At 69.7% G+C, this 113,059-nt stretch carries 110 protein-coding genes and 1 tRNA gene (1 of these 111 only partly in view); 69 read left to right on the plus strand and 42 right to left on the minus strand.

Annotated elements, in window-relative coordinates; all coding sequences use genetic code 11:
* From ABD663_RS10905 to ABD663_RS10915, 3 genes are all read left to right on the plus strand, one after another.
* Window positions 1-1,048 (plus strand): alpha-amylase family protein (locus ABD663_RS10905; protein WP_486341543.1); only part of this gene is annotated, 1,048 nt, incomplete at its 5' end.
* Window positions 1,045-2,325, plus strand: coding sequence for a sulfatase family protein (locus ABD663_RS10910; RefSeq protein ID WP_344738401.1), 1,281 nt, complete (start codon window positions 1,045-1,047; stop codon window positions 2,323-2,325). The genes ABD663_RS10905 and ABD663_RS10910, both read left to right, overlap by 4 nt.
* Window positions 2,322-3,911 (plus strand): glycoside hydrolase family 13 protein, encoded by a 1,590-nt coding sequence (locus ABD663_RS10915; RefSeq protein WP_344738403.1) that lies wholly within the window; start codon window positions 2,322-2,324, stop codon window positions 3,909-3,911. The genes ABD663_RS10910 and ABD663_RS10915 overlap by 4 nt, the downstream gene beginning before the upstream one ends.
* A gap of 225 nt (window positions 3,912-4,136) precedes the next feature.
* Here ABD663_RS10915 and ABD663_RS10920 read toward each other — a convergent pair whose 3' ends face one another.
* Window positions 4,137-5,132 (minus strand): DMT family transporter, encoded by a 996-nt coding sequence (locus ABD663_RS10920; RefSeq protein ID WP_344738405.1) that lies wholly within the window; start codon window positions 5,130-5,132, stop codon window positions 4,137-4,139.
* Window positions 5,133-5,171: 39 nt separating this feature from the next.
* Here ABD663_RS10920 and ABD663_RS10925 point away from each other — a divergent pair, with 39 nt between their 5' ends.
* From ABD663_RS10925 to ABD663_RS10945, 5 genes are all read left to right on the plus strand, one after another.
* Window positions 5,172-5,684, plus strand: coding sequence for a MarR family winged helix-turn-helix transcriptional regulator (locus tag ABD663_RS10925; RefSeq protein WP_344738408.1), 513 nt, complete (start codon window positions 5,172-5,174; stop codon window positions 5,682-5,684).
* A 24-nt stretch (window positions 5,685-5,708) separates the two neighbouring features.
* Window positions 5,709-5,936 carry a hypothetical protein gene (locus ABD663_RS10930; protein WP_344738410.1) on the plus strand — a complete coding sequence of 76 codons (228 nt, stop codon included), beginning with the start codon at window positions 5,709-5,711 and terminating at the stop codon, window positions 5,934-5,936.
* Window positions 5,933-6,361: a TA system VapC family ribonuclease toxin gene (locus ABD663_RS10935; RefSeq protein ID WP_344738412.1), complete on the plus strand. Its 429-nt coding sequence runs from the start codon at window positions 5,933-5,935 to the stop codon at window positions 6,359-6,361. Before ABD663_RS10930 ends, ABD663_RS10935 begins: the two co-directional genes overlap by 4 nt.
* A gap of 96 nt (window positions 6,362-6,457) precedes the next feature.
* Window positions 6,458-7,225, plus strand: a complete 768-nt coding sequence (locus ABD663_RS10940) for an acyl-CoA synthetase (protein ID WP_344738415.1) — start codon at window positions 6,458-6,460, stop codon at window positions 7,223-7,225.
* Window positions 7,222-7,554 carry an amino acid transporter gene (locus ABD663_RS10945; RefSeq protein ID WP_344738417.1) on the plus strand — a complete coding sequence of 111 codons (333 nt, stop codon included), beginning with the start codon at window positions 7,222-7,224 and terminating at the stop codon, window positions 7,552-7,554. The genes ABD663_RS10940 and ABD663_RS10945 overlap by 4 nt, the downstream gene beginning before the upstream one ends.
* 107 nt (window positions 7,555-7,661) lie before the next feature.
* Here the strand turns inward: ABD663_RS10945 and purB are convergent, their stop codons facing one another.
* A complete protein-coding gene (gene purB, locus ABD663_RS10950; protein WP_344738419.1) occupies window positions 7,662-9,041 on the minus strand; it encodes an adenylosuccinate lyase in 1,380 nt (459 codons plus the stop codon).
* Between the two features lie 10 nt (window positions 9,042-9,051).
* A complete protein-coding gene (locus ABD663_RS10955; protein WP_344738421.1) occupies window positions 9,052-9,558 on the minus strand; it encodes a low molecular weight protein-tyrosine-phosphatase in 507 nt (168 codons plus the stop codon).
* Window positions 9,559-9,719: 161 nt separating this feature from the next.
* Between ABD663_RS10955 and ABD663_RS10960 the strand changes: the two genes are divergently transcribed.
* The 3 genes from ABD663_RS10960 (at window position 9,720) to ABD663_RS10970 (ending at window position 14,777) form a co-directional block, all read left to right on the plus strand.
* Complete coding sequence (locus ABD663_RS10960; protein WP_344738423.1) at window positions 9,720-13,007, plus strand: ExeM/NucH family extracellular endonuclease; 3,288 nt, start codon at window positions 9,720-9,722, stop codon at window positions 13,005-13,007.
* 118 nt (window positions 13,008-13,125) lie between these two features.
* Window positions 13,126-13,401, plus strand: coding sequence for a hypothetical protein (locus ABD663_RS10965; RefSeq protein ID WP_344738425.1), 276 nt, complete (start codon window positions 13,126-13,128; stop codon window positions 13,399-13,401).
* Window positions 13,383-14,777, plus strand: a complete 1,395-nt coding sequence (locus tag ABD663_RS10970) for an alpha/beta hydrolase family protein (RefSeq protein ID WP_344738427.1) — start codon at window positions 13,383-13,385, stop codon at window positions 14,775-14,777. Before ABD663_RS10965 ends, ABD663_RS10970 begins: the two co-directional genes overlap by 19 nt.
* Here ABD663_RS10970 and ABD663_RS10975 read toward each other — a convergent pair.
* Complete coding sequence (locus ABD663_RS10975; protein WP_344738429.1) at window positions 14,734-15,123, minus strand: phage holin family protein; 390 nt, start codon at window positions 15,121-15,123, stop codon at window positions 14,734-14,736. The genes ABD663_RS10970 and ABD663_RS10975 overlap by 44 nt on opposite strands.
* A gap of 47 nt (window positions 15,124-15,170) precedes the next feature.
* On the opposite strand from ABD663_RS10975, the gene hisC reads away from it, so the two are divergent.
* The 5 genes from hisC to ABD663_RS11000 all read left to right on the plus strand — a co-directional run bounded on the left by hisC (window position 15,171) and on the right by ABD663_RS11000 (window position 21,542).
* Window positions 15,171-16,265, plus strand: a complete 1,095-nt coding sequence (gene hisC, locus ABD663_RS10980; protein WP_344738431.1) for a histidinol-phosphate transaminase — start codon at window positions 15,171-15,173, stop codon at window positions 16,263-16,265.
* A gap of 43 nt (window positions 16,266-16,308) precedes the next feature.
* Window positions 16,309-17,409, plus strand: coding sequence for a thiamine pyrophosphate-dependent dehydrogenase E1 component subunit alpha (locus ABD663_RS10985; protein ID WP_344740213.1), 1,101 nt, complete (start codon window positions 16,309-16,311; stop codon window positions 17,407-17,409).
* Window positions 17,406-18,380, plus strand: coding sequence for an alpha-ketoacid dehydrogenase subunit beta (locus tag ABD663_RS10990; RefSeq protein ID WP_344738433.1), 975 nt, complete (start codon window positions 17,406-17,408; stop codon window positions 18,378-18,380). The genes ABD663_RS10985 and ABD663_RS10990 overlap by 4 nt, the downstream gene beginning before the upstream one ends.
* Before the next feature lie 16 nt (window positions 18,381-18,396).
* Window positions 18,397-19,749 (plus strand): dihydrolipoamide acetyltransferase family protein, encoded by a 1,353-nt coding sequence (locus ABD663_RS10995; protein WP_344738435.1) that lies wholly within the window; start codon window positions 18,397-18,399, stop codon window positions 19,747-19,749.
* 200 nt (window positions 19,750-19,949) lie between these two features.
* Window positions 19,950-21,542, plus strand: coding sequence for a vWA domain-containing protein (locus ABD663_RS11000; RefSeq protein WP_344738437.1), 1,593 nt, complete (start codon window positions 19,950-19,952; stop codon window positions 21,540-21,542).
* On the opposite strand, the gene ABD663_RS11005 is transcribed toward ABD663_RS11000, so the two are convergent.
* Window positions 21,530-22,201, minus strand: coding sequence for a DUF2238 domain-containing protein (locus tag ABD663_RS11005; protein WP_344738439.1), 672 nt, complete (start codon window positions 22,199-22,201; stop codon window positions 21,530-21,532). The genes ABD663_RS11000 and ABD663_RS11005 overlap by 13 nt on opposite strands.
* Window positions 22,202-22,302: 101 nt before the next feature.
* On the opposite strand from ABD663_RS11005, the gene ABD663_RS11010 reads away from it, so the two are divergent.
* Genes ABD663_RS11010 through ABD663_RS11040 form a run of 7 tightly spaced genes read left to right on the plus strand, consistent with a single transcriptional unit; the run spans window position 22,303 to window position 28,697 of the window.
* Window positions 22,303-23,382 (plus strand): metal ABC transporter solute-binding protein, Zn/Mn family, encoded by a 1,080-nt coding sequence (locus ABD663_RS11010; protein WP_344738441.1) that lies wholly within the window; start codon window positions 22,303-22,305, stop codon window positions 23,380-23,382.
* Entirely contained in the window at window positions 23,379-24,203 is an 825-nt protein-coding gene (locus ABD663_RS11015; protein ID WP_344738443.1) for a metal ABC transporter ATP-binding protein, read from the plus strand. The genes ABD663_RS11010 and ABD663_RS11015 overlap by 4 nt, the downstream gene beginning before the upstream one ends.
* A complete protein-coding gene (locus tag ABD663_RS11020; protein WP_344738445.1) occupies window positions 24,200-25,087 on the plus strand; it encodes a metal ABC transporter permease in 888 nt (295 codons plus the stop codon). The genes ABD663_RS11015 and ABD663_RS11020 overlap by 4 nt, the downstream gene beginning before the upstream one ends.
* 10 nt (window positions 25,088-25,097) lie before the next feature.
* Window positions 25,098-25,505, plus strand: coding sequence for a Fur family transcriptional regulator (locus ABD663_RS11025; protein WP_344738447.1), 408 nt, complete (start codon window positions 25,098-25,100; stop codon window positions 25,503-25,505).
* A 46-nt stretch (window positions 25,506-25,551) separates the two neighbouring features.
* Window positions 25,552-26,517, plus strand: coding sequence for a permease (locus ABD663_RS11030; RefSeq protein ID WP_344740215.1), 966 nt, complete (start codon window positions 25,552-25,554; stop codon window positions 26,515-26,517).
* Window positions 26,510-27,292 (plus strand): TIGR03943 family putative permease subunit, encoded by a 783-nt coding sequence (locus tag ABD663_RS11035; protein WP_344738449.1) that lies wholly within the window; start codon window positions 26,510-26,512, stop codon window positions 27,290-27,292. Before ABD663_RS11030 ends, ABD663_RS11035 begins: the two co-directional genes overlap by 8 nt.
* Window positions 27,282-28,697: a hypothetical protein gene (locus ABD663_RS11040; RefSeq protein WP_344738451.1), complete on the plus strand. Its 1,416-nt coding sequence runs from the start codon at window positions 27,282-27,284 to the stop codon at window positions 28,695-28,697. The genes ABD663_RS11035 and ABD663_RS11040 overlap by 11 nt, the downstream gene beginning before the upstream one ends.
* Window positions 28,698-28,703: 6 nt before the next feature.
* Here ABD663_RS11040 and ABD663_RS11045 read toward each other — a convergent pair whose 3' ends face one another.
* Window positions 28,704-30,338 carry an MFS transporter gene (locus ABD663_RS11045; protein ID WP_344738453.1) on the minus strand — a complete coding sequence of 545 codons (1,635 nt, stop codon included), beginning with the start codon at window positions 30,336-30,338 and terminating at the stop codon, window positions 28,704-28,706.
* Between the two features lie 53 nt (window positions 30,339-30,391).
* Between ABD663_RS11045 and ABD663_RS11050 the strand changes: the two genes are divergently transcribed.
* The 6 genes from ABD663_RS11050 (at window position 30,392) to ABD663_RS11075 (ending at window position 34,733) form a co-directional block, all read left to right on the plus strand.
* Window positions 30,392-31,057, plus strand: a complete 666-nt coding sequence (locus ABD663_RS11050) for a DNA-3-methyladenine glycosylase (protein ID WP_344738455.1) — start codon at window positions 30,392-30,394, stop codon at window positions 31,055-31,057.
* Between the two features lie 176 nt (window positions 31,058-31,233).
* Window positions 31,234-31,470: a 50S ribosomal protein L28 gene (rpmB, locus tag ABD663_RS11055; protein WP_344738457.1), complete on the plus strand. Its 237-nt coding sequence runs from the start codon at window positions 31,234-31,236 to the stop codon at window positions 31,468-31,470.
* Window positions 31,470-31,640, plus strand: coding sequence for a 50S ribosomal protein L33 (rpmG, locus tag ABD663_RS11060; protein ID WP_036301131.1), 171 nt, complete (start codon window positions 31,470-31,472; stop codon window positions 31,638-31,640). Before rpmB ends, rpmG begins: the two co-directional genes overlap by 1 nt.
* Before the next feature lie 2 nt (window positions 31,641-31,642).
* Window positions 31,643-31,948, plus strand: coding sequence for a 30S ribosomal protein S14 (rpsN, locus tag ABD663_RS11065; protein WP_344738464.1), 306 nt, complete (start codon window positions 31,643-31,645; stop codon window positions 31,946-31,948).
* A gap of 309 nt (window positions 31,949-32,257) precedes the next feature.
* Window positions 32,258-32,545: an HU family DNA-binding protein gene (locus ABD663_RS11070; protein ID WP_344738466.1), complete on the plus strand. Its 288-nt coding sequence runs from the start codon at window positions 32,258-32,260 to the stop codon at window positions 32,543-32,545.
* A gap of 193 nt (window positions 32,546-32,738) precedes the next feature.
* Entirely contained in the window at window positions 32,739-34,733 is a 1,995-nt protein-coding gene (locus tag ABD663_RS11075; RefSeq protein WP_344740217.1) for a bifunctional copper resistance protein CopD/cytochrome c oxidase assembly protein, read from the plus strand.
* A gap of 31 nt (window positions 34,734-34,764) precedes the next feature.
* On the opposite strand, the gene ABD663_RS11080 is transcribed toward ABD663_RS11075, so the two are convergent.
* Window positions 34,765-35,823 (minus strand): hypothetical protein, encoded by a 1,059-nt coding sequence (locus ABD663_RS11080; RefSeq protein WP_344738468.1) that lies wholly within the window; start codon window positions 35,821-35,823, stop codon window positions 34,765-34,767.
* 70 nt (window positions 35,824-35,893) lie between these two features.
* Between ABD663_RS11080 and ABD663_RS11085 the strand changes: the two genes are divergently transcribed.
* Window positions 35,894-37,249, plus strand: a complete 1,356-nt coding sequence (locus tag ABD663_RS11085) for an ATP-dependent DNA helicase (protein ID WP_344738470.1) — start codon at window positions 35,894-35,896, stop codon at window positions 37,247-37,249.
* 1 nt (window position 37,250) lies between these two features.
* On the opposite strand, the gene ABD663_RS11090 is transcribed toward ABD663_RS11085, so the two are convergent.
* Both ABD663_RS11090 and ABD663_RS11095 read right to left on the minus strand, forming a co-directional pair.
* Window positions 37,251-37,904: a biliverdin-producing heme oxygenase gene (locus ABD663_RS11090; protein ID WP_344738472.1), complete on the minus strand. Its 654-nt coding sequence runs from the start codon at window positions 37,902-37,904 to the stop codon at window positions 37,251-37,253.
* 90 nt (window positions 37,905-37,994) lie between these two features.
* Window positions 37,995-38,306, minus strand: coding sequence for a DUF2470 domain-containing protein (locus ABD663_RS11095; protein WP_344738474.1), 312 nt, complete (start codon window positions 38,304-38,306; stop codon window positions 37,995-37,997).
* Window positions 38,307-38,401: 95 nt separating this feature from the next.
* Between ABD663_RS11095 and ABD663_RS11100 the strand changes: the two genes are divergently transcribed.
* The 3 genes from ABD663_RS11100 to ABD663_RS11110 all read left to right on the plus strand — a co-directional run bounded on the left by ABD663_RS11100 (window position 38,402) and on the right by ABD663_RS11110 (window position 41,760).
* On the plus strand, window positions 38,402-39,667 hold the full coding sequence (locus ABD663_RS11100; RefSeq protein ID WP_344738476.1) for a serine hydrolase domain-containing protein: 1,266 nt from the start codon (window positions 38,402-38,404) through the stop codon (window positions 39,665-39,667).
* Window positions 39,664-40,536 (plus strand): EamA family transporter, encoded by an 873-nt coding sequence (locus tag ABD663_RS11105; protein ID WP_344738478.1) that lies wholly within the window; start codon window positions 39,664-39,666, stop codon window positions 40,534-40,536. The genes ABD663_RS11100 and ABD663_RS11105 overlap by 4 nt, the downstream gene beginning before the upstream one ends.
* 165 nt (window positions 40,537-40,701) lie before the next feature.
* The gene (locus ABD663_RS11110) at window positions 40,702-41,760 is read left to right on the plus strand and encodes a uroporphyrinogen decarboxylase/cobalamine-independent methonine synthase family protein (protein WP_344738481.1); all 1,059 of its coding nucleotides are present in this window, start codon (window positions 40,702-40,704) and stop codon (window positions 41,758-41,760) included.
* Window positions 41,761-41,767: 7 nt separating this feature from the next.
* Here the strand turns inward: ABD663_RS11110 and ABD663_RS11115 are convergent, their stop codons facing one another.
* A complete protein-coding gene (locus ABD663_RS11115) occupies window positions 41,768-42,646 on the minus strand; it encodes an aldo/keto reductase (protein WP_344738483.1) in 879 nt (292 codons plus the stop codon).
* Window positions 42,643-44,145, minus strand: a complete 1,503-nt coding sequence (locus ABD663_RS11120; RefSeq protein ID WP_344738485.1) for a sulfatase family protein — start codon at window positions 44,143-44,145, stop codon at window positions 42,643-42,645. Before ABD663_RS11120 ends, ABD663_RS11115 begins: the two co-directional genes overlap by 4 nt.
* Before the next feature lie 185 nt (window positions 44,146-44,330).
* Between ABD663_RS11120 and ABD663_RS11125 the strand changes: the two genes are divergently transcribed.
* The 5 genes from ABD663_RS11125 (at window position 44,331) to ABD663_RS11145 (ending at window position 51,397) form a co-directional block, all read left to right on the plus strand.
* A complete protein-coding gene (locus ABD663_RS11125) occupies window positions 44,331-45,659 on the plus strand; it encodes an ABC transporter substrate-binding protein (protein WP_344738487.1) in 1,329 nt (442 codons plus the stop codon).
* 1 nt (window position 45,660) lies between these two features.
* Window positions 45,661-46,605, plus strand: coding sequence for a carbohydrate ABC transporter permease (locus tag ABD663_RS11130; RefSeq protein WP_344738489.1), 945 nt, complete (start codon window positions 45,661-45,663; stop codon window positions 46,603-46,605).
* Window positions 46,602-47,426 (plus strand): carbohydrate ABC transporter permease, encoded by an 825-nt coding sequence (locus tag ABD663_RS11135; RefSeq protein ID WP_344738491.1) that lies wholly within the window; start codon window positions 46,602-46,604, stop codon window positions 47,424-47,426. Before ABD663_RS11130 ends, ABD663_RS11135 begins: the two co-directional genes overlap by 4 nt.
* Before the next feature lie 66 nt (window positions 47,427-47,492).
* Entirely contained in the window at window positions 47,493-49,013 is a 1,521-nt protein-coding gene (locus ABD663_RS11140) for a sulfatase family protein (RefSeq protein ID WP_344738493.1), read from the plus strand.
* On the plus strand, window positions 49,010-51,397 hold the full coding sequence (locus ABD663_RS11145; RefSeq protein WP_344738495.1) for an alpha-L-rhamnosidase-related protein: 2,388 nt from the start codon (window positions 49,010-49,012) through the stop codon (window positions 51,395-51,397). Before ABD663_RS11140 ends, ABD663_RS11145 begins: the two co-directional genes overlap by 4 nt.
* On the opposite strand, the gene ABD663_RS11150 is transcribed toward ABD663_RS11145, so the two are convergent.
* Complete coding sequence (locus ABD663_RS11150; protein ID WP_344738497.1) at window positions 51,388-52,419, minus strand: LacI family DNA-binding transcriptional regulator; 1,032 nt, start codon at window positions 52,417-52,419, stop codon at window positions 51,388-51,390. The genes ABD663_RS11145 and ABD663_RS11150 overlap by 10 nt on opposite strands.
* 158 nt (window positions 52,420-52,577) lie before the next feature.
* On the opposite strand from ABD663_RS11150, the gene ABD663_RS11155 reads away from it, so the two are divergent.
* Genes ABD663_RS11155 through ABD663_RS11165 form a run of 3 tightly spaced genes read left to right on the plus strand, consistent with a single transcriptional unit; the run spans window position 52,578 to window position 55,411 of the window.
* Window positions 52,578-54,020, plus strand: coding sequence for an L-fucose/L-arabinose isomerase family protein (locus ABD663_RS11155; protein WP_344738500.1), 1,443 nt, complete (start codon window positions 52,578-52,580; stop codon window positions 54,018-54,020).
* A 3-nt stretch (window positions 54,021-54,023) separates the two neighbouring features.
* Entirely contained in the window at window positions 54,024-54,359 is a 336-nt protein-coding gene (locus ABD663_RS11160) for a putative quinol monooxygenase (RefSeq protein WP_344738503.1), read from the plus strand.
* Window positions 54,356-55,411, plus strand: a complete 1,056-nt coding sequence (locus ABD663_RS11165) for a Gfo/Idh/MocA family protein (protein ID WP_344738505.1) — start codon at window positions 54,356-54,358, stop codon at window positions 55,409-55,411. The genes ABD663_RS11160 and ABD663_RS11165 overlap by 4 nt, the downstream gene beginning before the upstream one ends.
* A 154-nt stretch (window positions 55,412-55,565) precedes the next feature.
* Here ABD663_RS11165 and ABD663_RS11170 read toward each other — a convergent pair.
* Window positions 55,566-55,636, minus strand: a tRNA-Gly gene (locus ABD663_RS11170).
* Between the two features lie 147 nt (window positions 55,637-55,783).
* On the opposite strand from ABD663_RS11170, the gene dcd reads away from it, so the two are divergent.
* The gene (dcd, locus tag ABD663_RS11175; protein ID WP_344738507.1) at window positions 55,784-56,389 is read left to right on the plus strand and encodes a dCTP deaminase; all 606 of its coding nucleotides are present in this window, start codon (window positions 55,784-55,786) and stop codon (window positions 56,387-56,389) included.
* 16 nt (window positions 56,390-56,405) lie between these two features.
* On the opposite strand, the gene ABD663_RS11180 is transcribed toward dcd, so the two are convergent.
* On the minus strand, window positions 56,406-57,047 hold the full coding sequence (locus ABD663_RS11180; protein WP_344738509.1) for a MarR family winged helix-turn-helix transcriptional regulator: 642 nt from the start codon (window positions 57,045-57,047) through the stop codon (window positions 56,406-56,408).
* Between the two features lie 103 nt (window positions 57,048-57,150).
* Between ABD663_RS11180 and ABD663_RS11185 the strand changes: the two genes are divergently transcribed.
* On the plus strand, window positions 57,151-57,675 hold the full coding sequence (locus ABD663_RS11185; protein WP_344738511.1) for a MarR family winged helix-turn-helix transcriptional regulator: 525 nt from the start codon (window positions 57,151-57,153) through the stop codon (window positions 57,673-57,675).
* A 21-nt stretch (window positions 57,676-57,696) separates the two neighbouring features.
* Here ABD663_RS11185 and ABD663_RS11190 read toward each other — a convergent pair whose 3' ends face one another.
* Window positions 57,697-59,094: an MFS transporter gene (locus ABD663_RS11190; protein WP_344738513.1), complete on the minus strand. Its 1,398-nt coding sequence runs from the start codon at window positions 59,092-59,094 to the stop codon at window positions 57,697-57,699.
* Window positions 59,095-59,307: 213 nt separating this feature from the next.
* On the opposite strand from ABD663_RS11190, the gene ABD663_RS11195 reads away from it, so the two are divergent.
* Together ABD663_RS11195 and ABD663_RS11200 are read left to right on the plus strand one after the other, a co-directional pair.
* Window positions 59,308-59,796, plus strand: a complete 489-nt coding sequence (locus ABD663_RS11195; RefSeq protein WP_344738515.1) for a cation:proton antiporter regulatory subunit — start codon at window positions 59,308-59,310, stop codon at window positions 59,794-59,796.
* A gap of 4 nt (window positions 59,797-59,800) precedes the next feature.
* Window positions 59,801-60,994, plus strand: coding sequence for a cation:proton antiporter (locus ABD663_RS11200; RefSeq protein ID WP_344738517.1), 1,194 nt, complete (start codon window positions 59,801-59,803; stop codon window positions 60,992-60,994).
* 18 nt (window positions 60,995-61,012) lie between these two features.
* Here ABD663_RS11200 and ABD663_RS11205 read toward each other — a convergent pair whose 3' ends face one another.
* Window positions 61,013-61,591 carry a GNAT family N-acetyltransferase gene (locus ABD663_RS11205; RefSeq protein ID WP_344738519.1) on the minus strand — a complete coding sequence of 193 codons (579 nt, stop codon included), beginning with the start codon at window positions 61,589-61,591 and terminating at the stop codon, window positions 61,013-61,015.
* Between the two features lie 180 nt (window positions 61,592-61,771).
* Here ABD663_RS11205 and dnaK point away from each other — a divergent pair, with 180 nt between their 5' ends.
* From dnaK to ABD663_RS11225, 4 genes are read left to right on the plus strand one after another with little or no spacing between them, the layout of a single operon-like run.
* Complete coding sequence (gene dnaK / locus ABD663_RS11210) at window positions 61,772-63,643, plus strand: molecular chaperone DnaK (RefSeq protein ID WP_344738521.1); 1,872 nt, start codon at window positions 61,772-61,774, stop codon at window positions 63,641-63,643.
* Between the two features lie 2 nt (window positions 63,644-63,645).
* Window positions 63,646-64,251 carry a nucleotide exchange factor GrpE gene (locus tag ABD663_RS11215; protein WP_344738523.1) on the plus strand — a complete coding sequence of 202 codons (606 nt, stop codon included), beginning with the start codon at window positions 63,646-63,648 and terminating at the stop codon, window positions 64,249-64,251.
* A gap of 13 nt (window positions 64,252-64,264) precedes the next feature.
* Window positions 64,265-65,266, plus strand: coding sequence for a DnaJ C-terminal domain-containing protein (locus ABD663_RS11220; RefSeq protein WP_344738525.1), 1,002 nt, complete (start codon window positions 64,265-64,267; stop codon window positions 65,264-65,266).
* A 13-nt stretch (window positions 65,267-65,279) separates the two neighbouring features.
* Complete coding sequence (locus ABD663_RS11225) at window positions 65,280-65,732, plus strand: heat shock protein transcriptional repressor HspR (RefSeq protein ID WP_344738527.1); 453 nt, start codon at window positions 65,280-65,282, stop codon at window positions 65,730-65,732.
* A 9-nt stretch (window positions 65,733-65,741) separates the two neighbouring features.
* On the opposite strand, the gene ABD663_RS11230 is transcribed toward ABD663_RS11225, so the two are convergent.
* Window positions 65,742-67,139, minus strand: coding sequence for a DUF2252 domain-containing protein (locus ABD663_RS11230; protein ID WP_344738529.1), 1,398 nt, complete (start codon window positions 67,137-67,139; stop codon window positions 65,742-65,744).
* 80 nt (window positions 67,140-67,219) lie between these two features.
* Between ABD663_RS11230 and ABD663_RS11235 the strand changes: the two genes are divergently transcribed.
* From ABD663_RS11235 to ABD663_RS11250, 4 genes are read left to right on the plus strand one after another with little or no spacing between them, the layout of a single operon-like run.
* Window positions 67,220-67,852 (plus strand): hypothetical protein, encoded by a 633-nt coding sequence (locus ABD663_RS11235; RefSeq protein ID WP_344738531.1) that lies wholly within the window; start codon window positions 67,220-67,222, stop codon window positions 67,850-67,852.
* A 53-nt stretch (window positions 67,853-67,905) separates the two neighbouring features.
* Window positions 67,906-68,991, plus strand: a complete 1,086-nt coding sequence (locus ABD663_RS11240) for a hypothetical protein (protein ID WP_344738533.1) — start codon at window positions 67,906-67,908, stop codon at window positions 68,989-68,991.
* Window positions 68,992-68,993: 2 nt separating this feature from the next.
* The gene (locus ABD663_RS11245; protein WP_344740219.1) at window positions 68,994-69,713 is read left to right on the plus strand and encodes a potassium channel family protein; all 720 of its coding nucleotides are present in this window, start codon (window positions 68,994-68,996) and stop codon (window positions 69,711-69,713) included.
* Window positions 69,714-69,722: 9 nt separating this feature from the next.
* Complete coding sequence (locus ABD663_RS11250; protein ID WP_344738535.1) at window positions 69,723-70,796, plus strand: AI-2E family transporter; 1,074 nt, start codon at window positions 69,723-69,725, stop codon at window positions 70,794-70,796.
* On the opposite strand, the gene ABD663_RS11255 is transcribed toward ABD663_RS11250, so the two are convergent.
* Genes ABD663_RS11255 through ABD663_RS11275 form a run of 5 tightly spaced genes read right to left on the minus strand, consistent with a single transcriptional unit; the run spans window position 70,789 to window position 73,800 of the window.
* Window positions 70,789-71,148, minus strand: coding sequence for an SHOCT domain-containing protein (locus tag ABD663_RS11255; protein ID WP_344738537.1), 360 nt, complete (start codon window positions 71,146-71,148; stop codon window positions 70,789-70,791). The genes ABD663_RS11250 and ABD663_RS11255 overlap by 8 nt on opposite strands.
* A gap of 14 nt (window positions 71,149-71,162) precedes the next feature.
* Window positions 71,163-71,576, minus strand: coding sequence for a DUF6325 family protein (locus tag ABD663_RS11260; protein ID WP_344738539.1), 414 nt, complete (start codon window positions 71,574-71,576; stop codon window positions 71,163-71,165).
* A gap of 55 nt (window positions 71,577-71,631) precedes the next feature.
* Window positions 71,632-72,303, minus strand: coding sequence for a GAP family protein (locus tag ABD663_RS11265; protein ID WP_344738541.1), 672 nt, complete (start codon window positions 72,301-72,303; stop codon window positions 71,632-71,634).
* Between the two features lie 58 nt (window positions 72,304-72,361).
* The gene (locus ABD663_RS11270) at window positions 72,362-73,210 is read right to left on the minus strand and encodes an LLM class F420-dependent oxidoreductase (protein ID WP_344738543.1); all 849 of its coding nucleotides are present in this window, start codon (window positions 73,208-73,210) and stop codon (window positions 72,362-72,364) included.
* Window positions 73,207-73,800 (minus strand): hypothetical protein, encoded by a 594-nt coding sequence (locus tag ABD663_RS11275; protein WP_344738545.1) that lies wholly within the window; start codon window positions 73,798-73,800, stop codon window positions 73,207-73,209. Before ABD663_RS11275 ends, ABD663_RS11270 begins: the two co-directional genes overlap by 4 nt.
* Before the next feature lie 96 nt (window positions 73,801-73,896).
* Here ABD663_RS11275 and ABD663_RS11280 point away from each other — a divergent pair, with 96 nt between their 5' ends.
* The 5 genes from ABD663_RS11280 to ABD663_RS11300 all read left to right on the plus strand — a co-directional run bounded on the left by ABD663_RS11280 (window position 73,897) and on the right by ABD663_RS11300 (window position 81,492).
* The gene (locus ABD663_RS11280) at window positions 73,897-75,108 is read left to right on the plus strand and encodes a glycosyltransferase (protein ID WP_344738547.1); all 1,212 of its coding nucleotides are present in this window, start codon (window positions 73,897-73,899) and stop codon (window positions 75,106-75,108) included.
* A 6-nt stretch (window positions 75,109-75,114) separates the two neighbouring features.
* Complete coding sequence (locus tag ABD663_RS11285; RefSeq protein ID WP_344738549.1) at window positions 75,115-76,323, plus strand: glycosyltransferase; 1,209 nt, start codon at window positions 75,115-75,117, stop codon at window positions 76,321-76,323.
* Window positions 76,324-76,528: 205 nt separating this feature from the next.
* A complete protein-coding gene (locus tag ABD663_RS11290) occupies window positions 76,529-77,518 on the plus strand; it encodes a GlxA family transcriptional regulator (RefSeq protein ID WP_344738551.1) in 990 nt (329 codons plus the stop codon).
* Between the two features lie 35 nt (window positions 77,519-77,553).
* Window positions 77,554-79,224, plus strand: coding sequence for a SulP family inorganic anion transporter (locus ABD663_RS11295; RefSeq protein ID WP_344738553.1), 1,671 nt, complete (start codon window positions 77,554-77,556; stop codon window positions 79,222-79,224).
* A 60-nt stretch (window positions 79,225-79,284) separates the two neighbouring features.
* On the plus strand, window positions 79,285-81,492 hold the full coding sequence (locus ABD663_RS11300) for an ATP-dependent Clp protease ATP-binding subunit (protein WP_344738555.1): 2,208 nt from the start codon (window positions 79,285-79,287) through the stop codon (window positions 81,490-81,492).
* 18 nt (window positions 81,493-81,510) lie between these two features.
* Here ABD663_RS11300 and ABD663_RS11305 read toward each other — a convergent pair whose 3' ends face one another.
* Complete coding sequence (locus ABD663_RS11305) at window positions 81,511-82,092, minus strand: nitroreductase family protein (protein ID WP_344738558.1); 582 nt, start codon at window positions 82,090-82,092, stop codon at window positions 81,511-81,513.
* An 85-nt stretch (window positions 82,093-82,177) separates the two neighbouring features.
* Window positions 82,178-83,473 carry an MFS transporter gene (locus tag ABD663_RS11310; RefSeq protein WP_344738560.1) on the minus strand — a complete coding sequence of 432 codons (1,296 nt, stop codon included), beginning with the start codon at window positions 83,471-83,473 and terminating at the stop codon, window positions 82,178-82,180.
* Window positions 83,474-83,531: 58 nt separating this feature from the next.
* Here ABD663_RS11310 and ABD663_RS11315 point away from each other — a divergent pair, with 58 nt between their 5' ends.
* From ABD663_RS11315 to ABD663_RS11325, 3 genes are all read left to right on the plus strand, one after another.
* Window positions 83,532-84,125, plus strand: a complete 594-nt coding sequence (locus ABD663_RS11315) for an ArsR/SmtB family transcription factor (protein ID WP_344738562.1) — start codon at window positions 83,532-83,534, stop codon at window positions 84,123-84,125.
* Window positions 84,126-84,134: 9 nt separating this feature from the next.
* Window positions 84,135-84,602: a ribonuclease E activity regulator RraA gene (gene rraA, locus ABD663_RS11320; protein WP_344738564.1), complete on the plus strand. Its 468-nt coding sequence runs from the start codon at window positions 84,135-84,137 to the stop codon at window positions 84,600-84,602.
* Between the two features lie 63 nt (window positions 84,603-84,665).
* Entirely contained in the window at window positions 84,666-85,067 is a 402-nt protein-coding gene (locus tag ABD663_RS11325; RefSeq protein WP_344738566.1) for a VOC family protein, read from the plus strand.
* Window positions 85,068-85,077: 10 nt separating this feature from the next.
* Here ABD663_RS11325 and ABD663_RS11330 read toward each other — a convergent pair whose 3' ends face one another.
* Window positions 85,078-86,445 carry a glucose-6-phosphate dehydrogenase gene (locus ABD663_RS11330; RefSeq protein WP_344738569.1) on the minus strand — a complete coding sequence of 456 codons (1,368 nt, stop codon included), beginning with the start codon at window positions 86,443-86,445 and terminating at the stop codon, window positions 85,078-85,080.
* 35 nt (window positions 86,446-86,480) lie between these two features.
* Between ABD663_RS11330 and ABD663_RS11335 the strand changes: the two genes are divergently transcribed.
* Entirely contained in the window at window positions 86,481-88,274 is a 1,794-nt protein-coding gene (locus ABD663_RS11335; protein ID WP_344738571.1) for a glycoside hydrolase family 15 protein, read from the plus strand.
* A 13-nt stretch (window positions 88,275-88,287) separates the two neighbouring features.
* Here ABD663_RS11335 and ABD663_RS11340 read toward each other — a convergent pair whose 3' ends face one another.
* Genes ABD663_RS11340 through ABD663_RS11355 form a run of 4 tightly spaced genes read right to left on the minus strand, consistent with a single transcriptional unit; the run spans window position 88,288 to window position 92,293 of the window.
* Window positions 88,288-89,388, minus strand: a complete 1,101-nt coding sequence (locus tag ABD663_RS11340; RefSeq protein ID WP_344738573.1) for an ABC transporter permease — start codon at window positions 89,386-89,388, stop codon at window positions 88,288-88,290.
* Window positions 89,385-90,269 (minus strand): ABC transporter ATP-binding protein, encoded by an 885-nt coding sequence (locus tag ABD663_RS11345; protein WP_344738575.1) that lies wholly within the window; start codon window positions 90,267-90,269, stop codon window positions 89,385-89,387. Before ABD663_RS11345 ends, ABD663_RS11340 begins: the two co-directional genes overlap by 4 nt.
* A gap of 54 nt (window positions 90,270-90,323) precedes the next feature.
* Window positions 90,324-90,956 carry a response regulator gene (locus ABD663_RS11350; protein ID WP_425561797.1) on the minus strand — a complete coding sequence of 211 codons (633 nt, stop codon included), beginning with the start codon at window positions 90,954-90,956 and terminating at the stop codon, window positions 90,324-90,326.
* Between the two features lie 59 nt (window positions 90,957-91,015).
* On the minus strand, window positions 91,016-92,293 hold the full coding sequence (locus ABD663_RS11355) for a sensor histidine kinase (protein ID WP_344738579.1): 1,278 nt from the start codon (window positions 92,291-92,293) through the stop codon (window positions 91,016-91,018).
* A gap of 149 nt (window positions 92,294-92,442) precedes the next feature.
* Here ABD663_RS11355 and ABD663_RS11360 point away from each other — a divergent pair, with 149 nt between their 5' ends.
* Entirely contained in the window at window positions 92,443-93,003 is a 561-nt protein-coding gene (locus ABD663_RS11360; RefSeq protein WP_344738581.1) for a hypothetical protein, read from the plus strand.
* Here ABD663_RS11360 and ABD663_RS11365 read toward each other — a convergent pair whose 3' ends face one another.
* Genes ABD663_RS11365 through ABD663_RS11380 form a run of 4 tightly spaced genes read right to left on the minus strand, consistent with a single transcriptional unit; the run spans window position 93,004 to window position 97,320 of the window.
* Window positions 93,004-93,483, minus strand: coding sequence for a nitroreductase family deazaflavin-dependent oxidoreductase (locus ABD663_RS11365; RefSeq protein WP_344738583.1), 480 nt, complete (start codon window positions 93,481-93,483; stop codon window positions 93,004-93,006).
* 12 nt (window positions 93,484-93,495) lie between these two features.
* Complete coding sequence (locus ABD663_RS11370; protein WP_344738585.1) at window positions 93,496-94,335, minus strand: exodeoxyribonuclease III; 840 nt, start codon at window positions 94,333-94,335, stop codon at window positions 93,496-93,498.
* Between the two features lie 40 nt (window positions 94,336-94,375).
* On the minus strand, window positions 94,376-95,776 hold the full coding sequence (pntB, locus tag ABD663_RS11375; protein WP_344738587.1) for a Re/Si-specific NAD(P)(+) transhydrogenase subunit beta: 1,401 nt from the start codon (window positions 95,774-95,776) through the stop codon (window positions 94,376-94,378).
* Complete coding sequence (locus tag ABD663_RS11380) at window positions 95,773-97,320, minus strand: Re/Si-specific NAD(P)(+) transhydrogenase subunit alpha (protein ID WP_344738589.1); 1,548 nt, start codon at window positions 97,318-97,320, stop codon at window positions 95,773-95,775. The genes pntB and ABD663_RS11380 overlap by 4 nt, the downstream gene beginning before the upstream one ends.
* A 133-nt stretch (window positions 97,321-97,453) precedes the next feature.
* Between ABD663_RS11380 and pyrE the strand changes: the two genes are divergently transcribed.
* Window positions 97,454-98,032: an orotate phosphoribosyltransferase gene (gene pyrE / locus ABD663_RS11385; RefSeq protein WP_344738591.1), complete on the plus strand. Its 579-nt coding sequence runs from the start codon at window positions 97,454-97,456 to the stop codon at window positions 98,030-98,032.
* A 110-nt stretch (window positions 98,033-98,142) separates the two neighbouring features.
* On the opposite strand, the gene ABD663_RS11390 is transcribed toward pyrE, so the two are convergent.
* Window positions 98,143-98,715, minus strand: coding sequence for a YdeI/OmpD-associated family protein (locus tag ABD663_RS11390; RefSeq protein ID WP_344738593.1), 573 nt, complete (start codon window positions 98,713-98,715; stop codon window positions 98,143-98,145).
* A gap of 86 nt (window positions 98,716-98,801) precedes the next feature.
* On the opposite strand from ABD663_RS11390, the gene ABD663_RS11395 reads away from it, so the two are divergent.
* Window positions 98,802-99,752: an SDR family NAD(P)-dependent oxidoreductase gene (locus ABD663_RS11395; RefSeq protein ID WP_344738595.1), complete on the plus strand. Its 951-nt coding sequence runs from the start codon at window positions 98,802-98,804 to the stop codon at window positions 99,750-99,752.
* Here the strand turns inward: ABD663_RS11395 and ABD663_RS11400 are convergent.
* Window positions 99,742-100,377: a metal-dependent transcriptional regulator gene (locus tag ABD663_RS11400; RefSeq protein WP_344738597.1), complete on the minus strand. Its 636-nt coding sequence runs from the start codon at window positions 100,375-100,377 to the stop codon at window positions 99,742-99,744. The genes ABD663_RS11395 and ABD663_RS11400 overlap by 11 nt on opposite strands.
* A gap of 39 nt (window positions 100,378-100,416) precedes the next feature.
* Entirely contained in the window at window positions 100,417-101,703 is a 1,287-nt protein-coding gene (locus tag ABD663_RS11405; protein WP_344740221.1) for an Nramp family divalent metal transporter, read from the minus strand.
* Window positions 101,704-101,865: 162 nt separating this feature from the next.
* On the opposite strand from ABD663_RS11405, the gene ABD663_RS11410 reads away from it, so the two are divergent.
* Window positions 101,866-102,525, plus strand: coding sequence for a TrmH family RNA methyltransferase (locus ABD663_RS11410; protein ID WP_344738599.1), 660 nt, complete (start codon window positions 101,866-101,868; stop codon window positions 102,523-102,525).
* 78 nt (window positions 102,526-102,603) lie between these two features.
* Here ABD663_RS11410 and ABD663_RS11415 read toward each other — a convergent pair whose 3' ends face one another.
* Window positions 102,604-103,926 (minus strand): MATE family efflux transporter, encoded by a 1,323-nt coding sequence (locus ABD663_RS11415; protein WP_344738601.1) that lies wholly within the window; start codon window positions 103,924-103,926, stop codon window positions 102,604-102,606.
* Between the two features lie 90 nt (window positions 103,927-104,016).
* On the opposite strand from ABD663_RS11415, the gene ABD663_RS11420 reads away from it, so the two are divergent.
* Together ABD663_RS11420 and ABD663_RS11425 are read left to right on the plus strand one after the other, a co-directional pair.
* Window positions 104,017-106,014, plus strand: a complete 1,998-nt coding sequence (locus tag ABD663_RS11420; RefSeq protein WP_344738603.1) for a M13 family metallopeptidase — start codon at window positions 104,017-104,019, stop codon at window positions 106,012-106,014.
* 49 nt (window positions 106,015-106,063) lie between these two features.
* Complete coding sequence (locus tag ABD663_RS11425) at window positions 106,064-106,981, plus strand: serine hydrolase (RefSeq protein WP_425561798.1); 918 nt, start codon at window positions 106,064-106,066, stop codon at window positions 106,979-106,981.
* 50 nt (window positions 106,982-107,031) lie between these two features.
* On the opposite strand, the gene ABD663_RS11430 is transcribed toward ABD663_RS11425, so the two are convergent.
* The 5 genes from ABD663_RS11430 to ABD663_RS11450 form a co-directional block, all read right to left on the minus strand.
* A complete protein-coding gene (locus ABD663_RS11430) occupies window positions 107,032-107,658 on the minus strand; it encodes a hypothetical protein (RefSeq protein WP_344738607.1) in 627 nt (208 codons plus the stop codon).
* 197 nt (window positions 107,659-107,855) lie between these two features.
* Window positions 107,856-108,740, minus strand: coding sequence for a formyltetrahydrofolate deformylase (gene purU / locus ABD663_RS11435; protein WP_344738609.1), 885 nt, complete (start codon window positions 108,738-108,740; stop codon window positions 107,856-107,858).
* Window positions 108,741-108,810: 70 nt separating this feature from the next.
* Window positions 108,811-109,998, minus strand: a complete 1,188-nt coding sequence (locus ABD663_RS11440) for an ROK family transcriptional regulator (protein ID WP_344738611.1) — start codon at window positions 109,996-109,998, stop codon at window positions 108,811-108,813.
* A gap of 36 nt (window positions 109,999-110,034) precedes the next feature.
* Window positions 110,035-111,096 carry an ABC transporter permease gene (locus tag ABD663_RS11445; protein ID WP_344738613.1) on the minus strand — a complete coding sequence of 354 codons (1,062 nt, stop codon included), beginning with the start codon at window positions 111,094-111,096 and terminating at the stop codon, window positions 110,035-110,037.
* Window positions 111,093-112,604 carry a sugar ABC transporter ATP-binding protein gene (locus tag ABD663_RS11450; RefSeq protein WP_344738615.1) on the minus strand — a complete coding sequence of 504 codons (1,512 nt, stop codon included), beginning with the start codon at window positions 112,602-112,604 and terminating at the stop codon, window positions 111,093-111,095. Before ABD663_RS11450 ends, ABD663_RS11445 begins: the two co-directional genes overlap by 4 nt.
* Window positions 112,605-112,885: 281 nt before the next feature.
* On the opposite strand from ABD663_RS11450, the gene ABD663_RS11455 reads away from it, so the two are divergent.
* Window positions 112,886-113,059, plus strand: the beginning of a protein-coding gene (locus ABD663_RS11455; RefSeq protein WP_344738617.1) for a substrate-binding domain-containing protein. The gene runs 870 nt beyond the window's last position; only the first 174 of its 1,044 coding nucleotides appear in the window; the start codon lies at window positions 112,886-112,888; its stop codon lies off the right edge, out of view.

The following is a 113,059-nucleotide window of genomic DNA, read 5'->3' on the forward strand; positions in this document are numbered from 1 at the left end:
CGTGCACCTCGCCGAAGGTGCCCGCGCCCTGCTGGTGCAGGACGAGCCGGAGGACGCGGCGTGGGATCACTACCACGCGGCTCTCGCGCTCGCCCGTCGACCGGAGCCCCGCTGGGCGACCGCCGTCGAATACTGCACGTGGGTCGAGCAGAAGGCGCAGGCCGACGGGCGCTCGCCGCATCAGGTCTTCGACGAGGACATGGTCTACCGCTTCATCGACCGCATCGCCGATGCGGAGCTTCCGCCCGGCAAGCTCACGCTCGACGCGGGGTGGCATCCGCTGTCCGGGCCCGGCAGCGCCGGAGACTGGGAGCCGGACCCCCGCCGTTTCCCCGACCTCGAACGGGTGGTGCGGCGCATCGTCGAGGCCGGGCATGTGCCGGGGATCTGGCTCGCCCCCGCCCACGCGGATGCGCGCTCGGTCTACGGGCAGACGGTCGCGCTCCGCGAGCCGTGGGTGACCGAGCCCGGCGATGCCGAGAACCCCGACGACATGCGGGACTGGTATTACATCGACCGAGACGACGCGCACATGCGCCGGGTCCTCACGCGCCTCGCCGACCACGGCATCCGCAAAGTGAAGCTCGATCTGACGTATGGACCGCGTCACCGGATGCTGGACGTGCTCGCCGGTGTTCGCGCCGCGGCGGACGACATCCCCGGTGACTTCGAGCTCGAGCATCACGTCCCCGACCCGTTCGCGGCGACGCTGGCAGACGTCGTCCGCACGAACGACGTGCTCATCAGCCCCGGTCTGCCGTGGCGCGAGCTCACCCTCGCCAACTGGCGGGTGAGCGCGACCGGTGCGCCCCATCGCCCGCTCAACCTCGATCACGTCGGGGGCAACGATCCTCACGTGCGCGAGGCCGACTTCCTCGAGCACTGGCACCTGTACCGCGATCGGATGGGCGAGTTCCGATCGGGAGCCCATCCCGTGATCAGCCTGCTGCCCGACCGGTTCGGTCCGGGCACGATCTCCGAGGTCCGGGAGGGCCTCTGGCACCACGAGCGCACGCGCAACAGCGCTCAGAAGGAGGACGACGCGTGACCGATCGCGAACGACCCAACATCATCCTCATCCACTGGCACGACCTCGGCCGCCACCTCGGTGCCTACGGCCTCGAGTGGGTCGACAGCCCGAACGTGGATGCGCTCGCCGCCGACGGCGTGCGCTTCGACGAAGCGCACTGTGCGGCCCCGCTGTGCTCCCCTGCGCGGGGTGCCATGATGACCGGTCGCTACCCGCACGCCAACGGGCTCATGGGCCTTGCGCATCTGGGATGGTCGTATCGCGCGGGCGAGCGTACGCTCGCATCCCGCCTCGGCGAGGAGGGGTATCGGACGGCGCTGATCGGCCACCAGCACGAGTCGGACGATCCACGCACGCTCGGCTACGACGAGGTGCAGGACGCCCGCCGTCCGGGTGAGCAGCACTACTGCGACGTCGTCACCGATCGCGCGGTGAGCTGGCTCGAGAACGCCCACCGCCACCGCACGCCGTTCTTCGCGAGCATCGGCTTCTTCGAGGTGCACCGTCCCTACCCGGGCGAGCTGTACCCGCCCGACGACCCCCACACGGTGGATGTCCCGGCGTGGCTCCCCGACAACGAGCACGTCCGCGCCGATCTCGCGGGCCTGCAGTCGGCCATCCGCATCGCCGACCGCGCCGTCGGGCGCATCCTCGACGCGCTCGATCGCACCGGTCTGGACCGCACCACGTGGGTCATCTTCACCACCGATCACGGGTTGGCGTTCCCCGGCGCGAAGTCCACGCTGTTCGACCGGGGGACCTCCGTGGCCCTCATCCAGCGCCTGCCGCGTGCGTGGGGTGTCGAGCCGGGGGTGTGCACCGAGCTCGTGAGCCATGTGGATCTCGTCCCGACGGTGCTCGAGGTCATCGGCGCCGAGCCCGACCCGACCGTGCACGGCACCAGTCACGCCCAGTGGCTGCTCGATCGCACGCCGACCCACGCGGACGCGGTCTACACCGAGAAGACCTACCACGACGACTACGACCCGATGCGCGCCATCCGCACCGACCGCTACAAGCTCATCGTCAACTACGAGCAGCGTCCCACCCTGCTGCTGCCGAAGGACATCGAGGACAGCCCCAGTCGGGCGGGGATCGGTGAAGACCACCTTCAGCCGCGCGCGGAGGTGGAGCTGTACGACCTCGTCGAGGATCCGCTCGAGAGTGTCAACCTCGCCGCGGACCCGGCGTACGCCGAGGTGCTGCGCGATCTCAGCGAGCGCCTTCGCGCCTGGCAGGAGCGCACCGACGATCCGCTGCTTGCCGGAGCGATCGCCCAGCCGGTGAGGGCGTGACCGACCGCGAGTGGTGGCGGACCGCCGTCGTCTATCAGATCTACGTCCGCAGCTTCTCTGACTCGGACGGCGACGGCATCGGAGACCTCGAAGGCGTGCGGGCGCGCTTGGACCATCTCGCCGCACTCGGAGTCGACGCGCTCTGGTTCACCCCCTGGTATCCGTCCCCGCTGCTCGACGGCGGATACGACATCTCGGACCACCGTGCCATCGACCCGCGTCTGGGCACGCTCGGCGACGCCGAGGCGCTCATCGCGGAGGCGTCCGAGCGCGGCATCCGCACGATCATCGACGTCGTGCCCAACCATGTGAGTGAGCAGCATCCGTGGTTCCAGGAGGCCCTCGCCTCCCCACCGGGCAGCGCCGCGCGGCAGCGCTTCTGGTTCCGGAAGGGTCGGGGCCCCGGCGGGGAGCTCCCGCCCACCGAGTGGGTGTCGCAGTTCGGCGGCGAGACCTGGACGCGCGTGCCGGACGGTGAGTGGTACCTGCACCTCTTCGATGCGTCCCAGCCCGACCTGAACTGGGGGCATCCCGACGTGTGGGCGGACTTCGACCAGACGCTGAGGTTCTGGTTCGATCGCGGTGTCGCCGGGGTGCGCGTCGACTCGGCCGTGCTGCCCATGAAGGATCCGGCTCTGCCCGAGGTCGGCGACCACACGCCGGGATCGCATCCCTTCGAAGACCGCGAAGAGAACCACGAGCTCTACCGGCATTGGCGTCGGATCGCCGACGAGTACGAGGGGCGGATGCTGGTCGGCGAGGTGTGGCTGCCGACGCCCGAGCGCTCGGTGCGCTATCTGCGAGCCGACGAGATGCACACCGCGTTCAACTTCGATCTGATGACGCAGCCGTGGGACGCCTCGGCCATGCGTGCGTCGATCGACGCCACGCGTGCAGCGCACGACATCGTCGGCGCGCCGGCCACCTGGGTGCTGTCCAACCACGATGTGACGCGTCCGGTCACCCGTTACGGCCGCGAAGAGAGCGGCTTCTCTTTCACCACGAAGCGGTTCGGCGTGCCCAGCGACCCGGTGCGCGGCCGACGACGGGCCCGCGCTGCGGCGCTGCTGGTGGCTGCGCTGCCGGGCAGCCTCTACGTCTATCAGGGCGATGAACTCGGTCTCGAGGAGGTGGACCTGCCCCGCGAGGCGATCACCGATCCGATGCACTTCCGCACCGGCGGCGTGGATCCCGGTCGCGAGGGATGCCGCGTCCCCCTGCCGTGGTCGGGCGATCGTCCTCCGTACGGATTCGGTCCGGGTCGCGAGACGTGGCTGCCGCAGCCCGATGGGTGGGCGGACCGCACCGTCGAGGCGCAGCGCGCCGACCCCGGCTCGATGCTGTCGCTCTATGTCGCCGCGCTGCGGATCCGCCGACGGGAACTGGTCGCGACAGACGAGTTCCGCTGGCTGTCGACCGGGGATCGGTCGGTGCTGGCATTCAGCCGCGGACGCATCACCTGCCTCGTCAACCTCGGCGACGAGCCGGCACCGCTTCCGCCGGGCTCGGTCGTGCTCGCCTCCGGCTCGGTCGAGGACGGCGACCTCCACCCCGACGATGCGGTGTGGCTGACCACCGGCCTCTGACCAGGCACCAGCCCGAGCAGCACGCCGGCGATCACGAGCAGGATGTCGGTGATGCACCGGCCCCACCCGGCGGCGACCGCCCGTGCGGTGCGCGACCGCCTCTGAGGGCGGGTCCGTACGGGGACTCCTGTCACGAACGGCCGCCCACTCCGTCGTGCCGAACTCCTGAGTTTCCGGGGCGGCTGGTTCACATCAGCCCGGATCGTCGCGGTGGCGGCCGTTTTCTCAGGAGTTGGGCACGGGTCCCCGCGCCTTCGCGGGCGAAACTCCACGGATCCGCGCCGCAGCACCCGCGAATCGGCCGATCCGGGGCCGGGGCGCGGCGGACCCGTGGAGTTCTGCACGCCGACCGGCCGCTCGCCGACCCGCCGCCGGCGGCCGCACCAGCCCGAGCAGCACGCCGGCGATCACGAGCAGGATGCCGGTGGCCTGCGGCATCCCGAACCTCTCCCCGGCGAGCGCGACGCCCAGCAGCACCCCGGTGACGGGGTTCAGCAGGCCGACCATGCCGACGGCCGCACCGGGCAGCCGTCGCAGGCCGGTGAACCACGCGGCGTACGCGACGGCGGTCGCGATGACGATGATGTAGGCGAAACCCAGGATCGCCCCGCCGTCGAGTGCAGGTGGCGCGCCCTCGACGATCACGGCCACGGGCACCACGACCAGTGACCCGGCGACCAGCTGCCACCCCGCCATCGTCAGCGGCGGTACGTCCTTCCCCCAGCGAGCGGTGAGCACGAAGCCGAGCGACGACGCGAGCATCGCACCGATCGAGGCGACCACGCCCCAGACATCGACGCGCCCGGTCGAGGGCTCCATCATGACGACGACGCCGAGCATGCCCAGCGCCGCGCCCCCGGCGGCGACCAGTCGAGGTCGCTGCTTCAGCAGCATCCAGCTCATGAGCATGAGGGCCGCGGCCGACGTCGACATGAGAGTCGCCGCGAGGCTCGAGTCCAGCCGCTGCGCGGCGATGTAGACCAGCACGTTGAGGCCGCCGACGGTGAGCGTGCCGGTCACGAGCGACTTCCACCACCACGATCCCGTCGGCAGACGGCGCATGATGAGCAGCACCAGGATGCCCGCGGGGAGCGAACGGATCACCGCACCCCACAGCGCGGCATCCGGCGGCAGAAGGTGTCGGGTCACGAAGTACGTGCTGCCCCACGCGATCGGGGCGATCGCCGTGATGGCGATCCAGCGGAACCATTTTGCTTCCATGGAAGACAATATAGCTTCCGCGGAAGGTATTGTCGAGACATGACCGCGCACCGACCCGACCGCGTCGACCGCATCCAAGAGCAGTGGGCGTCGATCCGCCCCGACCTCGACACGAGCCCGCAGGGCGTCATCGGACGGCTGCATCGGCTGGCGCACGCGCTGACCGACGAGCTGGTGGCCGTCTACCGCGAGCACGACCTCACCGAGGCCGAGTTCGACCTGCTGGCCTCGCTGCGCCGCTCGGGTGCGGCGGGCGAACTGCCCGCGGGCGAGCTCGCGGCCCACACGATGGTGACGACGGGCGGGCTGACCAAGCGCGTCGACCGGCTCGAGGCCCGCGGCCTGGTCGAGCGCAGCACCGCCGACGAAGATGCGCGGCGCAGGATCGTGCGCCTTACGCCCGCGGGCGTCGCGGTGATCGACGCCGCGTTCACCGCGCACATGGCCAACGAGCGCCGCCTGCTCGACGACCTGGGCGCAGCGGATGCCGCCGCCCTCGAGCCGATCCTCCGCCGCTGGCTCGCGCGCTTCGAAGGCTCCGTTGACGGATGATGCGTGATGCGTGATGATTGATGCATGCGCACCACGGTCACGATCGACGACGACGTCCTCGCCGCCGCCAAGCAGTTCGCGGAGGCGCGGGGCATCACGCTCGGCGAGGCGCTCTCGCAGCTTGCGCGGGCCACTCTGACAGAGCGCCGTCGCTTCGGCACGCGCAACGGGATCGTGCTGCTGCCGGCGCCGCCGACGGCCGGGCGACCGACGATGGAGGACGTCAACGCGCTGCGGGATGACACTCCGTGACGAGCCACCTGCTCGATGTCAACGTGGTGATCGCGCTCATCGATCCGCTGCACGTGCACCACGAACGCGCACATCGCTGGTTCGCGTCACGCGGCGACGATCCGTGGCACACGTGCCCGATCGTGCAGAACGGGGTCGTGCGGGTGGTCAGCCATCCGCGCTATCCGAACAACCAGCCCGCCCCGATCGTGATGGCGAGCCTGGCGAGCCTTGCGGCGCGAGACGGCCACGTCTTCCTCGCCGATTCGGTGAGCCTGCTCGACACCTCGATCCACACCGAGCGGCTGCTGGCCAGCGCCCAGGTGACCGATACCTACCTGCTACACCTCGCCGCATCCCACGATGCGCAGCTGGCGACCTTCGACCAGCGCATGGTCACCGCCACCGTCCCGTCGGGGTCGAAGGTGATCTGTCCGGTGCCCTGACGCGCCGGCAGACGGAGCCGACGGGGTCGACGCCGCCGGGAGGATCGCCCCCAGCGCCTAGAATTGACGGGTCCCCGAACCGTCTGCAGGATCACCGTGACCACTCAGCCCGAACACCGCGCGTCCGAGAGCGTCGAACCCGCCGCCACCGCGGCGAAGGTGCCGTCGCGCACGGCACCCGCGTTCACGGTGCGCCACATCCAGCTCATGCGGGCGCTGTTCGCGGCGATCGCCGCGGTCATGATCACCTTCAGCCCCGACCACTCCGCGGCCGTGGGGCTCGCCGTGTTCAGCGGCTTCGCGATCGCGACCGCCCTCGTGCTTCTGCTGGGCTCGTGGCTGGTGTACCCGAAGGGACGCCGCTGGCCGTGGCTGCTCTCGGGCTCGGTGACCGCCGTCGCGGGGATGGCCGCGAGCATGTATCCGGTCCGCACCGTGCTCGGGTTCTTCGTGGTCATGGTGAGCTGGGCGCTCGTGGCCGGTCTCATCGAGGCGCTGTCGGGCTGGTGGATGCTGCGGCACGACGTGACGCGGGGCGAGATGCCGCGCAGCGAGGCCCGCGACGCGATCGTCGTCGGCGCCCTCGGCGTCGTGCTCGCCATCGCGCTGCTGCTCGTGCCCGCCGGCTACGCCCTGCCGTACACGGTCGCCGAGGCGGATCAGACCTTCGTCCTCACCGGGATCATCATCGGCGTCGGACTCTTCGGGGGCTATGCCGCCATCGTCGCGGTGTATCTCGGGATCGCCGGCTTCTCGCCGCGCACCGACCCCCAGGTGGATGCCGCAGACCAGTCGGATGCCGGAGCACCCGCCGGCCGCGCCGCGACCGAGCCCCCGACGACCGAACGGAAAGACCTCGCGTGACCGAGCACAAGCCCTCCCGCCGTGACCTGCTTCGCCCGGTGCAGCTGCTGGCGCTCGCCTTCGGCGCCGCCGTCTTCGCCGGCATCGTCACGCTGGTGACGATGGGGTTCTTCCAGAACCGCACGTCGGACGAGGGCACGCGGGCGATCGTCGTCGCCCTGGTGGTGGCCGGCATCACGTTCATCGCGGTCCTGGTGATCGTCGCGCTGCTGCTGCTCGCGGTCGATCCGGCTCAGATCGCCAAACCCGTCGACCGCGCGGTGCTGCTCGACCCCGAGCCCGAATCCGACAGGCCCGACGCGCCCGGGAGCGACACCCCGAAGCCCTGACCTCGACCCCCTCCGGTCGAGCGGACGAGAATGCACGCGACACGCCGTGCGTAGCGGGCATTCCTGTCCGCTCGATGACGGGGCGGGGGCCGGGGTGGACGGGCGGGTCAGGCCTCGTCCACCAGCCGGGATGCCAGACCCGTGTAGGTCGCAGGGGTCAGGGCGTGCAGACGCTGCTTGGCGGCATCCCCGATGTCGAGGCCGTCGACGAACTCGGCGAGCTCGGCTGCTCCGACGCGGCGACCGCGGGTGAGGTCCTTCAGCATCGCGTAGGGGTCGGTGATCTGCGACCGGCCGGCAGTGATCTCCGCGCGAACGACGGTCTGGATCGCCTCGGCCAGCACCTCCCAGTTGGCATCGAGGTCGGCGTCGAGCACGGGCTGCGCGAGCGCGATCTCGCCGAGGCCGCGCTGCAGGTTGTCCAGCGCCAGCAGCGAGTGGCCGAACGCGACGCCGATGTTGCGCTGGGTGGTCGAGTCGGTGAGGTCGCGCTGCAGACGCGAGGTGACGAGCGTCTGCGACAGGGTGGCGAACAGCCCGCCCGAGATCTCGAGGTTCGCCTCGGCGTTCTCGAACCGGATCGGGTTGATCTTGTGCGGCATCGTCGACGAGCCCGTCGCGCCGGCCACCGGGATCTGAGAGAAGTAGCCGAGCGAGATGTAGGTCCACACATCGGTCGCGAGGTTGTGCAGGATGCCGCCGGCATGCCGGGCGCGGTCGTAGAGCTCCACCTGCCAGTCGTGCGACTCGATCTGGGTCGTGAGTCCGTTGAAGTCGAGCCCGAGACCCTCGATGAACGCACGCGAGAGTGCGACCCAGTCGGCGTCGGGCTCGGCGGCCAGGTGCGCCGACCACGTGCCGGTCGCGCCGGAGAACTTCGCGAGGTACTCCCCGCCTGCGATCTGATCGGCCACACGGGTCAGCCGCCGGGCGAAGACGGCGAGCTCCTTGCCCATCGTCGTCGGAGTGGCCGGCTGACCGTGGGTGCGCGAGAGCATCGCGGCGTCGCGGTGGCGCGCGGCGAGGGCGTCGAGTGAGGCGATCACGCCGCGCAGCGCCGGCATCCAGACCTGCTCGACGGCGCGGCGCACGGTGAGCGCGTACGAGGCGGAGTTGATGTCTTCGCTCGTGCACGCGAAGTGGGTCAGCTCGGCGATCCCGTCGAGACCGAGCTCTGCCAGACGGTGGCGGACGAGGTACTCCACCGCCTTGACGTCGTGGCGGGTGACGGCCTCTTTCTCGGCCAGCCAGTCGATCTCGACCTGGCCGAAGTCGAGGTACAGGCTGCGCAGCCGCGCCTTGTCGGTGTCGGCGATCGGCGTGGTGCCGAACAGCGAGTGGTCGGTGAGGGCGATCAGCCACTCGACCTCGACCTCGACCCGGGCGCGGTTGAGGCCGGCCTCTGAGAGGTGGTCGGCGAGCGCACCGACGGCGGCGCGGTAACGCCCGTCGAGAGGGCTGAGCGGCTGGGGGGGAAGAGCGGTCACGGTGCTCCGATCACGTCGCGGGTCGGATCGCGGGTTCGAGTTGCCGGAAGAGCGCCCGGCTCGCGCTCTCGATCATACCGAGCACCTCGTCGAACATTCCGGGGCCGGCATAGTACGGGTCGGGAACGTCGAGGGTGCGCGCGTCGGGGTCGAACGAGAGCAGCAGGGCGAGCTTGTCGGCGTCACCGTCGGTGCGGGCCCACCCGCGGAGGATCCGCTCGTGGGTGCGGTCGAGCGAGACGATCAGGTCGCTGCGGGCGAAGTCAGCCTGCGTGAACTGCCGGGCGCGGTGGTGGGTGCCGTCGTAGCCGCGGCGCTCGAGGGCGTCGATGGTGCGATGGTCGGCGCGCTCGCCCACGTGCCAGTCGCCCGTGCCCGCGCTGGTGGATGCGACGCGGTCGCCGAGCCCCGCGGCATCCGCGGCGGCGCGGAACACCACGTCGGCCATCGGAGAGCGGCAGATGTTGCCGGTGCAGACGAACACGACCCGGAACGGGTCGGCGGCACCGCTGGTCATGCCTTCCATTGTGTAGATTCCGCCCGCCCGTGCACAGGGCGACGGGCACCCCAGATGAGGAAAAGTTCACCGGAATCTCACCCGGCGCCCTTCCGGACGTCCACTCTCGCGCTCTACCTTGGCGAAGGGGCCGGCCGGCCCCGTTCCCACGAGGAGGATCCGTGCCACGTCTATCCCCACGCGCCGCCGTCGTCGCTCTGACCGCGGCCGCGCTCGCCGTCACCGGCTTCGTCGCCCCCACGGCGGCGACCGCCGCCGAGCCCACCGAGCCGTTCATCAGCGAGTACGTCGAGGGCTCGTCGACCAACAAGGCTGTCGAGATCTACAACCCGACCGGGTCGGCGATCGACCTCGCGGCGGGCGGCTATGCGTTGCGCGTCTTCTTCAACGGCTCGATGAGCGGAACCACCTTCGCGCTCACGGGATCGATCCCCGCCGCCGGAACCTACGTCTTCGCCGACAACCTGCTCGCGGGCTACGCGAACCAGACCACCGGCGCCGGCCTGTGGAACGGCGACGACGCGGTCGCACTGGTCAAGGGCGAGACGATCCTCGACGTCATCGGCCAGATCGGTACGGACCCGGGAACCGAGTGGGGCAGCGGCCTCACCTCCACCGGGGACAACACGCTGCGCCGCAACGCCGATGTCTGCGTCGGCGACGCGGACGGGAGCGATTCCTTCGACCCGGCCGCGCAGTGGACCGGCTACGCGCAGAACACCTTCGACGGCCTCGGCTCGCACACCGCTGACTGCGGCGACGTCGAGCCCACCGATCCGACCGTCGTGATCAACGAATTCGTCGCGAACCACACCGGCACCGATACGAACGAGTACATCGAACTGCTGGCCGACGGCATCACCGATCTCTCCCCGTACGCCGTGCTCTCGGTCGAGGGTGACGCGACCGCCACGAACTCGCCCACGGGCCTCGTCGACGCCGTCTTCACCTTCGGCGCACCCGACGCCGACGGGCGCGCGTGGACCGGGTTCCGCAACAACGCCATCGAGAACGGCACCATGACGCTCCTGCTGGTGACCGGCTCCATTCCGACGACGACCACCGACCTCGACGCCGACAACGACGGTGTCATCGACGCGGGCTTCGACTTCACGGTCGTCGACGCGGTCGCGGTCTTCGACGGCGGCGCCGGCGACCTGACGTACGGAGCGCCGGTGCTCGACACCGCCTTCGGCGGCGGCTTCGCCCCCGGCGGCGCGTCGCGCATCCCCGACGGCACCGACACCGACGCGGTGGCCGACTGGACGGTCAACGACTTCGATCTCGCCGGCGTCGAGGGCTTCCCGGGCTCGCTCGTCGACGGCGAGGCCGTCAACACGCCCGGCGCCGTGAACGCCACCGAGATCGAGGTCGACCCCGGCGACGGCGAGGCGGACTGCGACACCGCGGTCGTGACCATCGGCTCGGTGCAGGGCTCGGGCGCCGCGTCGCCCGCGGCCGGCACCACTGTCCACGTCGAAGGCGTCGTCACCGGTGACTTCCAGGCCGGCGGCTTCGACGGCTACTACGTGCAGGACGGCGGCGACGGCGACCCCGCGACCTCCGACGGCATCTTCGTGTACGCGCCCGGCGGCGATGACGTCGCCGTCGGAGACGTGGTGCACGTGGTCGGCGCGGTCAGCGAGTTCAACAACCTCACCGAGATCACCGCCGACGACATCGAGGTGTGCGCGACCGGCGCCGAGCTGCCCGCGGCCACCGAGCTGATCCTGCCGGCCACCGATGAGCAGCGTGAAGCGCTCGAGGGCATGCGCGTGACACTGCCGCAGTCGCTGGCGATCCTCGAATACTTCGAGTTCGGCCGCTTCGGCACGATCGACCTCGGCATCGACCGCCAGTACCAGCCGACCGCGACCTACCTCCCGGGCACGCCCGAGGCGGCGGCCGAGGCGGCGGCGAACCTTGCTGAGCGCATCACGATCGACGACGGCCGCTCGACGCAGAACCCCGACCCGGCGATCCACCCGAACGGCACCGAGTTCGCGCTCTCGAACACGTTCCGAGGCGGCGACCTCGTCACGGCGGCGACCGGCGTGCTCGACCAGCGCTTCGGCACGTATGCGATCCAGCCGACGCAGCCGGCGCAGTTCACGGTCGCCAACCCGCGGCCGGAGGTGCCCGAGGTGGGCGGTGAGGTGACGGTGGCGAGCTTCAATGTGCTCAACTACTTCACGACCGTCGACCCGACGCCGACGAACTCCAACGACGACGACTACACCCGCGGTGCCGACACCGCCGAGGAGCTCGCTCGTCAGCAGGCGAAGATCGTCGCCGCGCTCGCCGAGATCGACGCCGACGTGTTCGGCCTGATCGAGATCGAGAACAGCGGTGTCGCCGGCTTCCCGGGCAACGACACCGGCGCACCGAACACGGCGGTCGCGACGCTGACCGACGCGTTGAACGCGGCCGTCGGGGCCGGCACGTACGCCTTCATCCCGACGGGTCCGATCGGCACGGACGCGATCGCCACGGCGCTGCTGTACAAGCCGTCGACGGTCACGCCCGTGGGCGCGTTCCAGCTGATGGACGAGTCCAAGGATCCCCGCTGGCTGGATGCCCGCAACCGTCCGGGCCTGACCCAGACGTTCGCCGACGCAGACGGGGGCACGTTCACCGTCGTCGTCAACCACCTGAAGTCGAAGGGCAGCGCGTGTCCCGGTGACGCCGACCCCGAGCAGGGCAACTGCAACGTCGTGCGCACGCAGGCCGCCCAGGCGCTCGCCGACTGGCTGGCGACCGACCCGACCGGTCAGGGGACCGTCGGTCGCGAGCTGATCATCGGCGACCTCAACGCCTACGACAAGGAAGACCCGATCCGCGCGCTCACCGCGGCCGGCTACACGGATCTGCTCTTCGAGTTCCAGGGCGAGGACGCGTACACCTACGTGTTCGATGGTCAGCTCGGCTACCTCGACCACGCGCTCGCGGGCACCGAGCTGCTCGCCGACGTGACCGGGGCCTCGCCGTGGAACATCAACGCCGACGAGGCCAACCTGATCGACTACGACATGTCGTTCAAGCTGCCCGCCCAGGACGCGCTGTTCGCCCCCGACCCGTACCGGTCGAGCGACCACGACCCGGTGATCGTGGGCTTGGCGCTCACTCCGCCCGACACGACGCCGCCGACGATCGAGGCCGAGGCCGACCCGTCGTACGTCGTGCCGCCGAACAACAAGGACCGCGACGTCGAGATCCTCATCGAGGCGATGGACGACCGCGGCGACGTGACCGTCGAGCTCACGGACGTCGAGGTCACCGGCCCGCCGCGCGCCGGCTACACGCAGACCGGTGACACCACCTTCACGGTCGTCGCGGTCAACGGAGCGGTGTACCGCTTCACGTACACCGCGACCGACGAGGCGGGCAACACCTCGACGGCGACGGCCGTCGTGGTCGTGGGTGTGAAGGGCCTGCGCTCGCTGAGCTGACACCGGCCGAACGCGCACCGCGGGCGCCGCCTCCTCCACAGGGGGCGGCGCCCGCGTCTGCGTCCACAGCAGCCGTCTTCCTGCGCTCCGGTCCGCTCGCAGACGCCACGATGGCGGGATGCTGCGCGACACCTTCTGCGGCCCCGTCGACTCCGATCTCGCGGCCGCGGCCGCCCACCTCGCCCACGCCTCGGCGCACCTCGACGAACTCGCGTTCGTCGCGCGGGCGCTGCCGGCCACGACCGACTGGGACTCGGGGGCGGCCCGGGAGTTCCACACGCGTGCCGTGGAATGGATGGGGCGGGTCACATCGCTGCGCTGTCTCGCCGAGACGGCGCGGATCGACACGGAGCGCGCGCGCGACGCCTCGCGCTGGTGGGCGGACTGCGTGTGACCGGCGACGACCTCGAGATCCGCGGCGGCGGTGCGGTGGCCGTCGACACCGCGACGCTGCACGCCACGGCCGCTCGGTTCATGGCCGTCAGTGCCGAACTCGACGAGGTGTGGCGCACCGTGGGCACGGCGCAGATCGCCCTGATGACCCAACGCGTCGACAGCGGGAGCGCCCTGTCGGCGACCGCTCTGCTGGGGCGCGACCTGCGCGGTGCGATCGACGAGGCATCCGCCATCGCCGAGGCTCTGCGCGCCGCGGCGGCCGTCTACGAACTCGTCGAGTTGCGCGCCGAGCGCGATGCGGCGTTCCAGGCAGGAGACGTCGCCGCGCTCGCCCGGATCGACGCCCGCATCGGCGACCTGCGCGGCGACCACCCCGACGCGTTCGACGCGGCGAGGATGCTCGAGGTCGAGCGCGCCGTGATGTGGCCGTCCGAGTTGGTGCGGCAGGCGACCGAGACCGGCTTCGTGCTGGGCGAGGAGGCGGGGGTCCGCGGCGCGGTGATCGCCGGCGCCGTGAGCGGCTTCGGCACGATCGTGTTCGGCGCGGCGGCGGGCCTGTCACGGCGGGGCCTCGTCGCGCGCGACGCGCGCCTGACCGGTGTCGGCACCGCGCCCGCGACGCTCGTGCCGGTGACACCGAAGTCCGCCACGGCGGCGCCCGCGACCCTCGCCGCCGTCGTCGAGCGGATGCCCGGCGGCACGCCGTCGCGCGTGAGGGTCGAGCGCTACACGATGCCCGACGGCTCGAGGCAGTTCCTGCTGTACGTCTCGGGCACCAAGTCGGTCGGCGTCGGAGGGGCCGAGGCATGGGATGCGCAGTCGAACATCGAGCTCTACACCGGATCGTCGTCGGCCTCGTACGAGGCAACGCTCGCAGCGCTGAGGGCCGCGGGCGCGGAGCCGGGCGACGCCGTGCACGCGTTCGGCCACTCGCAGGGCGCGATGATCGCGTCGCATCTCGCCGTCGCCGGCGACTACGACACCCGCACGCTCGTCACTTTCGGCTCACCCGTCGAGGCCGATGTGGGACCCGGCACGGTGAGCGTCGGCATCCGTCACACCGACGACGCTGTCGCCGGCCTCGCGGGCGGCGGGCACATGGGCTCGGTCGGTGCGCCGGGCAGCTTCGTCGTCGAGCGGGTGAGCGACCCGGCCACGGGTGTGCACGACGTCGCGCTCGGAGCGCACCTGCTGCCCGCATACGCCGAGACGGCGGCGCTCGTCGACGCATCGAGCGATCCGCGCGTCGACGGGATCCGCGAGGTGCTCGCGGGGCTCGCCGAGGCGGACGACCTCGCCGTTTTCGAGTTCGGCGCGGTCCGCGGTGAGGTCAGTCCTTCTTCGGGCGCAGGATCAACCCGGCGAGCCAGTTGATCAGCGAGATGATGATGGCGGCGACCAGACCCCACCAGAAGTCCTCGACGCGCAGGCCCCAGTCCCAGAAACCGGTGATCCAGGCCGTCAGCCACAGCAGGAACGCGTTGATCACGAGTCCGATGAGCCCGAGGGTGAGGATGTAGAGCGGGAACGCGAGCACCTTGATGACGGTGCCGATGATGGTGTTCACCAGCGCGAAGATCGCCGCGACGAGCAGCAGCGTGAGGACGAGCTGCAGCGTCTCGCCCGGCGGGAAGGGGATCACCGACACCATCAGCGCCGGGATGAGGGTCACGATCCAGATGGCGAACGCATTGACGACGATGCGGATGAGAAAGCCCATAGCCGCACAGTCTGCCACGCCGGTACGGCGCCTCCTACACTCGGAGGGTGACAGACATCCCCGTGCGCGTCCGCCCCGAGATCGCCGCCCTCCCCCCGTATAAACAGGGCAAGCAGGCGGGCGCCGACGCCTTCAAGCTCTCCAGCAACGAGAATCCGTTCGACCCGCTGCCCGGCGTGAGCGAGGCCGTGGCGGCGGCATCCGCCTTCAACCGCTACCCCGACGCGACCGCGGGGCTGCTGCGCGCACGTCTCGCCGAGCGCTTCGGCGTCGGCGACGACGAGGTGCACGTCGGGGCGGGGAGCGTGTCGATCCTCGCGCAGCTCGTGCTGGCGACGTGCACCCCCGGCGACGAGGTGATCTTCGCGTGGCGCTCGTTCGAGGCCTACCCCTGGCTCGCCGTGCTGGCCGGCGCGAACCCGGTGATGGTGCCGCTTGCAGAAGGCGCCCGCCACGACCTCGACGCGATGGCCGACGCGATCACCGACCGCACACGCGTGGTCATCGTGTGCACACCCAACAACCCCACCGGACCCATCGTCACGCAGGCGGAGTTCGACGCGTTCCTCGCCCGCGTGCCGGACGACCTGCTGGTCGTGCTCGACGAGGCGTACGCCGAGTTCGTCACCGACCCCGACGCCGTCGACGGCGTGCGCCACTTCGCCCAGCCCAACGTCGTCGTGCTGCGCACCTTCTCCAAGGCATTCGGACTCGCAGGGCTGCGCGTCGGCTACGCGATCGGTCATCCGCGTGTGCTCGACGCGGCGCGCAGCACCACCATCCCGCTGTCGGTCACCGCTCATGCCGAGACGGCCGCGCTGGCGAGCCTCGACCACGAGGACGAGCTCATCGAGCGGGTCCGCATCGTCGGCGAGCGCCGCGACCGGCTGGCCGCAGGGCTGCGAGACCTCGGCTGGGACATTCCGCAGGCTCAGGGCAACTTCGTCTGGCTCGCCACCGGCGAGCAGACGACCGACGTCGCCGAGGCGTTCGACACCGGGGGTCTCATCGTGCGTGCGTTCGCGGGTGACGGCATCCGGATCTCGGTCGGCGAAGAGGAATCTGTCGAGAAGGTCCTAGGGATCGCGGCATCCGTTGTGAAGGACCTCCCAGAAGGCCATCCGGCGCGGCGGCTAGCGTAGAACGGTGACCTCGCCCTCGAACGACGACGGCCGCCTCGTGCGGATGCTGGCCGCGGACGGGTCCTTCGCCCCGACGCCGGCCGCCGAGCCCTATCTGGCACTCGTCGACGCGCTCGACGACGGCGAACTCGAGCAGTTCTACCGCGACATGGTCGTGATCCGGGCCTTCGACCGCCAGGCCACGAACCTGCAGCGCCAGGGCCAGCTGGCGCTGTGGCCGCCCAGTCTCGGGCAGGAAGCGGCGCAGGTCGGCTCGGTCCGCGCCGCTCGGGCGCAGGACCATGTCTTCCCGTCTTATCGCGAGCACGTCGTGGCCAAGGTGCGCGGGGTCGACCCCGTCGACATCATCCGTCTCATGCGCGGTCTCACCCATGGCGGCTGGAATCCCTTCGACCCCAAGAACGGCAATACGCACCTCTACACGCTGGTGCTCGGCGCGCAGACCCTGCATTCCACCGGGTTGGCCATGGGGCTCGCGTTCGACGGCCGATGCGGCAGCGGCGACCCCGACAGCGACGAGGCCGTCATCGTCTACTACGGTGACGGGGCGTCGAGCCAGGGAGACGTGCACGAGGCGATGGTGTTCGCCGCCAGCTATCGCACGCCTCAGGTCTTCTTCCTGCAGAACAACCAGTGGGCGATCTCGGTGCCCGTCTCCACCCAGTCGCGTTCGCCGCTCTACCGGCGCGGCGACGGGTACGGGATGCCGTCGATCCCCGTCGACGGCAACGATGTGCTCGCCAGCTGGGCCGTCACGCGCGCCGCGCTAGACGAGGCGCGTGCGGGCGACGGACCCCGGGCGATCGAGGCGATGACCTACCGACTCGGCGCCCACACCACCAGCGACGACCCCACCAAGTACCGCACCTCCGACGAGGAGCAGTCGTGGATCGAGCGCGACCCGATCGTGCGGATGCGGGCGTTCCTGACCACGCGTGGAGCCTCCGACGCCTTCTTCGCAGACGTCGAGGCCGAGGCGCAGGCGACCGCCGACGACACCCGCGAGCGCACCGTCGCGCTCGGATCGATCCCCGCCGAGATGATGTTCGACAGCGTCTACTCGGAGGAGCATCCGCTCGTCGACGCGCAGCGGCGGTGGCGCGCCGAGTACGAGGCATCCTTCGACGAGGGGGCGGGCGCATGACCGAGCTTCCCCTCAGCAAGGCGCTGAACGCGGGCCTGCGGGCGGCGCTGGCCGACTCCGATCGGGTGCTGCTCATGGGCGAGGACATCGGCCGCCTCGGCGGCGTCTTCCGCGTCACCGAGGGTCTTCAGGCCGAGTTCGGTGATCGGCGCGTGCTCGACACCCCGCTGGCCGAATCGGGCATCGTCGGCACCGCGATCGGCCTCGCCATGGCCGGATTCCGCCCGGTGTGCGAGATCCAGTTCGACGGGTTCGTGTTCCCCGCATTCGACCAGATCACCACCCAGCTCGCGAAGATGACCTACCGCCACGAGGGCGCGCTGAAGCTGCCCGTGGTGATCCGCATCCCGTACGGCGGCCACATCGGAGCGGTCGAGCACCACCAGGAGAGCCCCGAGGCGTACTTCACCCATACGCCCGGGCTGCGGGTCGTGAGCCCGTCGACCCCGAACGACGGGTACTGGATGATCCAGGACGCGATCGCCTCGGACGATCCGGTCATCTTCCTCGAGCCTAAGAGCAAGTACTGGCAGAAGGGCGAGGTCGACACCGAGTCGCGGGGCGCCGCGCTTCACGCCAGCCGCATCGTGCGCCGCGGCACCGACGTGACCCTCGTCGGGCACGGCGCCATGGTGACGACGCTGCTGCAGGCGGCCGCGCTCGCCGAGTCGGAGGGCACCAGCTGCGAGGTCGTCGACCTACGGTCGCTGTCTCCGGTCGACTACGGGCCGATCCTCGACTCGGTGCGGCGGACGGGGCGCATGGTCTATGCGCAGGAGGCTCCGGCGTTCACATCGCTCGGCTCCGAGGTAGCGGCCACCGTGATGGAGCGCGCCTTCTACGCCCTCGAGGCGCCGGTGCTGCGGGTGTCGGGCTACGACACCCCGTTCCCGCCTGCGAAGCTCGAGGGCGCGTACCTGCCCGACCCCGACCGCATCCTCGAGGCCGTCGACCGCACACTCGCCTACTGATCGCAAGGAGCACCGGATGAGCACTCAGACCTTCCTCCTCCCCGACGTGGGCGAGGGTCTCACCGAGGCCGAGATCGTGACGTGGCGCGTCGGCCCCGGCGACGCGGTCGTCGTCAACGACGTCATCGTCGAGATCGAGACCGCCAAATCGCTGGTCGAGCTGCCGTCGCCGTTCACCGGGACCGTCGGCGAGCTGCTCGCCGCCGAGGGCGACACGGTCGCCGTGGGTGCGCCGATCATCACGATCACGGATGCCTCGGCCGCAGAGACCACGATCGGCCGCACCGAGCACGGCGCTCCGCCCGAGACGCCCGCCGAGGGCGACGGTGCGGTGCTGGTCGGCTACGGCACGGGCGGTCAGGTCACTTCGCGCCGCCGCAAGCCCGCCGTCGCGCCCGACGAGCGCGTCGCGGCATCCGTCGGCGTCGTCGCCAAGCCCCCCATCCGCAAGCTCGCGCGCGACCTGGGCGTCGATCTGTTGACGGTCACTCCGAGCGGACCGGCCGGCGAGGTCACCCGCGAGGACGTCATGGGCCACGCGTCGCAGGCGAGCGTCTTCCGCAACATCCAGACGCCCGAGTGGGGCGAGGTGCGCGAGGAGTCGATCCCGGTCGCCGGGGTCGCGGCATCGACGGCGGACTCCGCCCCTGCTGCTGCGGCCGATGCGCACCGGGAAGAGACGATCGCGGTCAAGGGCGTGCGCAAGGCCACCTCGAGCGCGATGGTGCAGTCCGCGTACTCGGCGCCGCACGTCACGGTGTGGACCGACGTCGACGCGACGCGCACCATGGAACTCGTCAAGCGGCTGAAGGCCTCTGCGGATTTCGCCGACATCCGGGTCTCGCCGTTGCTCATCATGGCGCGTGCGGTCATCTGGGCGACACGGCGCACACCGATGGTCAACGCTGCGTGGGTCGATGGGCCCGACGGCGCCGAGATCCGGATGCGTCGGTACGTGAACCTCGGTATCGCCGCCGCCACCCCGCGCGGTCTGCTCGTGCCCAACATCAAGGATGCGCAGGATCTCTCGATGCGCGACCTCGCACGTGCGCTCGAGAGGCTGACCCACACGGCGCGGGAGGGGAAGACGACCCCCGCCGACCAGCAGAACGGCACCATCACGATCACCAACATCGGCGTCTTCGGAATGGACGCGGGTACTCCGATCATCAACCCCGGCGAGGCCGGGATCGTCGCGATGGGCACCATCCGTCAGAAGCCGTGGGTCGTCGACGGCGAGGTTCGTCCGCGGTTCGTGACGACGGTGTCGGGCTCGTTCGACCACCGCGTGATCGACGGCGACGGCATGTCCCGGTTCATCGCCGACGTCGCCTCGATCCTCGAGGAGCCCGCGCTCCTGCTCGACTGACGCGGTTCGACTCCGCGCAGGGGCCTCGCCTACACTCCACCGTGGAGTTCCCTGCTCCTTCGATGTCGCATCCCCCCGTCCGCAGACCATCGGAGTCGTCAATGGCGCGCGCTCAGTCCGATCCCACCCCGACCGGGGCCGCCCCGACCCGTTCAGCGGCCCGGGCGGCGAATCGGAGGGGCCCCTCGCGCATCCTCCTCGTGCTGGTGATCCTGCTCGCCGTCGCACTGGTCGCGGTGGCCGGTGTCGTCGCCGTCAAGGTCATCGGGGCGGGGGAGTCCGCCGCGGCACCGGGCGACGGGTGTCTTGTGGCCGACGTGAGGGTCGTCGCCGACCCCGCCGTCGCCGGCGCACTGGAGGCCGTCGCCGACGACCTAGGCGACTCAGACGCCGGATGCGCGCAGGCGACGATCACCGTGGAGGAGAGCGCGCAGACGGCCGCGGCGCTCGCGGGCGGGACGCACCCCGAATTCGACGTCTGGGTGCCCGACTCGGCGATGTGGCCGGCGTGGGCGTCGAGCCAGGCCGAGCTCGAGGGAGAGGAGGCGCCGATCGTCGTCGGCGACACGGTCGCCACCACGCCGGTCGTGTTCGCCGCCACCGAAGAGACGGCGGCCGCCCTCGAAGAGCAGCAGGCCGGCTTCTCGAGCTTCGCCGCTGCGCCGGTCGCGGCGGTGCTGCCCGATCCGACGACGGTGGCGTCCAGCTCGGCGGCCCTTCTGGCGCTGCAGACCGCTCTCGCCGGCGATGCCCGCACGTTCACCGGCATCGTGCTGGGTCTGGCGACCGGCGTCGTGCCCACCGCCGACGATGCGCTCGCGGCCGCATCGGCCGCACCGTCGCCGACCGTCGCCGTGACGACCGAACAGGCCGTGCACGCGTTCGACGCGGCAGAGTCCGCCGACCTGGTCGCGGTGTATCCGGCCGATGTGAACGCCGCCGTGAGCGTGCCGTTCGTGACCGCCGGCAGCGCCTCGGATGAGACACTCGCCGCCGTCGCGACGCTCTCGGCCGCCGTCGCCGACGCCGAGGACGTGCTCGCCGAGTTCGGATTCCGCACGGCCGAAGGCGCACCGGCGGAGTCGTCGGCATCCGACACGGCGGATGCCGCATCCGATCCGGTCGACAGCGTCAACCAGGCCGAGGCGCTGCGTACCTGGCAGGTGCTCACGGCGCCCTCGCGGATGCTCTCGCTCAACGATGTCTCCGGATCGATGGACGAGCCCGCCACCGCCGACCTGAGTCGCATCGATCTGTTCGAGCAGGCTGCCGTGCGCGCCATCAATTCGCTGTCGAGCGACTCGTCGATCGCTTCGTGGGTGTTCTCGAGCCGACGCATCGGCGGACAGGACTGGCAGGAGGTCGTGCCGATGGGGCCGCTGAGCGACCCCGCCCACAAGCAGGCCATGATCGACGCGGCCAACGGGCTCGACGGTCTCGTCGGCGGCGGCACCGGACTGTACGACAGCGTGCTCGCCGCTGTGAGCTACATGCGCGAGACGTACGTCCCCGGCCAGGTGAATCTCGTGCTGCTGAACACCGACGGCTTCAATGAGGATGACGACGGTCTCGATCTGTCGGCACTGCTCGCCGAGCTTGAGAAGCTGCATGACCCCGCCAATCCCGTCGCGGTCATCGCGATCGGATACGGTCCCGACACGGACCAGTCGGCGCTCGAGCAGATCGCGGCCGCCACCGACGGTGCCGCCTACCAGGCGCTCGAGCCCACCGACATCACAACGGTGCTCGTGGATGCCGTGACCCAGCGCGGCTGCCGCCCCTACTGCGGCTGAACCCGGACGTCCGCGCGCACGAGCAGGGAGTGCGGCGCGAGTGTGCGCGGACGCCGGAACAGGATCAGCAGGCTGATCGCGAGAAGTCCGCCGAGGGTGCCGGCGACGATGTCGAGCATGGTGTCCTCGAGCCCGTTCTGCGAGGTCGTCGCAAGGAGGGCATCACTGGCGAACTCGCAGATCTCCCACGCGGCGGCGAACGCCATGGGAGTCAGCTGGATCACCGTGAGGCCGAACCAGACCGGCAGGGCGACTCCGAGGTGCTCCTCGACGCGCCGCACGCCGAGCATGCCGAGCCAGGCGAGCATCACGCCCGAGTCGAAGTGCACCAGAGTGTCCCAGTCGGGGATCCACCCGTAGACGTGCAGCGCCGAGCCCATGAAGGGCCCGGCCACGATGAACAGGATGTAGTGCACCTGGAGGGGCCGCGGCAGTGAGGTGCGCGCGATGACCTCCAGCAGTGCCGGCGCCCACAGGGCCGGCACGAGCAGCAACGCGAGCGCGAGCTGAGCGGGGTAGCCGATCGCGAGCAGCACGGCCGCGGAGACGATCATCGCCGCCTGGAACGGCAAAGCGAGCAGGAGGGAGCGCCGCAGGAAGGCAGAGCGGGGCGGTCGGGCGGATGCCGCGCCCGCGTCCGGTCGCGAGGGTGTCGCCATGGGCCGATCCTCTCGCAGCATGGCGGCCGAGCGTACTCAGGCGCCGCCGGGATCACCGATCTGATTATGAGAACGATTATCGCTCACGCTAAAGTCGATCCATGACTTCATCGAGACGCACCCTCGCCCTGCTGGCCACGGGAGTCGCGGCCACCGTGGCTCTCGCCGGATGCTCGACCTCGACCCCGGCGGCTTCGCCGAACGCGACCGGCGGGAGCGACGACACCATCCGCGTCGTCACCTCCACCAACGTGTACGGCCAGGTGGCGCAGGAGATCGGCGGCGACGTCGTCACGGTGACCCCGATCATCACCTCGACCGCGCAGGATCCGCACGAGTACGAGGCCACAGCCCAGGACCAGCTCGTGGTCGCGGAAGCCGACCTGATCGTCGAGAACGGCGGTGGCTACGACGGCTTCATGGACGCCATGATCGAGGCGACCGGCACCGAGGCGCCGGTGATCACGGCTGTCACCTTCAACCACGACTACCCCGGCGACGAGGGCGACGAGCACGACCACGCCGAGGAAGAGGGCGACGACCACGACCACGCCGAGGAAGAGGGCGACGACCACGACCACGCCGAGGAAGAGGGCGACGACCACGACCACGCCGAGGAAGAGGGCGACGACCACGCCGGCCACGACCACATCGAGGGCTTCAACGAGCACGTCTGGTACGACCCGCACACGATGGAGCACGTCGCCGAGGCCATCGCCGAGGAACTCGCGGTGCTCGACCCCGACAACGCCGAGCTGTTCGAGCAGAACGCCGCGGCGTTCATCGAGGGCGTCGAAGGTCTCGAGGCATCGCTCGACGAGATCGCGGCCTCTCACGGTGGTGCCGGAGTGTTCGTGACCGAGCCGGTGCCGCTCTACCTGACAGCGGCGGCCGACCTCGACAACCTCACCCCCGACGAGTTCAGTGAGGCCGTCGAAGAGGGCCAGGACGTCCCGCCCGCGACCCTGCTGGAGGCCATCGAGATCCTCGAGAGCGGCGATGTCGCGGTCGTCATCGCGAACTCCCAGACCGGCGGCGCAGAGACGACTCAGGTCATCGACACGGCGACGGCGCAGTCGATTCCTGTTCTCGAGTTCTCGGAAACGCTGCCGGAGGGCCAGACTTACATCTCGTGGATGGAGCAGAACATCGGCGACCTCGAGGCGTCGCTCGCCCGATGACGGGCGACCCCTCGTCGGGGGTGCCGCTGCGGATCCGCGGGGCCGCGCTCCGACGAGGGCAGCGAGAGCTGTGGGCGGGGCTCGACCTGGACGTGGAACCCGGCGAGTTCATCGCCGTGCTCGGGCCCAGCGGATCGGGCAAGACCACGCTGCTTCGCGCTCTGCTGGGTCTCGAAGAGGTCAGCGCGGGCACTGTCGAGGTCGCCGGCAGCCGCGTGCGCGGGCGCGGCAACCGCCGGATCGGCTACGTGCCGCAGCAGAGACCGCTCCCGCCCGAGACCTCGCTGCGTGGGCGGGATCTCGTCGGGCTGGGCGTCTCAGGCCACCGATTCGGCTTTCCCGTGCCGCGCCGCGCCGACCGCGCGCGCGTCGACGCACTGGTCGCCGAAGTGGGGGCGACTTCGTTCGCCGACCGACCCGTCGGCGAACTCTCGGGCGGCGAACAGCAGAGACTCCGCATCGGCCAGGCGCTGGCCGACGACCCGGTGGTGCTGCTCTGCGACGAACCGCTGACCAGTCTCGACCTCGCCAATCAGCGCGCGATCGTCTCGCTCATCGACAGTCATCGCCGTGCGCGCGGAACGGCGGTGCTGTTCGTCACCCATGACATCAACCCGGTGCTCGACGTCGTCGACCGCATCCTGTACATCGCGGGGGGCAGCTTCATGCTGGGTTCGCCCGACGAGGTGCTCGACAGTGACGTGCTCACCCGCCTGTACGGGGCGCCCGTAGAAGTGCTCCGCGCGGGAGGGCGTCTGGTGGTCGTGGGCGCGCCCGACGCCGAAGCCGCCCACCACCACCACAGCGAGGCCGCCGAATGAACTGGGCGGACATCGTCGATGCCATGTTCGGCGGACTGCCCAAGTACGGGGCGATCCTCGACCTCGTCTCGAACTCGGTCATCGCCGGAGCGGTGCTGGGGCTCGTGGGGGGCCTGATCGGCGTCTTCGTGATGCAACGCGACATGGCGTTCGCCGTGCACGGTATCAGCGAGCTGTCGTTCGCGGGCGCGGCGTTCGCGCTGCTGATCGGGTTCGACGTCGTGACGGGATCCCTTGTGGGGTCGCTCCTCGCGGCGGGCCTCATCGGCTGGCTGGGTGCGCGGGCACGTGACCGCAACTCGTTCATCGGCGTGCTCATGCCCTTCGGGCTGGGGCTCGGCATCCTGTTCCTCTCGCTCTACAGCGGGCGCAGCGCGAACCGATTCAGCCTCCTCACCGGGCAGATCGTCTCGGTGCAGAACGCACAGCTCGGGTGGCTGATCGTGATCAGCGCCGTCGTCCTGCTCGGCCTGCTGCTGATCTGGCGTCCGCTGCGCTTCGACTCGCTCGATCCCCAGTCGGCGGCCGCGCGCGGTGTGCCCGTGACGGCGGTGTCGTTCGCCTTCATGCTCCTGCTCGGGCTCATCGTCGCCGTCGCGATCCACATCATCGGCGCCCTGTTGGTGATGGCGCTGCTCGTGACCCCCGCCGCAGCCGCGATGCGGGTCTCGTCCGGACCGGTCTCCGTCCCGCTGCTGGCCGCGACCTTCGGCTTCGTATCGGCCGTCGGCGGCATCCTCCTCGCCATCATGGGCACACTGCCGGTGAGTCCGTACATCACGACGATCTCGTTCCTCATCTACGTCGCGTGCCGCATCGTCGGCAGCAGGCGCGGTCGGGTCACGCGCGTGCGCTCCCAGCCCGCGCCGAGGACGCGCGGCTAGACTCGCGCGCATGGCCCAGCGGAAGACATGGCAGCGCGAGCGCGTGCGTGAAGCGCTGTCGGATGCCAGCGGCTTCGTCAGCGCCCAGACGCTGCACGCCACCCTGCGCGACGAAGAGACCGGCATCGGGCTGGCCACCGTGTACCGCGCGCTCGCAGGCCTCGCCGCGGAGGGCGCGGCGGACTCGCTGCAGAGCCCCGACGGCGAAGCGCTCTACCGCGCGTGCGTCAGCGAGGGCCACCACCACCATCTGATCTGCCGGTCGTGCGGTCTCACCGTCGAGATCGAGGCGCACGACGTCGAGCAGTGGGCGCGCGCGACGGCCGAGCGCCACGGATTCACGCGCGCCGAGCACATCGTCGACATCTTCGGCCTGTGCGAGACGTGCGCGCGAGAGACGGAACGTGACGCGGGCTGACACCGGTGTGCGGCGCGACGCCCCGCGGCGACCGCAGCGCACCGGAATGGCACTGCTGCTGGGCGTCGGCGTCGTCGGCGCGCTCTTCCTGATCGACGCGTTCGCCCCGCAGCTGTTCGAGGCCTCCCTGCCGACCCGGGCGCAGGACGGACTCACCCTCGCGATCAGTGTGCTCATCGAGTCGCTGCCGTTCGTCGTGCTCGGCGTCATCCTGTCGATCGTCGTGCAGGTCTGGGTTCCGCCGGGGGTCTTCGAGCGGTGGATGCCGCGCCGGGCATGGGCTCGCCGGGCCGTGCTGTCGCTGCTCGGCATGTTCATCCCGGTGTGCGAGTGCGGCAACGTGCCGTTCGCCCGCGGTCTGCTCATGCGCGGGTTCTCGGTGCCGGACACGCTGACGTTCCTCGTCGCGGCGCCGATCGTGAACCCGATCGTCATCATCACGACGCACCAGGCGTTCGGGTTCGACGACGGGATCCTCGTCGTGCGGCTGCTCGGCGGCTATGCCATCGCGAACCTGATCGGCTGGCTCTACAGCCGCCATCCGTCGCCCGACGCCCTGCTCACCCAACGGTTCCGCGACACGTGCGATCTGGTCGTCCACGAGCCGGGCGGCCGGGGGCGCCGCAGCCTCGCGCAGTTCGTGATCGAACTGCGCGCCGTGATGCCGGCGCTCGTCATCGGCTCGGCGCTCGCGGGCGCCGTCCAGGTGCTCGTCCCGCGCGAGGCCCTGCTGGCGATCGGATCGAACCCCGCACTGTCGATCGTCGCGATGATCGCGCTGGCGATGGTGGTGTCGATCTGCTCGAACGTCGACTCGTTCTTCGCGCTGTCGTTCGTCTCGACCTTCACGCCCGGCTCGATCGTGGCCTTCCTGCTCGTCGGCCCGATCGTCGACGTGAAGATGCTGGCGCTGCTGCGCACGACGTTCACGACCCGCACGCTGGTCGGGATCTCGACCGTGGTGATCCTCAGCGCGTTCGCCATCGGATCGGTGGTGAACCTCGTTGTCTAGGACCCAGGCCCTCGCCACGCGCTGGCTCGGAGTCGGGCTGGCCACGATCGTCGCCGTCGTGACGGTCGCCCTGGCGCTCACGGGGCGACTCGGTCTCTACATCAATCCCGATTCCGCATGGTTCGCCGTCTCGATGGCCGTCCTGGTCCTCGTCGGAGCGGTCGCATCGTTCACCCTGCCGCTCGGGGCGGAGGCCGATCACGGCCACGACCACGGCGACGCCCCCGAGCACGGCGGCGCCGATCACGACGACCACGACCACCACCGACCGAGCCGGGCGGGTGCCGTCGCCACCGTCGTCGGCGGCGCTGCGGCATCCGCCATCGTCGTGCTGACGCTCGTGCTGCCGCCGACCTCGCTCTCGATCGAACTCGCGATGGCGCGCGACGTCGGCGCACCGCCGCTGTTCGCAGGCCAGGATGTCGTCACGCTCGCCACCACCGGCGATACCGAGTCGTTCGGGGTCGGAGAGTGGTCGTCGGTGTTCGCCACCACCACCAATCCCGAGGCGTTCGACGGCGATCCGGTGACCCTCATCGGGTTCGTGACCCCGGGCGATGCGGCCGACTTCGGCCTCTCGCGTCTGGTGATCACCCACTGCGTGATCGACGCCCAGCCCGCGAGTGTGCCCGTCCTCGCGCAGTCCGACGTTCCCGAGACGGGCCAGTGGGTCGAGATCACCGGCACCGTCCGATCGAGCTCGGACGGCCGCCTCGCGGTCGTGGCCACCACCGTCGAGCAGATCCCCGAGCCGCAGGATCCCTATGAGTACTGAACAGGGCGACCGGCGACAGGGTCGGGGTCGCCGCCGCAGCCGCGCCTTCGTGGCGGGCTTCTCGGTCGTCGTGGCCGTGCTGGCGGTCGTCGGGCTCGGCACCGCCGCGGCATCGGTGGCGATCGGCCCACGCGTGACGTCGGTCGACGTCGACCCGAGCGCCGCCGTCGCGGCATCGGGCTCTCGTCTGATCGTGACGCTGTCGCAGTCGGTCGCCGAGGTCGACCCGTCTCAAGTGAACGTGAGTCCCGAAACGCCGGTCGAGGTCGACACCTCGGGTCGCAGCATCGGCGTGCGCTTCACCCTGCCGCTGTGGGACGAGACCGAGTACACGGTCACGATCGAGGGGGTCGAGGGGATCGGCGGCGGCTCGGCGACCACCGTCGTGGAGTCGTTCACGACCCCGCCGCTCGGCGACTTCCTGCTGCAGCGCGGCGACGGTGAGGACACGATCTTCTTCACCGGCATCGACGGCGAAGAGGCGGTACCCGTGTACACGCATCCGCACATCGAGGACTTCCGTGCCACCGCGGCGCACCTCGTCGTCTCGGTGCTGACCCCGGAAGACACCGCGGCACTCATCGTGACGGACCGCGACGGCGAGGGAGCGCGCGAGCTGCCGCTGCCGGGCTTCGGCTTCATCTCCAATCTGCAGGTCGCCGATCGCGGCGAGACCATCGGGTACACCTTCACGGATGCGTCCGTCGGCGAGGGACGGGGCGACGAGAGCATGCTCTACACCGCGTCGGCACAGGAATCGGCCGGCGCCGACGCGCCGGTGGCGGTCCAGGTGTCAGGGGCGGACCCGCGGGTCGCCGACTTCCGATTCGTGCCGGACACGGCCAGTGTGCTGCTGCTCTCGTTCGACGGAACACTGCTGCTCACCGACGCCACCGGCGCGAACGCGACGGCACTCGGCTCGGCTCTCGAGATCGACGGCATCGCGCGCGGCACCAGCGTCGCCGTCGTCAACCGGTTCGATGCGACGGTGCAGATCGACCTCACCACGGCCGAAGAGCAGCAGCTCGTCGAGGCCGACCCGGACACCGGACCGATCAGCGCCGTCGCACCGCTGCCGGACGGTGCCACGCTGCGCACGAACGCGCTGTTCGACGCCGACGGCGTGCTCATCGGGTCGGCGATCACCCACGTCGCCGTCGACGGGACGGCGACGCCGATCACCGTGTTCGACACATCCGACGCGGTGATCCAGACGTGTGTGTCGCCGAGCGCGCGCTATGCGGCCATCCTCGTGGCTCCGGATGCCGCCTCGAACCCCTACGACGAGTACCTGCTGCCGTTGCCGCAGCAGGTCGAGACACGCATCGTGCAGATCGCCGATGCCGAGCCGGTCGTCTCGCTCGCCGGTTCCTCGATCTCGTGGTGCCAGGTGCCGCCGCAGTAGCCGACGTCACAGCGTGGGGGCGACGTCCTCGTCGTCGGTCTCGGCCTTCGAGCGCGGGGGGACGGTCGTCGGCAGCCCACGCGAGAGCATCAGCCCCAACGCCGTGAGCGCGAAGATGAGGAACAGCGCCTGGCGCAGCGACTCGAGCTGCGCGTCGGCGTAGATCTGCGCGACCGAGGCGGCATCGTCGGCGGTGGCACCGGCATCGGTCAGCGCGTCCTCGGCCTGCTGCTGCGAGATGATCGGCGCGCCGGTCTGGGTCGCCTCGATCACCTGCGCGCGCACGTCATCGCTGAGGTCGGTGCTCGTCGAGACGGCGTTGGTGAATCCCGTCGTCAGGAACAGAACGAAGACCGAGCCGACGATCGCCGTTCCGAACGACGATCCGAGGTTCTGGAACGTGCCCTGAAGACCGCCGACCTCGGAGGTGTCGTCCTTCGAGACCGCCGACATGTTGACGTTGCCCAGCTGCGAGGCGAGCAGGCCGAAGCCGGCGCCGACGATGAACATGCCGATGCCGAACAGGACGCCGGCGAGGTCGGGCTGCACCGCGATGACGATCACGCCCAATCCGATCGCGAGGGTGATCTGGCCGACCCGGCCGAGATACCACGCCGACTTCGTCGTCGACAACCGCGAGCCGAGCATCGAGAACACGATGAGCCCCACCGAGAGCGGCAGGATCTTCAGCCCGGTCTGCAGCGCGTCGAAGCCGAGTATCGTCTGCAGATAGACCGGGACGACGAAGAACAGCGCCGCGATCGCGAAGTACTGGGCGAGGAACATCGTCAGTCCGCTGCGCAGCGCCTTGATCCTCATGAGACTCACCCGCAGCAGCGGCACGCGGCCCGTCGCCTCGAGGCGCTGTTGGCGTCGCAGGAACAGCCACAGCACGAAGATGCCGAGCATGACGAGGTAGGCGACCGGCGAGATGCCGAACGGGGCGATGGTCACGTCGCCGATCTGCGGCGGGGCGAGGGGGGTGATCCAGCCCCACGTCTTGCTCTGCAGCACACCGAACACGAGCATCGCCATACCCGATGCCGACAGCACGACGCTCCACACATCGACGCGCAGCGTGCGGTCGCCGGGCACGTCCTTGATGCGGCCCGAGACGATGAGCACGACGATCATGACGATCGTCTCGGCGACGAAGACGTACCGCCACGACGCGTAGGTGGTCACGAGGCCGCCGATGAGCGGGCCGGCCGCCGCGGCGAGTCCGGTGACCGCCCCCAGCGCCGAGAAGGCGATGACGCGCTCGCGGCCCGCATAGTTGATGGCGGCCAGTGCCGCGATCGCCGGGATCACCAGCACCGCGCCCAGGCCCTCCACGAGTGACCAGCCGAGCAGCAGCACGGTGAGGTTCGGGCTGAGCGCCGTCGTCAGCGATCCGAGACCGTAGATGACCGAGCCGATGCGGAACGTGCGCGCGCGCCCCCACTTGTCGCCGAGCTTGCCGCCGGTGAGCATGAACGCCGCCATCGTGAGGGCGTAGAAGGTGATCGCCGCCTGCATGCCCGAGATGTCGGTGCCGAGGTCTTCGGCGACCGTCGAGATCGAGACGTTCATCACCGTGCTGTCGAGGATCATCACGAATTGCGAGCAGCTCAGCAGAATCAGTACGAACCAGCGACCCATGGAGGTCACAGTAGCGGTCGGGCTCCGCGTCGCGCAGACCTAGACTCGGCGGCATGTCAGGCGAGCAGATGAGGGATGCCACCCGCGCCGACCTCGTCGGACTGCCGGTCGAGGTCGCACCGCGTCTGCTCGGCGCCCACCTGACCGCGATCGTCGACGGAGCCTCGGTGACCGCTCGGCTCACCGAGGTCGAGGCGTACCACGGGCTCGGAACCGGCCACGCGCCCGACCCGGGTTCGCACGCACGGATGGGTCCGACGCCGCGCAACGCCACGATGTGGGGCGAACCCGGGAACCTGTACGTGTACCTCAGCCACGGCATCCATTCGTGCGTGAACGTGGTGTGCGGGCCGGCGGGTGTCGCGGGCGGGATCCTGCTGCGCGGCGCCGAGATCGTCGACGGGGTGGATGCGGCGACCCTGCGGCGCCCCGCCGCCAAGACGCCGCGTGACCTCGCCCGGGGGCCCGGCCGACTCGGGGAGGCCCTCGGGCTGCGGCATCCCGTGCATGACGGCATCGATGCGATCACCGGGGTGCCGCACGCGGGTGCGACCGCGCGGCTGTCGCTGCGGGTGGATCCGATCGGCGAGGTCGCCTCCGGCCCGCGCGTCGGTGTCGCGGGCGTGGCGGGGACCGACGTCTTCCCCTGGCGGTTCTGGATCGCAGGCGACCCCACCGTGTCGCCGTTCCGGTGGGGACGCGGGGCCGGTCCGGTGTAGCCGACCGGCCCGCGGCATCCGCCGTGCTAGACTGGCTCTTTGTCTGCGCGCACTCCTGCACGCAGTTCGCACCCAACCACCTCCATCCGGCCGGATTCGGCGGGATGACGCGCGGGTGCAGACAAGGGATCTTGGGTGGGGCCGTCCGGCCTCACGGTATTGAAGGAGACACCACCATGGCAGCAGTGTGCCAGGTGACCGGAGCGGTTCCCGGCTTCGGTCACAACATCTCGCACTCGCACCGCCGGACGAAGCGCCGCTTCGACCCGAACGTGCAGAAGAAGACCTACTTCGTGCCCTCGCTCGGCCGGAAGATCACCCTCAACGTGTCGGCCAAGGGCATGAAGGTGATCGACGCCCGCGGCATCGAGTCGGTCGTGAAGGACCTCATCGCGAAGGGTGTGAAGCTCTGATGGCGAAGAAGTCCCAGGACGTCCGTCCGATCATCAAGCTGCGTTCGACCGCGGGCACGGGGTACACCTACGTGACGCGCAAGAACCGCCGCAACAACCCCGACCGCATCGTGCTCAAGAAGTACGACCCGGTGGTCCGCAAGCACGTCGAATTCCGAGAGGAGCGCTGATCATGGCGAAGAAGAGCAAGATCGCGCGCAACAAGCAGCGCGAAGAGGTCGTCGCCCGTTACGCCGAGAAGCGCGCGGAGCTGAAGAAGCAGCTGGTCGACCCCACCTCGACCGACGAGCAGCGCGAGGCCGCCCGCCTCGGCCTGCAGAAGCTTCCCCGCAACGCCTCGCCGGTGCGCCTGCGCAAGCGCGACGTCATCGACGGTCGCCCGCGCGGCCACCTGTCGAAGTTCGGCATCTCGCGCGTGCGCTTCCGCGACATGGCCCACCGAGGCGAGCTGCCCGGTGTGACCAAGTCGAGCTGGTAAGCCCCCGTCGTCTGTGAAGGCCCGGAGTTCCTCGGAGCTCCGGGCCTTTCGCGTCCCGTCCGCTGCGCTGCGCCGACTCCACCTGCCGTGAGCCGACGGCCGCCTCGGGCGGCCTTCACATCGGTCACATCGGTCACATCTGCACCCGACACGCCGTCCGCCGATCGCGAAACCCGCGGAAATACGCGGAATTGCGGGCCTTTTCGGGTACATTCGAGGCGGTCGATCCGACCAGCCGGGGGGCACGTGGTCCGCCGGTCCGAGCAATGAACGAGGGTGGCGATCCGCCCCCTCTGGAGGACAACCACAATGGCTGACAAGTCCATCACCAAGACCGAGCTCGTCGCGAGCATCGCCAGCGCGACGGGGCAGAGCCAGTCCGCCGTCTCGAGCGTTCTCGACTCCCTCTTCTCCACCGTCTCCGAGGCGGTCGCCAAGGGCAGCAAGGTCTCGATCCCCGGCTGGCTCTCGTTCGAGCAGGTCGCCACCTCGGCCCGCACCGGCCGCAACCCGCAGACCGGTGAAGAGATCAAGATCCCCGCCGGCAAGCGCGTCAAGGTCACCGCCGGCTCGAAGCTCAAGGCTGCGGTCAAGTGACGCGACCCGGTTCGATGCGCGCGTAGCGTGCGTTGAGGCGGGTCGCGTGAGATCGCCCTTCGACACAACGCCGGCGGCGTCACTCAGGAACCGTGGCGCCGAAGGCGCGTAGCGAGATCTCACACGAGCCGACCGAAGGGGATGCCGCCATCGCGGCATCCCCTTCGTCATGCCCGCCTAGAGTGGTCTGGTGATCACCCCCCGCGCGTTGCGGGCCCTCGGCCCCGCGATCCTCGTGACGGTCGCGCTCGCGACGTTGATCTGGGGGCTCGCCTTCGGGGGCGGCGCCGAACCGCTGGTCATCGCCGACCCCGGGCCGGTGGCTCGATGGGGCCTGCCGATCGCGAAGCTCTTCGTCAATCTGGCCGCCGCGGGCATGGTCGGCACCCTCGTCACCGCGCTGTTCACGCTGAAGGCCGGCGAGCGCCCGTTCGACACCGCATTGGATGCCTCCTCGGCATCGGCCGCCGTGTTCACCGTCGCTGCCGCGACCACCGGGTTCCTCACGTTCATGGACGCGTTCAACCCGGTCCTCTCGCTCGGCCCCGAGTTCGGCGCCCAGCTGGGGCGCTTCCTCATCGACACCGAGGTGGGTCGCACCTGGCTCATCACGACGATCTCGGGGGCGACGATCACGGTGCTCGCCTTCGCGGTGCGCTCCTGGACGCCGTCGCTGCTGGTCGCGATCCTGGCGATCGCGACGCTCGTGCCGATGGGCACCCAGGGGCACTCCGGTGAAGAGGCGAACCACAACATCGCGGTCATGGCGCTCGTGATGCACATCATCCCCGCCGCGATCTGGCTCGGCGGTCTGATGCTCATGGTGCTGGTGCGGCCGCTGCTGTCGCGGCCGCAGCAGGTCACGGCGCTCGGCCGGTACTCGACGATCGCGCTCGTCGCCTTCATCGTCGTCGCGGTGTCGGGAACGGTGCGTGCGTGGGTCGGCGTGGGCAGCTGGGAGGGCCTGTTCTCGCCGTACGGCGTCATCCTGGCGCTCAAGATCGTCGCGCTCGTGGCGATGGGCCTGCTCGGCGCGTACTACCGACGCAGACTGATCGCCGGGCTCGCCCACGACGACTCGTCACGGCGCTTCTGGGGACTCGTCGCGTTCGAGCTCGCCCTCATGGGTCTCGCATCCGGTGCTGCCGCGGCGCTGGCGCGCACGCCCCCGCCCTCCGACGCGGTGCTGCCGCTCGGCCGCACGCCTGCGGAGTACCTCACGGGCGCGCCGCTGCCCCCCGAGCTCACCCCCGAACGCTGGGTCACGGCGTGGGAGATCGACCTGCTCTGGGCGTTCGCCGTCGGTTTCGGCGCGTTCTTCTACCTCGCCGGCGTGCGCCGGCTCGCCCGCCGTGGCGACCGGTGGCCCGTGCACCGCACCGTCCTGTGGCTGGGTGGACTCACGCTGCTGCTGTGGGTGACCGGAGGCGCGGTCAACGCCTACCAGGACTACCTGTTCAGCGTGCACATGATCGGTCACATGCTGCTGTCGATGGCGATTCCGCTCATGCTCGTCGTCGGAGCGCCCGTCACGCTCGCCGCACGGGCGATCCAGCGCCGCGACGACGGCACACGCGGCGGCCGAGAATGGATCCTGTGGGCGGTGCACTCGCCGATCGCGCGGGTGCTGACGAACCCCTTCGTGGCGGCGGCGATCTTCATCGGCTCGCTGTGGGTGTTCTACTACACCGACCTGTTCCGGTGGTCACTGTACGACCATCTCGGCCACGAGTGGATGACGGCGCACTTCCTCATCGCCGGCTACCTGTTCGCGCTGACGCTGATCGGCGTCGACCCGGTGCCCTGGCGTCTGCCGTACGCGGGCCGGCTCGTGCTTCTGGTCGGCGTCATGGCCATGCATGCGTTCTTCGGCATCGCGATCATGATGCAGTCGGGGCTGATGGTGGCGGAGTGGTTCGGGTCGATGGGACGCACATGGGGTCTGCCGCCTCTCGAGGACCAGTACCTCGGCGGCGGCATCGCCTGGTCGGTCGGCGAGATCCCCACCCTCGTGCTCGCGATCGCCGTCGCCGTCCAGTGGAGCCGCAGCGACGAACGCACCCAGCGGCGTCGTGATCGCCACGCCGATCGCACCGGCGACGCCGAGCTCGAGGAGTACAACGCCCGGCTCGCACGGCTCGCCGAGCGGGACGCCCGCGCCGAGCAGGAACAGGCCACGCGGCGCTGACTTCACGCGCGCGTCGAACGCTGCCGACCGACTACGCGCCGGACACGATGATCGACGCGCTGCCGTCGGGCAGCACCGTGACCGTCCCCGACACCTCGAAGCGCACGTCCTCGTCGACCGGTCGCACCGATCCGTCGAACAGCGACACGATGTCGACGCGGATGCGCGCGGCAGCGACCGTCGGCGCGATGCGCCATGCGTCGCCGTCGGGGGTGAGGACGACTTCGGGCTGTGTCGAGATCGTCCACTCGGGCGGTGAGCCGATGCGATCCTGCACGACGTAGCCGAACGGGCATCCCGTAGGTTGCAGCACCTGCTGCGTCGCGCACTCGGCGAGGAACTCCGTCACCCGCGACTGGACGAGCGCGACGAACTCGTCGGTGGGTTGGGCCTGCACCTGCACGGGCACTTCGGCGAACGGGCTGTCCGAGAGCACCGCGACACCCGGTGTGCGGGCGATCGCATTGTCGACCGATACCGAGTACAGCCCCGGCGAGAACACCAGCAGGGGCAGCGGGGTCAGCGGATCCTCGGCCACTCCCTCCGGGTCGATCTGGCGTTTGTCGATCGTGAAGCCGTTCACGTCGAAGTCGGTCGAGCCCTTCACAACGAGGTCGATCACGGCCAGGGGGCTCTGCGCGAACCGCCACGCCGGCGCGACCCCGATCCAGCCGTTGCCGACGACCTCGAAGCTCGTCGTGCCGACGTAGGCGCCCGCCCGATACGAGACCGTGACGGTCGTGATGTCGCCCTCGGTGTTCTCCGAGACGACCTCGACATCGGACAACGGCGAAAGCGCGGCGCTGCGCAGCAGCGCATCGGATGCCTGCGCGGGCAGGTCGGCGGCATCGAGGTCGGCGGAATCGACCGTCACGCCGGGCACGGCCAGCGCGCGGGCGGCATCGCCGTCGACGAGCAGCGAGAGGTAGCGCTCGACGAACGCCGTCGGGCTGTACAGCTCTCGATAGAGTGCGACCGCTCCGGCGTACAGTGCGCCGAGCAGCACGGCGCCGATCACGCCGAAGAGCGTCAGATCGAGCCACAGCGGCGTGCGGCGGCGCTGCACCTGGACGTCCGCCTCCGCTTCCACGGGTCAATTCTAGGAAACGCCGCCTGTGGATCCCCCGACCTCGGCGCCATCGGCTGGCTAGCATGAACCGGTGACCTCGCCCGCCCTCTCCGCCGAGCAGCAGGATGTGTTCGAGCTCATCGAGAACTCACGAGATCACGTCTTCGTCACCGGCCGGGCCGGCACCGGCAAGTCGACGCTCCTCCAGCATCTGGCAGCGAACACCTCGAAGCAGATCGCGGTCTGCGCGCCGACGGGCGTCGCCGCGCTCAACGTCGAGGGGCAGACGGTCCACTCGCTGTTCCGCCTGCCGATCGGGCTCATCGCGAACAGCGAACTCGAGCAGGGTGATGCGACTCGACGCATCCTCAATGCCCTCGACACGCTCGTGATCGACGAGGTGTCGATGGTCAACGCCGACCTGATGGACGCGATCGATCGCTCGCTGCGCCAGGCCCGCGGGCGGCGCGGCGAGCCCTTCGGAGGCGCCCAGGTCGTGATGTTCGGCGACCCGTACCAGCTCGCCCCGGTGCCGCCCCGCGGTGATGAGATGCGCTACATCCGCGATCACTATCGGTCGTTCTGGTTCTTCGATGCGAAGGTCTGGGCCGGCGAGCGGGCCGACGAGGGAGGGATGCTGGATCTCGGGCGGCACGGCGCCGACCTGACCATTCGCGAACTCGTCGACGTGCACCGGCAGGCCGACCCCGGTTTCCGCGCCATGCTCAACGCGGTCCGGCACGGTCAGGTGACGGCCGACATCGCCCGGGTGCTCAACGACACGGGCGCGCGAATCCCGCCGGAACCGGGTGAGCACGAGAAGCCGATCATCACGCTTGCGACCCGCAACGACATCGTGAACGCGATCAATCGCCGGCATCTGGCCGCGTTGCCGGGGGCGGTGCAGAAGGCATCCGCCGAGGTCAGCGGCGACTTCGGGCGCGGCGACGCCTACCCGGCGGATGTCGAACTCGAACTGAAGGTCGGCGCGCAGGTCATGTTCCTGCGCAACGACGTCGGCTCGTATGGCGAGCCGCCGCGGTGGGTCAACGGCACGATCGGCACGGTGACCCGCATCGCGGGCGGCACCGTTCGCGTCGACGTCGACGGAACCGAGTTCGACGTCGAGCCGGCGGTGTGGGAGAGGTTCCGATATCGGTACGACGCGGCCTCACGCAACCTCACACGCGAGATCGTCGCCGAGTTCACCCAGTTCCCGCTGAGGCTGGCGTGGGCGGTGACCATCCACAAGTCGCAGGGCAAGACGTACGAGCGGGCGATCATCGACCTCGGTGCCGGCGCATTCGCCCCGGGACAGACCTATGTCGCGCTGTCCCGGCTCACCTCGCTCGACGGGCTGTACCTCAGCCGTCCGCTGCGCCCCAGCGACATCCGGGTCGATCCCGACGTGTCGCGTTTCCTGTCGCGCGCCGACGTCGCGCGGTGACTCAGGCCGCGGTCTCTGCCTTCGCGCGGGCCAGGTCCTCGAACAGCTCCGTGTTCAGCCGATAGGCCAGCAGCACCTCTTCAACGACGCGCTCCTTCTCGTCGTCGCTCCAGGGTGCGGCATCCAGCTGCTCGCGGTACACGTCCTTGAATGCCTTGGGGTCGGCGATGTCCTCGAAGATGTAGAACCCGATGCCGTTGGTCTCGAAGCCGAATCGACGCGCCATGAGGCGGCCGATGAACAGGCCTCCGGACAGGTCGCCGAGGTAGCGCGTGTAGTGGTGGGCGACGAAGCCGCCCGGCCACATCGTGCCGACCTGGCGAATGCGGTCGACGTAGCGGCGGGTCGTGGGCAGCGCCTCGATCTCGTCACGCCAGTCCGGGCCGACGAGGAACTCGAGGTCGGATTCCAGCGCGGGCAGGCGCGTCAGCTTGTCGCTGATGAAGGTGGCCGCGACCGGGTCGTGCTTCATGCGGTCGGCGGCCCACTCGAGGGCCTCGTAGATGTACCAGTGCTGGGCGACGAGGGCGATGTAGTCGTCTCGCGTGCCCTCGCCGCTCATGAGATCGGACATGAAACCGGCGTGCTCGCTCGTGGAGTGGGCCTGGCTCGAGCGCTCACGCAGCATGGCGGAGAAGGAGATGACGTCGGGCATGGCGTCCGTTTCGGGTAAGGATGTCCTTACTGGTATACCATGCCCGGGTTTCGGCTTTCGGGCTTCGGACCGCGACCCGGGCGGATCCCCTCAGGCGTGCGGCCGGGGCTCGACCCCGAGCAGGCGGCACGCCTCGTCGTACAGCGCGACGATCTCACGGCGCACCTGCGGTCGCTCCGAGATCGGTCCGCCCGGCCACGGCACGCGGATGGCGAGCGACCCGCCGTCGTGCAGCGTCGCCTCCCAGTCGCCGCCGTCGCCGTCGAACCCCGTCATCGTCGAGGCGGACGCCGAGGGGTCGGGCCCGAACGCGCGGGCGATGAGCAGGTTGTCGTCTGCGTGGTCGGAGTTCATGTGCCCGAGCACGCCCGAGAGGGTGGCGTCGTCGAACCGGTGCGGCATCCGATCAGCCTATCGACGGTGATCTCGCTGTGACCTGCGTGTGTTTGAATCTCTATGGCAGAAATACGGGGGGACCGGGTATGCGATCACGACGGATGACGCTGCGTGCTGTCGCAGCCGCCGGCGTCGCGCTCGCGCTCGCCCTGTCGGGATGCTCCGCCGACACGAGTATCGAACTCGACGTGCCGGCGCAGGTCGAAGGCTCATTGCCGGAGGCCACGGTTGCCGAACTCCAGTCCGCCGTCGAAGCGGCGATGACGGCGACCGCCTCGACCGGCGCGATCGTGGGCGTGTGGGCGCCGTGGAGCGGATCGTGGGTGACCGCGTTCGGCACCTCGACCCCCGGTGGAGCGGCTGTCACGACCGACATGGAGTTCCGCGCGGGGCGCATCACACGCGCGATGACGTGCGACGTGCTGTACAACGTCGCGGCCACCGGCGCGGTCTCGCTCGATGACAGCATCACCGAATACGTGAGCGGGCTGCCCGACCTTGGCGACGTGACGCTCGAGATGCTGTGCGACAGCACCTCGGGAGTCGGCTCCTACCTCGGGCAGCTGCAGAAGCAGTGGACCACGAACCCGACGCGCGTGTGGAACGCGATGGAGCTCGCCGGCTACGGTCTCGGCCAGTTCGGCGACACCGAACCCGGCGCCGGGTACCGCGACTCGGATGCCGGATACCTGCTGCTGGGCATCGCGCTCGAACGGGCCACGCGCACGAGCATGGCCGATCTGATGGAGCAGTACATCTTCGAGCCGCTCGACATGGAGGCGACGCGGCTGCCCGGGCCCGCTGCGGGGCCGGCATCCGATGAGCTGCCCGTGCTTTCGGGACTGCACTCGATCAAGAACGGCGAGGACGGCGCGATGAACTGCGCCGAGCCGCTGGATCTGACCGTCGCCTCATCGAGCCTGGCGTTCACCGACTCCGGTGTCGTGACCGATGTGAACGATCTCGCTCGCTACATGCAGGCGCTCGGCGCGCAGGCCCTCGTGCCGGACGGCGTCGACCGCTTCGCGGATCCCGTTCCGACATCGAACGACGCGTCGTCCTGGTACACGACGATCGGCGGAACGGTGCAGGCCGGGTCGCTGGTCGGACACTTCGGCGCCTCGCTCGGCTACCTCACGAGCGCGTGGGTCGACCCGTCGACGGGCATGACCGTCGTCGCCGTGCTCAACAACTCGGCTGTCGGGTCGACGGCGGCGCGCAACCTCGGCTGGCAGCTCGCCGCCATCGCGTCGAAGGCGCCGGCCGCGTCGGGCCAGACGGCTCCCGAGGCCGGTCTGCCGTTCACGGCGGAGCAGTGGGGCGAGGCGATCACGTCCCGTCCGCTCTGCCCGGCTTCCGAAGGGTGACGCGCGCCGGCACGGCTCCGGCCGTGCTGCTGGTCGTCGTCGGCCTGGCCTGCCAGGAGATCGGCGCCTCGTTCGCGGTGCTCCTGTTCCCACAGGTGGGGCCGCTCGGCATGGTCATGCTGCGGCTGGTGTTCTCGGCCGTGATCCTGCTCGCGATCGCGCGGCCGTCGGTGCGCGGCCGGTCGCGATCGGACTGGACCGGGGTGCTGCTGTTCGGGCTCGTGCTCGTCGTGATGAACGGCCTGTTCTACTTGGCGCTCGAGCGGCTTCCGCTCGGGGTCACCGTCACGATCGAGGTGCTCGGACCCCTCACCCTGTCGATCATCGCGAGCCGCCGCGCCTCCGCCTGGCTGTGGGCCGGTCTCGCGCTGGGCGGCGTCGCCGCGCTCGGGGGCGGCGGCTGGGAACGGCTCGATCCGCTCGGGGTGCTGTTCGCGCTCGGCGCCGCCGCCAGCTGGGCCGGATACATCCTGGCCTCGGCCCGCGTCGGCCGCGCGTTCGCGAAGCTCGACGGGCTCGCGCTCGCCATGGCCGCGGGCGCGCTGCTCTCGCTGCCGTTCGGCATCGCCGACGCGGGTTCGGCGCTGCTGCGGCTCGACCTCATCGCGATCGGAGCCGCCGTCGCCGTGCTCTCGTCGACGATCCCCTACGCGTTCGAGCTGATCGCCCTGCGACGCCTTCCCGCCGCCGCGTTCGCGATCCTCATGAGCCTCGCGCCCGCCACCGCCGCGATCGCCGGCTTCGTGCTGCTCGGCCAGCATCTCTCATGGCTCGAGGTCGTCGGAATCGCCCTCGTCATCGCCGCGAGCATCGGGGCCGTGCGATCGTCGTCGCGCGCCGCACGCGAGACGGCGGAACCACTCGCCTGATCGCGGGCCGTCACGCGACGCAACACGGGAACGGCGCCTCGCGCGCCGTTGCTAGCCTGACCGGGCAGCGCGCAGCGAGGCCTCGCGTCCCGATCGGGGGACACGCCTGCGATTCCCACCCGTCGGAGTCGCGCCTTCGCGGCTCCCGTCCTGAGGAGCATCCGCATGGTCACCGTCAGCAACGTCCACTTCGTCGGCAGCATCAACCAGCCCGACGCCGAGTCCGTCTTCCGCATCGTCGGCGAGCGTGTCGGAGGGCGCGCGGCGCGCATTCCCGACGGCGAGGTGGGCGAGCGGTACTACTGGATCCAGTTCCAGACCTTCCGGCTCGACGAGACGCCGGGGCTCGTGCGGGTCGGACCCGAGCTGCCCTTCAAGATCCGCGACACCTTCGATGTGCGACCCTTCGCGCTCGACGGCACGGTCGCCCCCGCCGACCTCGCGTTCCCGAACCTGGGGTACGCGGACGCCGCGATCGAGTCGTACGCCGCGTTCCGCACCCTGCGCGACGGCGGCGTGATCCCCGCGAGCGTGCGGTTCCAGGTGTCGATCCCGACACCGGTCGGCGTCGTCGGGGCCTTCGTGGTGCCAAACGACCGCGCCGCCGTCGAGCCGGCCTACGAGAGGGCGCTGTTCGCCGAGGTCGCGCGCATCGCCGACGCGATCCCGCACGACGACCTCGCGATCCAATGGGACTCGGCGGTCGAGTTCGGCATTCTCGACGGCGTCGAGTTCAACGGCATCCCCTTCAGCGCGGGCTGGGGCGACGACCTGCTCGGAGGAGTCGTCGCCCGCGCGGTTCGCCAGATCGACGCGGTTCCCGCCGACGTGCAGGTCGGCTTCCATCTCTGTTACGGAGACGTCGAGGAGGAGCACTTCGTGCAGCCGACGGACGCCGGCACACTGGCATCCGTCATCCGCGGCATCGTCGCGGCGTCACCGCGGGTCATCGACTGGTTCCACCTGCCCGTGCCGATCGAGCGTGACGATTCGGCCTACTTCGCGCCCCTCGCCGACCTCGACCTGCCCGAGGGCACCGAGATCGATCTCGGTCTGCTGCACCACGAAGACGGCATCGAGGGCGCCGAGCGCCGCATCGCCGCCGCGGCCACGGTGATCGACCGGTTCGGGGTCAGCACCGAGTGTGGCTTCGGCCGCGGCCCCGCCGACCGCACCGCCGATCTTCTCGATCTGCACGCGGCGGTCGTCGACGCCTACAGCTGAGCGCGATTCATGGGTCGGCCCGGGGATGATCGATGTCTGCGGCCCACGCACGGGCGCACTCGTCGTCCCACGGTGTCGAAGGCACGGCAGCGGTCTCCGCGGCCCGGCGCGGGCTTCCGATCCCCACGATGGCGGATACGGCGTCCGAGTCGGCGAGCATCCCGCGAAGCGCCAGAGCATGCACGCTGCGGTGGCGCTTCGCGGCGACCTTCGCGAGCGCGGGAAACCGCTGGGGAAGGTCTTTCGCGTGCGCGGGGCCCCCGAGGGGCGAGTACGCGAAGAAGGCGAGGCCGAGCCGCTCCGCGCAGCGGAGCGAGTCCGACCGCTCGCCCGCGACGAGGCGGTTCTGAACGGCGGTGAGTCGGCACGCGGTGGCCGCGACTTCGATCTGTGCGACGGTCGCGTTCGAGATCCCGATGGCCCCGATCTTCCCTGCTCGGCGCAGCTCTTCCAGGGCGCCGAAGGACTCCAGGATGTCGACGGGTCCGTCGGCGCGATGCAGGTAGTACAGGTCGAGCCGGTCGCGCTCGAGCGCGCGCAAGCTGTCGTCGACGTCTCGACGGAGCCGAGCTGGCGTGTTGTCGATACCCCACTGCGCCACGCCCGACCGGAAGTGTCCGCCCTTGGTCATGATGATCACGTCGTCGCGGTCGCGCAGCGCCAGGGTGAGCAACCGCTCGTTGTGGAGCGGGTCGCCGACGGTGGCGTAGGCCCGCGCGGTGTCGAACACGCGTAGTCCCGCGTCGTACGCTGCGCGCACGGTCGCGACGGCGTTCGCATGGTTCACCTCGGGGGCGGTCGAGAACCTCCCGCATCCTTCGGCGATTCGGCCGCGCAGCGCGCGGACGGTGACCGTCGTCTCGGGCGTCCTCCGTCCCCTGCTCACCGGGGCTGGGGTCCGCGTGCCACCGGGCTCAGCTCCCGCATGCGGTGGATCGGCGGTGTCCTGTCGGAGTCGACATAGGCCCACAGTTCGTGCTGATCGGGGAACGGATCCTGGAAGTACGCGAGCCATTCCTCCGTCTTCCTATGGAGATACGCCTGGATCTCTTCGGTGCCGGGAACGCCGGGGAGCGGTATCCGCCCGAAATGGTTGTCGAGCTGATGCGGGTCGTCGGCGCGGCGGAACAGAGTGTCGATGCGCCGGAGAAGGATCGTTCGCCCGACGTCGCCCTCGCGATTCGGCTCGCGCGGGTCCGTACGGTCGATGTTCTCGATCGAGTACGTCCACTCCTTGGTGTACACGCCTCGCCACGGTGTTGTGAAGTAGAACATCGGCGCCGACTCGACGGCATCGTCATCGCCCTCGAGGATCGCGCGGGAGAGGTCCTTGCCATGGACGTGATCCGGTACGGGCAGACCCATCAGGCCCAGCAGCGTCGGCATCAGATCGATCGTGCCGACGATGAGTTCCGAGCGGCGCGGGGCGACTCTTCCCCCGGGGAGTGAGACGATGAGCGGCACCCGCGCGGACACGTCCTCTGGGCTCGACTTGTGCGCGTGGTTGTTGAAGGCGCCGAACGTCTCGCCATGATCGCTCGTGTACACGATGATCGTGTTGTCGCGCAGGCCGCGCTCGTCGAGGGCGGCCAGGATGCGGCCGACATTCGCGTCCACCTCGCTGCAAAGGGCGAGGTAGCCCTGTGTCATCAGCCGCGTGCGCTCGTTGACCGGGACGGTGGGGCGGAGCGTGAGATCGGCGGGATCGTACAGTTCCTTGTACTCCTCGGGGGCGTCGAAAGAGGTGTACTTCGCGTCGTCGCCTCCGTTGTGGTTGTGCGGGGCGTGATACGAGACGAACAGGGTGAACGGCTGCTCGGCCGTCTGCTGCTCGATGAAGTCGACCGCCTGATCTGTCTGCCCCTCCACTTCCCAGCATCCGAACAGGACCTTCTCGTCGCCATCCCAGAAGAAGGCGTTCTCGGGATCGTAGTTGACGGCGCAGTTGTTGCTGAGGAACACGTCGTCGAACCCGTGGCGATCGGGACCCGCCGGTATCGGACGGTTCCGGTCGCCACCGTAGAGATGCCACTTGCCGACATACGCGTTGCGGTACCCGTGGTGCTGAGCGACCTCGGCGAAGGAATCGCCGAGGTCGGTCGCCAGACGACGATCATTGGTGAAGCAGTTGTTCCACAGCGGGTGCTCGCCTGAGATCAGCATGCTCCGCGCCGGCGTGCACACAGGGGAGTTCGAGACCGCGTGGTCGAAGAGCAGCCCACTCCCTGCGAGTCGGTCCAGGTGCGGGGTCTTCACGTCGCTGAGGCCGTACGCGCCGAGCATGTCTCGCGACTGCTGGTCGGAGAAGATGAACACGAGGTTCGGTCGCTCCGTTGCTCTCGCCGACGATGAGGATGTCTCTTGTTCTTCGATGAACCGGTTCATGTCCGAATTCTGACACGAACCGGCGGTGGTTGGGTGCAGATCTTCCCTGACTTGTCAGCATTCTCTGGGCGCACCGTCCACCCGAGGGGAGCGGGGGCTAGGCAGGACGCGATTGATCTGCTACCGTTCCGTGAATCGGTTCATCGCTGACCGGATTCCTGTCCCAAGCAAAGAAGGTTGTCACAGTGGTCACTCCTCTCAGGTCACCCCGCCGGCTCATCGCCGCTTCCGGTGCCGCACTCCTGGTCGTCTCACTCGCCGCCTGTTCGACTGCGGATTCCGGTGGGGGAGACGATTCCGATCCGTCGACACTCAGCGGCGAGATCCGTGTCGGCATGATCGCCTCCCTCGCGCCGCAGTTCGAGCGGTACGCCGAGGAGTTCGAGAAGGCCTACCCCGACATCGACGTCACCGTCGAGGCTGTGGCCGAGTCGCCCGCCGACTACATCCAGCAGCTCGCAACGCTGAACCTCAGCAACACCGTGCCGGATGTCTTGTTCAACACCGGCGGTCTCAACCAGACGCTCGACGCGAACGGTCTGCTGTGGGACATGTCCGAGTGGCTCGACGAAGGGCGATCCGGTCTCGAGGCTGCGAGCTTCGCCCCCAACTTCCTCGGGCTCTTCCAGAGCGAGGACGGTCGGACCACCGGTCTGCCTGTGAGCGCGGACAGCGGAGTGGTCACCTACAACGCCGCCCAGTTCGAGGAGTACGGCGTGCCGCTTCCCACCGACGACTGGACCTACGAGGACATGTACGACGCCGCGCGTCAGATCTTCGATGCCTCGGGCGGTGACGTGTACGGCATCGTCACGCCACTCGGTGTCGCAGAGACGCCGTTCCAGTGGTATCCGGTCCTGCGCGCCTATGGAAGCGACATGTACGACGAAGGTGCGAACGAGTTCGTGTTCGCGGACGCCGCCGGCATCGAGGCCTGGACCACGCTTCTCGAGCCGTACACCGATGGCTTCGGCGTGCCCTACTCGGCACTGGCGAACGATCCGGGCAAGAACTACTTCCCCAGCGAGCAGGCTGCCATGGAGGTCGCATCGACCGCTCGCATCGCAGCCCTTCGCGAGCAGATGCAGAGCGAGTGGGACGTCGCACCGATGCCACTGGTCGACGGCGTGCGGACCACCGGCGGCGGGGCGTACTCCCTGTCGCTCAGCGAGAAGTCCGAGAAGAAGGACGTCGCCTGGGAGTTCCTCGCGTGGTTCTACTCGGTCGACGGCGGATTCGAGGTGGCGAAGGACGACGGGATCATCCCTGCGACGACGGACGGGATCGACAACGGAACCTGGCAGCAGGATCCTCCCCCCGTCCCGGCCAGCTTCGTGCCGACCGTCCAGATCTCGATCGAGGACGCGATCCTGCAGAAGCCCTACCCGGCGGATGTCGCACCGGAGGTGCTCCCCGCGCTGCAAGAGGCCATTCAGAAGGTCATGCTGCGTGACGTGTCCATCGAGGTCGCCTTCACCGAAGCCCAGGACGCGCTCAACGCACTCCTGCAGTGACATGACTGACACGCGCGCCACTCAGCGCATCGTGACTCGCTCGGGCGCGGGGAAGACCCCGCGCCCGGCGGGTGGGCGGGCGCATCGCTACGACCTCGTCGCCGCGTGGGGAATGCTCACTCCCGCGGTGATCATGTTCACCACGTTCGTGATCGTCCCCGCCTTGGTGGGGATCGCGCTCAGCTTCTTCGAGTGGGATTTCTTCAATCCCCCCGTCTTCGTCGGGTTCGACAACTACGTCCAGCTGGTTTCGGACCCGGATGTCTGGCACGCACTGTGGGTGACCATCCAGTACGTCGTACTCGGTGTCATCCCGACCGTGCTCGTCGGATTCATGCTCGCTGTGCTCATCAACGCGAACATGCCCGGGGTCCCGGCGCTGCGGGTGCTCTACTTCGTGCCCGTCGTCCTGTCCGTGGCCGTGTCGGCCGTGCTGTGGTCGTTCATGTACGACCCGCGTCAGGGTCCTGTCGCCGCATTGCTCAGGGCGTTCGGATTGCCGCCGATCGACTTCCTCAACAGTGAGGTTCTGGCGCTGCCGTCCTTGGTGCTGATGATGATCTGGCTCGCGCTTCCGATCGTGATCATCTTCTACCTCGCGGGACTCCAGAGGGTGCCCGAGGACATCTACGCGGCGGCCGCACTCGACGGCGCGGGCGCGTGGCGCACGCTGTGGTCGATGACCTGGCCGAACGTCATGCCGACCACCTACGTCGTCGTCGTGCTCCAGATCATCAACTTCGTCGCCAACTCGCTCGACGTGTCGTTGATCATGACCGGCGGAGGTCCGCTCGGTGCGACGCGGAGCCTCTCGCTGTACGCATACGAGCAGGCCTTCAGCTTCCAGAACGTCGGCTATGCCAGTGCGCTGTCGATCTTCCAGCTGCTGCTCATCGTCGGGATCGTCGCTCTCGGGCGCGTCCTGGGATCGAGGTCCTTCCGATGAAACCGAAGAGCATGCGATACGGGCGCTACACGACGATCGTCGTGTGCGGACTCATCATCGCTTTCCCCCTGCTGTACCTCCTGTCCGGCTCGTTGATGTCGTTCCAGGAGATCTCGCAATACCCGCCGAAGCTCGTTCCGAGTGAACTGGTGTGGCAGAACTATGCCGACGCGTGGGACTACCTCACGCCCCGTACGGTGCTGAACACCTTCATCTTCGTCATCTCGGTGCTCGTGCTGCAGCTGGCGATCTGCCTGCCGGCGGGATTCGCGCTCGCGAAGGTCCCCATGAAGGGCACGGCGATCCTGCTCGCGATGTTCGTGATCCCGATCTTCCTGCCTGCCAACCTCACGCTCATCCCCACCTTCATCGTGACGCTCGAACTGGGCTTGGTCGGATCCTTCGCGGGGCTCATCCTGCCCGTCGTCGGTCACGCGTCCTTGGGCATCCTGCTCTTCCGGCAGTTCTTCGCGACCTTTCCCGGCGGTCTCATCGAGGCGGCGCGACTGGATGGAGCGGGCTGGTTCCGCACCTTCTTCTCGATCGCTCTGCCGCTGGCCAAGCCGGTCATCGCCTCGTACTCGGTGGTGACCTTCCTCACGGCCTGGAACATGTACATCTGGCCGCTCGTCGCGGCGCCCGGGCCCGACACCCGGGTTCTGACCCTCGCGCTCGCGCCGCTGGCCCAGGGCGACTTCAGCAACATCTCGCCTGCCGTGAGTTTCGCGGCAGCCGTGGTCGCGATGATCCCCGTCCTCCTGGTGTTCGTGCTGTTCCAACGCTGGTTCACGCGCGGAATCGTCGGCTCGGGTCTCGAATGACGGCCGTGGCGGACCAAGAACATGCGCGCCACGAACGCGCTCTCCTCAGGCGAAAGGCAACCCTCGATGACCGCGGATGACAGGCCCGACATCATCTTCCTGATGACGGACCAGCAGCGCTGGGATGCGCTCGGCGTCCACAATCCCCTCGTGAAGACCCCGAATCTCGATCGCCTGATCGAAGCCGGCGTGATCTTTCCCCAGGCGACATGTCAGGCACCGATGTGCGTACCGAGCCGGCACTCCTTGATGACGGGTCTGTACCCGTCGCAGAACGGCGTTCGATCCAACGAGTCGGCGACGCCGGGTGATTCGGCCGTGGCGGCACCGCTTCTCGCCGAGGCGATGCGCGCCGCCGGCTATCTCACCGCGGGCTTCGGCAAGACGCACTGGGGCCGCACGCCCGAGACCCCGTCGACACGAGGCTTCGACGTCCGCGTCGTCGGAACACGCGATCTCGGCCTCGAAACGGGAGCAGTCAACTGGCAGGAGGAGGGCGATCCGGATGGTCGCGCCGCCTATCTGGAGATGACGCGCGGGTACGGACCGGGCGAGGAGGAACCTCTCGGCTACATCGGTGCCACCTCGACGATCCCCGCGCGAAACCACCCCGACGGATGGATCGCGGAGAAGGCTCTCGAGTGGCTGGACGGGCCGGATCTCGACACCGACAAGCCTCTCTTCTTCTACCTCAGCTTCGTCAAGCCCCACGCCGGTCACAATCCGGCCGCCGAATTCGAGGCGCTTTACGACATCGACGACATCCCCGACCTGGAGATGCCGCCGTGGGACGAGTCCCGCTACGACCACATCCGCGTGCGCGATGACCATTCGCCGTTCCTCGGCGCTCGAAGCCAGCGGTGGCGTGACGCGTGGCGTGCGCTCACCGCACGGGAGCGACGCCAGGCGACGCTGCGCTACTGGGCGAACTGCAGCTGGCTGGATTCGCTGTTCGGTCAGGCGCTCGACAGACTCGCGCGGCGTGGACGGCTGAGCAACGCGCTCATCGTCTTCGCGAGCGATCACGGCGAGCTCCTGGGGGAGAGGAACTTCCAATTCTCGAAGTACTGCCTCTATGACAGCAGCGTGCGCGTGCCGCTCGTCGTATCGGGCACAGCCGTCGCGCCTCACCTGCGGGGGACGACCGATGAGCGTCCGGCAGCACTCGTGGATCTGTATCCGACCATCGCCGATGTCGCAGGCTTCCCGGTCCATGACACGGCGGTCGGCACGTCGCTGCTGCGACGCGCGCGACGGACCGGATCGTTCGCGGAGATGCACGAACCCGCGCCGGCATGGATGTGGCGCACGGCGCGTTACAAGCTGATCGTCTTCGTCGACCCGCACGGCGAGGGGGCGCAAGGAGAGCTGTACGATCTGCAGACCGATCCCGCCGAATGGCACAACCTCTATGGGGATCCTTCGTACCTCGCCGTCCGCGCGGAGCTGATGGCGGAGATGGTCGCCCACCTCGCCACGGCGTTCGCCGTCACGCCGTCCCACGGCGCGCGCGGGGTACTCGCTGAGTATGACGACGCGGTCGTGCCGCCGTCGCGCGGGCGGGTCGTCAGCGAGGTGGATGCGTGAGCGGCGTCGGCACGGTCGGCAGTGTGCGCCCGCAGGAGAGCCCGCGCAGCGCGCACCGACTGGTGGAGTCCGTGCAGATCGAGCCGCACGGATGGTCGGGCCTCGACGGGCGACCCGCGGGTGACGTGCGGCGTCAGCTGGAGCCGACCTTCCCCGGCGCCTTCTGGCTCGCGACGAAGGCGCGACCCGACCAGCACGCGGGGTTCGTCGCCGACGTCGTCGTCGATCGCGGCGGCTCATACCGGCTCGCCGTCCAGGCCTCCGGGGCTTTTCGACTGCGCATCGACGCCGAGACCCTCGTCCACGGGCCGTTGCGCTACGCCCCGGCACTCCCCGAGTATCACGAGCAGCGCATCGATCTGCCCGCGGGGCGGCACCGCCTGGCGCTCCACGCGCAGGGGGAACTGCTGACCACCCGGATGTCGGCGGCAGTGCCGCCGTTCGCCTGGGTACGGCTCGTCGACGACGAGGAGCGCGTGCTCCCCCTCGAGTGGCGCGGGCGCGAGCTGGACGAGTACCACGCGACCGGTCTGCGCGTCAGCCCCCTGCTGGGATGGGTCGAGTGGCAGGCGGCGCCGTTCACCGGTGCGTGGTGGGACGACGACCTGCACGCAGGATGGACGGCGACCACGCCGGTCGACCTGTCGGTTCTCGGTCGTCGCGCCACCTGCGCCGACATCGCGTTGCCCTCATGGCCATCGCGACAGCTGACGCCGCACGCGTCAGGGGTGTATCGCGACACCTATGTCGGCTACGAGTTCGACGACATCGGCACGCAGTTCCTGCTCGCCGATGACGACCCCGATCCGACGGATGACCTCGACGGCCGCTGGTTCCGGTATGACCTTGGCCGGGTGCGCGTGGGATCGGTGGCCTTGAAGGTGAGGACCACCGCGAAGGCCGAAGTCACAGTGGGATTCGCCGAGCGCCTGACCCCCGACGGCCGTCCTTCGCCTGTCGTCGCTCTGTCCGCCGGGCCCACTCGGATGCTGCAGCACTTCACCATCAATGCGGGCGAGACGGTGATCGAGCCGCTGCAGTCCCTCGGCGGTCGGTACGTGGAGGTCCGGGTGCGGGGCGACCTCGACAGCGTGGTCACAGACGCGCGCTTCGTCGAGCGCGACTTCCTGGGCCCGCCCACCGGTCGCTTCGAGTCGGGCGACCCGCTGCTCGATCGGGTCTGGGCGACCGGACTCGATACGTTGCGGGCCACTGCCGAAGACAGTCTCATCGACTCGGTCCGGGAACGCGGCGAGTGGGTGGGTGACGTCGTCTCGAGCGCGCTGCACCTCCTCAGTGCCGGGTGGGGAGATGTCCGACTGGTCCGTCGCGCGCTGTTGCACTCAGCCGCGGGAGCACGCGACGACGGTCTGGTCTCGGGCTGCGGTCCGGGCGAGGTGCTCTATCTCGGCACCTACGCCGCGCAGTGGGTCACGGCCTGCGTGAACGTCGCGCAGGTCGAGGGTGATCTCGCGCTCTTGCGGGAGCTGGAAGAGAGCGCGAGAGCCAACGTGCGGGCGCTCCTCGCCTCCATCGACGCGGACGGCGGTCACCGCCTGCCGTGGTCGTTCGTGGACTGGGGGTACGGCGTTCCCCAAGATCAGCCGAATCTCGCGGTGCTGGCCCATGTCCATCACGCAGTGCGCGCCTGGCGTCGGTGGCTCGATCTGATCGGCAAGGGAGAAGAAGCCCAGGAGTACGCTGCGGATGAGCAGAGACTCGCCCGCGTACTGGCGACGTGGATGATCGATCCCGCGAATCCGTACCACTCGTGGACGCTGGGTGTGCACAGCGGCATCGTCGACGCCGAGGGCGCAGCCCGGTTCATTCAGGAGCACGTCGCCCGTGCCTTTCCGTTCGACCGCACCGCTGACCGTCTTCGCGACCCGAGCCAGGTTCGCCCCGGTGCGGTGACGCCGTACTTCACCAACTACTCGTTCCCGATCCTCCTCGATACAGGCCGAGGCGCCGAGGTCGCCGACATGTGGCGGGCCGGATGGGGCTGGATGCTCGACCGCGGGGCAACGACCTGGTGGGAGGTCTTCGATGAGCGGTGGAGCCAGTGTCACTACTGGGGCGGCGCGCCGACATGGCAGATGTCGCGGTGGGGACTCGGCCTGCACCTCGACATCGACGAGGAGGGGCCGGTCGCCGACCTGCGCGTGAACGACCTCGGTCGCGACCGCGTCGCCGGACGCGCGCACCTCGCGGGGGCGTGCACGGCCGAGGTGGAATGGGAGCGCTCCGGGAGCGAGAGCATCCGCTATCGCCTGGATCTCTCCGACTCGGCGCGGGTGCGGATTCGGGGAGTGGCCAGGGACCTCGCCCGCGGCGGCCACGAGTTCATGCTCAGCCGGCAGGGCGCCACTTCGCTCTACCGGTGAGCGGCGAGAGACGTGGGGAGCGAGGTGTGGCGAACGATGAGTTCGGGCGAGTAGACGCGACGCACCTGCTCGCGTTCGGGCCCGGCTGCGATCTCGGCGACCGTGAGCTCGACGGCTGCCTCCGCCATCCGCTCGACCGGCTGTCGCACCGTGGTCAACGGTACCTGGGCGGTGGCTGCGAACTCGATGTCGTCGTGACCGATCAGGCTCAGTTCCTCGGGCACGCGGATGCCCCCGGCAGTCGTGATCTCGTGCATCAGACCGATCGCCAGCAGATCATTGGCCGCGAAGATCGCGTCGGGGCGCCGGTCGGGCGGCGTCGACAGCACACGGGCTCCCACCCGTCGTCCCTCGTCGATGGTCAGGGTGATCGTCGACAGGTACTCCATGCGGGCTCCGGGCGACTCTGCGACCGCCCGAGCGGCGCCGTCGACGCGCCCCCGCACCTGATGGATCGGGCCCCCGGCCACCAGGATGTCGCGACGGCCCTGATCGAGGAGGTGCCGCACGGCGATGTAGCCGCCGTGCTCGGCGTCGGACTGGACGACGCTGAAGTCGTCACCGGCATCCGGCACACCCAACAGGACGATCGGAGTCCCATTGGCCCGAATGGCGCGCATGCGGGGGGTCACGCCGTCGATCGGTGCCAGCATGATGCCGCCGACGCGTTGCTCCTCGAAGAGATCGAGGTACCGCGTCTCTCGCGCTGCCCGCTGCGAGCTCGCGCCGAGCAGCACGGAATAGCCGGCCTTCTCGGCGGCGTCTTCCGACGCCTCGGCAAGCGTGTTGAAGAACGAATCGTAGTTGCTGAGCACCAGCAGGCCCAGAGTCCTGCTGGCGCCGGACGAGAGCTGCCGGGCGTGACTGTTCGGCACGTAGTCGAGATCGCGCATCGCTGCGCGGACGCGCGCCGCGAGCTCAGGCTTGACGGACGTACGGCCGTTGAGGACGTTCGACACGGTTCCGACCGAGACGCCCGCGGCGCGGGCGACGTCTCGGATGTGAACTCGTGCGCGCGACATCGGACCGACTCCCCGTTCTGTCTACGCCGACATCGCTCGACGCAGACGCCCTCTCATTATGTCCGCCTCGCGGCCGAACACACGTCTTCCCGTCGTGCTGCGCGCGACATCCTCACCATGACCATGCGGCGCGACCGCGACGACGAAAGAAGAGAGACATGAGAACCACCCCGACCGCATCCGCCGCCGTGATCGCTCCGAAGGCGCGGCGTCGACCGAGGATCGGTCTGGTCGCAGGCGGCCTCGGCACCTACTGGCCGCAGTTCCCCGGGCTGCTGCCGCAACTGCAGGAATCGTCACGATACGTCTCGGAGCGCTTCGCCGAGATGGACGCCGATGTCACCGACGTCGGCTTCATCTCGGATGCGCAGGAGGGCGCGGCTGCAGCCGAAGCCCTTCGCAGGGTCGATTGCGATCTGATCGTGCTGTTCCTGACCACCTACCTGACGAGCTCGATGGTGCTTCCGATCGCGCAGCGTTCCGGGGCGCCGGTGCTGGTCATCGACCTCCAGCCGACCGAGAAGATGGACCATGCCGCGTTCGACACGGGTGCGTGGCTGGCGTACTGCGGGCAGTGCCCCGTTCCCGAAGTCGGCAACGTCTTCCTGCGCGCGGGCATCCCTTTCCGCTCGGTGTCCGGCTATCTGCGGCAGGATGCGGCGTGGCGCCGCATCGAGCAGTGGATCGCCGCGGCCCATGTGCGCGCCGCGCTGCGCCATGCGCGTCACGGACTCATGGGGCACGTGTATCCGGGGATGCTGGATGTCTCGACGGATCTGACGCTGCTCCCGGTGACATTCGGGTCGCACGTCGAGGTTCTGGAGTTCGACGATCTGCGGGTTCGTGTGGATGCGGTCACCGAGCAGGAGACCGTCGAGAGGATGGACCTCGCACGCAGCATCTTCACGCTCGATGACACGGTGGTGCACGAGGACTTCGCCTGGGGCGCGAGAGTGTCCGTAGGGCTGGACCGTCTGGTCGACGACTTCGCGCTGGATTCGCTCGCCTACTACCACCGCGGTCTCGACGGTGAACAGTACGAGAGGCTGGGCGCCGGCATGATCCTCGGCGCTTCTTTGTTGACGGCTCGCGGCATCCCGGCGACGGGAGAGTACGAACTGCGTACGACTCTCGCGCAGTTGGCGACGCAGGTCGTCGGTGCGGGTGGCTCGTTCTGCGAGATCCAGGCTCTGAACTTCGAGGACAACGTGGTCGAGATGGGCCATGACGGGCCCGCGCATCTGGCGGTGGCCTCGCGCGATCCGCTGCTGCGGGGCCTGGGTGTCTACCACGGCAAACGGGGGTGGGGCGTATCGGTCGAGTTCGACGTGCAGCACGGTCCCGTCACGCTGCTCGGACTCGGACAGGACCGGGATGGGTCGCTGTCCTTCATCGCATCCGAGGGCACGGTTGTACCGGGCCCCCTGCTGGAGATCGGCAACACGACGAGCCGCGTCGACTTCGGTCGCGATCCGGGCGAATGGGTGGATGCCTGGTCGGCGACCGGTGTCGGGCATCATTGGAGCCTCTCGCTCGGCCACCGATCCGCGACCTACCGGGCCGCGGCTTCGCTGCTGGGCATCGACTTCCGGGTGGTGTGATCGATGTCCGTCACCGTCGTCGCCGTTCTCACCGCCAAGCCGGGCCAGGGGCCCGCCGTGATCGAGTCCTTCCGGGAGGTGTCGCCGCTGGTCCATGCGGAGCCCGGGTGCGAGCTCTACGCTGCGCACCTCGAACAGACCGGTGACACCGTCGTCATGGTCGAACGGTGGACCACTCGCGCCGACCTCGATGCGCACGCCTCGGGCGGCCCCCTCGCTCGACTGAACGAACTCACCGTGGGCCTCCTCGAACGGCCGTACGACGTGTGGTTCCTCGATCCGGTCCCCCTCGGCGACTCCGTCAAGGGTGCCATCCCGGTCGCGCACCGTCCGATATGACGCTGCCCACGACTCTTCCGCCCGCCGACGTCTTCGCCCGCGGATCCGCGCCGTCGCTGCGCTGGGGTGTGCTCGCCCCCGGCGGGATCGCTGCGGCATTCGTCACGGCGGTCCTGCGATTCACCGACCAGAGAGTGGTCGCCGTCGGGTCGCGGTCACCGGAGCGCGCCGCTGCCTTCGCGGCCCGCTTCGAGATCCCGCGCTCGTGCGGGTCGTACGAGGACCTCGTCGCCTGCGACGACGTCGATGTCGTCTACATCGCCTCTCCGCAGTCCGAGCACGTCCGACTGGGGATGCTCGCGATCGGCGCCGGCAAGCATGTCCTCATCGAGAAGCCGCTCGCCACCAGGGCCGACGACGGTCGTCGGCTTCTCACTGCAGCCCGAGAGGCGGGCGTGTTCGCGATGGAGGCCATGTGGACCCGCTACCTGCCGCAGTCGGGCGTCCTCCGGCGGCTGATCGCGGACGGCGTGCTCGGAGACATCGAACTGGTGCTCGCAGACCATGGGCAGGCGGTGCCCCGCGATCCTTCACGGCGGGTCTGGCGGCCCGAGCTCGGCGGTGGCGCGCTGGGCGACATGGGGATCTATCCGATCGCGTTCGCGTCGGAGATGCTCGGCCCTCCGACCGAAGTCCTCGCGCAAGGGATGCTCACCCCGACGGGAGTGGATGCCTACGCGACGCTGGCGCTCTCACACGCAGGCGGACGGCACGCGTCGATCAGCACCGGCCTGCTGACGCGCAGCCCTCTCGTCGCCACTGTCGCAGGCAGTCGGGCGCGCGTCGACCTGGCCTCTCCGTTCTTCACGCCGACATCGTTCACGCTCTCGAGCACGGAGGTCTTCGCGGGGGAGTCGGTCACGTGGCGAGAGCCGACCGGCATGGTCGGTTTCGACGGGCTCTCGTGGGAGGCGACGGCGCTCGCTCGCTTCGTCGACGAGGGGCGGATGGAGTCGCCTCTCCACGGTCACGATGAGACGGTCTCGATCCTCGCGACGATCGACGAAGCACGCCGCCAGATCCATGCCGCAGGCCACGTTGCGGGGCTGTGAGGGGATGACGGGAATCGGCCACTCCGCCTCTCCACCCGCCGCTGCGCGGCGCGCGGAGCCTCTGGCGGAGCGGGACCCCCCGCTGCGAGTCGGTTCCGACGGCACCAACGCGAAAGCCCCGCCGCGCGACCTGCGGTCGCCCGTCGGGGCTTTGAGGGGATGACGGGAATCGAACCCGCGCTGTCTGCTTGGGAAGCAGAAGTTCTGCCATTGAACTACATCCCCGAGCGGCCTTTCGGCGCTTCGCAAGGATAACAGAGCGGGTGCGTCAGCCTCCGATGGCGGTGCGGATGGCGGGAACGTCGAGCTCCCACGGCATCTCGGCAGGATGCCGCACGCGTGGCCGGCGTGCCGACGGCTAGGCTGGCTCCCGTGCTGCTCAGTGACCGCGACATCCGGGCCGAGGTGGACCGCGGTCGTGTCGGCGTCGAGCCGTGGGACGCCTCGATGGTGCAGCCGTCGAGCGTCGATGTGCGACTGGACCGCTACTTCCGGCTGTTCGACAACCACCGGTATCCATTCATCGATCCGGCCGAGGATCAGCCCGACCTCACTCGCCTCATCGAGGTCGAACCCGACGAGGCCTTCATCCTGCATCCGGGCGAGTTCGCGCTCGGGTCGACCTTCGAGCAGGTGTCGCTGCCCGACGATGTCGCCGCGCGCCTCGAGGGAAAGTCATCGCTCGGACGGCTCGGACTGCTGACCCACTCGACCGCGGGGTTCATCGACCCCGGCTTCAGCGGCCACGTCACGCTCGAGCTCTCGAACGTCGCGACGCTGCCGATCAAGCTCTGGCCGGGCATGAAGATCGGCCAGCTGTGCTTCTTCCGCCTGTCGTCGCCCGCGCAGAACCCGTACGGCTCGGGTCCGTACGGCAACCGCTACCAGGGCCAGCGGGGCCCGACGGCCTCGCGGTCGTTCCAGAACTTCCACCGCACCGACGTCGGGGTCACCGAGGCGGGATCGCTCGGAGGCTGATCCCGCCCCGGGTGCCTCAGGCGTCGCGACCGCGGCGGAAGCCGCTGTCGAAGCCGCGCTCGAAGGCGCGCTCCACCCGACGGTCGGTGCGGTGGCCGTGCCGGTGCCCGTGGTGCGGGCCGTGGCCGGGCGCAAAGCCGTGACCGGGGCCGAAACCGTGGTGCCGGTTGCCGCCGTGACGGATGCCGCGGCCGGTCGGCCGGGTCCACGGCGACGCGTCGTCGCCGCCGAGTTCACGCGCGATCGCCTCGAGCGAGGCGACCATCGTGGCGTACTCGTCGGGCGGGACGGCGTCGGCGACCCGTGAGCGGATACCGTCGACGATGCCGCCGAGACGGTCGCGCTCGGCGCGGCCCGCGTCGGTGAGCGTCCAGGTGCCGTCCGCTTCGCGCGCGACCCAACCGCGGTCGGCGAGGGCCCGCATCCGCTTGCCCTTGCGCTGCGCGAAGGCCGCGACGCGGTCGGCCTGCTCACCGTGGCCGCTGTGCTCGCCCGAGAGGACGTTCAGCAGCATCCAGTCGCGCCTGTCGACGCCCTCGCCGGCGAGCGCCTCGGCGAACGCGTGACTGAGGAGGTGGTCGACCGAGCGCAGCAGGCCGCCGAGGCGGCGGTGGGAGGCGTCGGGGCTGGTGGTGGGGTCTTGTGTGTCGTTGTCCATGGGGGATCCTTCCGATCCGAAGTGCTATCGCATGTCGTCCGACATGTATATGCAGTGTGACATGTAAATGGGATTCATGTCAACTCACATGTATCATCGGCGCATGACCGACGACCCCGCCGACCGCATCGCCGCGGCGCTCGGACGCCTGCGCGGACGCCGATTCCCCCAGGGCGGCGAGCCCGTCCACTCCGGGCACCGTCACGGCCACCACCCGCACGGGCGCGGGCGGGGCGACGGGCCCCTCGACCCGGGCGCCTGGATGGGCGGACCCGCCAAGATGCGGCTGGCGGGGCCCGCCCGCATGCGGATGCTCGAGGCGCTCGCGGCCGCCGACACCCCGCTGACCGTCGGCCAGATCGCCGAGGCGGTCGGCGTGGACCAGCCGCGGGCGTCCCGTGTGGTTCAGCAGTCTGTCGAGCTCGGACTCGTGCAACGCGAAGCCGACCCCGAGGACGCCCGCCGCACGCGCGTCGCGCTCACCGATCAGGGGCGCCGGATGCAGCGAGGGTTCCGCGGCGAGCGGCGCCAGGCGATCGTGTCGGCCCTCGCCGATTTCACCGACGACGAGCGCGAACAGCTCGCGCAGCTGCTCACCAAGCTCGCCGACGGCTGGCCGGCGCGCTGAGATCGCTCGGGCGGCGCGAGGTCAGTCGCGCGTCGCGCGCGCGGGCGCCTTCACGAACAGGAGCATGACGAAGCCCGCAGCGAGGATGAGCGCGATGCCGAGGATGCCGTACAGCGTCTGGTTGCCGGCGAGCGCGATGAACGCGCCCCACAGCAGCGGCGCCATCCAGCTCGCCGCACGACCCGTCGTGGCGTAGAGGCCGAAGATCTCGCCCTCCTGACCGATGGGCGTCACACGCGCGAGAAACGATCGCGAGGCGGCCTGCGCCGGCCCGACGAGACTCGCCAGAACGATGCCGACGATCCAGAAGAGGGTCTGTCCGGCGGTCGCGAAGAAGTAGACGGTGAGACAGCACCCCACGATGCCGCCGATCGCGACGAGGATCACGGCTTTCGGACCGAAGCGATCGTCGAGCCGCCCGGCGAAGATCGTCGAGATGCCCGCCACGAGGTTCAGCACCACTCCGAAGATGACGAGATCGGTGAAGCCGAAACCGAAGACGCGCGCGGCGATGACCGTGCCGAAGGTGAACACCGCAGCGAGTCCGTCGCGGTAGACGGCGGATGCGAGAAGGAACCAGAACGTCGGGCGGTGCTCGCGCCACAGCCGAGCGATCGAACGGAACAGCTCGACATAGCCGGCGAAGAAGCCCACCCGTCGGGCGTCGGCGGCCGCGGCGGGCTCGGGGACGTTGCGGAAGATCGGGATGGAGAACAGCAGGGTCCATACCGTGGCGCCGGCGGCGATCAGTTGGAAGGTGAGCGCCTGTGTTCCGTCGAGCACACCGCTGAGGATCAGGCCGACCACGATCACGAGCGCGATGATGCCGCCGATGTAGCCGAAGCCCCACCCCAGCCCCGACACGCGTCCGACCGTCTTGGGGGTTGAGACCGAGGCCAGCAGCGCGTTGTAGTTGGCGCCTGCGATCTCGCCGACGACACTCCCGAAAGCGATCATCGCCACGCCGAACCAGAAGTACGCCGGCACTCCGGGGATGAAGGCCATCGCCGCCTGCGCCCCGATCAGCAGCGCGGTGAAGATCCCCAGCATCAGTTTGCGGCGCCCGGTGGCATCGGCACGTTGGCCGAGCACGGGGGCGAGCAGCGCGATGAGGATGCCGGCGATCATGATCCCCCAGCCGAGATTCGCGTCGAGTGCCCCCAACGCGCGGCAGAACTCGGTTGCTGCATTGATCGCGGTGTCGCAGTCGATCTCCTCGCCGTCGACGATTCCGCTCTGGGCGACGGCGGGGTCGAGGAAGAACGACGAGACGAGGAAGCTCGGCACCCACACGAAGGTGAGAAGCACCGAGTTGAACGGCTGGGTGGCCCAGTCCCACATCGCCCACGAGATGACCCGCTTGCGGGGTACGGGCTGTTCGGATCCGGCGTCCTGGAACACGCCCGTCACCGCGCCCACGGCTCCCGTGTTCGCAGGTCTCGGGGGTCTCGGGCGCCGTGCGTCGGACTGGGGCTCATCGGGTTCCATGCTCGTCACGGTAGGGCCCTTCGGTGAACGACCGGTGCACCCGTCCCACTGCGAGCCGGACGGATGCCGCGACGCGTCGCTGCGCCGCGTGTTCAGCGTACGCGGTCTGCCTCACGGCCCGGAGCGTGATGCCATGATGGGGGCATGGCCGTGCACGTCGAGCGCGCTGACCTCCCGGGGATCGGTGTGCGCCATGACATCGAGACAGACGAAGGCCGCCGTGTGTCGGTCATCACGCTGCGCGAGGGCGGGCGCGAGATCTCACTGTCCGATACGGATGACCCCGACCGTGCCGGCGAGCGCATGAATCTCACCGACGACGAGGCGACAGCGCTCAGCGAGATCCTCGGCGGGTCGGTCATCATGACCCAGCTCGCGGGACTCCGCCAGGATGTCGAGGGCTTGCGCACGCGCCAGATCACGCTGCGCGCCGACTCCCCGTATGCCGACCGGACTCTGGGCGACACCCGCGCGCGCACGCTCACCCGCTGCTCGATCGTCGCGATCGTCCGTTCGGGCGGCGTGCTTCCGGCGCCGGGGCCCGACGAGATCCTCCACGTGGGCGACACGATCGTCTCGGTGGGCACCGGCGAAGGACTGGACAAGCTCGCGGACATCCTCGACGGGGCCTGAGCAGATGGACCACGGTGCGCTCGTCCTCATCGAGATCGGCGCGCTCCTGCTCGGCATCGCCCTGCTCGGACGCCTTGCCGGCCGCCTCGGCATCTCGCCGATCCCGCTCATCCTGCTCGGCGGACTCGCCTTCGGCGAGGGCGGGCTGCTGCCGTTCACGAGCGGCGGGGAGTTCATCGAGATCGGCGCCGAGATCGGCGTCATCCTGCTGCTGCTCATGCTCGGCCTGGAGTACACGCCGCAGGAGTTGATCGGCAACCTCCGCACGTCGCGGACGGCGGGAGTCCTCGACATGCTCCTCAACGCGCTGCCGGGGGCGATCGCGGCGCTGCTGCTCGGATGGGGGCCCGTCGCCGCCGTCGCGCTCGCGGGCATCACGTGGATCTCGTCGTCGGGCGTGATCGCCAAACTCGTCCAGGACCTCGGCCGCCTCGCGAACCGCGAGACCCCGGTCGTGCTGTCGATCCTCGTGATCGAAGACCTCGCGATGGCCTTCTACCTTCCGGTGCTGACGGCGCTGCTGATCGGGCTCGATCTGGGCGCCGGGATCGTCACGGTCGTCATCGCGCTCGCCTCCGTGCTGGTGATCCTCTACGTTGCGCTGCGCCACGGGCACCTCGTCTCGCGGATCGTGTGGTCTCGCAGCGCCGAAGTGCTCCTGCTCTCGGTGCTCGGCCTCACGTTGCTGGTCGCCGGGCTCGCCGCGCAGGCGAACGTGTCGTCGGCCGTCGGCGCCTTCCTGGTGGGCATCGCCATCTCAGGACCGGTCGCCGAGCATGCGCACCGCCTGCTCACGCCCCTGCGCGATCTGTTCGCCTCGGTGTTCTTCCTCTTCTTCGGCCTGTCCACCGATCCCGCCGACCTGCTGCCGATGCTTCTGCCCGCCATCCTGCTCGCCGTCGTGACGATGGCCACGAAGCTCGTCACCGGCTATTACGCGGCACGCAGAGCGGGGATCGCCGAGGCCGGCCGGTGGCGCGCGGGGTTCGCCCTGCTGCCCCGCGGGGAGTTCTCGATCGTCATCGCGGGCCTGGCCGTGGCATCCGGAGTCGATCGTTCGCTCGGAGCCCTGGCGACGGCCTATGTGCTGATCACCATCGTCGTCGGCCCGCTGCTGGCACGGCTGCCGGATGCACCCAGGTTCGCGGCCTGGGCCGCCCGGCGACAGCAGGAGCGCCGCGCCGCCCCTCCGCGCTGAGCTGCGCCGACGGGCGTGTCAGCGCCGGGGTGAGACCGGGCGCGCGCACCATTCGCGTTCGAGGATCGCGTAGTGCCCGGTGTCGGTCCATTCCCCCTTGAGCCACATGTGCTCGATGAAGTGACCCTCGTGCCGCATGCCGAGGCGCTCGCAGACGCGCACCGACGCGCCGTTGCGCGGATCGAGTTCGGCGAAGACGCGGTGCAGCCCGAGTTCGCCGAACGCGAGCTCCAGGAGCAGCGCGGCCGCCTCGCCGGCATATCCGCGTCCTCGAGAAGCGGGCGGCAGGATCCATCCGATCTCGGCGGTGCGGTCGTCGATGCTGTGCAGTTCGAAGTACATCGTGCCCAGGAACCGGCCGTCGACGTCGCGGATCGCCGGCTGCACGAAGTCGCCGCGCTCGGCCAAGCGCGTCGCCGCGCGGTCACGCGCCAGCACCTCGGTGACCTGCTCGCGCGTGCGGGCCTCGTACAGCAGATACCGGCAGACATCGGGGTCGGACTGCATCGCGTACAGGTCGTCGAGGTCGTCGTCGCGCAGCAGGTCGAGGCGGATGCGATCCGACGCGAGCGGCTGGAAGTCCCAGGGCAGCGGCACAGCGAACATCATCCTCCCTTCGCGCGTTCCTGCGAACTTGATATGAGTGGACTCAACTTGGTTTGACTCTCGAGGACGCCCGGCGTAGTGTTGAGCCATCGCGACTCAACCCGCGAGCAGACTTCCCATCAACCCCGAGGCCGAGGCATCCTGCCCGGCCTTCACGAAGGAGAGAAACACATGGCACGTGCTGTCGGAATCGACCTCGGTACGACCAACTCGGTCGTCAGCGTCCTCGAGGGCGGCGAGCCCAAGGTCATCGCCAACGCCGAGGGCTTCCGCACCACCCCGTCGGTGGTCGCCTACACCAAGGACGGCGAGGTGCTCGTCGGCGAGACCGCCAAGCGTCAGGCCGTCACCAACGTCGACCGCACCGTCTCGTCGGTCAAGCGCCACATGGGCACCGACTGGGGCTTCGACGTCGACGGCAAGAAGTGGACGCCGCAGGAGATCTCGGCCCGCATCCTGCAGAAGCTCAAGCGCGATGCCGAGCAGTACCTGGGCGACACGGTGACCGATGCCGTCATCACGGTCCCCGCCTACTTCAACGACGCCGAGCGTCAGGCCACCAAGGAGGCCGGCGAGATCTCGGGCCTGAACGTGCTGCGCATCATCAACGAGCCCACCGCGGCGGCTCTCGCCTACGGGCTCGACAAGGGCAAGGAGGACGAGCTCATCCTCGTCTTCGACCTCGGTGGCGGAACCTTCGACGTGTCGCTGCTCGAGGTGGGCAAGGACGACGACTTCTCGACGATCCAGGTGCGCGCCACCTCGGGCGACAACCGTCTCGGCGGCGACGACTGGGACCAGCGGGTCGTCGACTACCTGATCAAGCAGTTCAAGGACACCACCGGTGTCGACGTGTCGGGTGACCGCATCGCGCTGCAGCGCCTCAAGGAGGCCGCGGAGCAGGCGAAGAAGGAGCTGTCGAGCTCGACCTCGACCTCGATCAACCTGCCGTACCTGTCGCTGACCGACTCCGGCCCGGTCTCGCTGTCCGAGACGCTGACCCGTGCCAAGTTCGAGGACCTCACCAAGGACCTGCTCGACCGCACCAAGAAGCCCTTCGAGGACGTCATCCGCGAGGCGGGCATCAAGGTCGGCGACATCGACCACGTCGTGCTCGTCGGCGGCTCGACCCGCATGCCGGCGGTCTCGGAGCTCGTGAAGAAGGAGACCGGCGGCAAGGAGCCCAACAAGGGCGTGAACCCCGACGAGGTCGTGGCCGTGGGCGCCGCCCTGCAGGCGGGCGTGCTGCGCGGCGAGCGCAAGGACGTGCTGCTGATCGACGTCACCCCGCTGAGTCTCGGCATCGAGACCAAGGGCGGCATCATGACCAAGCTCATCGACCGCAACACGGCGATCCCGACCAAGCGCAGCGAGACCTTCACCACGGCCGACGACAACCAGCCGTCGGTCGCGATCCAGGTCTTCCAGGGCGAGCGGGAGTTCACCCGCGACAACAAGCCGCTGGGGACGTTCGAGCTCACCGGCATCGCCCCGGCGCCGCGCGGCATCCCCCAGATCGAGGTCACCTTCGACATCGACGCGAACGGCATCGTGCACGTGTCCGCCAAGGACAAGGGCACCGGCAAGGAGCAGTCGATGACGATCACCGGCGGCTCGTCGCTGCCCAAGGACGACATCGAGCGCATGGTGCGCGAGGCCGAGGAGCACGCCGCCGAGGACAAGAAGCGCCGCGAGGCGGCCGAGGTGCGCAACCAGGCCGAGACGCTCGCGTACTCGATCGAGAAGCTCATCCAGGAGAACGACGAGAAGCTGCCCGCCGACGTCAAGTCCGAGGTGCAGGGCGACGTCGATGCGCTGAAGTCCGCGCTCGCGGGCGATGACGACGAGGCGCTGCAGAGCGCCTTCGAGAAGCTCAACGCGTCTCAGGGCAAGCTCGGCGAGGCCATCTACCAGGCCGGTCAGTCCGAGCAGGCGGCTCAGGACGCCCCGACGGATGCTCCCGCCGACGGCGACGCGTCGTCCTCCGACGAGGACGTCGTCGACGCCGAGGTCGTGGACGACGAGGACGACGAGAAGAAGTAACCATGGCCGACAAGGACTTCGAACAGCCCGAGGTCCCCGGCGAGGACGACGCGGTCGCCGAGGATGTCCCACAGGACACCGAGGCGGCCGCGTCTCCCGCAGAGGGGGACGACGGCGCGCTGACCGTCGACGACATCCTCGGCGCGTCGCAGAACGTCGACGCCGCCGCCGAGGACGCTGTGCTCGCCGACCTCGAGTCGGCGTTGCTCAACGACCTCAAGCGTCTGCAGGCGGAGTACGCGAACTACCGCCGACGCACCGAGCAGCAGCGCGAGGTCGAGATCGAGCGCGCGACCGGCTCGGTGGCGAAGGGGCTGCTGCCCGTACTCGACGATCTCGACCGCGCTGAGAAGCACGGCGACCTCGAGGACGGCACGCCGTTCGCCGCGATCGCCGAGAAGCTGCGGGCGGTCGCCGAGCGCATCGGCCTCGTGACCTACGGCGAGGCAGGAGAGGCGTTCGACCCGCAGCAGCACGAGGCGATCTTCCAGGCCCCGACCCCCGGCACCGCTGAGCCGACGATCCTCGAGGTCGTCGAGATCGGCTACCGTCTGGGCTCGGTCGAATTGCGTCCGGCGAAGGTCGTCGTCGCCGTCCCGGCCGAGTAGCCGAGGAGGAACCATGGCCAGCCAGGACTGGTTCGACAAGGACTTCTACAAGGTCCTCGGCGTCTCGAAGGACATCAGCGACGCCGATCTGAAGAAGACCTACCGCAAGCTCGCGCGCACCTACCACCCCGATTCGAACCCGGGGGATGCCGCCGCAGAGGCGAAGTTCAAGGAGATCAGCGAGGCGTACTCGGTGCTCTCCGACAAGGAGCAGCGGGCGGAGTACGACCAGATCCGCGCGATGGGGTCGGGCGGTGCCCGCTTCACCGCGGGCGGCCAGGGTGCCGGCGGCTTCGAGGACGTGTTCTCGATGTTCAACCAGGGGCGCGGCGGCGGCGCCGGCGCGCGCTACCAGGCCGAGGACTTCGAGGACATCTTCTCGATGTTCAACCAGGGCGGGAACTCGTTCGGGTCGGGACGATTCGGTCAGCCCACCGGAGGGTTCCGCGGCTACGGCGGCCCGACACGGGGCGCCGACGTGACCGCGCGCACCACCATCGACTTCATCACCGCCACCAAGGGCGAGACGATCTCGCTGCAGGGCGAGGACGGCAAGCCGTTCAAGGTGAAGATCCCCGCCGGCGTGGCCGACGGGCAGAAGATCCGGCTTCGCGGCCGGGGCCGCCCGAGTCCCGACGGCGGCGAGACAGGAGACATCGTCGTGGCCGTGACCGTTCGCCCGCACCCCGTCTTCACACGCGACGGACTCAACCTGCGTGTCACCGTGCCGGTGACCTTCACCGAGGCGACGCTGGGGGCCACCATCGAGGTGCCGACGCTCGGCGGTGACCCCGTCAAGCTGCGCGTGGCGCCGGGCACGCCGTCGGGGCGCGTCCTGCGGGTCAAGGGCCGCGGCGTCGAGACGGCCAAGGGCACCGGCGATCTGCTCGCCGAAGTGCAGGTGGCCGTGCCGTCGCACCTCGACGACGCCGCCCGCGAGGCGCTCGAGCGCTACCACGAGCTGGAGCCGAAAGAGAATCCGCGCGCCGACCTGATGTCGCGCGCCCGCGGCTGAGAGGATGCCGGACATGGCGGACGACGAGATCGACGAGGACGCCCCGATCCTCGCGATCGCGGCTGCCGCCGAGCTGTCGGGCATGCATCCGCAGACCCTGCGCCAGTACGACCGCATCGGGCTCGTGGTGCCCGCACGCACCCAGGGTGGCTCGCGGCGGTACTCGCTCCAACACGTCGCCCAGCTGCGCGAAGTGGCCCGCCTCTCGGCCGACGGGATGAGTCTGCCGGCGATCGCGCGGATCATCGAGCTCGAGAATCGGGTCAGGGAACTGCACCGGCGCGTGCGGGCGCTCGAGGAGCAGGTGCGCTCCGAGGTCGAGAGCCGCCGGGGCAGTCGCGTCTTCGCGGCCGGCGCCACGGGATCGGTCATCACGCTCAAGCGCGGGTCGCGCGTGCGTCGCGCGACCGAGGTCGTGCTGTGGCGCCCACGTCCGTACGACGACGACGCGAGCCCTTCGGGCTGACCGACCGGTTCAGCGCTCGACGCCGCGATGACGGCGGAACCGCTTCCAGTCCTCCTTCGCCTGGCGGGCGTACATCCACGACCACTCGAGGATCGCCTCGCCCGCCACGCGTCCGCCGCCGACGTACCCCGACAGTTCGGCGGCGTTCGGCGATTGGCCGTGTGCGCGCGCGAGTGTCGCCGCGCACGCCTCGGCGTACCACCGGAACGACGCGTCATCGAGTTCGTCGACGTCGAATCCGCCCTTCTTGTCGTGGAACTGGCGCACATAGAAGGCGCGCGCGGGCCCGCCCTCGGCAGGCGTGCCGAACACATGGCCCAGGAACGGGTCGGACACGGCTTGCAGGATGCGCTGCATCCCCACGACGCGGCCGCCGTCACCGTGCGCCGAGACGTACTGGTCGAACTCCGGCGGCTGCGGCACGCGACCGTACTGCACGAGCACGCTCGTGCCCGCCTCCTTCGCCTGCAGGATCAGCCCATGGCCATCGCCGTCCTGCATCGCGACCAGGTAGCAGCGCGTGCCCACGCTTCCGACGCCCACGACGCGGCGCGCGAGGTCGGCCAGGGCGTAGCCGCGCAACAGCATCCGGATGTCGATCTTCGTCGACAGCCGGTACTCCTGCAGCACGTCGAGGACGCGGGCCTGCACGGCGGCGTCGACGCGGGTCATCGTCGGCGGCGCCTCGGTGAACACCAGCCGGCCGTCATCGGTGCGGGACGTGAGCTTGCGCTGAGCACGCTCGCCGGTGCGCCGCTCCGCATCCTTCACCGCGGCGCGGATCGCGCGCTTGGTCGATCGGTCGCCCGCGCGGGCCGCGGCGGTCGCGTCATAGTGGTCGAAGTAGCGCTCGACCGGGGTGCGCTGCGCGCCGTAGCGCAGCGCCCGCGCATACGTCCGCACCGCCGCGAGCGCGGCATCCCGGATCACCCGCTCGTCGCGCCCGACCTCCTGGCCGGCCAGCACGACGCTCGTGATCAGCCGCTTGACGTCCCATTCCCACGGCGCCCACGCGGCTTCGTCGAAGTCGTTCAGGTCGAACGCCAGGGTGCGCTGCGGTGACGCGTAGAGACCGAAGTTCGCGACGTGTGCGTCACCGCACGAGGCGACCAGGATGCCGCTGTCCGGCGTGCGCGCGAGGTCGGCGGCCATGATCGCCGCGGTGCCTCGGAAGAACGCGAACGCGCTCGCGCCCATCCGCTCGGTGCGGATCGGCACCAGTTCGGTCACCCGCGGCACGTCCTGCGCGTCGAGGATGCCCATCGGGTCCCGCGCGCCGGTGGGCGCCGCGGACAGCGCCTCGCGGGGGAGGTTCTCGCGCGAGGCGCGCCCCTGCGCGAGCTGCTGGGCCACCGTCGGTCGCGGCGTCCATGCCGCGGCGATCGGGCCCTGATCGGTGATCGTCATGCGGTCAGTGTGGCACCGGGGATCGCGGAGCGGTATCCCTGTGTTTTCGGGCTAGCATCAGGTGACCACGAGGAGGGCGCATGGCCGAGGTCGAGCGCAAGAAGAGCAAGAAGCGCGGGAAGACCGCCACCGACATCGTCACGGTGTTCGTGCTTTCGATCACGGCCGTCCTCACCGCCTGGTGCGGTTTCGAGTCGTCGAAGTGGGGCGGCGAGATGTCGATCGCCTTCAGTCAGGCTTCGAGCGCCCGCATCCAGGCTGCCGCGGCCGAGGGCGAGGCGCGGGATGCCCGACAGTTCGACCTCACGATCTACACCCAGTGGGTGCTCGCGGTCGCCGACGAGCGACCCCAGCTCGCCGCGTACATCGAAGAGCGCTTCACGCCGCACTTCGCTGCGGCCTTCGACGCGTGGGAGGCCGACGGGCGTGCCGAGGCCGGGCCGTTCGTGACCGAGGCGTATGTGCCGCCGGGCTCCGAGCGGGCGGCCGAGATGACCGAGAGGGCCGACGCGAAGTTCGCCGAGGCCCTGGAGAACAATCAGCGCGGCGACAACTACTCGCTGCTCACGGTGCTGTTCGCGCTCGTGCTGTTCCTGACCGCGATGTCGCAGCGCGAGATGCCGGTGTGGATTCGTCGCGTCCTGCTCGGTATGGCGATCGGCGTCGGCACGGTCGGCCTGGTCATCATGTTGACGTTCCCGATCAAGATCTGACCACCCGCGGCGGCTCCCGGCATCCGGGGGTTCCGGTCGCTAGTGTGCATGGCGTGACCACCTCGCCCACGCCCTCGCCGCGCACCTCGTCGCGGTTCGCCGCCGCCGCCGCCCGTGAGTTCGACGGCACCACCGAGCGCAGCCTCGAGTCCCTCGCCCTCGGCGCCGGTGTCATCGGATTCCTCGCGATCGGGCTCCTCTCGCTGCCGGTCTTCGGCTTCCAGTCGGCACCGATCTCGGGGCCGGGCTCGATCGGGCAGTATGCCGCGATCGCCTCGGCCGTCGTCGCCGTCCTGGCGTTCGCCGCCGGCCGGATCGTCGTGGTCCGTCGCGGCGAACGTCGCCGACTCGGCATCCTCGACTATCTCGACGTCGCGGCGCTCGCCTTCGCACACGGTGTGATCGCGCTGCTGAGCTGGACCCTCGTCGCGGTCATCCTCGAGGAGGCCTTCATCGGAGCGGTGGTCTTCCCGCTGTTCGTCGTCGTGCTGGGTGCCGCCGCGGCCGCGGTGACCGGCTATGTCTGCTTCTTCTCGGCGACGCACATGGACCTCACTCTCCTTGCGATCGTGCTGGCCGTGTTCCTCGCCGAAGGCGTGATCACCAGCATGCTCACGTCATCGGATCCGCAGTGGTGGGAGCTCAACCTGTCGGCGCTCGGCATGCCCGGCGACGTCTCGTCACTCGCGTTCAACCTCACGCTCATCGTCGCGGGATTCATCGTGACCACACTCGCCCGCTACGCGACGCTCGGGGTGCCGACGCCCAACCCCAAGGGATTGCGCAACGTGCGGATCTCGCTGGTCGTGGTGGGCGTCTTCCTCGCCTGCGTCGGCATCTTCCACGTCGACGACTTCTTCGCGCTGCACACCGGCGTCGCCTCGGGCATGGCGGTGGCATACGGGGTGCTCACGATCAACCTCCCGCGCTGGATCCCCGGACTGCCGCGCACCTTCATCCTGCTGGGCTGGATCTTCATCGCCGTCGTGGTGCTGCTGGCCGTCTTCTTCGCCGTGGGGTACTACACGCTCACGGCAGTGGAACTGGTCGCCGGCATCCTCGTCTTCACGTGGATCATCCTGTTCATCCGCAACGCCGAGGCGCTGCGCGCCGACACCGCTCCGGAGAGCCCGTCGTGACGATGGAGCGCTGGGAGCGGCTGACCTACTGGCCGCTCATCATCGCCTCGGTGGTCTTCATCGCGGCGTACTCGTGGCAGGTCATCTTCGACACCGAAGGCCTGCGGTTCACCCTCGCACGCCTCGCGATGCTGCTGACGTGGCTCGTCTTCGCCGTCGACTACGTCGTGCGCCTCGGTCTCGCACGCCCCCGCGGCCGATGGTTCCGTCGACACATCTTCGATCTGCTCGTCGTCGTCCTTCCCGCCCTGCGACCCCTGCGGCTGCTCAAGGCGATCACCGTCATCCACGCCCTGCAGCGCACCGCCGGCGCCGCGCTGCGAAGCCGACTGGCGATCTACGGATCGGGTGCGGCACTCATTCTGATCTGGATCTCGGCGCTCGCGGTGCTCGACGTCGAGCGACCTGCGCCGGGCGCGAACATCACCACGTTCGGCGATGCGGTGTGGTGGGCGTTCGTCACGATCACGACCGTGGGCTACGGCGACTTCTATCCGGTGACCGCCGGCGGACGCATCGTCGCCGTGCTGCTGATGTGCGGCGGCGTCGCGGTCGTGGGCGTCGTGACCGCGACCCTCGCGTCGTGGGTCATCGAGAAGGCCGCCGCGCACAGCGAGAACGATTCCGCCGAGCCCGCGACCCGCGGACAGGTGCGCGACCTCTCCGCCCAGATCGAAGAGCTCGCAGGGCGGCTCGGCGGTCCCGCCGACCCGAAGCCGTAGCCTGAGCCTGTGGAAACCGCCCGCCCCGCGCTCTCGCCCTCCCTGCGCATCCTGCTCGGCCTCGCCGCCGCGGTGATCGTGCTCGCCGGCCTGTACCTCGCCCGCGACCTCGTCGGCCCGCTCGTCCTCGGCGCGGTGATCGTCATCATCTGTCTGCCGGTGCGCGCGCCGCTGGTACGCCGCGGCTGGCCGTCGTGGGTCGCGACGACGGCCGTGATCGCGCTGGGGTACGTGATCCTCGCCGTGCTCGCAGCGCTGCTCGCGTTCGCCGGGGTGCAGTTCGCCGAGATGGTGCGCGACTACTCCGACCAGCTGCGCGCGACGGGCGCGGCCTTCGTCGAATGGCTGCAGGCACTCGGCGTGCAGGACGCCGCGGCCGATCCCGTCGGTGCGCTGCTCCAGCCGTCGACGCTCCTCGGCGTGGCGGCATCCCTCGGCGGCACCGTCACGAGCGTCCTCGTCGCCTTCTTCTTCGTGCTCGCCTATGTGATCTTCATGGCGGCGGATGCCGCTCGCTACTCGCGCGCGACGAGCGAATTCGGCGCATCGATCGCCCAGACCGTGTCGCGGGTCGCGGCCTACAACCGCGGCGTGCGTCGGTACTACGTCGTCAATGCGTCGTTCGGCGCCGTGGTCGCGATCATCGACGGACTCGCCCTGTGGGCGCTCGGCATCCCCGCGCCCGCAGTGTGGGCGATCCTCGCGTTCGTGACGAACTTCGTCCCCAACATCGGCTTCGTGCTCGGCCTCATTCCACCGGCCGTGCTGGCCCTCGTCGTCGGCGGATGGCCGCTCATGCTCGTCGTGATCGCGACCTACTGCGTCGTCAACGTCACACTTCAGGTGCTGATCCAGCCCAAGTTCGTCAGTGATGCCGTCAGCCTCAGCCTCACGCTGAGCTTCTTCTCGGTGATCTTCTGGACGTTCGTGATCGGGCCGCTCGGCGCGATCCTGTCGATCCCGCTCACCCTGCTCGTGCGCGCGCTCATCCTCGAGGGCGACCCCGACAGCCGATGGCTCCGATGGCTGTCGGGGGACCCCGAGGCGCGAGCCGACGCCGGGCAGCCCCCGGGCGTCAGCTGAGCAGCTTGGCCTTCGCGGCGGCGAACTCGTCGTCGCTGAGGACTCCGGCATCCTTCAGCGCGGCGAGCTTCTGAAGCTCGGCGACCACATCGACGCCGCCTGCGGCCGCGGCCGGGGCGGGTGCCGGTGCGGGAGCCTGCGGCATCTGCTGGGCGACGGCCTCCTGCGCGGCGGCCTGCATCGCGGCCTGCTGTTGTGCGGCCTGGTACTGCTCCTGCTCGTACTGGGACTGGGCCTTCTGCTGCTGGCGGCGTGAAACGCCCCCGGACACGGCACTGGCGGTGCCTGCGACGACGGCGGTGCGGGCGGCGAGCCCGATGAGGCCGGGGCGGCCGACTCGACGGATGGGCATCGGTGTTCTCCTTCTCAGGCCGGGTCGGCCAGGTCCATGACGGCGTTGACGATCGGTGCGGGGATCCGTTCGGCGCTGAGCACCACGCCGCCCGACGCGTCGACGCTGCCGGCGAGGCGCCGCGCGTAGAGCAGCTCGAGCGCGACGAGCGCCGCGGATCCGCCCGGCGGGATCAGCTCGGACAGCTCGGCGATGTCCTCCTCGCCGGCGATGCCCACTTCATGCAGATCGAGCGGGAAGTCCTCGTCCTCGATCTCGACGACGGTGATGTCACCGTCGTCGGACTTGGAGATGAGGACGAAGTCGAGCAGGCGCATCAGACCGCCGTCGAGGAGCTCGCCGAGCGCCTCGATGACGGAGTCCGCGGGTCGCTCGCCCTCGAAGCCGACGAGGTAGAGCTCGACGGGGCCGTAGCGGAAGTCAGCCATGGGAATCCTTTCAGGGTGGGTGCGATAGAGGTCTATCACGCTCAGGTGTCCGGGGCTAGAAGCTGCCGATGCCCTTGCCGATCACGACGACGCCGATCACCAGCAGCAGCACCGTCATGATGACCGCGTTCTCGCGCGACAACCAGCCACGCAGCGCGTCGAGCGGTCCGCGCAGTCGATCGGAGGCGATCAGGTAGCCGACGACGGGAAGGAGCACGGTCGACGCGGCGATCAGTGTGAAGATCGCGATGACGACCACGACCGCGCCGACGTCGAGACCCGCCGCGCCGATGCTCACGCCGGCGCTCGCCGCCAGCAGCAGGTTCTTGGGGTTGACGGCCGACAGCAGGAATCCGAGTCCGAACGCGGCGCCGAAGCCCATGGTGTCGATCGCCTTCATCCACTTCGGCAGGGCCGGCTCCTCGCCCTCCTTCGGGCGCCCGCGCCACTGGCGCGCGGCGAGCAGCAGCAGCAGCGCGCCCAGCACCAGGTGGATGACGCCCTTCACGGGAGAAGAGCCATCCGCGTCCTGCCCGGGCAGGATCGCCGACAGCAGCGTGAAGACCGTGGTCGCCACGACGATGCCCGAGATCCAGCCGAGCAGGAATCCGACGCTCGTCGTGCGCGCCTTCGGCGAGAGCAGCATGAGGATCGCGGCGATGATCGGCACGGGGCTGATGGCCACGCCGAGTGCGAGCGGGAGGATGCTGCCGATGGCGCCGTTCACGATGCGTCTCCGTCCAGGGGTTCGACACGCTCACCGTAGCGCGGGAGGGCGGGGCGAGTCAGGCGTGCCCGTTCTCGGCGTTGACCTCGTCGCGCCATCGCAGCAGCGGCTCCACCGACGAGAGGTCGAAGTCGGGGCCGTCGAGCGCCGGGATCAGCAGCCGGAATCCGAGCGCATGCAGCCGGGGTGCGGCACCCTGTTCGAGCAGCGGGCCGAACCCGCGGATCGTGAAGCCCGTCGACAGCTCGATCGTCGCGGGGTCGCGGCCCTCGGCGGCGCACCACTCGTGCAGCACGCCGATCTTGTGCGGCATCCCCTCGAGCCTCGTGAACGTGTGCCAGATGTCGGCGTGGCGTGCGACGAGCCGCAGCGTCTTGCGCTCGCCCTGGCCGCCGATGAGGATCGGGATGGCGCGCGTCGGCGGAGGGTTGAGCGCGTCCCAGCGCGCGCGAACACGGTCGAGGTCGTGGGCGAGGTCGTCGAGACGGCTGCCCACCGTGCCGAAGGCGTAGCCGTACTCGTCATAGTCCTGCTCGGCCCACCCCGACCCGGTGCCGAAGATCAGTCGACCGCGCCCGGTGCCGTGTGCGCTGATGTGGTCGACGGTGCGGGCCATGTCGGCCTGCAGATCGGCATTGCGGTACGAACTGCAGTTGACCAGCGGCCCGAACTCGACGCGCTCGGTGCGCTCGGCGATCGCGGCGAGGACCGTCCACGCCTCGAAGTGCGGTGCCTCGAAGGGCTCGGTCAACGGGAAGAAGTGGTCCCAGTTGAACACGGCGTCCACCCCGAGATCCTCGGCTCGCAGGACGGCGTCGCGGTAGTGCGCCATCGAGGTGTGCTGCGGGGCGAGCTGCACTCCGATGCGGACGGGGCGGTGGGCTGCGGGGTGGATGGTGTCGGTCATGCGGGATCGATCCTCAGGGTGTCGGGGGTTTCGCCGACGGTCAGGTCGTCGACCACGCGCAGAGTGCGGGCGAGGTCGTCGACGGCGCCGATGACCGTGCCGAAACGCTCGCGGTCGGAGCAGACGGCGCTGAGGGTCACGAAGTGGCTGCCGGTGTCCCAGGTGTAGGTGGTGAACGGTGGGGTGCGCGGGTCGGCGGGCAGCGGCATCGCGAGCTTCTCGCCGACGCCCAGGTGCGGATTGCGGAAGTCCTCGGTGTCGTCGTACTCCATCGGCATCATCGCGCGTGCGGCCCGCACGTCGTTGGTGGCCTGCTGCACCTGCGCCATCGCCACCAGCAGGTCGGGGTCGGACTTCCAGACCCAGACCAGCACGCGCCCGTTCGCGCGGCGTATCAGCAGCGGCGCAGCCTGGCTCATCGCCCACGCCGCGACGCCGCTGCCCGCCCGCTCGGTCTGACCCATCGCGCGGTTCGCCTGCGTCAGCAGCATCCGGATCGCCGCTTTGCGGTGGCGGCGGCCGCGCCAGCCGAGGGACTCGGTGACCGGCACCCACAGGGCCGGTGGGGCATCCGCCTGGAGTCGTGGCATGCCTCCAGCGTAAGCCGGGCCGGCGCAGTCCCTCGGGTACAGTGGAGCCGCGAGCGAGCCGCACGCACCCCCGCACAGACAGGCCCCCCGCACGACGTGACCGATCCCGCGACGACCGACGACTCCGCCGACGCCGCCGAGGCCCCCCTCACCATCGTCATCGGGGCCGACACGTTCCTTCCCCACGTGAACGGCGCCGCCCGCTTCGCCGAGCGGCTCGCGGCCGGTCTGGTCAAGCGCGGGCACGACGTGCACGTCATGGCCCCCAGCGCGACGCACGCCGAGCACGGTGTGTTCACGGAAGAGATCGAGGGGCAGCCGATGACGCTGCACCGGCTGCCGTCGTGGCGGTGGCTGCCGCACGACTGGCTGACGTTCGTGCTTCCCTGGATGTCGAAGCACCACGCACGTCGTGTGCTCAACAAGGTCAAGCCCGACGTGGTGCACATCCAGTCGCACATCGTGATCGGCCGCGGTCTCGCCCGTGAAGCCCGCAAGCGCGGCATCCCGATCGTCGCGACCAATCACGTGATGGCCGAGAACATCCTCGACTTCACGACGCTGCCGCCCGTGCTGGACAGGGTCGTGGTCAAGCTCGCGTGGGACGACGCGAAGCGCACGTTCGACATGACCCGCGCCGTCACCACCCCCACCCGCAGGGCCGCCGACTTCCTCGAATCGACCATCGACATCCGCGGCGTCATCCCGATCAGCTGCGGTATCGACGCGAACGACTACACGGCCGACCTCACCCCGCGCGAGGCCAACCGGCTGGTGTTCGTGGGACGCCTGACCACCGAGAAGCAGATCGACGTCGTGTTGCGGGCGATGGCTCTGCTGGATCCGACCCTCGGGGTGACCTTCGACATCGTCGGCAACGGCGATCAGCGCCGCAGTCTCGAGCAGCTCGCCGAGCAGCTCGGCCTCGCCGACCGCGTGACGTTCCACGGCCACACCTCCGACGCCGACCTGCGCGCGCTGCTGACCCGCGCGAGTGCGTTCGTCATCGCCTCGATCGCCGAGCTCCAGTCGATCGCGACCATGGAGGCGATGGCATCGGGTCTGCCGATCGTCGCCGCCGACGCCGTCGCGCTGCCGCACCTGGTGCACGACGGTGAGAACGGCTACCTGTTCGAGCCCGGGAACGTCGAAGACCTCGCATCCAAGCTCAACCGGGTGCTGCGCCAGACCCCCGCAGAGCGAATCGCGATGCAGCAGGCATCGCTCGACGGCGTCAAAATGCACGACATCGGTCGCACGCTCGACACGTTCGAGGCGCTGTACCGCGACGAACCGCTGCCGGGGTAGCGCGCCATGCACGTCGTGATGTTCGGCGACCAGCACGTCATGTCGCTCGGCGGGGCACAGGTGTCGATGCGGCTGCAGAGACGGTTCCTCGAGAAGGCCGGGCACACCGTCACCGTGGTGGCGCCCGCAGTGCACGGTGCGCTCGCCGCTGCGATGATCGGGGACATCGACCGCTTCTTCGTCGACCTGCCGTCGGTGCCGATCACGCTCGACCGCGAGTACTCGTTCGCGTGGCCGGGACGACGCACCGACCGGTGGCTGGATGCCGCGATGGCAGACCGCCCGCCCGTCGATGTCGTGCATGTCCAGGCCGACTTCTGGGGCGGCTTCATCGGTCACCGGTACGCCGCGCGTCACGGGCTGCCCGTCGTGCACACCATGCACAACCGCGTCGACGTCGGCATCGAGGCGACCACACCATTCCCCGGGCTGGTACTGCGCGCCCTCAACGCCTGGCAGCGACGGGCGCTGGGCGACGCGACGCCGGGCGACGACGGCTGGGCCTTCCAACGCCGTTTCGCCTCGCATGCCGACGCCGTCACCGCGCCCTCGTCGCACTTCGCCCGCCGCCTCGAGTCTCACGGCATCGGCTCGCGCGGGTCGGGCGACGTCGAGGTGGTGTGGAACGGCATCGACGACGACGTGCTCGACACCGCGCTGGCCGAGGCGCCGGCCGAGCGGGCCCCGGGGCGGCCGCGCCTGATCTGGCTCGGTCGCATGAGCCCCGAGAAGCGGCTGCTGCCCTTCCTCGAGGCGATCGTCGAGTCGGACGTCGACGCCGACGTCGAGATCGTGGGCGGCGGCGGCCAGCTGCGCGCCGCGCAGCGGCTCGTCGAGCGCGCTCGGCCGACGGCATCCGTCATGTTCGCGGGCCGCATGCCGTACGAGCAGACGCTGCGGCGCATCCAGGCGGCCGACGCGGTCGTTCAGACCTCGATCGGCTTCGAGACGCAGGGCATGACCGTCTTCGAGGCGGCGTCGCTGGGCACTCCCGCGATCGTGAGCGATCCCGATATCGCCGCCGAGCTCGGGGGCGGCCACTGGACGGTGCCGGATGCCTCGGTGCCCGCACTCGCCGCGACACTGACGCGAGCCGTCGCCGAGGTCGCCGCGGGCACCCCGCCGGTGCCCGCCCCGTCGATCCGAGAGCGCTTCCGCCAGTCGTCGCGCACGGCGGCGATGATCGAGATCTACGACCGCGTGACCGGTCGCTGATCACGGAAGGCGTGTCCAGTCCGTCGGACGACGACGGTAGCCGTCCCGGGGAAGGGCGACCAGCGTCGACACCAGGCCCGCGAGGGCGAGAGCCGCGAAAGCGATGATCATGAACATGGCAGAAAAGCTACGCTTGCGCTGATTCCGCCACGAGTGGCAGGATGGACGTCGAACACAGCATTTCTGCCAGTCTCGGGAGTCCGCCATGAAGACCGTCGCCTGCATCGTCCAGCCCGGCTTCGCGCCGTTCGAGTTCGGGGTCGCCTGCGAGGCGTTCGGTCTCGACCGCTCCGACGACGGCGTGCCGAACTTCGACTTCCGGGTGATCACCCCCGACCCCGGCGCCGTGCCGTCGAAGGTGGGCTTCTCGATCAACGTCGAGCACGACCTGGCGTTCGCGTACGAAGCCGATCTGGTCGTGGTCTCGCCGACCCCGCGCGAGTGGTGGGGGCGGCCCGACGAGCGGGTGCTCGACGTGGTACGCGACGCCGCCGAGCGTGGCGCCTGGGTGATGAGCGTGTGCAGCGGCTCGTTCATCCTCGCCGCATCCGGCGTGCTCGACGGGCGGCGCGCGACCACGCACTGGATGTACGCGCCGACGATGGCCGCGATGTATCCGCAGATCGACGTCGACCCCGACGTGCTCTACGTGCAGGACGGCCGCATCATCACCAGTGCCGGCACGGCGGCGGGGCTCGATGCCTGCCTCCACCTGCTGCGACAGGAATTGGGCGCCGAGCTCACCAACCGCATCGCGCGCCGCATGGTCGTCGCCCCGCAGCGTGACGGCGGGCAGGCGCAGTTCATCGACAAGCCGCTGCCTGTCGCGGCCTCCCTCTCGCTCGCACCGGTGACGGACTGGATGCTGGACAACCTGCGCGAGGAGCTCACCGTCGACCAGTTGGCGGCCAAGGCGCACATGTCGCCGCGCACGTTCGCGCGTCGCTTCAAGGCCGACTTCGGGGCGACGCCCGCCGCGTGGCTGGCACGCCAGCGGATCATCCACGCGCAGCGGCTGCTCGAGACGACCGACCTCGGCCTCGACCGGATCGCCGACGAGAGCGGCTTCGGATCGGCCGCGGTGCTGCGGCAGAATTTCGCGCGGATCCTCGGGCTCACGCCCACGGCCTACCGGGCTCGGTTCGCATGCGCGCACGACGCCGACGACCAACGGATGCTGGCCCCCGTCGCCTGACCGCCGCGGCGCGGCCGGTTCGCTAGCGTGTGACCGTGGCGCTGAATCCGCGGTCGTGGTTCTCACGCAAGACCCTGCGCAAGGATCTCGTCGCAGGGGTGACGCTCGGCATCGAGAGCGTGCCCGACGGCCTGGCCCAGGGCCTGCTGGCAGGCATCAATCCCCTCGCCGGCCTGTACGGTCATCTGTTCGGCATGGTCGGCGCCGCGCTGTTCACCAGCAGCGCGTTCATGACGGTTCAGGTCACGGGTGCGATGGCGCTGATCGTCGCCGACTCGGGGCTCGACTCCCGACCCGATCCGAGTCGGGCGCTCTACACGCTCGCGATGATGAGCGGCGTCGTGCTGATCGTCGCGGGGCTTCTGCGAGGCGGCCGCATCGTTCGCTTCGTGCCGACCGCGGTGATGACCGGGTTCGTCACCGCTGTCGGGGTGAACATCGTGCTGGGTCAGCTCGGCAACTTCACGGGGTACGAGGCGGATGGGCCGAACCGTCTCGTGAAGGTGCTCGACCTCGGTCGTCACCTGCTCGACTGGAGCCTGCCCGCGGTCGTGGTCGGGGCGATCACGGTGCTGGTGATCGTCGTGCTCCAGCGCACACCCGTGGGTGCCCTCGGTCTCGTCATCGCGGTCGTGATCGGATCGGTGAGCGGCGTGCTCCTCGACCTGTGGGTGCCGGCGGGTGTCGTCGTGCTCGACGACCTCGTCGCGGTGCCCGCGGCGCTTCCCGGGCCGGTGCTGCCGAGCCTCGACGACGTGCTGTTCCTCCTGCTGCCGGCGTTCTCACTCGCGTTCGTCGCGATGGTGCAGGGCGCGGGCGTGTCGGCCGGCATCCCGACCAAGGACGGCAAGCCCGCCGACATCTCGCGGGACTACATCGGGCAAGGCGCCGGCAACGTCCTCGCGGGGCTGTTCCGGGGCATGCCCGTGGGCGGATCGATGTCGGGTTCGTCGCTCGTCGTGAAGTCGGGGGCGCAGTCGCGCCTGGCGTTCTTCGTCGCGGGTGTCGTGATGGCTCTGGTGATCCTGTTCGCGTCGGGGCTGGTCGCCTACATCGCGATGCCGGCGCTGGCGGGGCTGCTCATCGTGGTCGGGATCACGGCGGTGAAGCCGAGTCGCATCAGATCGGTCGTCAAGACCGGGCCGCTCCAGACCGCGATCATGACGGTGACGTTCCTGCTCACCCTGCTGATTCCGCTGCAGTTCGCGGTGCTCGTCGGTGTCGGCCTCGGCATCATCCTCTACGTCGGCCAGGAGTCCAACCGGCTGCGCATCCGGCGCGTGGTGCTCGCGGACGACGGTCGGATGCGTGAAGAGGACCCGCCCGCGGTCGTGCCCGGCGGTGACGTGCTCGTCCTGCAGCCGTACGGCAGTCTCTTCTTCGCCAGCGCGCCGACGTTCGAACGGCAGCTGCCGGCGGTCAGCCGCGGTGAGGGGCCCGCGGTGGTCGTCATCCGATTGCGGGGGACCGACCAGATCGGTCTCGCCCTCGTCGAGGTGCTGCGTCGATATGCACACGATCTTCAGTCGGCCGACTCGACACTGAAGCTGGTGGTCAGCGAAGACCTCGTGGTCGCCCAGATGGCCGCAGGGGGGCTCATCGGCGACATCGGCGAGCGCAATCTGTATCGCGGCAGCGAGTGGGTGGGCGAGGCCCTCCGCCGCGCTCACGATGATGCCGAAGCGGAACTCGACGCGACGCGCTGACCCTGATAAACTTGAGTGCATACGACTCAAGTTTGAGTCCCCAGACTTTCAGGAGAACCCATGAACGCCACGCAGATGCCCGGGCAGGAGGACGCGGCCAGCGCCCTCGAGCAGTTCGGGATCAACCTCACCGACCGCGCACGGCAGGGCAAGCTCGACCCCGTCATCGGTCGCGACAGCGAAATCCGACGGGTCAGCCAGGTGCTCACCCGCCGCACCAAGAACAACCCGGTGCTCATCGGCGAGCCGGGCGTCGGCAAGACCGCCGTCGTCGAAGGGCTGGCCCAGCGCATCGTCGCAGGAGACGTCGCCGAGTCGCTCAAGGACAAGGAACTGGTCACCCTCGACATCTCGGCGCTCGTGGCCGGAGCGATGTACCGCGGACAGTTCGAGGAGCGGCTCAAGAGCGTGCTGAAGGAGATCACCGACTCCGACGGCCGGATCATCACCTTCATCGACGAACTGCACGTGCTGATGGGTGCCGGCGGCGGCGAGGGGTCGGTCGCCGCCTCCAACATGCTCAAGCCGATGCTCGCGCGCGGCGAGCTGCGCCTCATCGGCGCCACGACGCTCAACGAGTACCGCGAGTTCATCGAGAAGGACGCCGCGCTGGAGCGCCGCTTCCAGCAGGTCTACGTCGGCGAGCCGAGCGTCGAGGACACGGTGGCGATCCTGCGCGGGCTGAAGGGCCGCTACGAGGCCCATCACGGCGTGACGATCAGCGACAGCGCTCTCGTCGCCGCTGCGTCCCTGTCGAACCGCTACATCCCCAGCCGGCAGCTGCCCGACAAGGCGATCGACCTGATCGACGAGGCGATGAGCCGCCTCAAGATGGAGATCGACTCGAGCCCGATGGAGATCGACCAGCTGCGCCGCCAGGTCGATCGCATGCGCCTGGAGGAACTGGCGCTCAAGAAGGAGAAGGACGACGCGTCGAAGGAGCGCCTGGCCAAGCTGCGCGAGCAGATGGAAGCCGCGACCGCCGAGCTCAGCGTGCTCGAGGCACGCTGGGAGCAGGAGCGCGCGTCGCTCAACCGCGTCGGCGACCTCAAGAAGCAGCTCGACCAGGCCTACACCGATCGTGATCGCGCGCTGCGCGAGGCCGACTACACGCGGGCGTCGAAGCTCGAGTACGAGACGATCAAGCGCCTTCAGCAGGAGCTCGCCGAAGCCGAGCGCGCCGAGGCGACGCCGGATCAGGACCGCATGGTCAACGAGCAGGTCACCGACGAGGACATCGCCGCGGTGATCGCCGCGTGGACCGGCATCCCCGTCGGCCGGCTGCTGCAGGGCGAGAGCGAGAAGCTGCTGAACCTCGAGCGCGAGCTCGGCCGCCGCATCATCGGTCAGAAGCAGGCCGTCAAGGCCGTGGCAGATGCCGTCCGCCGCTCGCGAGCGGGTATCAGCGACCCGAATCGTCCGACCGGATCGTTCCTGTTCCTCGGTCCGACAGGCGTCGGCAAGACCGAGCTGGCCAAGGCGCTCGCCGAGTTCCTCTTCGACGATGAGCACGCCATGGTGCGCATCGATATGTCGGAGTACGGAGAGAAGCACTCGGTCTCGCGGCTCGTCGGAGCCCCGCCCGGGTACATCGGCTACGAGCAGGGTGGTCAGCTGACCGAGGCTGTGCGCCGGCGCCCCTACTCGGTGGTGCTGCTGGACGAGGTCGAGAAGGCGCACCCCGAGGTGTTCGACGTGCTGCTGCAGGTCATGGACGACGGCCGCCTCACCGACGGCCAGGGCCGCACGGTCGACTTCACGAACGTCATCCTGATCCTGACGTCGAACCTCGGATCTCCGATCCTCATCGATCCGACGCTGACATTCGACCAGAAGCGGGAGCAGGTCCAGGGTCTTGTCCGTCAGGCGTTCAAACCCGAGTTCGTGAACCGGCTCGACGACACGGTGATCTTCCAGGCGCTGACCGAGGACGACCTCGCCCAGATCGTCGAGCTCGCCGTCGACGCGCTGCAGCGCCGCCTGCACGACCGCCGTCTCGAACTCGCCGTCACGCCCGAAGCGCGCACGTGGCTCGCCGAGCGCGGCTACGACCCCGTGTTCGGGGCGCGGCCGCTGCGCCGGCTCATCCAGTCCGAGATCCAGGACCGTCTCGCGATGGCCCTTCTCTCGGGCGGCGTGCGCGACGGCGACACCGTGCGGGTCGATGTCGCCGCCGACGGGTCGGCGCTGGTGCTCACCAGCGAGCGGCCGGATGCCGCCGCCCCGGCCGACGACGACGTGATCGAGGCCGAGCTGCTCGACGACTGAGCGGTCGCGCGGCTCGGCTCAGGCGTCGACGATCGTGGACTCGGAGATGGGGCGGCGCAGACGCGGGGCCGCCTCGCGCTCGCGCAGTTCGGCGGGTGCCTCGTCGAGGTCGCCGTATACGCCGACCGCCATGACGGTGACCGGGGTCAGCGTCGCCGGCAGTCCGAAGGCCGCGCGGACGGCATCGCGATCGAACCCGCCCATCTGGTGGGTGTAGAGGCCGTCGGCGTGTGCCTGCACGGTGAAGTGCGCCGCGGCCTGGCCGGTGTCGTACAGTGCCCAGTCCATCGGCCGGCCGTCGCGCTCGGTCTCGGCGACGAAGACCACGAGCGCTCCGGCCGCGGGGGCCCATGCGCGGTTGAACCCCGCGAGGCTCTCGGCGATGCGCGTGTGCGCGGAGGTTCCCCGGCGGGCGACGATCACGCGCCACGGCTGCGTGTTGGCCGCCGTGGGCGCCCAGCGCGCCGCTTCGAGAGCGGCCGCGAGGGCGGACTCGTCGATCGGGGTGTCCGCGTCGAAGACGCGGGTGCTCCAGCGCTCGGCGAGCACGTCGAGGATCGGGGCGTCGGTGGCCGCGGTGCGGTCGAGGGTCGGGGTCATGGCTTCTCCTGGGTCGATGATCGGTCCGAGGGACGCCATCGGCCCACGTTCCATGCGAACGCATGGAACGTGAGATCATTCCCGCCTATCCGTGCGCGTCGGGCAGGTCGCGCATCGCCCAGAACGGTCCGACCACGACGAACAGGCACGCCAGCAGTTCGCCGGCAGCCCCGAGCCACAGGGTGGGCACGGTGCCGATCCACGCGCCGACCGCACCCGCGAGCAGTGCTGAGATCGGCATCACGCCCCAGACGACGAACCGGATCGACGCGTTCATGCGGCCGAGCAGACGCGGCGGCGTGATGCGCTGGCGGAAGCTCACCTGCGTGATGTTGTAGAGCAGCACCGTGAAGCTCATCACGAACATCTGAACGACCAGCAGCGGGAAGGCGAGGTCGGGCACGAGCGAGATCGCCGGCAGGAAGAACGGCGCGATGCAGAAGGCGATGGCGCTCATCGGGATGGCGCGGGCCTCGCCGACGCGCGCCACGATCCGCGGCGTCGCCATCGCACCGAGAAGGCCGCCCACGGCGCCGAGCGAGAACGCGATCCCCAGCATCTCGGGGCTGAGGCCCAGCTCGCGCAGCACGAAGATCGGCAGCAGGGTCATCCCGACGGTGCCGAAGAAGTTCGCCGTGGCGGTCGTCAGCACGATGCGCCGCAGCAGGGGGTTCCCGAACACCCAGTTCAGGCCCTCGGCGATCTCCTGCGCGAGAGGTCTGCGGTCCTCCTCCGCGCGGGGCTGCTCGTGGTCGCGCGTGGACAGCAGTGCGAAGAACGAGATCACGTAGGTGCCCACGGTCACGAGGATCGCGATGGGCGCGGCGAGCGCACCGATCAGCCACCCGCCCACGGCGGGTCCGGCGAGGCCGGCGACCTGGTGGGTCGACTCGAGTTTGCCGTTCGCCTCGGCGATCTGATCACGACGCACCAGCGAGGGGATGATGCTCTGGTACGACACGTCGAAGAACACGGTCGCGACGCCCATCACGAAGGCGACCGCGATGAGATGCCACATCTCGAGCACCCCGAGCACCCACAGCAGGGGCAGCACTCCGAGAGCGATCGCACGCACCGCGTCGGCCGCGATCATGACCCGCCGCTTGCGCATCCGGTCGATCCAGGCGCCGGCGGGCAGACCGACGATCAGGAACGCGGCGAGATTCGCGGCGGTCAGCACACCGACCTCGAACTCGGTCGCGCCCAGGGCGAGCACGGCGAGCACCGGGATCGCGAGCTCGGTGATCTGCGCGCCGAACTGCGAGAACGCCTGCCCCGTCCACATCGTCAGGAAGTTGCCGTCGCGCCACAGCGAGCCCCTGCGGTCGGATGCGGGTGCCGATCCCTCGGTGTCCGCGACGGCATCCTCTGATTGAGACATGTCAATCAGTCTGAGTGACCGATTGAGTGATGTCAATCAGTCGCAGTACGCTGGGGGTGTGACCGGCCGGAACGCCCACATTCCGCGGGACGACGATCCCGAACTCGAGGCGCGCATGCGCGCCCTCAGCTCGCCGTTGCGACTGCGGATCCTTCGGCTGTGCGCGTTCGACTCGCGGACCAACAAGGAGCTCGCCGAACTGCTGGACATGAACCCCGGCACGATGCTCCACCACGTGCGCACGCTCGTGGCGACCGGGTTCCTCGCCGCCGAGGACGAGCGCGCCGGCGCGCAGGGAGCCCGTGAGGTGCCGTACCGCGCGACGGGACTGTCATGGCGCACGCCGATGCGCGACGGCGGCGGCCGCATCCTCGTCGAGACCTTCCTGCAGCAGATCGAGGGACTCGATGAGGATGAGCTCGACATCACCTGGCTCGGGCTTCGGCTCAACGCCGACCACAAGGCCGAGTTGCACCAGCGGCTGCACGACCTCGCCCTGGAATTCAAAGAGCGCGGCCCCGACGACGACGGCGAGTCATTGTCGCTGTTCACCGCCGTGCACGCCGATCGGAACCCGCGGAGTTCCCCGTCCGTGAAATCGGAGGATCCTTCTGCGCCGGACGCCGACGAGCGGGGCAGCGCCGCCTCCTAGCCTGAGGGAATGGACATCGCGACGGCAGACCTCTACGACCAGCGGGGTGACAGGCTCGACTCGCTCTCGGTACCGCTGCACGACGTCGGCGGGCGTCCGGCGTTCCACGGCCCGATCCGCACGGTGCGCTGCCACCGCGACAACGCGCTGGTGAAGGCGATGCTCGCCTCGTCCGGTGACGGCGCGGTGCTCGTGATCGACGGCGGCGGTTCGCTGGAGTCGGCGCTGGTCGGCGATCTCATCGCCGCATCCGCGGTCGACAACGGGTGGGCGGGCATCATCGTGCACGGGGCCGTGCGCGACCGCACGGCGATCAGCGGCCTGTCGATCGGCGTGAAAGCGCTGGGGTTCAACCCGCGCAGGAGTGCGAAGGACGGCCGCGGAGAGGTCGACGTGCCGGTCGAGATCGGCGGGGTCGTCTTCACCCCGGGGCGCGGCGTGTGGGCCGACCCCGACGGTGTGCTCGTCGAGCGCTGACACTCTGGACATCGACCCGATCGGGGAGGAACGTGGGTGAGAGAACCAGTGGTGGGAGGCGCCATGTTCACACCCGACACACCGTTCAGCAGCTTCTCGGTCGATGACATCGACGCGGCGGCTGCCTTCTACGCCGACACCCTCGGGCTACCGGTCGAGGTGAACGCCGAGATGGGCGCGATGCGGATCGCGCCGCCCGGCGGGAGTCCGATCTTCGTCTATGCGAAGGAGGACCACGAGCCGGCGAGCTTCACGGTGCTCAACTTCGCGGTGGCCGATGTCGAAGCCGCCGTCGACGACCTCAACGGTCGCGGGGTCGTGACCAAGATCTACACCGACCCCGACTTCGGCACCGATGAGAAGGGCATCGCCCGCGGATTCGAGGGCGGTCCCGACATCGCGTGGTTCCGGGACCCCGCCGGCAACGTGATCGCCCTGATGGTCCCCGCCGAGGGCATGATCTGACGCGACCCGTTCAGGGGAGCATCGGCCAGTCCGCGGGGCCGGCCGAACCCGCCGGGTACTCCTCGAGCGGCACGTCGCCACGGCGCCACACATCCAGCACGGGATGGAGGATGCGCCAGCACTCCTCCGCGGCGTCGCCGCGCACCGAGAGCACGGCGTCGCCGTCGAGGATGCCGGAGAGCACTTCGCCGTACGCCTTGAGAGCACCCTCGCCGAGATCGGCCTCGAGAAGTGCTCGCTCGAGTGCGAACGGGTCGTCGCCGCCGTTCACGTCGATCTCGAGCGACATCTGGTCCGGCCCGAGCACGAACCTCAGCACCGAGCCCCGCGTCTCGCCGGTGAATCCCGCGGGAAGGTGCCGCACCGGCTGGAAGGTGATCACGATCTCCGCATCGCGTCCGGTCAACGCCTTGCCGGATCGCAGCGTGAAGGGAACGCCGGCCCATCGTGCGGTGCGCACTTCGAACGTGAGTTCGGCGAGGGTCTCCGTTCCCCGTGCGGGATCGACGCCGGCCTCATCGACGTAGGCGGGGAGCGCGCGGTCGCCGACCGTGCCCGCCGTGTACCGGGCGCGCCGCGAGAAGCGAACGGGGTTGTCCTCCCAGATGTGGGTCGCCCGCAGGGCCGCACCGATCGCATCGCGCAGATCGCGCTCGTTCAGGGTCGCCGGGGGCTCCATGGCGAGGATCGCGAGCACCTGCAGCAGGTGGCTCTGGATCATGTCGATCAGAGCGCCCGCGCGGTCGTAGTAGCCGGCCCGTCCCTCCAGACCCAGGGACTCGTCGTAGCGGACAAGCACGGATTCGACGTGGTCGGCGGACCACACCGGCTCGAACACCCGATTGGCGAAGCGCACACCGAGGATGTTGAGCAGTGTGGAGCGCCCCAGGAAGTGGTCGACGCGGAAGATCCGGTGCTCCGGCACGAGAGCCGTCAGCGTTCGGTTCAGCGCGCGGGCGCTCTCCTCGTCGGTGCCGAACGGCTTCTCGAGAGCGAGCACGGTGCCGTCGGGAAGAGCGACGCCCTTCAGTGCATCGCACGAGGCCGCCGCGACACTCGGCGGCACGGCGAAGTAGAGGGCGAGCCGGCCGGTGGAGGCGCCCACGAGTCGGGCGAGATCCTCCGGCCGCGTGATGTCGGCCTGCGTGTACGTGGTCGAAGCCACAGCGGCGAAGGCGTCCTGCGCGTCCGTCGTGGCGAACGCCTCGCGGACGACGTCGTGCCACTGGGCGTCGCTCCAGTCGTCCATGCCCGCGCCGCTGAGGTGCACGCGGCGTGCGGGTTCGCGCAGCAGCAGCTGCCCGAGGGCGGGAAGCAGCAGCCGGGAGGTCAGGTCGCCCGACGCGCCGAGGATGAGCAGGGTCGTCTCCGTCGCCATGACGGCCACGATAGCGGCCTGCAAGAATCGGGGACATGCCCGCACCGATCGAGGACTACGCGCTCATCACCAGCTGTCGCACGGCGGCGTTGGTCTCGAGGGAAGGCAGCATCGACTGGCTGTGCGTGCCGCGCTACGACTCCGCCTCGGTCTTCGGCGCACTGCTGGGCGATGAAGACCACGGATGCTGGCGCCTGCGCCCGATGGATCGCTCGGCCACCGCCACCCGCCGCTACGACGGCGACACCTTCCTGCTCGTGACGCGCTGGGAGACGCGCCACGGCATCGCCGAGGTGCACGACTTCATGCCCGTCGACGGACCACGCGTCGACCTCATCCGCCGCGTGGTCGGCATCGAGGGCACCGTCGAGTTCGACCACGAGGTGCGGTTCCGCTTCGACTATGCGCGCTCCTTGCCGTGGGTGCGCCAGGTCGGGACCGAATTCGTGCCCGCCGTGCTCGCGATCGCCGGGCCCGACGCCCTGCTGCTGCGGGGCGCGACGCTGACTCCCGCCGATCGTGCGCACACCGGCACGATCTCGGTCACGGCAGGGCAGTTCACCGACCTCACCCTCACGTGGTTTCCCTCGCACCACGACGCACCCGAGCCCACCGACGCCGACACGGCCCGCGAGCGCACGCGACGCTGGTGGACGGAATGGGCCGAGGGCATCGACCACGCCGGACCCCATCATGACGAGGTCGTGCGGTCGCTTCTGGTGCTGCGCGCACTCACCCACGAGGACACGGGTGGCATCGTCGCCGCGGCGACGACGTCTCTGCCCGAGCAGTTCGGCGGGTCCCGCAACTGGGATTACCGCTACGTGTGGCTGCGCGATGCCGCGCTCACGCTCGAGGCTCTGCTCGACCACGGCTTCGTGCGCACGGCGCAGCGCTGGCGGCAATGGCTGCTGCGTGCAGTCGCCGGAGATCCCGCCGACACCCAGATCATGTACGGACTCTCCGGCGAGCGCGACCTCGCCGAGCGCGAACTCACCAGTCTGCCCGGCTACCGCGGGTCGGCGCCCGTGCGAGTGGGCAATGGCGCGGTCGACCAGTACCAGGCCGACGTCATCGGCGAAGTCATGGTCGCGCTCGAGGCCACCCGAGCCGCCGGAGTCGCCGAGACCGAGTTCTCATGGAGCCTGCAGCGCGCGCTGCTCGGTCAGGTCGTCGACTTCATCGACCGCCCCGACCAGGGCATCTGGGAGATCCGCGGCGAGGCCCGCATGTTCACCCACTCGCGGGTGATGATCTGGGCGGCGCTGGACCGGGGAGTGCGCGCGGTCCGCCGCGGTGGGCTCGAGGGTGACGACGCGCTATGGGCACGGCTGCGAGACCGCATGCGCGCCGAGATCGAAGAGCACGGTTTCGATGCCGGCCGCAACACCTTCGTGCAGCACTACGGCTCGCCCGAGGTCGACGCCTCCCTGCTGCTGCTGCCCCAGGTCGGCTTCTGCGACTACGACGACCCGCGGATGCTGGGCACCGTCGCCGCGCTCGAGGCCGACCTGCTGCGCGACGGGCTGCTGCGCCGCTACCGCACCGAGGCCGGGGTGGACGGGCTCGACGGCGACGAGCATCCGTTCCTGGCCTGTTCGTTCTGGCTTGTCGAGCAGTACGCGAGTTCGGGCCGCCTCGACGACGCGAACGCGCTGATGGACCGCCTGTGCGGCCTCGCCAACGACGTCGGATTGCTCTCGGAGGAGTACGACATCCAGCAAGGCCGACAGGCCGGCAACACGCCGCAGGCGCTGTCGCACCTCGCGCTCGTCCGTGCCGCCGACGCACTCGTCGGCCACTCCGGGCGCGCGGCGAAGCGATCCTGACGGGGTCGTCGACTCAGCGCTGGGATGCGAGGGCGTCCGACATCTTCACCCTGCCGCCCATGCGCAGCAGAGAGTTCTGATAGATCCGCGCGCCGATCACGATCGCGGCGACGCACGTCGCGATGAGGATCGCCAGCGACAGCAGCGGCTCCCACCACTCGGCCGTTCCGAGGAAGATGCGCATCGGCATGCCCACGGGCGCCGAGAACGGCACATACGACATGACGGCGAGGACGACGGGGTTGTCGAAGAAGAAGATCACCAGGAAGTACGGCGCCATGATGAGCATCGTCAACGGCGTCGTGGTCGCCCCGATGTCCTCCTGGCGCGACACCATCGACGCGGCCGCGGCGAACAGCGATGCGAGCAGCACGAAGCCGAAGAGGAAGAACACCGCGAACCAGGCGATAGGACCGCCGAGCCCGGCAAGAGCCGCGGACTGCCCCGACACCGTCAGCCCGATGACGGCGATCGCCGCCAGCAGCAGGATCTGCGCCATGGCCAGGATCGTGTTTCCGATCACCTTGCCCGCCAGGAGCGCACGGACCGGGATCGCCGAGATGAGCAGCTCGACCACCCGCGTCTGCTTTTCTTCCACGACGCTCTGCGCAATGGTGCCGCCGAACAGCGAGGCCGCCATCAGGAACACCACGCCGAACCCGATCGCCGCGAGATAGGCGAGTTGCGAGTTCATCGCCTCGGGGTTGAGCAGTTCGACGGGAGGCACCTGGGCGAACTGCAGCAGCAGCGTCGATGAGACTCCCTCGTCTCCGATGAGCGCGAACCCGACAGGCGACGCGGGGTCGGCGACGACCGCGGCATCCACGTCGCCGGATGCGACGAGTTCTTCGGCCGCCGCGCGATCACCGACTTCCGTGACCTCGAGTCCGGCGGTGCTCGACACCATCGGGGCGGCGTCACTCGTCACCGCGACAGGGGTGCCGCTCGTGTCGCGGGCCGAGAAGCCGGCCCAGATGACGAGGGCGAGCGCTCCGACGAGCAGGATCGCCGTCGAGATGACGAACACCTTGCTGCGCAGCTTCGATCCGATCTCGCGTTCGGCGACGAGCCAGACGCTCTGAGCGGCGCTGGGGGCGGGAGTGGGGGCGCTCACTGGATGACCTCCTTGAAGATCTGCGCGAGGGACGGATGCTGCGGGGCGAAGCTGGCGACGTCGCCCCGTTCGACGGCCAGGCGCAGCACCCGCTGAGCGGCGTCGTCGCTGTCGGCGTCGAAGAGGGCGAAGCCGCCGTCGAACTCGACCACCTCGACGCCGGGCTCGTCGCGCAGCCATCCGGCATCCCCCGACGAGACCAGCTCGTAGCGGTGTGTGGAGTGCTGGCGCCGGAGCGCGTCTCGCGGACCTGCGGCGCGGATCGTGCCGCCGGCGATGATGACCAGGTCATCGCAGAGGCGCTCGACGACATCGAGCTGGTGCGAGGAGAAGAGCACGGCGACGCCCGCCTCGGCGCGCTCATGCAGCACCCCGGCGACCACGTCGACCGCGAGCGGATCGAGACCCGAGAACGGCTCGTCGAGGATGAGCACCTCGGGGTCGTGGACGAGGGCGGCGGCGATCTGCGCGCGCTGCTGGTTGCCGAGCGAGAGTGCTTCGACGTTGTCGTTGAGGCGCTCGCCGAGACCGAGCCGCTCGAGAAGGTCGCGGGCGCGAGTGGCGGCATCCGCTCGCGAGAACCCGTGCAGACGGGCGAGGTAGGTGATGTGCTCGTGCACCTTCATCTTCGGGTACAGGCCTCGCTCTTCGGGCATGTAGCCGAAGTGGCGACGGTCGCCGGGGGTGAGTTCCGCGCCGTTCAGCGTGATGGAGCCGGCGTCCTTGCCCAGTACGCCGAGCACGATCCTCATGGCGGTGGTCTTGCCGGCGCCGTTTCCGCCGACGAAGCCGGTGAGACGACCGGCGCGGACCTCGAACGACACGTCGTCGAGAGCCCGACGATCTCCGTAGGACTTGGTGATCCCTGTCAATTGCAGCATGCGCTCCACGCTACGGAGGGGGGCGGGGTCCCACATCCACCGTGGGACGGAGATTCAGACGAGGCCGTGACGGTGTGCGTAGACGACCGCCGCCACGCGATCGCGAGCGCCCAGCTTCTGGAGCACGTTCGACACGTGGGTCTTGACCGTGGCCTCGCCGATGAACAGCGCGGCTGCGATCTCGGCGTTGCTCTGCGCGAGCGCGACCAGACGCAGCACCTCGGCCTCGCGGTCGGTGAGGGCCGGCGTGGGCGGCACCGGTTCGACGACCTGGCTCGCGGTGTCGCGGGGGGAGGCGGGCGTTGAGGCGAACCGCTCGATCACACGGCGTGTGACCGCCGGCGCCAGGAGCGCATCGCCCGCTGCCGCGACCCGCACGGCGCTGACGAGCTCTTCCGGTCCCGCGTTCTTGAGCAGAAAGCCGCTCGCGCCGGCGTCCAGCGCCGTGAATAGATAGTCGTCGCGGTCGAACGTCGTGACGATCACGATCGCCGCGTCCGTGTCCGGGTCGGCAGAAAGACGGCGTGTGGCCTCGATTCCATCGAGGTCGGGCATCTGCACGTCCATGCAGATGACGTCCGGCCGCACGCGCGCGGCCGCCTCGACCGCCTCACGGCCGGTCGAGGCTTCGCCGACGACGGTGATGCCGCCCGCGGCTTCGAGGATCATGCGGAAACCCGCCCGCATCACCGCGTGGTCGTCGACGAGCAGCACGCGGATCGCCCCGGCTGCCGAGCTGTGCCCGCTCACGCGAGCACCGGCACCGAGAGGGGCAGCCGCGCGCGGACCAGATAGCCGCCGCGCGGGCGAGGTCCGATCTCGACCGAACCTCCCACGGCGGCGGCGCGCTCGCGCATGCCGACCGTGCCGAGCCCTGCCGTCGCGGGCGGCGAGATGCGTCCGGTGTTGCTCACCTCGAGTTCGATGACCTCACCCGTGAAGCGCAGTCGCACGTCGGCTGTGGCATCCGCACCCGCGTGACGACGGGCATTGGTCAGCGCCTCCTGCGCGATGCGGTACGCGGCGACCTGCACGATCTCGCTCACCTCGACCTCGTCTCCGACGACCGTGAAAACGGTGGTCAGCCCGTTGGCGGTCGCATGTTCGGCGAGTTCGGCGATGCCGTCGAGCCGAGCGGTCGAGGCGTCGGGGGTGTCGTCGAGCGGCGAGCGCAGCGTCTCGAGCAGGTGGCGCAGCTCGTCCAGGCTCTCGCGCGCCGACCGCTCGATCTGCAGGAGTGCCGCGCGCGCGGCACCCGGATCCTTCTCCATCACCGTGCGAGCCGCGCCGGCTTGCACTCCCATCGACGACACGTGATGGGCGACGACGTCGTGCAGCTCTCGCGCGATGTGGACGCGGTCGAGGGCGACCGCCTGCGCTGCCGTGCGCTCGCGCTCGCGCTCGAGCTCACGCGTCCTCTGCTCGAGGCGCTGCGTCTGGATCGCCGCGTCGTAGGCGCGATCGCCCATGTAGTAGGCGCCGCCGAAGAACGCGGCGTTGACGAGGAACTGGATCAGCATGACGGCGACGAACGGCGAGAACATGCCCGCGCGCGACGGCCCGTCGTCGTCGGGCGCGATAGCCGACTGGAACGTCGTCACGAGCAGCCAGACGAACATGCCGACGATGATGGCGGCACGCACCCACATCGCGCGGCGACGGTCGTCGACCCACGCGCCGACGGTGTAGACGGCGATGAACATCGCGATGTTGCTCACGTACAGCTCGGGGATGCGCGCGGTCACTCCCACGAAGAACGCGAGGGTGACCGCGATCGCGGCCACCTCGGGGTAGCGGCGGCGTACCGCAAGGGGGGCGGTGAGGCCTGCGGCGAACAGAAGCGCCCAGGCAAGGTCAGGGCTGTCGCCGGAGTAGAACCCGGCGGTCGATCCGAGTGCGGCGCTGAGCACCGCCCCCACGAACAGTGCGGCGGCCAGCCAGATGTCCGCTCGGAGCTCTCCTGGTGTCGGGGGCGTGCGAACACCGTCGGCCGTCGAGGGCGCGGGGGTCAGACGCGAGGACATCCCCCTACGGTAGGCGGAGCGGTGCGGCAGGGCATCCCCCGCAGGGCGGAGATGCCCCGGGGGCGGGAAGCGTCCGGCCGGCGCCGGGGCGCCGCTCGGCGCGCGCGCCTTCCCGGGTGAAGGGGCCCACGGACGCTAGCGTGCGGAGGGTGAGCGAGGTCGAGAAGCGTGCGCGCGACCGCACGGCGGATCGCGACGTGCCTGTCGGCGTCGTCATGGTGGGCATGGCCGTCGTCGTGTGGTGGCCGGCATTCACGCTCGGAGCGTGGGAGGACCTCTTCTTCGATCAGCTGCTCACGGTGTGGGCGGCCTCGACGGCGGCGTTCGTGTTCGTGCTGGTCGAGCGCAGACCGGTGGGCGCGAGACTGGTGCGGGCGTTCCTGCTGCTGCTGCCGTCAGCGTGGCTCGTGCTGATGTTCACCCTGAACGACGAGGCCGCCGACCTGTTCGAATTCATCATCGACGTCGGTGCCATCCTCGCGGTGCTGATCGGTCTTCCGTTCACGCTCTGGGTGCTGGTGCGGATCGTGTGGCCCGACTTCGGCGGTCGTACGCGGGTCTCCACGAAGTGGCTGATCGCTCTCGTCGTGGTCGGGGTCGCGGTGGCGTCGTTCCTGCTCGGGGCCAACCAGGAGCACTTCCTCACGTGCGAGGACTTCGCCATCAGCGGCAACAGTCCGCCCGCCGACTGCACACCCGAGCCCGACTGATCAGGCGGCGTCGCTCATGCGAACCGCCCAGCGGATGCCGAACAGCTTGATGACTCCCGGCTGCTGCCCGGCCAGTGCCGTGTCGGCGATCGGCACGATCTCGACGCCCTCGACCGCGCGGCGTTCTCCGTCGAATCGCAGGACCGCGGACCCTGCCGCGACGACGTTCCGCGCCCACGCGGTCTCGTCCCCGTAGGGCAGCGCGATCACCCATCCGTCGCCGTCGCGGATCGGGGTCACCGGCGTCTCGTACGCGGTGCCGCTCCGGCGCCCGACGTGCTCGACGACGGCGTACGGCGCGCCCGGCTGGCCGGCGACCTGCATCGCGCCCTTGTTGACCACGTCGCGCTGCAGCCGGGTGAGGGCGCGGATGAACCGTCGGTCTCCCGATCGGACACCCACGATCACCACGACCAGTGGCACGGCGAGCAGTGCGAGGATGCCGCCGATCACGGCGGCGACGGTGCCGAGGGCCTTCATGGGTGTGCCTCCTCAGAAGATCATGGGGCGATCGTCGTCGTCATCACCCGCGAAGTCGAGATCGACGACGACGGGGACGTGGTCGCTGGGGCCGTCGCCCTTGCGTTCGTTTCGGTGGATCTGCGCGCCGGTCACCGCGTTGGCGAGCGCGCGCGAACCGAGGATGAAGTCGATCCGCATCCCTTCGTTGCGCGGGAAGCGCAGCTGCTTGTAGTCCCAGTACGTGAAGCCCGTGGGCACGAGCGGTCGCACGACGTCCTGCACGCCGGCGGACTCGAGCGCCGCGAAGGCCTCGCGCTCGGGCGGTGAGACGTGGGTCGCGAACCCGGGCACGACCGAAGGGTCGCCGTTGTCGGCGTCGGTGGGGGCGATGTTGAAGTCGCCGACGAGGGCGAGCGGCAGGTCGGGGTCGCCGGCGAGTGTGGCTCGGGTGTCGTCCTCGAGCGCCTTCAGCCAGTGCAGCTTGTAGTCGTAGTGCGGGTCGCCCAGCGCCCGCCCGTTGGGCACGTACAGGCTCCACACCCGCACGCCGTCGATGGTGGCACCGATCGCCCGGGCCTCCTGCGGGGCATCCGGACCCTCGTGGCCCTTCGCGAAGCCCGGCATGCCGGGGAACGCCGTCGCCACGTCGGTCATCGGCTCGCGGCTGGCGATCGCAACGCCGTTCCACTGCGAGAACCCGTGGGCCTCGACGTGGTACCCGGCCTCTTCGAACCGGTCGAGGGGGAACTGGTCGACGCGGCACTTGATCTCCTGCATCGCGAGCACGTCCACGCTCTCGCGCACCGCGAAGTCGACGATGCGGTCGACGCGCGCACGGATCGAGTTGACGTTCCAGGTGGCCAGGCGCATGGGTCCAAGCCTACGGTCGGCCGGCGACGCCGATCGCCGATCACAGCGCCCGCAGGATGTCCTCCACGCGATCCTTGGCGTCGCCGAAGAGCATCTGGGCGTTGTCGCGGAAGAACAGCGGATTCTGCACGCCGGCGTAGCCCGAGGCCATCGACCGCTTGAACACGATGACGTTCTCGGCCTCCCAGACCTTCAGCACCGGCATGCCGGCGATGGGGCTGCCCGGGTCTTCGGCCGCGGCGGGGTTGACGGTGTCGTTCGCGCCGATCACGAGCACGACCGAGGTGTCGGGCAGGTCGTCGTTGATCTCGTCCATCTCGAGCACGATGTCGTACGGGACCTTGGCCTCGGCCAGCAGCACGTTCATGTGCCCGGGCAGGCGTCCCGCGACAGGATGGATGCCGAAGCGCACGTCGACGCCGCGTTCGCGCAGCCGCGAGGCGAGCTCGGCGACCGGGTACTGCGCCTGGGCGACGGCCATGCCGTAGCCGGGGGTGATGACGACGCTGTCGGCGCCGGCGAGCATCTCGGCGGCGGTCTCGGCGTCGATCTCGCGGTGCTCGCCGATCTCTTCGTCGCCCGAGCGCGGTGCCTCGATGCCGAACCCGCCGGCGATCACCGAGAGGAACGACCGGTTCATGGCCTTGCACATGATGTAAGACAGGTAGGCACCGGACGAGCCGACGAGCGCACCGGTGACGATGAGCAGATCGTTGTTCAGCAGGAAGCCCGCGGCGGCGGCGGCCCAGCCCGAGTAGCTGTTGAGCATCGAGACGACGACGGGCATGTCTCCGCCGCCGATCGAGGCGACCAGATGCCAGCCCAGCGCGAGGGCGAGAACGGTGACCACGATGAGCAGCCACAGGTCGGGGGTGAGGACGTACCAGACGGTGAGCCCGATGAACACGACGACGGCGCCCAGGTTCAGGGCGTTCTTGCCGGGCAGCATGAGCGGCTTCGACGAGATGCGCGCCGAGAGCTTGAGGAACGCGACGATCGACCCCGTGAACGTCACCCCGCCGATGAAGACCCCGATGAAGACCTCGGCGTGGTGGATGTCGGCCAGCGCCCCCTCGAGGCCGGTGTCGTAGAGGGCGCCGTTCCAGCCGACGAGCACCGCCGCGAGACCGACGAACGAGTGCAGCAGGGCGATGAGCTGCGGCATCCCGGTCATCTCGACACGGCCGGCACGCCAGAGGCCGATCGCGGCACCCACCAGCATCGCGACGACGAGCAGGGTGAGGCCGAGGGCGGCCTGTTCGCCACCCCAGGACGAGGTGACCGTGACCCAGATGGTGGCGGCGAGGGCCAGGGCCATGCCGATCATGCCGTACACGACGCCGCGGCGGGCGGTGTCGTGGCGGCTGAGCCCCGCGAGGCTCAGGATGAACAGCAGCGCGGCGACGATGTAGGCCGCGGTCGCGACCGACCCGGCGGTCACCGCGCGTCGCCCTTCGTGAACATCGCGAGCATTCGGCGGGTGACCGCGAACCCTCCGAAGATGTTGATGCTCGCCAGCAGCACCGCGACCGCGGCGAGGATCTGCACCGTCACGTTCGGCACCGCGAGCTGCACGATGGCGCCCACGACGATGATGCCCGAGATCGCGTTGGTCACGCTCATCAACGGTGTGTGCAGCGCATGGGTGACTTTGCTGATCACGTAGAACCCCACCACGACCGACAGGGTCAGCACTGTGAGGTGCTGCGGAAGCGGCGCCGGTGCGACGGCGCTCACCAGGAACAGCAGCGCGATGCCCGCCACCGCCAGTGCCGCACGCACGGCCGGCGTGAAGCGCGATCTCTTCGGCGGTGGGGCGGTTGCGGCGGTCGCGGCGGCCGGCGCCGGCGCCGCTGACACGCTCACGGGCGGGGGTGGCCAGGTCGACGCTCCGTCGCGCACGACGGTCACGCCGCGCTGCACGACGTCGTCGAAGTCGAGGGTGAGCCGACCGTCCTTCTCGGGGGTCACGAGCTTCAGCAGATTGAGCAGGTTGGTCGCGTACAGCTGCGATGCCTGCGCGGGGAGCCTGCCGGCCAGGTCGGTGTAGCCGAGGATCACGACGCCGTTGTCGGTGACGACCCGCTCGCCGGCGACGGACCCGGCCACGTTGCCGCCCTGTGCGGCAGCCATGTCGACGACGACGCTTCCGGGCTTCATGCTCGCGACGTCCTCCGCCGTCAGCAGTCGCGGCGCGGGTCGTCCGGGGATGAGCGCGGTCGTGATGACGATGTCGACCTCGCGCGCCTGCTCCGAGTAGATCTCAGCCGCGCGGCGGTCGTAGGCCTCGCTCGTCGCCTTCGCGTACCCGTCGCTCGAGACCTCCTTCTGTTCGTCGGGGACGACGACCTCGAGGTACTCACCGCCGATCGAGCGCACCTGGTCGGCGACCTCGGGCCGCGGGTCGGTCGCGCGGACGACGGCGCCCAGGCTCGAGGCGGCACCGATCGCCGCGAGTCCGGCGACGCCCGCACCGGCGACGAGAACGGTGGCCGGCGGCACCTTGCCGGCCGCGGTCACCTGCCCGGTGAAGAAGCGGCCGAACTCGTGCGCGGCCTCGACGACCGCGCGGTATCCCGAGATGTTCGCCATCGAGCTCAGCACGTCCATCGACTGCGCGCGCGAGATGCGGGGCACCGCGTCCATCGCGAGCGCCGTGATCCCTCGTGTCGCCAACCCCTCGACCAGATCCGGGCGCAGCGCGGGGCTCAGCATCCCGATCAGCGTCGCGCCGTCGGACAGCCGCGCGATGTCGGCCTCGGTCGGCGGCGTCACCTTCAGCACGATCTCCGACCCCCACGCCGTCGCCGCATCGACGACCGACGCCCCCGCCTCGCGGTAGGCGTCGTCGGGGAAGGAGGATGCCGTTCCTGCACCGGCCTCGACCACGACCTCGTAGCCCAGGGCGATGATCTTCGGGACGGTGACGGGCGTCGCGGCGACGCGGTTCTCGCCGGGCGGCTCGGTGACGATGCCGATGCGCATACGGGGCTCCCTCGCTCCGGGACGCGGCGCTCGGGTCCGGCGCCGCACACGATCACCCTCGACTCTAGAGGGGCGTGCGAGCGCCGCCGCGCACGCGAGCACGGACCGCGTACGTGTCCATAGACTCGTGGGCATGACCGCCGCCTCCACGCCCGAACTCGAACTCGACCGGCAGAACCTCATCGCCCTCATCGGCGCCGAGGCGGTCTTCCACGGCGAGTTCACACTCTCCAGCGGCAAGAAGGCGACGTACTACGTCGACATGCGCAAGCTGACGCTCGACCACCGTGCGGCGCCCGCCATCGGCAGGATCATGCTCGATCTCGTACGCGACATCGACGGCATCGTCGCCGTCGGCGGGCTCACACTCGGCGCCGACCCGATCGCGAACGCGATGATGCACGAGTCGGCGCGCACCACGCGGCCGCTCGACGCGTTCGTCGTGCGCAAGGAGCCCAAGGACCACGGGCGCGGCCGCCAGATCGAGGGGGCGGACGTCGCGGGCAAGCGCGTCGTCGTGGTCGAAGACACCTCGACCACGGGTCAGTCGGCGCTGAAGGCCGTCGAGGCGCTGCGTCGCGAGGGCGCCGAGCCGGTCGCGGTCGCGGTGATCGTCGACCGCGCGACGGGCGCGCAGGCTGCGGTCGAGGCCGCCGGTCTGCAGTGGCTGGCCGCGGTCGACCTCGACGACCTCAAGCTGCAGCCGCAGTAGCGCTCAGTCGTCGTCGCCGCGGTTTCGGAAGTACTGCCACGCGAACACGATCAGCGTGCCCACCAGCACGATGGCGGTCGCAGCGAAGAGCAGCTGCTGCTCGAACTCGGTCATGGGCGCTTTCCCTCCGCGGCATCCGCCACCAGTTTCGCGATGCGCCTCGCGCGCGTGTCGGCGCGACGCGCCAGATCGACGGTCGCGATGCCCAGCTTGCGGGCCGACGGCGGGAAGGCGTTCCAGTGCGCGCGGGCGGCGGGCGCTTCGTCGAGCGCCGCTTCGAGGTCTGGGGGTTCGCGCAGCGCCTCGGAGTTGTCCAGCAGCGACCACGAGCCGTTCTCCTTCGCGATCTCGATGGCGCGGACGCCGGCCGGATGCAGCAGACCGTCGCGCTGCAGCTCGACGACCCGGGCCTTGTTGGTGGCCGCCCAACCGCTCCGCGGCCGGCGAGGCGAGAACCACAGACCGCTCGTCTGCTCGTCGAACGAGCGGGTCGGGCCGTCGACCCAGCCGAAGCACAAGGCGTGGCGGATCGCATCCTCGTAGCCGACCGACTGGATGCCGGACCCCTTGCGGGCGCGCACGAGCCAGACGCCGCGGGATGCCTCGTGGTGGGCTTCGAGCCACGCGCGCCAGGTCGCGGCATCCGCAGCCATGACCTTCTCGCCGTCGTCGAGCGCACCCATCGGCGTCACCTCCTGCACCGGCGAAGTCGGTCGGCGCTCCGCTCGCGCTCAGCCTAACCGGCGGTCCGACACCCTAGAGTCGAGGTGTGGCACGACAGGCGTGGGACCTCCCCGACCTGGCGGGGCGCGCCTATCTGGTCACCGGGGCGAACGCGGGACTCGGCTACTTCTCGAGCGAGCACCTCGTGCGCGCCGGAGCCACCGTGGTGATGACCGGCCGCAATCCGAACCGCCTCGCGCAGGCGCGGGCCGCCGTGCGGCGGCGGGTGCCCGAGGCCGACCCTGCGCGGGTCGAGTCACTGCTGCTCGACACGAGCAACCTCGGCTCGGTTCGGGCCGCGGCAGCGAGCGCGCGCGCCCGCAAGAAGCTCGACGGCCTGCTGCTGAACGCCGGCATGGTGCATCCGCCGACGGCGCGCGAGACGGCGCCCGACGGCAGCGAGCTCGTCATGGCCACGAACGCCCTCGGCCACTTCGCGCTCGCAGGCGAGCTTCTGACCACGCTCGCCGCAGCGGGTGGGCGCATGGTGTGGCTCGGCAGCATGTCGACGTCGCTGACGCCGTACGATCCCGTCGATCCGCAGCTCATCGAGGGCTACACGGGGTGGCGCGCGTACGTGCAGTCGAAAGTGGCCACGACGGCGCTCGGCTTCGAGGCCGACCGGCGCCTGCGCGATGCCGACGTCGACGTCCTGAGCGTCGTGGCGCATCCGGGCTACTCGACGAGCGGTCGCTCGCCCGGCATCGTCGGGGTCAACAGTCCGTCGCGCGGCTCGCGCTTCGTCGACAATCTGCAGGCGCCCATCTCGCAGTCCAAGCTGCAGGGCGCCTGGCCGCTCGTGCACGCGCTCACCGCCGCCGACGTGTCGGGCGGCGACTACTGGGGCCCGTACACCGGCATGCGCGGCAAGCCGCGCAGGCAGACCGCGTCGAAGGTCACGCGCGACCCCGAGGTCGCCGAGCGGCTGTGGCGGTTCGCCGAGGAGACCACCGGGGTGTCGTGGCCGTTCGCGAAGGCGGCATCCGTCAGGCGCTGAGCCACACGGCGCCGGACGCCGCGGACGGCAGTTCGACCGGCGCGCCGTCGATGTCGATCGTGGTCGGTGCGAGCACCGCGACCTCGACGCCGACTTCGACGCCCGCCGCCTCGGCGGCGCGCAGCACGTCGGGATCGCGGTCGCTGACGCGCAGCACGCGGCCGACATGGCCCACGGGGGCGAGTCCGAGCAGCACGAACGGCTCGCGCTCGACCCGGCCGGAGGCGTCGGGGATCGCATCGCCGTGCGGATCGAATCTCGGGTGGTCCAGCCGCTCGTCGATGCGGTCGAGCAGACGATCGCTCACGGCGTGTTCGAGCACCTCGGCCTCGTCGTGGACCTCGTCCCACGAGTAGCCGTACTCGCGCACCAGCCATGTCTCGATGAGCCGGTGTCGCCGTGTGATCGCCGCAGCGCGTCGCAGACCCGCCGTCGTGAGCGCCACGGGGCCGTACGGCCGGTGGTCGACGAGCCCCTGCGCGGCGAGCTTCTGCACCATCTCGGTCACGCTCGACGGCACCAGACCGAGTTCGCCCGCCAGCTGCGACGGCGTGATGCGCTCGTCCTGCCACTCGGTGTGGGCGTAGATCGCCTTGAGGTAGTCGTCGACGGCAGGGGAGGCCACCGTCTCAGGCTACCGGCGGCTGCCGGCGGCTGCGGGCGGCTACGCGCCGGTGAAGACGAGCCACAGCAGCACGCCGTTGAGGGCGATGAGGAAGAGGGATGCCGCGACGCCGGCGATCGTCGTCGCGACGCGGTTGCGGTACTCCCCGAGCACGTCGCGGCGCGCGGTGAGGGCGACGAGCGGCACGAGCGCGAACGGGATGCCGAACGACAGCACGACCTGGCTGAGCACGAGTGCGAGGGTCGGATCGAAGCCGATGCCGAGGATGATGAGCGCGGGAACGAGGGTCACCAGGCGGCGGGTGATGAGCGGCACCCGCACCTTCAGCAGCCCGTGCATGATCTCGGCGCCGGCATACGCCCCCACCGATGTGCTCGCCAGTCCGCTGGCGAGCAGGCCGACGGCGAACAGGGTCGCCACCAGCGGTCCGATGCCGTCGTACAGGGCGGCGTACGCTCCCTCGAGGCTGTCGGTGCCGGGCACGCCGGCGAGGTTCGCGGCGGCGAGCAGCAGAATGCAGAGGTTGACGGTGCCGGCGATCGCCATCGCGATCGTGACGTCCCACTTCGTCGCGCGCAGGAGGCGGGGCGTCGACAGGCCGCGCAGCGCCTCGAGGTCGACGCCGATGCGCGGGCCCGGACCGCTCGGCGCGAATCGGTCGCGGGCGAGCGCCGAGTGCGCGTAGATCGCGTGGGGCATGACCGTCGCGCCGAGGATCGAGGCGGCCAGCAGCACCGAGTCGGTGCCCTCGAAGCGGGGGACCATTCCGGCGAGCACGCCGGCGGGATCAGGAGGCGCGACGAAGACGCCGTAGGTGAAGCCGACCGCGATGACGGCGACCATCGCGATCACGACGAACTCGAACGGCTTCGCCCCGCCGCGCGACTGCACGATCAGCAGCAGCAGCGAGATCGTGCCGGTGATGAGTCCGCCCCACAGCAGCGGGATGCCGAAGAGCAGCCACAGTGCGACCGCGCCGCCGATGACCTCGGCGATGTCGGTCGCCATCGCGACCAGCTCGGCCTGCAGCCAGTACGCGCGGCGCCCCCACTTCGAACGGATGCGGGTGCCCAGCGTCTCGGGCAGGCTGTGTCCGGTGACGATGCCGAGCTTGGCCGACAGGTACTGGATGAGCCACGCCATCACGTTCGCGAGCACGACGACCCACACCAGCAGGTACCCGTACCGGGCGCCTGCGGTCATGTTGCTCGCGACGTTGCCGGGGTCGAGGTAGGCGACGCCCGCGACCAGGGCCGGGCCGATGAGCCACGCGAGCCGCCGCGTGCCCGCACGGCGCGGGGTCGCCGCGGGAGCGGCATCCGTCATCGGAGTTTTCGGCACACCGAAACCGTACAGTATTTTTCGGCCCACCGAAATCCCGTCCTCCCCTCACTGAGAATCGCCGTGCCGGGTGGGAATCGGCAGCGCGCCGATGATTCCGATCCGGCGCGCTGATTCTCGCGGCAGAGGGGCGGGTACGCTGGCCGCGTGGAGGACGAGCCCGGGGCCGAGCCGACGATCCCGGTCGGGGTCGGGGTCGGCGTCGGCGTCGGGCCGTGGCCCGGCGGTCCGGATGCCTGGCCCGACGACCCGCGCTATGACCGGCAGCTGCTCGCCGACGGCGACCGGCGCAACGTGGTCGACGCCTACCGCTACTGGACGATGGACGCGATCGTCGCCGATCTCGACGCCCGCCGGCACGCATTCCACGTCGCGATCGAGAACTGGCAGCACGACATGAACATCGGATCGATCGTGCGCAGTGCGAACGCCTTCGCCGCGGCCGAGGTGCACATCATCGGCCGTCGCCGATGGAACCGCCGCGGCGCCATGGTCACCGACCGCTACCAGCATGTCCGGCACCACGAGGACGTCGCCGCCTTCGCCGCATGGGCGGATGCCGCGGGCATCCCGGTGCTCGCGATCGACAACGTCGATGGCGCTCAGCCGGTCGACTCCGCCGACATTCCCGAGCGGTGCGTGCTGCTGTTCGGCCAGGAGGGTCCCGGCCTCTCACCCGAGGCACTCGCCGCGGCATCGGGACGCGTCGAGATCACCCAGTACGGATCCACCCGGTCGATCAACGCCAGTGCCGCGGCCGCCGTGGTCATGTACGAGTGGTGCCGCCGCTGGGCCACCCCCCGCTGAGCCCGCCTCCGCGGGCAGAGACCGCAGCTGCCACCCGCCGTCTCGGCCGGTGGGTGCGGTTCCACCGGGTGGGAGAGGTCAGGAGCCGGCGGTCATCCACGCGGCGCCGCGCACGCGCCACCCGAGGGTGCCCAGTCGCGCGAGCATGTAGACGCCGAAGAAGGCGACCGACAGCCACGCGAGGCCGGCGGCGCCCGCGGGTCGGAGCAGGCCGACCAGCACCAGGGCGGGCACGAACGGCACGAGGTTGATCAGTCCGGCCAGCGCCAGGTACTTCGCGTCGCCCGCGCCGATGAGCACGCCGTCGAGCACGAAGACGATTCCGCACACCGGCTGGGCGACGGCGAGCACGATGAGGGCCGGCTGCACGAGAGCCGCGATCTCGGGGTCGCCGGTGAACACGAGACCGATCACTCCTGAGAGCCCGCCGATCGCCAGGCCGACGAGCACCCCGAACCACGTCCCCCACGCGACCGTGCGCCGCAGCACCCGCACCACTTCCCCCTCGCGCGCGGCGCCGAGCTCTTTGCCGATGAGCGCCTGCGCCGCGATCGCGAGGGCGTCGAGGGCGAACGCTGCGGTCGAGAACACCGTGAAGGCGACCTGCCAGCCCGCGAGCTCCTCGGTGCCGAGGGCGGTCGCGACCGCGACCGTCGCCAACAGCGCCGCCCGCAGCGAGACGGTGCGCAGGAACAGCCAGCCGCCCGCTCGCGCCGATCCCCCGACGCCGTCGCGCTGCGGGCGCACCGACGCCGCGTGGGTGCGGGCGAGCCGGCCGATCACCCAGACATACGCGGCGACCATCCCCCACTGCGCGACGACGGTGCCCAGGGCGGAGCCGGCGATGCCCCAGCCGAACCCGTAGATGAACAGCCAGTTCAGCAGCGCGTTCGCCGCGAAGCCGATGCCGGCGATCCACAGCGGCGTCACCGTGTCCTGCATACCGCGCAGCAGGCCGGTCGCGGCGAAGACGACGAGCATCGCGGGCAGACCCCACATCGAGATCCGCAGGTACACCTCGGCCTCGGCGGCGACGGCCGGTTCGGCGCCGAAGAGGCCGACCAGCAGCGGAGTGGCGAGCGCGCCCACGATGGCGAGCCCGGCTCCCATGGCGAGGGCCAGCCACATCCCGTCGATGCCCACCGACACCGCCTTGGCGGGGTCACCCGAACCGAACCGCCGCGCGACGGCCGGGGTCGTCGCGTAGGCGAGGAACACCATGAGGCCGACGATCGTCTGCAGGATCGCCGACGCGATGCCGAGACCGGCGAGTGGGGTGACGCCGAGGTGGCCGACGAGCGCCGAGTCGACGATCAGGAACAGCGGCTCGGCGACCAGTGCGCCGAGTGCGGGCACGGCCAGGCGCAGGATGCTGCGATTGAGCGTGTCGCGGGTGGCCACCCTCCGAGGGTAGGGCCGCTCAGGACATCCGAAGGCTGACCGGTCCACAGGCGCCCCACGGCGTCGATCGCGCGGCCTATCCTGGGAGACATGCCCGACGCCCCCCGCTCCGGTCTCGCGCTCGAGGAACTCAGCGACGAGATCCGTCCACAAGACGATCTGTTCCGCCACGTCAACGGCGCCTGGATCGAACGCACCGCGATCCCCGACGACAAAGCCCGTTGGGGTTCGTTCCACCTGATCGCCGAACAGGCCGAGAAGGACGTCCACGCCATCGTCGAGGAGTCGCAGGCGGCGGCGCCCGGCACCGAGGCGCGCAAGGTGGGCGATCTCTACACGAGCTTCATGGACACCGACCTCGTCGACAAGCTCGGCGCCGCACCGCTCGAGGACCCGCTCGGTCTCGTCGACGCCGTCCGGTCGATCCCGGCATTGCTGCGCACGGTCGGCGAGCTCGAGCGCGGAGGCCTCTCGGGCTTCGCGTCGCTCGCGGTCGAGAACGATCCCGGCGATCCGACCCGCTACGTCACCTTCTTCGTGCAGGGTGGACTGTCGCTGCCCGACGAGAGCTACTACCGGCTCGACAGCTTCGCCGAGCTGCGCACCACGTTCCGCGCGCACGTCGAGCGGATGCTCGAACTCGCGGGCGTCGCCGAGCCGGCGGGATCCGCCGACCGCATCGTCGCGCTGGAGACCGAATTGGCGGCGCACCACTGGGACAACGTCCGCAGCCGTGACGCGGTGGCCACCTACAACCTCAAGACGTGGGACGAACTCGTCGAGATCGCAGGCGTCGACCTCGTGCCCTGGCGCGACGCGGTCGCGGCCGGTCACCCCGATGCCTTCGACGAGGTCGTGCTGTACCAGCCGAGCTTCACCGAGGGGCTCGGGTCGTTGCTCACCGAAGACCGGCTCGAGGACTGGAAGGCCTGGCTGCGATACCGCATCGTGCGAGCCAACGCGCCGTTCCTGTCCGAGGCCTTCGTCACCGAGAACTTCGCGTTCTACGGCACCGCCCTCACCGGCGTGCCGGTGAACCGCGAGCGGTGGAAGCGCGGCGTGAGCCTGGCCGAGGCCGCGATGGGCGAGGCGGTGGGCAAGGTCTATGTCGAGCGCCACTTCCCGCCGGCGGCCAAGGACGAGATGGACGTGCTCGTCGCGAATCTCATCGAGGCGTACCGCCAGAGCATCACCGCGCTCGAGTGGATGAGCCCCGAGACGCGTGAGCGGGCGCTCGCGAAGCTCGACGCGTTCACGCCGAAGATCGGCTATCCCGAGAAGTGGAAGGACTACTCGTCGCTCGAGATCGACCCCGTCGACCTCGTCGGCAACGTGCGTCGCGCCCACGAGTGGGAGCACGAGCGGCAGCTGAGCAAGCTCGGCGGACCGATCGACCACGACGAGTGGCACATGACGCCGCAGACGGTGAACGCGTACTACAACCCGCTCATGAACGAGATCGTGTTCCCCGCGGCGATCCTGCAGTACCCGTTCTTCGAGGCCGACCGCGATGCCGCCGCCAACTACGGCGGCATCGGCGCGGTCATCGGCCACGAGATCGGCCACGGGTTCGACGACCAGGGCAGCCGCTTCGACGGCGACGGGTCGCTGCGCGACTGGTGGACCGACGACGATCGGGCCGCATTCGAGGAGCGCACCAAGAGTCTCATCGCCCAGTACGACGAACTCACACCCGAGGGTCTCGATGAGCAGTACACGGTGAACGGATCGCTCACCATCGGCGAGAACATCGGCGACCTCGGCGGGCTCGGCATCGCCATCAAGGCGTACGCGCTCTCGCTGAACGCCGGCGCCGATGTGACCGGCGACACCGCCGACGCTCCGTCCGGTCCCGAGATCGACGGCTACACCGGCATCCAGCGACTTCTGCTGAGCTGGGCCCAGATCTGGCAGCAGAAGGGACGGGATGCCGAGACGATCCGTCTGCTGACGATCGATCCGCACTCGCCGAACGAGTTCCGCTGCAATCAGATCGTGCGCAACGTCGATGCGTTCTACGATGCATTCGGTGTGACCGAATCGGATGCGCTCTGGCTCGCGCCGGACCAGCGCGTGTCGATCTGGTGACCCGCACACCCCCCATCCACTGACACGGGAAGGAAGCCCTCTCGTGGGCATGTCGCCTGAGCCCAAACGGGCAGCCGAGTCGCTTCGGGGGTCGCGACGAAGCAGCAGCAGCCGAGCGCCGAGGAGGGCGGCGGTCGGACGCAGATCATTCACATCGACGTTGAGCACGCTCGACCAGCTCGCCGCATCCGGCATGAAGATCTCGGTGCGCATCACCGACCTCGACCGGGGTACGGCTGTGCTGTCGGGCGACGACTTCGTCACACTGCCCGTCGCGGGCCTCGGGGTCGTTCCGCTGCTGGTCGAACTCGCCGCGTCGTTCGAGGCGGGAACCCTCGACCCGCTCGAGATCATCGAGAGACGCACGGTGCCGGCGGTCGGTCTCGGCGGGGTGTGGCAGCACCTGACGGCGCCGGCGCTTCCGCTGAGCGATCTTGCGATCCTGGCGGCGTCCACCGGCGACGCGCTCGCGACGAACGCGCTGCTCGAGCGCGTCGGCCTGCCCGCCGTGCGCCGGCGCATCGAACAGCTGGGACTGACGCGGTCCGCGCTCATGGATCGCTTCCGCGATGAGCGCGGCCCTGACGACGCGCCGCACGTCGCCGTCGGTTCCGCGCGCGAACTCGCCGAGCTGTTCGCGTCGCTGGTCAACTCGCGCGCGGTTTCGCCCGGGGTGAGCGCGCAGGTCGCCGAGTGGCTCAGCCTCAACCACGACCTGTCGCTGGTCGCATCCGCCACCGGGCTCGACCCGTTCGCGCATGACAACGACGATCATGGGCTGCTGTTCATCAACAAGACGGGCCGCGAGGCCGGGGTGCGCGTCGAGGCCGGTGTCATCGCGGGGCCTCGCGCAGGGGTCTCCTACGCCCTCATCGTCTGCTTCGACGACCTGTCGATCCTGCACCGGATGCGTGCGCACGACGCGTTCCGGACGCTGGGCGTCGACCTGATGGAGTACGTGTTCTGAGCGGCTCCCGGTCGCTCAGAACACGCATCCACCCCCCAGTCCCGGCGAGGTCAGCGGTTGCGGATCTGGAAGCCGACGTGGTCGAGCACGAACTCGGGCGCCAGCGTCACCCGGGCGTCGGCCCAGACGACCAGCACCTCACCGTCGGCCGTGCGCAGCGGCCCGCGCGCCGAGTTCCACGTGCTGCCGTACGCGATGCCGCCAGCCCAGCTGAACTCGGTGCCCGACTTCACGGTTCCCGCGCCGATGGCATACGGCTCGGGCAGCACGCCGGTCTCCGCCCAGATCCCGCACCGGTGATCGAGATACGCGGGGGCGCCCATACCGTCGTTGGCATACAGCTCGATGAGCCCGCGCGTCACGAACGCCTCACTCAGTCGTGCGCCGTCGGCTCCGGGTTCGCCGGTGACCTTCACGTGCAGGACCGCGGATCCCGGGGACGCGTTGAAGGGGTCGCCGCCGGCGCAGAACTCCTCGAGCGTGCCTCCCGCGATCACCAGATACGGAGGCTGTCCGTCTCCGAGCGCCACGTTGTCGTAGACGAACCCGTACCGGGTGTCTTCGGTGTGCACATCGGTCGCCGAGTGGGCCGGTGCTGCGGCAAGAGCGGCACCTGCTGCCAGCGCTGCTGCCGACAGGGCTGCGGCCGCGATCCGGCCGGTCGTTCGCTTGCGCATGATGGATCACTCCTCCTCGTCCGACCATCGGATGCCGGTCACGCTGTCACGGTCGCGCGCGCTGCTCCACCCGACAGATAGCGAACGGATACCCGGTCGAAGCCGCGGGAACCCGACCGCGTCGCTGTGCCGTCGCAGCCCGACGGCAGCCGCTGTGACGGGTGTGCTGCCTGGCGTACGACGGCGAGCCGGTGGGCCTACGGTCGGTCGGTGAAGACGATCGTGTGATTGCCGTGGCGGATCACGCGGTCCTCGGCGTGCCACTGCACGGCGCGGCCGAGGACGGCCCGTTCGACGTACGCGCCGTGGGCCTGGAGGTCGGCGGCGGTCATCGTGTGATTCACGCGCGCGACGTCCTGCTCGATGATGGGCCCCTCGTCGAGATCCTTGGTCACGTAGTGCGAGGTGGCGCCGATGAGCTTGACCCCGCGCTCGTGGGCTTTGCGGTAGGGGGCCGCGCCGATGAAGGCGGGCAGGAACGAATGGTGGATGTTGATCACCGGCACGTCGACATCGTCGAGGAAGCCCTCGCTGATGATCTGCATGTAGCGCGCCAGGACCAGGAAGTCGACGTTGCCCTTGACGAGCTGCAGGATCTTCGCCTCCGCCTCGGACTTGTCGGGCCCCTGCGAGGGCACGTGGAAGAACGGGATGCCGAACGAGCGGACGTCTTCGGCGACGTTGGTGTGGTTCGAGATCACCATCGGGATGGTGACGGGCAGTTCGCCGCGCCGGTGCCGCCACAGCAGCTCGAGCAGGCAGTGGTCGCTCGTCGAGGCGAGGATCGCCATCCGCTTGGGCACCGATTGGTCGGTCAGCCGCCACTGCATCCCGTACGGCTCGAGCGTCGCGGCGATGTCGGCCTCGAGGTCGGGCAGTGCGGCGGCCAGGTCGGGGCGGTGGAACACCACCCGCTGGAAGAACGCGCCGCCCTCCGGGTTGTCCGAGTACTGGTCCAGGGTGACGATGTTCGCGCCGTTGCGGGTGATCAGACCCGTGACCGCTGCGACGAGTCCCGGCTGGTCCGGTCCGTGCACGGTCAAGCACGCGTGGTCGCGCAGGGCGTCGGTGGGAAGGGGCATCCGAAAACCTCCTCAGAGCTTGCCAGCGTACTCGCGCGCATGACCCGGCGAGGTACCGGGCCCCCGCCGCTCAGAGCCCTGCGAGCGAGTGGAAGGCTTGCGGTGACAGCGCGTGCTCGAGGGCGAGGATGCTCGCGCCGATGACGCCCGCACGCTCGGCGGCGGCGGACTGCACGATCGCAAGTCGACCGGTCGCCAACGGCATCGAGCGGGTGTAGACCACCTCGCGCATGCCGGCGATGAGATGTTCCCCGGCGCGGGCCATCGATCCGCCCAACGCGATGACCGACGGGTTCATCAGGCTGACGCACGTGGTGAGCACCTCGCCGATATCGCGTCCCGCTTGGCGCACCGCCTGGATGGTATCCACGTTGCCGCGCTTGACGAGCGCCACGACGTCGCTGCTGGTCTGCGCCTCGACGCCCCGCGCCCGCAGCGCCTGCGCGATCGCGGGGCCCGAGGCGATGGCCTCGAGGCATCCCATGTTGCCGCAGTGACAAGGCACATCGGCGCCGCGCGCGACCTGGACGTGGCCGATGTCGCCGGCAACGCCCTGGGCGCCGCGCAGCAGCGTGCCGCTCGAGATGACGCCGGCTCCGATACCCGTGGCGACCTTGACGAACAGCAGGTCGTCGGTCGTCGGCCAGCCGGTCGCGCGCTCGCCGAGAGCCATGACGTTCACGTCGTTGTCGACGAGCACCGGCACGGCGAGGTGCTGCTGGACCCAGCCGGGGATGTCGAACCGATCCCATCCCGGCATGATGGGTGGATTGACCGGCTGGCCGGTGGAGGACTCGACAGGGCCGGGCACTCCGATGCCGATGGCGACGAGGTCTTCGCGCGCGCGGCCCGCTTCGTCGAGGAGGGCCGCCGCCGTCTCGAGCATCCACCCGAGCACGTTCTCGGGGCCGAGTGTGATCGACATCGGCTCGGAGCGCTCGGCGAGGATCACGCCGCCGAGGTCGGCGATGGCGACGGTGACGTGGGATGCGCCCACGTCGACCGCGACGACGACCCGCGCGCCCGCGTTCAGCGCGAATTGCGTCGGCGGCCGCCCGCCCGTCGAGGCGGCGTCGGCCGCGGGCGCGATGAGTCCCACGCGCATGAGCTCGTCGACACGGGCGGCGATCGTCGAGCGTGCGAGGCCGGTCGATCGCGCGAGCTCGGCCCGGGTGTGCGGCTTCCCGTCGCGGAGCAGCTGGAAGAGCTCGCTCACACCGGAATTGCCGATGGCGGAGTCGGTATTGGTGTCGCCCACGGTTCAGTCAATCACGGCGTGCGGAGCCGGTCGTCATCAGGTCGACCTCGTGCCGGCCGGCTTGGCGAAGCGCTGCTGCAGCAGCACCGCGATGACGATGATGATGCCCTTGGCAACGGCCTGCACCGACGACGAGAGGTTGTTCTGGATGAAGACGTTGGAGAGCGTCGCGAAGATCAGCACGCCGAGCACAGTGCCGGTGATCGTGCCGCGCCCGCCGACCAGGAGGGTGCCGCCGACGACGACCGCGGCGATCGCGTCGAGCTCGTACAGCAGGCCGTGCGTCGAGGTGCCCGCCGTGGTGCGGCCGAGGATCATGACCGCGGCGATGCCGGCGCTCAGGCCTGCCAGGGCGTAGAGCCAGACGGTGTGCCGCTTGACGTTGATGCCCGCGAGCCGGGCGGCCTCGCGGTTGCCGCCGATCGCGACGGTGCGACGGCCGAAGGTGGTGCGGTTCAGCAGGACCCACCCGCCGAGCGACACCAGTGCGAAGATCCAGATCAGGACGTCCACGCCCAGGAAGTCTCCGTTGAAGAACGTGATGAAGCCTCGGTCCTGAATGACGAGCGTGCGCCTCTCGGCGAGGATCTCGGCGAGTCCTCGCGCGGCGACGAGCATCGCCAGCGTCGCCATGAAGGCGACCACCTTGCCGTACGCGATCACGATGCCGTTGATGAGCCCGGCGGCCAGGCCCACCGCGAGCGCGATGATCACCATGATGATCCAGTGCGTGCTGCGTACGGCGGTCTGCATGATGTCGAGGGTGGCGGCGACCGAGGCGAGGCCCATCACAGCGCCGACGGAGAGGTCGATGCCGCCCGAGATGATGACGAACGTCATGCCGATGCTGATCACACCGATGATCGAGGCCTGCCGCAGGATCACGAGCATGTTGTTGACGTTCATGAACGTGTCGGCTGCGGTGACCGCGCCGACCGCCACGATGAGCAGCAGCGCGACGATGAGTCCGAGGTTGCGTCCGACCGAACCGCGGAACAGCCGCCTCGCGAGTGACGGCTGCTTCGGCGTCGGGCTCGCCGACGAGGGATCGGTCGGAGCGTCGACGACGTCGGCGCCGGGATTGGTCTGCTCGCTCACGCGGCGGTTCCTTTCATGACGAGGTCGAGCACGCCGTGCTCGTCGATCTGGTCGGCCGGCACGGTGGTCAGCACGCGGCCGTCGGCGATGACGAGGACGGTGTCGGCGAGGCCGAGCACTTCCTCGATCTCGCTGGAGACGATGACGATCGCATTGCCTTCGGCTGCGAGTCGTCGGATGAGCGCATAGATCTCGGTGCGGGCACCGACGTCGACACCCCGGGTGGGTTCGTCGAGCAGCAGCACACGGGTGCCGTGCACGAGCCAGCGCGCCAGAAGGATCTTCTGCTGATTGCCGCCCGAGAGGGTCGCGGCGGGGCGGTCGGGGTCGGGCGGTCGCAGGTCGAGCGCGGTGATCTGCTCACGGGCCGCCTCGCGCTCCGAGCGTTCGTTGAGGAACCCGGCGCGCGCGAAGCGCTCGAAGGACGAGAGCGTGACGTTCTGGTAGATGGGGTCGTCGAGGATCAGCCCCTGGCTCTTGCGCTCCTCGGGCGACAGGCCGATGCCCGCCTCGACGGCGTGGGGTACAGACCCGCGCGAAAGGGGCGAGCCGGCGACGCGCACAGTGCCGCCGGTGCGCGGGCGCGCGCCGAAGACCGTCTCGAGGATCTCAGAGCGGCCCGAGCCGACCAGGCCGGCCAGTCCGACGATCTCTCCGGCCCGCACCGAGAACGACACGTCTTCGAATACGCCTTCCAACGCGAGATCCTCGACCTCGAGCATGAGCGACGCATCGTCGGCGACCGGGACTGCGGGCGGGAAGACGTTCTCGACATCGCGACCGGTCATGCGCCTGATCAGCTCTGAGGTGGGCGTGTCGGCGACGGGGAGTCCGACGGCCGTGCTGCGGCCGTCCTTGAGGACGGTGATGCGGTCGCCGATCTGGCGGATCTCCTCGAGCCGGTGCGTGATGTACACGACCGCGATGCCGGCGGAGGTGAGCTCGCGCACGACGGCGAAGAGGTTCTTGACCTCCTCGCTGTCGAGCACTGCCGAGGGCTCGTCCATGATGATGAGCCTGATGTCGTGCGAGAGCGCACGGGCCATGCTCACGATCTGCTTGTTGGCGGCGCTGAGGTGGCCGACCTCGGTGTTGGGCGAGAGTGAACCGTGACCGAGGCGCGCCAGCAGCTCCTTGGTGCGTGCGGTCGCCTCACTGCGGCGCGTGAAGCCGCCCCGCGCGAGCTCGTGGCCGAGGAAGATGTTCTCGGCGATGGTGAGCCCGTCCACGACATCGAGCTCCTGGTACATCGTCGCGATGCCGAGCTCGATCGCCGCCTGGGGGTCGTGGATCTCGACATCCTCGCCCAGCCAGGTGATCGTGCCGCCGTCGGGGCGATGCACACCGGCGAGGATCTTGATCAGCGTGGACTTGCCCGCCCCGTTCTGGCCGAGCACGCAGTGGACCTCACCGGCGGCGATCTCGAGATCGACCCCGCGCAACGCGTGGACGCCGGCGAAGCTCTTGGTCGCCCCGGTCACTCGCAGGAGGGGGGCCTCGGGCGGCATAGACGAAAGGTGGTCGACTTTGATCACAGCAGGACCATAACACGTCGCAGCCCCGGTGCATTGATGGTCGATTGCAACGCAGAAGGCATCGAGCGCCCCGCGTTATTCCGCAGAAAATCAGGCTTGAACGCATCTTTCGTCCGGCTTCACAACAAAAGTTGGCGCATGTGTGACTACTTCTGTTACCTTTGCCCCCACGTCAGCGTGGACACCTCGTGTGCGGTCAGAGAGCACCCGGATGCCCATGCCTGGGCGACCTGCTCACATTCAAGGAGGAACACATGAGTCTCAAGCGCACATTCGCACTGCGCGCGCTGGTGGCCGGCGCGGCAACGCTGACCACCATCGGCCTGCTCGCCGGATGTTCGGCGGACGACGGCGGCGAGGACAGCGTCGTCGATCAGGGCACGACCAGCGACGAGAACGCCTCGGCCGGCGAAACCGTCGTCATCGGC

It is taken from the genome of Microbacterium awajiense (assembly GCF_039536545.1).
In the GTDB taxonomy this organism is placed as follows: domain Bacteria; phylum Actinomycetota; class Actinomycetes; order Actinomycetales; family Microbacteriaceae; genus Microbacterium; species Microbacterium awajiense.

What these genes read in the sequence shown, in the direction of transcription:
- ABD663_RS11225 (WP_344738527.1), top strand. Translation starts at nt 65,280, where the DNA reads ATGGCGGACGACGAGATCGACGAGGACGCCCCGATCCTCGCGATCGCG.
- ABD663_RS11020 (WP_344738445.1), top strand. Translation starts at nt 24,200, where the DNA reads ATGAACTGGGCGGACATCGTCGATGCCATGTTCGGCGGACTGCCCAAG.
- ABD663_RS11155 (WP_344738500.1), top strand. Translation starts at nt 52,578, where the DNA reads ATGAGAACCACCCCGACCGCATCCGCCGCCGTGATCGCTCCGAAGGCG.
- ABD663_RS11215 (WP_344738523.1), top strand. Translation starts at nt 63,646, where the DNA reads ATGGCCGACAAGGACTTCGAACAGCCCGAGGTCCCCGGCGAGGACGAC.
- ABD663_RS10985 (WP_344740213.1), top strand. Translation starts at nt 16,309, where the DNA reads ATGCTGGCCGCGGACGGGTCCTTCGCCCCGACGCCGGCCGCCGAGCCC.
- ABD663_RS11185 (WP_344738511.1), top strand. Translation starts at nt 57,151, where the DNA reads ATGACCGACGACCCCGCCGACCGCATCGCCGCGGCGCTCGGACGCCTG.
- ABD663_RS11430 (WP_344738607.1), bottom strand. Translation starts at nt 107,658, where the DNA reads ATGCGCAAGCGAACGACCGGCCGGATCGCGGCCGCAGCCCTGTCGGCA.
- ABD663_RS11365 (WP_344738583.1), bottom strand. Translation starts at nt 93,483, where the DNA reads ATGAAGGCCCTCGGCACCGTCGCCGCCGTGATCGGCGGCATCCTCGCA.
- ABD663_RS11090 (WP_344738472.1), bottom strand. Translation starts at nt 37,904, where the DNA reads ATGCCCGACGTCATCTCCTTCTCCGCCATGCTGCGTGAGCGCTCGAGC.
- ABD663_RS11335 (WP_344738571.1), top strand. Translation starts at nt 86,481, where the DNA reads ATGCCCGCACCGATCGAGGACTACGCGCTCATCACCAGCTGTCGCACG.
- ABD663_RS11150 (WP_344738497.1), bottom strand. Translation starts at nt 52,419, where the DNA reads ATGTCGCGCGCACGAGTTCACATCCGAGACGTCGCCCGCGCCGCGGGC.
- ABD663_RS11345 (WP_344738575.1), bottom strand. Translation starts at nt 90,269, where the DNA reads ATGCTGCAATTGACAGGGATCACCAAGTCCTACGGAGATCGTCGGGCT.
- ABD663_RS10975 (WP_344738429.1), bottom strand. Translation starts at nt 15,123, where the DNA reads ATGGGCTTTCTCATCCGCATCGTCGTCAATGCGTTCGCCATCTGGATC.
- ABD663_RS11160 (WP_344738503.1), top strand. Translation starts at nt 54,024, where the DNA reads ATGTCCGTCACCGTCGTCGCCGTTCTCACCGCCAAGCCGGGCCAGGGG.
- ABD663_RS11015 (WP_344738443.1), top strand. Translation starts at nt 23,379, where the DNA reads ATGACGGGCGACCCCTCGTCGGGGGTGCCGCTGCGGATCCGCGGGGCC.
- rpmG (WP_036301131.1), top strand. Translation starts at nt 31,470, where the DNA reads ATGGCGAAGAAGTCCCAGGACGTCCGTCCGATCATCAAGCTGCGTTCG.
- ABD663_RS11235 (WP_344738531.1), top strand. Translation starts at nt 67,220, where the DNA reads ATGGCCGAGGTCGAGCGCAAGAAGAGCAAGAAGCGCGGGAAGACCGCC.
- ABD663_RS11270 (WP_344738543.1), bottom strand. Translation starts at nt 73,210, where the DNA reads ATGACCGACACCATCCACCCCGCAGCCCACCGCCCCGTCCGCATCGGA.
- pyrE (WP_344738591.1), top strand. Translation starts at nt 97,454, where the DNA reads ATGACCGCCGCCTCCACGCCCGAACTCGAACTCGACCGGCAGAACCTC.
- ABD663_RS11230 (WP_344738529.1), bottom strand. Translation starts at nt 67,139, where the DNA reads ATGACGATCACCGATCAGGGCCCGATCGCCGCGGCATGGACGCCGCGA.
- ABD663_RS11130 (WP_344738489.1), top strand. Translation starts at nt 45,661, where the DNA reads ATGACTGACACGCGCGCCACTCAGCGCATCGTGACTCGCTCGGGCGCG.
- ABD663_RS10990 (WP_344738433.1), top strand. Translation starts at nt 17,406, where the DNA reads ATGACCGAGCTTCCCCTCAGCAAGGCGCTGAACGCGGGCCTGCGGGCG.
- ABD663_RS10965 (WP_344738425.1), top strand. Translation starts at nt 13,126, where the DNA reads ATGCTGCGCGACACCTTCTGCGGCCCCGTCGACTCCGATCTCGCGGCC.
- ABD663_RS11330 (WP_344738569.1), bottom strand. Translation starts at nt 86,445, where the DNA reads ATGGCGACGGAGACGACCCTGCTCATCCTCGGCGCGTCGGGCGACCTG.
- ABD663_RS11050 (WP_344738455.1), top strand. Translation starts at nt 30,392, where the DNA reads ATGTCAGGCGAGCAGATGAGGGATGCCACCCGCGCCGACCTCGTCGGA.
- ABD663_RS11405 (WP_344740221.1), bottom strand. Translation starts at nt 101,703, where the DNA reads ATGACGGATGCCGCTCCCGCGGCGACCCCGCGCCGTGCGGGCACGCGG.
- ABD663_RS11070 (WP_344738466.1), top strand. Translation starts at nt 32,258, where the DNA reads ATGGCTGACAAGTCCATCACCAAGACCGAGCTCGTCGCGAGCATCGCC.
- ABD663_RS11100 (WP_344738476.1), top strand. Translation starts at nt 38,402, where the DNA reads ATGACGCTGCGTGCTGTCGCAGCCGCCGGCGTCGCGCTCGCGCTCGCC.
- ABD663_RS11135 (WP_344738491.1), top strand. Translation starts at nt 46,602, where the DNA reads ATGAAACCGAAGAGCATGCGATACGGGCGCTACACGACGATCGTCGTG.
- ABD663_RS11300 (WP_344738555.1), top strand. Translation starts at nt 79,285, where the DNA reads ATGAACGCCACGCAGATGCCCGGGCAGGAGGACGCGGCCAGCGCCCTC.
- ABD663_RS11350 (WP_425561797.1), bottom strand. Translation starts at nt 90,956, where the DNA reads ATGCGGGCGGGTTTCCGCATGATCCTCGAAGCCGCGGGCGGCATCACC.
- ABD663_RS10995 (WP_344738435.1), top strand. Translation starts at nt 18,397, where the DNA reads ATGAGCACTCAGACCTTCCTCCTCCCCGACGTGGGCGAGGGTCTCACC.
- ABD663_RS10925 (WP_344738408.1), top strand. Translation starts at nt 5,172, where the DNA reads ATGACCGCGCACCGACCCGACCGCGTCGACCGCATCCAAGAGCAGTGG.
- ABD663_RS11310 (WP_344738560.1), bottom strand. Translation starts at nt 83,473, where the DNA reads ATGTCTCAATCAGAGGATGCCGTCGCGGACACCGAGGGATCGGCACCC.
- ABD663_RS11040 (WP_344738451.1), top strand. Translation starts at nt 27,282, where the DNA reads ATGAGTACTGAACAGGGCGACCGGCGACAGGGTCGGGGTCGCCGCCGC.
- ABD663_RS10930 (WP_344738410.1), top strand. Translation starts at nt 5,709, where the DNA reads ATGCGCACCACGGTCACGATCGACGACGACGTCCTCGCCGCCGCCAAG.
- ABD663_RS11110 (WP_344738481.1), top strand. Translation starts at nt 40,702, where the DNA reads ATGGTCACCGTCAGCAACGTCCACTTCGTCGGCAGCATCAACCAGCCC.
- ABD663_RS11255 (WP_344738537.1), bottom strand. Translation starts at nt 71,148, where the DNA reads ATGCCCATCCGTCGAGTCGGCCGCCCCGGCCTCATCGGGCTCGCCGCC.
- ABD663_RS11275 (WP_344738545.1), bottom strand. Translation starts at nt 73,800, where the DNA reads ATGCCACGACTCCAGGCGGATGCCCCACCGGCCCTGTGGGTGCCGGTC.
- ABD663_RS10920 (WP_344738405.1), bottom strand. Translation starts at nt 5,132, where the DNA reads ATGGAAGCAAAATGGTTCCGCTGGATCGCCATCACGGCGATCGCCCCG.
- ABD663_RS11260 (WP_344738539.1), bottom strand. Translation starts at nt 71,576, where the DNA reads ATGGCTGACTTCCGCTACGGCCCCGTCGAGCTCTACCTCGTCGGCTTC.
- ABD663_RS11045 (WP_344738453.1), bottom strand. Translation starts at nt 30,338, where the DNA reads ATGGGTCGCTGGTTCGTACTGATTCTGCTGAGCTGCTCGCAATTCGTG.
- ABD663_RS11120 (WP_344738485.1), bottom strand. Translation starts at nt 44,145, where the DNA reads ATGAACCGGTTCATCGAAGAACAAGAGACATCCTCATCGTCGGCGAGA.
- ABD663_RS11005 (WP_344738439.1), bottom strand. Translation starts at nt 22,201, where the DNA reads ATGGCGACACCCTCGCGACCGGACGCGGGCGCGGCATCCGCCCGACCG.
- rraA (WP_344738564.1), top strand. Translation starts at nt 84,135, where the DNA reads ATGGACATCGCGACGGCAGACCTCTACGACCAGCGGGGTGACAGGCTC.
- ABD663_RS11025 (WP_344738447.1), top strand. Translation starts at nt 25,098, where the DNA reads ATGGCCCAGCGGAAGACATGGCAGCGCGAGCGCGTGCGTGAAGCGCTG.
- ABD663_RS11165 (WP_344738505.1), top strand. Translation starts at nt 54,356, where the DNA reads ATGACGCTGCCCACGACTCTTCCGCCCGCCGACGTCTTCGCCCGCGGA.
- ABD663_RS11450 (WP_344738615.1), bottom strand. Translation starts at nt 112,604, where the DNA reads ATGCCGCCCGAGGCCCCCCTCCTGCGAGTGACCGGGGCGACCAAGAGC.
- rpmB (WP_344738457.1), top strand. Translation starts at nt 31,234, where the DNA reads ATGGCAGCAGTGTGCCAGGTGACCGGAGCGGTTCCCGGCTTCGGTCAC.
- ABD663_RS11370 (WP_344738585.1), bottom strand. Translation starts at nt 94,335, where the DNA reads ATGCGCCTGGCCACCTGGAACGTCAACTCGATCCGTGCGCGCGTCGAC.
- ABD663_RS11285 (WP_344738549.1), top strand. Translation starts at nt 75,115, where the DNA reads ATGCACGTCGTGATGTTCGGCGACCAGCACGTCATGTCGCTCGGCGGG.
- ABD663_RS11355 (WP_344738579.1), bottom strand. Translation starts at nt 92,293, where the DNA reads ATGTCCTCGCGTCTGACCCCCGCGCCCTCGACGGCCGACGGTGTTCGC.
- ABD663_RS11220 (WP_344738525.1), top strand. Translation starts at nt 64,265, where the DNA reads ATGGCCAGCCAGGACTGGTTCGACAAGGACTTCTACAAGGTCCTCGGC.
- ABD663_RS11325 (WP_344738566.1), top strand. Translation starts at nt 84,666, where the DNA reads ATGTTCACACCCGACACACCGTTCAGCAGCTTCTCGGTCGATGACATC.
- ABD663_RS10955 (WP_344738421.1), bottom strand. Translation starts at nt 9,558, where the DNA reads ATGACCAGCGGTGCCGCCGACCCGTTCCGGGTCGTGTTCGTCTGCACC.
- ABD663_RS11390 (WP_344738593.1), bottom strand. Translation starts at nt 98,715, where the DNA reads ATGGGTGCGCTCGACGACGGCGAGAAGGTCATGGCTGCGGATGCCGCG.
- ABD663_RS11030 (WP_344740215.1), top strand. Translation starts at nt 25,552, where the DNA reads ATGGCACTGCTGCTGGGCGTCGGCGTCGTCGGCGCGCTCTTCCTGATC.
- ABD663_RS11290 (WP_344738551.1), top strand. Translation starts at nt 76,529, where the DNA reads ATGAAGACCGTCGCCTGCATCGTCCAGCCCGGCTTCGCGCCGTTCGAG.
- ABD663_RS11380 (WP_344738589.1), bottom strand. Translation starts at nt 97,320, where the DNA reads ATGCGCATCGGCATCGTCACCGAGCCGCCCGGCGAGAACCGCGTCGCC.
- ABD663_RS11425 (WP_425561798.1), top strand. Translation starts at nt 106,064, where the DNA reads ATGTCGCCTGAGCCCAAACGGGCAGCCGAGTCGCTTCGGGGGTCGCGA.
- ABD663_RS11245 (WP_344740219.1), top strand. Translation starts at nt 68,994, where the DNA reads ATGGAGCGCTGGGAGCGGCTGACCTACTGGCCGCTCATCATCGCCTCG.
- ABD663_RS11200 (WP_344738517.1), top strand. Translation starts at nt 59,801, where the DNA reads ATGGACCACGGTGCGCTCGTCCTCATCGAGATCGGCGCGCTCCTGCTC.
- ABD663_RS11305 (WP_344738558.1), bottom strand. Translation starts at nt 82,092, where the DNA reads ATGACCCCGACCCTCGACCGCACCGCGGCCACCGACGCCCCGATCCTC.
- purU (WP_344738609.1), bottom strand. Translation starts at nt 108,740, where the DNA reads ATGCCCCTTCCCACCGACGCCCTGCGCGACCACGCGTGCTTGACCGTG.
- ABD663_RS11195 (WP_344738515.1), top strand. Translation starts at nt 59,308, where the DNA reads ATGGCCGTGCACGTCGAGCGCGCTGACCTCCCGGGGATCGGTGTGCGC.
- ABD663_RS11095 (WP_344738474.1), bottom strand. Translation starts at nt 38,306, where the DNA reads ATGCCGCACCGGTTCGACGACGCCACCCTCTCGGGCGTGCTCGGGCAC.
- ABD663_RS11010 (WP_344738441.1), top strand. Translation starts at nt 22,303, where the DNA reads ATGACTTCATCGAGACGCACCCTCGCCCTGCTGGCCACGGGAGTCGCG.
- ABD663_RS11180 (WP_344738509.1), bottom strand. Translation starts at nt 57,047, where the DNA reads ATGGACAACGACACACAAGACCCCACCACCAGCCCCGACGCCTCCCAC.
- ABD663_RS11140 (WP_344738493.1), top strand. Translation starts at nt 47,493, where the DNA reads ATGACCGCGGATGACAGGCCCGACATCATCTTCCTGATGACGGACCAG.
- rpsN (WP_344738464.1), top strand. Translation starts at nt 31,643, where the DNA reads ATGGCGAAGAAGAGCAAGATCGCGCGCAACAAGCAGCGCGAAGAGGTC.
- dnaK (WP_344738521.1), top strand. Translation starts at nt 61,772, where the DNA reads ATGGCACGTGCTGTCGGAATCGACCTCGGTACGACCAACTCGGTCGTC.
- ABD663_RS11420 (WP_344738603.1), top strand. Translation starts at nt 104,017, where the DNA reads ATGCCCGACGCCCCCCGCTCCGGTCTCGCGCTCGAGGAACTCAGCGAC.